Genomic DNA, 113,282 nt, shown 5'->3' with positions numbered 1-113,282 from the left:
TTGGCCAGCGCGGTGATCAGCTCGCCGTCGGCCGTGTCACCGGACAGTTCCCAGAAGAAGGCGCCGCCGAGACCCTGGTCCTTCGCGTAGGCGACCTTGCCGCCGATGGTCGCCGGGGTGTCGTAGCTCCACCAGTCGCTGCCGCATTTGGCGTACGCGGTGCCCGCGACGGTGCCGGTGGCCGGGCAGGTGTTCTTCAGGACCTTGTAGTCCTGGATGCCCGGTTCGGTGCCCGCCGCCGGACCGGTCGCGGTGCCGCCCGGGCCCTCCTGGGTGACACCGGTCCAGCCGCGGCCGTAGAAGCCGATGCCCAGCAGCAGTTTGCCCGCCGGGACGCCCTTGCCCTTGAGCTTTTGGATCGCCGCGTCGGAGTGGAAGCCTGCGGTCGGGATGCCCGCGTAGCCGGTCAGCGGCGAATGCGGGGCCGTCGGGCCCTGCGCGGCCCAGGCGCCGAAGTAGTCGTAGGTCATGACGTTGTACCAGTCGAAGTACTGCGACGAGCCGCCGTAGTCGGCGGCGTCGATCTTGCCGCCGTCGGTACCGTCCGCGGTGATCGCGGCGGTGACCAGCTGGGAGCCGAACTTCGCCCGCAGCGCCTGCGCGAGGTTCTTGATCGCGGCCGCGCCGCTGGTGTCACACGAGAGACCGCAGGCGTTCGGGTACTCCCAGTCGATGTCGATGCCGTCGAAGACCCCGGCCCAGCGCGGGTCGTTGAGCAGGTTGTAGCAGGAGTCCGCGAACGCGGCCGGGTTCTTCGCCGCCTCGGCGAAGCCGCCGGACCAGGTCCAGCCACCGAAGGACCACAGCACCTTGAGGTTCGGATACTTGGCCTTGAGCTTCTTCAGCTGGTTGAAGTTCCCGCGCAGCGCGCCCGTGTCCCAGGAGTCCGCGACACCGTCCACACTGGAGGCCGCGTCGTAGAACTTGCTCGTCGCCGCTTCGGCGTCACCGAGCGCGCAACCGCCATTGGTGACGTTGCCGAACGAGTAGTTGATATGGGTCAGCTTGCTCGCCGAACCCGACGTGTCGATGTTCTTCACATGGTAGTCGCGCTGGTAGACGCCCCATTCGGCGAAGTACCCGAGCACCTTGCCGACCGAGGCCTCCCGCGCTTCCGGCGCGGCGCTCGCCTGCTGGGCCGGTGCGGCCACGGCCAGCGCGCCCAGTGCGACGACCGCCGCACCCGCGATCGCGGTGAACTTGCTCCGACGGGACATGCGTTCTCCCTTCACCGTCACCACCGGTGACGAGAGGACTGCGGCGGGACACGCACAAATTAAGTGGACTAGACCACTCCGTCAATGGTTCAGACCAAGACTTTCGGATGGACATTTTCGAACATTCCTTGACGGAAATATGCCGCACCGGGCACATTTCCCGGATGATGCAGACTTTCGAGATCCTCGCCGAACCGCGCCGTCGGACCATCCTGGACCTCCTGCGCGACGGCGAACGGTCGGTCAACGAGCTGGTCGAGGTCCTCGAATTGAGCCAACCGGCCGTGTCGAAGCACCTACGTGTCCTACGCGAGGCCGGTCTGGTCACCGTCCGCGTCGCCGCGCAGCGGAGGTGCTACCGGCTCCGGCCGGAGCCGCTGGCGGAGGTCGACGCCTGGCTCGCGCCGTACCGCCGGTTCTGGGAAGGGCGGATCGACGCGCTCGAACGGCACCTGGACGAAGACAGTCAGTGAAGAGGTAACGGCTCGAACGTGATGCCGGTGTCGGCCGCGCGCTGGATCCCCCAGTCGTAGAGCGCCTGGAGCGCGGGGCGTAACCGCTCCCCCTGCTCGGTGAGCCGGTACTCGACACGCGGCACCCGGCCGTCCAGGCTCTCGCGGCGCACGAGACCGTCCGCCTCCAGCTCACGCAGGTGCTGGGTCAGCATCTTCTCGCTGACCCCCGGCATCCGGCGCCGCAGTTCGCCGTACCGGTGCACGCCTTCTTTCAGATGCGACAGGATCACCGGTTTCCACTTGCCGCCGAGGACGTCGACGGCGAGTTCGACCGCGCAGTGATACCGCTTCATCGTCACTCCCGTTGGTACGCACCGAAAAGTAAGCGGTTGTCCGGAGCGTTCCCGGATGGTTGCCTTGCCGGACCGGAAGATCATCGCCGCTGGGAGGACACTACGTGACCGAGACGCCGACGTTGTACGAATGGGCGGGCGGGATGGACGCCCTGCGGCGGCTGCCCCGCCTCTTCTACGGCCACGTCCTGAAGGACCCGTTGCTGGAGCCGGTCTTCCGCGACATGGACCCCGGCCACCCCGAGCACGTCGCGATCTGGCTCGCCGAGGTCTTCGGCGGACCGGAGACCTACAGCCACGACCACGGCGGGCACCGGCACATGGTCGGCCGCCATCTCGGCAAGGGCATCACCGAAGAGCAGCGCCGTCGCTGGGTGAACCTGCTCTTCGACGCCGCCGACGAGGCCGGGCTCCCGGCCGACCCGGAGTTCCGCTCCGCGTTCGCCGCCTATGTCGAATGGGGCAGCCGGCTCGCGGTGATGTTCTCGCAGCCCGGCCGCGAGGTCACCGTCCCGGAGCCGATGCCGAAGTGGGACTGGGGCAACCGGCCGCCCTGGCAGCCGCCGTCGGACTGACGGCGGTCATAGTGGGGCGGTCATGAGAGGAGGCCGCCGTGATCCGCGTGGACGGCCGGACCCTGCGCTGCGCGGACGTCGTGACCGCCGCGCACACCGAGGGGCCGCTGGGAATAGACGTTTCGATCGCCGCGCTGCGCTCGGCCGAGAGCGCGTGGAAACTCGCCGCGGAACTGAGCACGCGGCGGATCGTCTACGGCCGCACCACCGGCGTCGGCGCCAACAAGGAGGATCCGGTCGGCGAGGGCGAGTCACCGGATCACGGCCTGCGGCTGCTGCGCAGTCACGCCGGCGGCAGCGGTGACGTCATGTCCCCGGGCCAGACCAGGGCGATGATGCTGATCCGGCTCAACCAGCTGCTGGCCGGGCGGTCCGGGCTCAGCCCCGAGCTGATCGGGGCGCTGGCGGACGCCGTCCGGACCGGGGCGCTGCCGCTGGTCCACCGGCTCGGCGCGATCGGCACCGGCGATCTCGCGCCGCTCGCCGAGACCGCGCTCGCCCTGACCGGCGAACGGCCCTGGCTGGCCGGGCACGTGCCTCCCGTCCCGGTACAGGCGGGTGACGCGCTCGCGTTCATGAGCAGCAACGCCGCGACGCTGGCCGAGGCGACCCTCGCGGCGATGCGGCTCGACACCCTGACGCGGGCGAGTCACGTCGTCGCGGCGTTGACCTACATCGCGCTCGACGGGAACCCGGAGGCCTACGCGACCCCGGTGCACGAGGCCCGGCCGCACGCCGGGCAGGTCGCGTGCGCGGCGGAGATGCGGCGACTGCTCGGCATGGAGGGCACGCCCCGGCCGGGGCGGCGGATCCAGGACCCGTTCGGGCTCCGGGCGTTCCCGCAGGTGCAGGGCCCCGCGCTGGACGCGATCCACTACCTGCGCGACGTGCTCGCGGTGGAGATCAACGCCAGCACCGAGAACCCGATGATCTCGACCGTGCACCAGGACGCCTATCACCACGCGCATTTCCACACCGCGTACGTCTCGACCGCGCTCGACCAGGTGCGCGCGACCATCCACCAGGTCGCCGAGCTGTCGGTCGCCCGGCTGGGCGACCTGGTGGAGCCGGAGTTCACCGGGCTGCGGCCGTTCCTGGCGGCCGGGCCCTCGGGCAGTTCGGGTGTGATGATCCTGGAGTACGTCGCGCACGACGCGCTCACCGAACTGCGGCAGGCCGCGCTCCCGGCGACCTTGGGCACCGCCGTCGTCTCCCGCGGGATCGAGGATCACGCGAGCTTCTCCACCCAGGCCGCGCGGGCGGCGACCGCGGCCGGGACGGCGTACCAGCAGGTGCTGGCGTGCGAACTGGTCGCGGCCGTCCGGGCGCTGCGGATGCGGAAGGCCGACCTCGTCGCCCTGCCCGCCCGGGACGCCTACGAGGCCGCCGCGGCCGTACTCGACCCGAGCGTCGAGGACCGGCCGCTCACCGAGGACATCGCGCGCGCCGTGTCCCTCCTGGACACCCTCGCACTCATCTGACTCCCGGTTCTGACCCCCTGCGTTTCGTCCTCTGGACGCGTTCCTTGCACGCGCAACTACCGCATCCAGAGGACGAAACGCGAGGGGTGGGGGGTTCAGCAGCAGCAACCTCGGCGGGCGAGGGACTGGATCCGCGCGCTCGTGACCGTGGCCGGCGGGCGGCTCGCGGCGGTCTCGACGGCGTCGAGCATCCGGCGTCGCGTCGTCCGGTCGAGGACACGGCCCCGCGTGATCACCAGGTCGATCTTCGCGACGTTGCGGATGTCGGCGGCCGGATTCGCGTCCAGCAGCACGAGATCCGCCTCCTTCCCCACCGCGATCGTGCCCGACGTCTGCTCCCGGCCGAGGAACTTCGCCGCGTCACCCGTGACGGTCTTCAACGCCTGCACCGGCGAAAGCCCGGCTTCGACCAGGAAGGCGAGTTCCTCGTGCAGCCCGCTGCCGGGGAAGGTGTACGGATTGAGGCAGTCGGTGCCGCCGATGATCCCGACACCGGCGTCGTACGCGGCGCCGACCAGCCGCAGCGTCTCCTGGTAGTACCGCTCTTGCAGCGCGATGTCCGACGGCGTCTTCGGCGCGAACCTTTCGATGCCCACGGCCCAGCTCTCGCGGATGTCGGCGGGCATGTACTTCAGCCGCGGGTCCCGCTGGTGGGTCTCGGCGGGCTGCGTGACGACCCGGTTGATCGTCAGCGTCGGCGAATGCCAGGTGCCGTTGCGCCGCAGCCTGCCGAAGTAGGACCAGGCCGCGCTCGGGCTGTACGCGGAGACCGACTCGAACTCCAGTTTCCGCGCCAGGTTGAAGAAATCGCGCGGCGCGGCCGGGTCGAACGGCGTCGCCTTCAGCCTGGCGAGGAGCTCGTCGCGCCGGGACGAGCAGTGGATGGACACCCCGAAGAAGTGCTCGAAGCTGTGCTGGCCGAGATCGCTCGCCTCGAAGTGGGACACCTTGTACGGCCAATGCCCGGAGAACCGCAGCCCTTGGGCGCGAACCTCGTCCGCGATCCCGCGCAGGGCTTCGGGGCCGAGGTAGGAGTAGGTCTTGACGAACGCGGCGCCCGCCGCCTTCTCCGCGCGGACGGCCGCCCGTGCCTCGGCTTCGGCCGACACCTGGATCACCGGCGGCCCCAGCAGCGTCACCGGCCCGTCGACGATGCCGCTCCCCACCACGAGCCGCGGGCCGAGCAGCTCACCGCGTTCGATCTTGTCCCGGGTCGCGCGGTTTTCCGCGTATCCCCACATCTCGCGGCCACCCGTGACGCCGTGGGCCAGATGCAGCGGCGGGACGATCTCCTCGAGGTCCGCGCCGTGGGTGTGCATGTCCCACAGTCCCGGGACGAGGTACTTGCCGCGACCGTCGATCGTCCGCGCGGCCCCGGTTTCCGGGATCTGCCGGGCATCGCCGACCCAGGCGATCCGATCGCCGACGAGGACGACGGAGACGTCCGATCGCGGAGCCGAACCCGTGCCGTCGATCAACGTGACCCGTGTGATGACGACGATCTCCTCCGCGTCCGCCGCGGCCGTGCCGGGAAGGAGTCCGGCGAGTGCCGCCCCGGTGCCGCTCGCGGCCAGCCATTTCAGGAACTCGCGTCTGCTGGATCCCGTTTCGGCCATGAGAACCCCGCCTTTCCACCCAGACCCCCAGGTGGCCGATTCAACTCGTCGCGAGGTCGGCGCCGCAAGGTCGGCGAAGGCCCCTTACCCGAGCTCAGCACGGAGTAAGGGGCCTTCTCCTGAAACACCGCTCAGCCGAAGAAGACTTCGGCCTCTTCGTACCGCTCGACCGGGACGGTCTTCAGTTCGGCGGTCGCCTCGGCCAGCTTGACGCGGACGATGTCCGTGCCGCGCAGCGCGACCATCACACCGAAGTCGCCGTCGGCCACGGCGTCGACCGCGTTGAGCCCGAACCGGGTGGCGAGCACGCGGTCGTAGGCCGTCGGGGTGCCGCCGCGCTGGACGTGCCCGAGCACGACCGCACGGGACTCCTTGCCGGTGCGGGCGGCGATCTCGTCGGCCAGCCAGGTGCCGATGCCGCCGAGCCGGACGTGCCCGAAGGCGTCCTTCTCCCCGGTCAGCAGCTTCTCCTCGCCGCCCTCGGGCAGCGCGCCCTCGGCGACGACGATGATCGGCGCGTACTCCTTCTCGAACCGGCGCTCGACCCACGAGACGACCTGGTCGACGTTGAAGTGCCGCTCCGGCACCAGGATCACGCTCGCGCCGCCTGCCAGGCCGGAGTGCAGCGCGATCCAGCCCGCGTGCCGCCCCATGACCTCGACGACCAGGGCGCGGTGGTGGGACTCGGCCGTGGTGTGCAGCCGGTCGATGGCCTCGGTGGCGATCGAGACCGCGGTGTCGAAGCCGAAGGTGTAGTCGGTGGCGCCGAGGTCGTTGTCGATCGTCTTGGGCACCCCGACGACGCCGACGCCGTCGTCCGTGAGCCGCTTCGCGACGCCGAGGGTGTCCTCGCCGCCGATCGCGATCAGCGCGTCGACCTGCTGCTCGGCGAGGACTGCCTTGATCTTGTCGACGCCGCCGTCGACCTTGTACGGGTTGGTCCGCGAGGAGCGCAGGATCGTGCCGCCGCGGGTGAGGATGTCTTCGACGTCGTTCAGGCCGAGCGGGCGGCTGTCCCCGGTGAGGGGACCGTTCCAGCCGTTGCGGAACCCGACGATGTCCCAGCCGTGCACCTCGATGCCCTTGCGCACCACAGCGCGGATCACCGCGTTGAGCCCCGGGCAGTCGCCACCGCCGGTCAGCACACCGACACGCATCAGAAGCCTCCGTCTTGTGTTCCGTAGAGATGACAGTCACATGTCCCGACGCCAGCGTAGCGGCAGTTCTCTGGATCGGTGCAGGGCGGACCACCTCGGGAATCGGTCCGCGGGCGGCGATGTGCTAGCTTGGCGTCGTGCAGCGCTATTTCTGGTTTACGAAGCCGGCCCCGGGTGGGCACGGCGGCGTGAACCTGCGCTGACGAACCACCCCGAGCCGGAATCACACCGGCTCGGCGAGTTCCCGCGGGTCGGTATCCCTTTCGAAAGGAACCAGACCCGCGATGTCTCCCTCCGCCGACACCCTCATCGCCCTCGACGGCCACCGCACGGCGGCCATCAACCCGCTGCTGTCGCCCGCGATGCTGCGGCACGAGCATCCGATGACGGAAGAAATCGCCGAGACCGTCCTAGCCGGGCGGGCCTCGGCCGTCGACATCCTCGACGGCCGGGACGACCGGCTCCTCGTCGTCGTCGGGCCCTGTTCGGTGCACGACGCGGACGCCGCGCTCGACTACGCCCGCCGCCTCGCCGCGAAGGCCGAAGAACACCGCCGTGACCTGCACATCGTCATGCGCGTCTACTTCGAGAAGCCGCGCACCACCCTCGGCTGGAAGGGCCTGATCAACGACCCCGGCCTCGACGGCACCTACGAGGTCAACCACGGCCTGCGGATGGCGCGCAAACTGCTGCTCGACGTCTCCGCGCTGGGCCTGCCGGTCGGCTGCGAATTCCTCGACCCGATCACCCCTCAGTTCATCGCCGACACCGTGACCTGGGGTTCCATCGGCGCCCGGACCGCCGCGAGCCAGGTGCACCGGCAGCTGTGCAGCGCGCTGTCAATGCCGGTGGGGATCAAGAACTCGACCGAGGGCGACGTCCAGGTCGCCGTCGACGCCACCCGCGCGGCGGGCGCGAGCCACGTGTTCGCCGGTATCAACCCCGACGGTCTCGCCGCGCTGATCACCACCGCCGGGAACGAGGACTGCCACGTGATCCTGCGCGGCAGCGCGGCCGGGCCGAACTACGACCCCGCGACGGTGGCCGACACGCTGGCGCGGCTGGCGAAGGCGGGGCTGCCGGAGCGCGTGATCATCGACGCGAGCCACGGCAACAGCGCGAAGGACCACGTACGGCAGGCTTCGGTGGTGCGGGAACTCGCCGGGCGGATCGGTGCCGGTGAGCGGGGCATCGCCGGGCTGATGCTGGAAAGCTTCCTGGTGCCGGGGCGGCAGGACCTGACGCTGGGCGACGCGGCTTCGCTCACCTATGGGCAGTCGATCACTGACGCGTGCCTCGGATGGGAGACGACGGCCGAGCTGCTGGACACACTGGCGGAAGCCGTCGACTCACGCCGGTGAATTGAACGTCCGGCGGGTGCGGGGCTCCCTGCCGGACGGCCTCGCCGATGTCATGAGGGGTCCCCATAGGACGAAATTTGTCCTATGGGGACCCCTCATGACACTTGACGCAGGGGGGGGACGGCGCGCGAGACGCCTCTTACCGGTGCCAGTAGGACTCGATGATCTGCCACCGCTGGTAGTTGTGCCGCGCGTCGGCGAGGGCGTCGTGCTGGTCGTCCGGGGCAGCCGGGAGCTTCGGCTTGCCCGCGTCCTCCCAGCGTTGCCGCAGGTCACGGGTGAAACGCGGCAGCTGACGCGGCAGGGCGGGCATCGGACCCCACAGCTGCGCCAGCGCGACGTGGTCGTAGGCGGCGAACCAGGCCCACAGTTCGATCCCGCCGGGCGGCTTGCCGAAGAACTCGAGCAGGTCCTCGCGGATCTTCTCGCGGCTGCGCCACGCCGGGTCGGCGGGCGACGGGAGTTTCGGGAGCACGTTGTCGCGGACCCAGGGGCCGGCCTTGCCGGGATCGAAATCGGTCGAGACCGCGTAGAACTCGCGTCCTCTTTCGTCCACGACACCGATCGACACCAGATCGATGGTCACGCCGTCCTCAATGAATTCGGTGTCGTAGAAAAAGCGCACCGGAGAACCCTAGTGGGGCCTCAGCCGACCTTGGTGTCCGGGATACGCGCGACGTCGTGGGCGGACGGCTGCGCGGGCACCTTCGGCTGGATCCCGGCCTCTTCCGCGGCGAGCAGTTCCTTCGCCTTGGCGGCGTAGATGTCGACGTACTCCTGGCCGGAAAGCTCCATGAGCGCGTACATGATCTCGTCGGTGATGGACCGTTCGATGAAGCGGTCGCCGGCGAGGCCCTCGTAGCGGGAGAAGTCGAGCGGTTTGCCGAAGCGGATCTCCAGGCGGCGCGGCCACCACATCTTCGAGCCGATGGGGTTGACCTTGTCGGTGCCGATCATGGCCACCGGGACGACGACGCCGCCGGAGTCGAGCGCGATCCGCGCGACACCGGTCTTGCCCTTGTACAGGCGGCCGTCCGGGGAGCGGGTGCCTTCGGGGTAGATGCCGAGGAGGTGGCCTTCGCGGACCAGCCGGGTCGCGGTGTCGAGCGCGGCCTGTGCGGCGTTGCCGCCGGAACGGTCGATGGGGAACTGGCCGACGCCGGTGAAGAACCACTTCTTCAGGAGGCCCTTGAAGCCCTTTTCGGTGAAGTACTCCGATTTGGCCGGGAAGGTCACCTTGCGCTTGACGCGCAGCGGCATGAAGAAGGAGTCGGCCACCGCGAGATGGTTGCCCGCCAGGATCGCGCCGCCGTGCTCGGGGATGTTCTCCGCACCGACCACCTTGGTGGGCCACAGCGCCTTGAGCAGTGGCCCGATAAACACGTGTTTCATGAGCCAGTACAGCACTGCGAAAACTCCTCCTAGCAGCTCAGCCCCCGCGCCCGATGGTCAAGACTACGAACCGCGCACCCCCGGCACAACGAAGTCCACCCGGTTACCCGCACCGGGCGACGGATCTCACACCCGGTCCGGGCCGATTTGCGATGTGAGCGGGGGCCCACAAGCCGCTCCGCTCGTGCGAACATAGGAGACCTACCCAGCTCTCACGGAAGGCGATCGCATGGCCGTCCTCGCCGGCGCGGAACCGTTCGCTCACACCGGTTCGACCGAAGCAGGGTTCCTGCTGTGCCACGGCTTCACCGGCACCCCCGCGAGTATGCGGCCCTGGGGCGACCATCTGGCCGAGGCCGGTTACACGGTCCGCTGCCCGCTGCTTCCCGGCCACGGCACCCGCTGGCAGGACATGAACCGGACAGGCTGGGAGGACTGGTACGGCGCGGTCCGCGAAGAGCTGCTGGCCCTGTTCGCGACCTGCGACTCGGTGTTCGTCGCCGGGTTGTCGATGGGCGGGACGCTGACCCTGCGGCTGGCCGAGGAGTTCGGCGACCGGATCGCCGGGATCGTGCTCGTGAACCCGTCGATCATGCGCCGCGGGCTGGACACGAAACTGCTTCCGCTGCTGGCGAACATGGTGCCGTCGGTGAAGGCGATCGCGAACGACATCGCCAAGCCGGGCGAGACCGAGCTGGCCTATCCCCGCACGCCCGTGCGGGCGGCCGCGAGCCTGGCGAGGCTGTGGGCCGTCGTGCGGCCGGAGCTGGGCAAGGTCACCCAGCCGGTGCTCCTGCTGCATTCGGCCGTCGACCACGTGGTGGAGCCGCTGAACTCGCGGATCATCCTCGACGGGATCAGCAGCGCGGACGTCACCGAGGTGGTGCTGGAGAACAGCTTCCATGTGGCCACCCAAGACCACGACGCGGGCCTGATCTTCACGCGTACGGTGGACTTCGCCCGGTCCGTGCGCCGGGCGGGACAGGTGGACGCCGGATGAGCAGAGGCAAGGACGGGCCGGAGGACGTCGACGCGACGTTCGCCGAGATCGTGGCCGACCTCCGTGCGGAGGGCGTCGGCCTGTTCCCGGACGCGGATCTGGAGAAGCCCGCCGAGAAGACCAAGGAGAAGCCGGCGGAGAAGACACCCCGGCCCGATCCTTCGGAGGCCGAGCCCGAACCGGGCTGGCGGGGCGGTGGCACCAGCTGGGACAAGACCCTCTTCGAGGACGATCCGGCCGGGCCGGGTGACGACGAGGGCCATTTCGTGCCGCCCGAGCCGCCTCCTCTGCCGCGACCGCGCAAGGGCGCGTTCGTCGTCCTGCTGTTCTTCCTGCTCGGCCTGCTGCTCCTGATCGCGCCCACCTTGATCGGCATGGGCACACGCCTCGGCACTCCGCTCGGCATCCTCGCCCTCGCGACCGCGATCGCCCTGCTCCTCCTGCGGGTCCGCCAGGGGCCGCCGCCCGGCGCGGATCCGCACAACGGCGCGCAGGTCTGAGCTGCCGGACAATTCGATCATGAAGATCGACTTCTGTCCCTCGCGCCGGTCGACCGTCGGCGCGGAATGGGAACTCGCCCTCGTCGACCGGCGGACCGGTGAACTGTCGTCGGTCGCCGAGCAGGTGCTCGACGCCGTCCGTCCCGACGGCGCGGAGGAGCATCCCAAGATCAAACAGGAACTGCTGCTCAACACCATCGAGGTGATCAGCGGGATCTGCGACACGATCGCCGAGGTCAAGGCCGATCTCAACGCCTCGCTCGACGTCGTGCATTCGGTGCTCGACCCGCTGGGCGTCGAGCTGTTCTCGGCCGGGTCGCATCCGTTCTCGACGTGGTACCAGCAGAAGGTCACCGACAAGGAGCGGTACGCCAAGCTCATCGACCGGACCCAGTGGTGGGGACGGCAGATGCTGATCTACGGCGTCCACGTGCACGTCGGCGTCGAACACCGCGACAAGGCCCTGCCGATCCTGGACGCGCTGCTCAACTACGCGCCGCACCTGCAAGCGCTTTCGGCGTCGTCGCCGTACTGGGGCGCGGAGGACACCGGGTACGCGTCGAACCGCGCGCTGATGTTCCAGCAGCTGCCGACGGCCGGGCTGCCGTTCCAGTTCCGGAAGTGGACCGAGCTGGAGAGCTACGTCGACGACATGTTCACCACGGGCGTGATCGACCATTTCTCCGAGATCCGCTGGGACATCCGGCCCGCCCCGCATTTCGGGACGATCGAGATGCGGGTGTGCGACGGGCTGCCGACGCTGGAGGAGGTCGGCGCGATCGCGGCGCTGACGCAGTGTCTCGTGGAGGATTTCAACACCCGGCTCGACGACGGCGAGATCCTGCCGACGCTGCCGCCGTGGCACGTCCAGGAGAACAAGTGGCGCGCGGCGCGCTACGGCGTCGACGCGATCGTCATCCTCGACGCCGCGGGCACCGAGCGGCTCGTCACCGACGACACCCTGGACCTGCTGGACCGGCTCGAACCGGTGGCCCGGCGGCTGGACTGCGCCGACGAACTGCGGTCGGTGGAGACGATCCTGCGCTACGGTCCCAGCTACCTGCGTCAGCGCGCGGTCGCGAAGCAGCACAAGGGCAGTCTGCGCGCCGTCGTCGCTTCGCTCATCGCGGAGATGCGGGACGGGAGGATCGCGCGCCCCTGACACGTCGCGTTTAGCGGGCTAAACGCGATCGAGGTGACCGAGCAGGGTGCCGGGCCCCAGGGTGGAAGCGCCCAGGGCCTCGACGCGGGAGCGCAGTTCGCGATCGGCTGTCACCACGACCACGTGGTCGTCCGGGCCTTCGGCGCGGGCGGAGCGGGCGACGGCGACAATCCGAGAGTCCCCGTCGGCCTCGGCGTCGACGACCTCGACCCCGGGCACGGCCGCGACTCCCCGCGCCTTGCCCTCGACGACCAGCACGATCTTCGGCCACCACGACCAGTCCCCGCCGCCGGGCAGCGCCGGATCGGCGAACCCGGTCGCGGCCAGCGTCGCGAGCTTGTCCCGCAGCCGTTCCGCCGCCCCGCGCCGGTCACGCCACCAGCCGTCCGGCCGCGATCCGACGACGTTCGCGCCGTCGACCACCAGTACCAGCCTGCGATCCACCTGTTCCCTCAATCCCGGCCAGGCCACCGCGAAGTCGCGGTGGAGCCGGAAGTCCGCGACCTCTCCCGCGTGGACCCACCGCAGTTCCGCGCTCTCCGCGCTCTTCACCCTGGCCGAAAGCCTGCCGATCGGCGCGGCGAGGATCGTGGTGTAGCGCCAGTTCCCGTGGTCGACGAGCGACGCCGCGAGCGGGCGGACCCGGGCTGGCGGGATGTCGGCCTCTTCGTGCGCCTCGCGGGTGGCCGCCTCCCGCGCGCTCTCCCCCGCCTCGACCGCGCCGCCGGGCAGCGCCCAGGTGCGACCGTGATGGACCCACCAGGCCCGCCGCTGCAGGAGGACGCCGCGCGCGGGATCGGACAGCAGCAGTCCGGCGGCACCGTTCACGCCCCAGTGAAGATGCCCGAAATCGCATTTCACGAAGCCGTTGCCGTCCTGCCTGGTCACGGCCTCAGCCTGTCACACCGACCTCGGCGACGGGAGCCTTCGCCGCGTCGGCGGCCAGCGCCGCCGCGCCGACGATCGTGCTGTCGTCCCCGTGATGCGCGGTGCGGATCCGGGCCAGCGGCCGGTGCCCGGCCCCGGTGATCTTGCCCGCGTACCGCTCCCGCGCCTCGTCGAGGAACAGCGGCGCCGATTCGGACACCCCGCCGCCGATCACGATGATCTCCGGGTCGAAGACGTCGGCGACCAGCGCCAGTCCCTCGGCGAGCCACTTTCCCAGCTCGGTCATCGCGCGCTGGGCGATCGGGTCGCCGTCACGGGCGGCACCGGCGACCCGGCGGCCGGTGACCGAACCGGGGTCTCCCCTGGTCTCGCGCGCCAGCACGGTCGACCGGCCAGGGTGCCGCGCGAGCAGCTCCACCGCCGTCGCGGCCAGCGCCGTCCCGCTGCAGTACCGCTCCCAGCAGCCGTACTTCCCGCACGGGCAGGCCCGCCCGCCGGGAACGACCGTCAGATGCCCGAGTTCCGGGGCGACGCCGTACGCGCCCCGGTAGATCTTGCCGTCGAGCAGCAGGCCCGCGCCGATCCCGGTGCCGAGCGCGATCAGCGCGCCCACGTGGGCGCCGCGGGCGGCACCGAAGCGGTACTCGCCGATCGCGGCCGCGTTCACGTCGTGCTCCAGCGTCACCGGGAGGCCGACGCGCTTCTCGATCCGTTCCGCGACCGGCGCCGCACGCCACGCCAGATGCGGCGCGAACATCACCGTCCGCCGGTCCTTCGCGACGAACCCGGCGACCGCGAGTCCGACGCCGGAGACGTCGTGCCGGTTGCGGAGGTCCTCGACGACCCCGGCGATGGCGTCTTCGAGCGCGTCCTCCTCACCGGGGGTGCCGACCCTGGCGGTGTCCATCAGCGAGCCGTGCTCGTCCACCACGCCGGCGCGCACACTCGTACCCCCGACGTCCACCCCTACCGTCAGCACTCAGTTCTCCCGATCCGGCTGCCAAGCGTCGCGTTTGGTCACCGCGATGTGCTGGACCCGCGAAGCTCCCACCGGCGCATCTTCCCGCGCGGGCTCCTTCCGCGCAGGCTGGAAACCCGGCATGTGCACCCCGCCCTCGGGCTCCCAGCGGTCCGCGAGCACCGCCCGCAGCAGCGCGACGAGCTGCGCCGCCTGCTCCATCAGCCGGGCCACGAACTCGGGCCGCTCACCGCGGAAGACCTCGACGATCGCGCAGAGCGGGCACCACCCGTCCGGCTCGTGTTCGGTGCAGCCGTGCCCGGCGGAGACGAGGCCCTCCAGCCACGGCGCGGCGTGCTCGACGACCAGTTCGACCAGCAGGCGGATCTCTTCGGTCAGGCTGAGCCGCTCTGTTCCGGTGTTCTCGCTGTACTCGCTCACCCGGGTCCCCGGTTCCCGGCCAGGCTCACGACCAGGCCGTGCGCGTCGGATTCCGCACCGGTGATCCGGCACGGGCGCAACATCTCCGGCAGCGCGATCAGCCGCCGGAAACCGTCCACGGTGACGGCGAGATCATCGTCCACTCTGGCCAGGTCCACTTCGGAATCACGGTGCAGCGGCACGGCGACGCGCAGCCGGTAACCCTCGTCCGATTCGGACACCTGCAGCAGCGGGGTGACCCCTTTTCCGTTGCCGGTCAAGGGATCCAGGCCTCGGTAAAGCTCGTACGCGATTTCCTGCAGGGCTTCCAGGCCGACCGGCTCGACGGCACGATGTTCGACCGGCTTCACCTCGTCCGGCCCGAATCCGGCGGCCGCGAGTTCGGCGAGGACGGCGTTCTGCTGCGCACGGCGGGTCCGCATCCACGAAGCCGCGGCGCCGCGCCAGAACCCGGGCGCGGGCATCAGCCGGTTGACGATCAGGCCGTCGACTCCGATCCCGCGCAGGGCCAGGGAACTGAGTGTGCGGCGGGCTTCGGCGACGACGACGCGTTCCGGCGTCAGCACGAGCCGCACGGTGGTGACGGCCGGATCGGTGAGCAGGGTCCGCAGCGACTCGAGATGTGCGCCGAGCCGCCGCACCGCGGCCGCCGTCCGCCGCGCGCCGGGTTTGAACATCCTCGTCAGGTACCCGGAAACCGCTTCCGGTAACGCCAAGAGCCGCAGGGTCTCCGCTGTCGGGCCGCAGTCGACCACGACGGTCTCCCACGGGCCGTGTTCGGCGAGGCGCTGGACCTCGGTGAGGGCGAGCAGTTCGTCGACGCCGGGCACCACGGTCAGCTCTTCGGCGTCGAGCGAGTCGAGTCCGGCGCCCGCCAGCGCGAACTGCAGTTCCTGCCGGAGTTCACGCCAGGTGCTGTCGACGAGGCCACGGGAATCGATCTGGGCGGCGTGCAGCAGGGTGTCCACTTCGGACGGTTCGGCGCCGAGCGGGCGGCCGAAGGCGTCGGCGAGGGAATGCGCGGGATCGGTCGAGACCACGAGCGTCTTCCTGCCCCGGCCGGCCAGTGCGGCCGCCGTCGCCGCGGCCAGCGTGGTCTTGCCGACACCCCCTTTGCCGGTGAACAGCAGGATCCGCATGCCTACCCTTCGACTCAGGACGCTTCGGCGCGCTTCTTGAGCTCCTTGAGCGCGGTGTCCATGACCATCTTCTCGGCCTTGCGGCGCAGCAGCCCGATCATCGGCAGCGCCAGCTCGACGGACAGCGTATACGTCACCTTGGTGCGGCCACCGCCCAGCGCTTCGAGGGCGTAGCGGCCGTTCTGGGCCTTCTGCATCTGACCCTTGACCAGGTGCCAGCTGACCCCCTGACCGTCGGCGTCCCAGTCGTACTCAAGGGTGTAGACGTCCTTGATCGGCCCGGCGTCGAGGGTGAGTTTCACCTGCTTGGCGCGGCCTTCGCCGTCCTCGCCGAGCACCTCGGTCTCCCGGACGGCCTTGGCCCATTCCGGATACGCGGGAAAGTCGGCGATGACGGCCATGACCCGCTCGGGCTCGGCGTCGACCTCGATGGATTGCGTGGACTGCTCGGCCATGACCCAAACTCTAGCCGGGACCGGCGGTCACCAGCGCAGCACGTACGGCTGTGCCGTCTCTTTGAAGTGACCGACGTTACGGCATTCGGTCCTGCCGAGCCTCGTCCGCGCGGTCAGCGGCTGGTGGACGTGCCCGAACACCGACCACCGCGGCTGCTGCTCGCGGACGAGGTCCACCAGCGCCGCCGACCCGATCTCGGACCGTCGCGCGACCACGTCGTAGGTCAGCTCCGGCACGGCGGGCGGGATGTGCGTGCACAGGACGTCGACGTTCTCCAGCGCGCCGACGGCGACGTCGTACTCCTCACGGGTGCGCAGGTACGGCCGCCAGAAGCCGTTGCGGCGCGGCACCACGTTCGGCGGGAGCAGCGCGCCACCGACGAACCCGAACCGCAGGCCGCCGAACTCGGCGACCTCGCCGTCGAGGACCTGGATGCCGTCCCCGGCGAACTCGGGCCACAGCGACGGGTCGTCCACGTTGCCGGGGGTCGCGTAGGTCGGCGCGGTGAGCGCGCCGAACAGGGTGGCGTACTGGTCGAGGATCGCCTCGCCGACCGCGGCCGCCGGATCGGCCAAAGTGGCCCACAACGATCGCGAGAAGGCAACGGTCTCGTCACGAGTGCCCTCACGCCGCAGCCGCGCGAACTCGCCGACCTTCTCGGCGCCGAACAGCGCGCCCATGATGCCCTTGTCGTGCTCGCGGTAGTCGACGAAGTCCAGCAGGTCGCCCAGCACGATCAGCGCGTCGGCGCCGTCACCGGCGCGTTTGAGCGCGTCGGCGTTGCCGTGCACGTCCGACACCACGTGAACCCGCATCCCGCTCCCCCTGTACTTCCCCGCGCCGTACTTCCCTGCTCAGCCGGCCAGCGGGCCGACACCGGGCTCGCGCCCGTCTTCCAGGACCTCCTTGAGCCCGAGCGCGATCGCCTTGGCGGCACGGGCCCGGCGGTCGAACTCGCGGCGCAGCTCCCGCGGTGCCAGGCCGAGCGGCTCCCCGTCGGGGCCGGCGGGGGTGGCGCGCAGGAAGTAGTGCAGCAAGGTGCCGTCGAGTACCGGCTCGAGCCAGACCTCCATGGTACCGATCAAGGCACCGCGCACGGTCCAGCGCAATCCCTCGTCGCCGCGGTCGGTGTAGACCTCGAGAACGAGGTCCGGCCAATAACGTGACCAAGATCGCGGATCGGCGAAAGCGGCGGCCACGGTGGAGGGCGGGACCACGAGGAAGGTCTCGTCGACGATGTCGAGAGCTGGCGGCGCCTGGTTCACAAGCGGCAGAATGTCATGCCCTCGGTATGGCCGATCCGCCAGCATGGTCTTAAGGTGCACGGCACGCTAAGTTGACTGGCGGGTAACACCGGTCACACCACTTGCACGCGAACACGGAGGTTCCTCGTGCGCGAATACAGCGCCCCCGCCGCCAATCCGGTGACCGACGACGAGAACCTCGCGGACGTCGTCTGGGCGAACGCCGAGCGGTTCTCCGATGTCGTGAGTTTCCGCCGCCAGGTCGACGGTACCTGGTTGGACGTCACCGCGAAGGACTTCGCCGCCCAGGTTCTCGCCGTGGCCAAGGGAATGGCACAGGCGGGCATCGCACCGGGCGACCGGATCGGGCTCATGTCGAAGACCCGGTACGAATGGACCCTGATCGATTTCGCGATCTGGGCCGCCGGCGCGGTCACCGTCCCGATCTACGACACCTCCTCGGCCGAGCAGGTCCACTGGATCCTCTCGGACTCGGCGGCGAAGGCCGTGTTCGTCGAGACCGACGAGCACCTCGCGACGCTGGAGTCGGTCAAGGGGCGCCTCGACACGCTTGAGCACACCTGGCAGATCGAGTCCGCCGACGCGCCCGCCGTCGACCACCTGACCGCCGAGGGCGCCGGGCTGAGCGACGACGACCTGCACGAGCGGCGCCGTTCGGTGAAGGCGGGCGACCTCGCCACGATCGTGTACACGTCGGGCACGACCGGCCGTCCCAAGGGCGTCGAGCTGACGCACCGGAACCTCCTGGCCGAGATCCGCGCCGACATCGCCGCGTTCCCGCAGCTGATGGAGCAGGGCAACTCGCTGCTGGTGTTCCTGCCGCTGGCCCACGTCCTCGCCCGCGCCATCGCGGTCACCGCGCTCAGCGCGCGGGTGACCCTCGGGCACACCTCGGACGTCAAGAACCTCGTCGCCGACCTCGGCACCTTCCGGCCGACGTTCGTCGTCGCCGTGCCGCGCGTGTTCGAGAAGGTCTACAACAGCGCGAAGCAGAAGGCCCACGGCGACGGCAAGGGCAAGATCTTCGACGCCGCCGAGGCCACCGCCGTCGCCTACAGCCAGGCACAGGACACCGGGGGCGCCGGGCTGGGCCTGAAGGTCAAGCACGCGCTGTTCGACAAGCTCGTCTTCAGCAAGCTGCGCGCGGCCCTCGGTGGCCGGTGCGTCGCGGCGGTGTCCGGCGGTGCCCCGCTCGGCGTGCGGCTGGCGCATTTCTTCCGCGGCATCGGGGTCCCGGTGTTCGAGGGCTACGGCCTGACCGAGACGTCCGCGGCGGCCTGTGTCGGTACGCAGACGGGCTTCCGGGTCGGCACCGTCGGCAAGCCGGTCGCCGGCACCTCGGTGCGGATCGCCGACGACGGCGAGATCCTGCTCAAGGGTGACGTCGTGTTCGGCGGCTACTTCAACAACCCGGAGGCGACCGCCGAAGCGCTGGAGGACGGCTGGTTCCACACCGGCGACCTCGGCGAGCTGGACGACGAAGGGTTCCTGAAGATCACCGGGCGCAAGAAGGAGATCATCGTGACCGCGGGCGGCAAGAACGTCGCCCCGTCCGGGCTCGAAGACACCATCAAGGCCAGCCCGCTGGTCAGCCAGGCGATGGTGGTCGGCGACCAGCGGCCGTTCATCGGCGCGCTGATCACCATCGACGAGGAGTACTTCCCGGCGTGGAAGTCGCAGCACGGCAAGCCTTCCGACGCCACCGTCTCCGATCTGGCCGACGACGCCGAACTGCGCGCCGAGATCCAGCAGGCCGTCGATCAGGCCAACAGCGCGGTGTCACAGGCCGAGGCGATCAAGAAGTTCACGATCCTCACGAAGGACTTCACCGAGGCGGGCGGCGAGATCACGCCGAGCCTGAAGCTGAAGCGCAACATCGTGAACAAGAACTACGCGAACGACATCGAAGCGCTCTACAAGAAGTAGCTTTTCGGTAGGTGAAGGGCGCTTTCCCCGCATGGCATGCGGGGAAAGCGCCCTTCACCGCGTGGCATGCGGGGAATGCGTCCTTCACCACCTTCAGGGTCAGGGCTCCGGCAAGGTCGGGCTCTTGTTGGTCGTGAGTGGCAAGTGTCGTTAGAACGACACTTGCCACTCACGACCAGCAGCACTGCGACTTTGCCGGGGTCCTGACCTTGAGCGCGGGGAACGAGTCCCACAAGGAGGCCTTCACGGTCCCACTACTTCGCGCGTGAAGGCCCCCTTCCCTCGGCTGAGCCGAGGGAAGGGGGCCTTCACGCGCTTGCGGAAGCGTCGCGTTCAGTCGGCTGAACGCGAACCAAACGTGACGCGTCCCGTCACCAGTTCTGGTAGGTGCCGGTCTCCGGTCCGTTCGCGTTCGCGTCCTTCACGAGACCCCGGAATCCGGCGCCGCCCTTGTTGCAGAGCGACTGCGTGTTGACCGAAACGCCGGTGGCGTTGGCACGCTGCACATCCTCGCCGATGACCAGGCCGCCGCTGACCACCCGCAGGATCACCTCGTCACCGTTGCGCATGCTCTTGCCCTGCGCGTGGATGCAGCCGTTGTCGTTGTTGCGCCACAGGTACACCTGCCGGCCGAACGAGCTCGCGTAGCCCACCTGCGTGTAGGACGCCGCCTGCGCGGCAGGTGCGCTGACCACGGCCATCCCCGCCACCGCGAACGTGGCGAGCAGGACCGCACGGATCTTGTACATCAATCAACCCCCAGGCAGACTTCTTCGTTGACGACGCGGAAAGTACTGAAGATCATCAAGCGTCACCCGGGAAACCCGCCACATGTGACAGGCGTCACGCGGTGATCGTCTCGTCCCACTCGATGTGGTGCCGGTACAGCCAGTTCCGTCCCTCGTCGGATGTCGTCCCCGACGACAGCGCGGCGCTGCTCGCCACCAGCTTCTCCACCCGCGCCCGCCGCAACCGCTCGTAGGCGGCGAAAGCCGTTGGCGCGTCGGGAAGATCGCGCAGGCACTGCGCCAGCACGACACTGTCCTCCAGCGCCATCGACGCCCCCTGCCCCGCCGCCGGGGAGGCGGCGTGCGCCGCGTCTCCGACGAGCACCATCGACTCGGTGGACCACACCGGGGTCGACGGGACGTCGTAGGAGTGGCCGCCGAAGACGTCGTCCCCCGTCGAACGGATGATTTCCGCGGCAGGCAACGGTTCCCCGTCGAAGGCGGCGAACGCCGCCGCACGCCATTCGGCCGCCGACAGTCCTACTCGGACTCCTTCGGCCGTGGGAAGCCGCGCGAACCAGTACGTCGAACCGTCGGGAGCGCTCGTGTAGCCGAAGAAGGCGTACAGGCTCTGGACCATCCGGTAGACGGACGGCGCCTGCGGGACGCTCGTGTCGGTCGTGTAGCCGTAGACGACGTCGAGGCCCGTCGAGCGCGGCGGCGGGCAGTCCGGGTCGATGATGGTCCGGACGACCGAGCGCAGGCCGTCGGCACCGATCAGGATGTCGCCCTCGGCGGTGGACCCGTCTTCGAACCGGGCGATGCCCGGGGAGGCGGAAACGAGCCGCTTCCCGCGCTCGACGGCGATCCCGCGTGAGATCGCCTCCTCCTGCAGCGTGCGATAGAGCGACGCCCGCGTCATCGTGCGTGGCCCGGCGAGGCCGTCGATGTCGAAGGAACGCCGGTCCACGGTGCGCCCGTCCGGCGTCACGAGTTCCAGCCCCACCGCGCCGAAGGAGTTGTCGATCACCGGTCCGTCGGCGCCGATCGCCCGCAGCGCGTCCATGCCGTTGTGCATGATCGTGAGGAACGCGCCCGCGTCCTCACCGCCGGACGCGTACGCCTCGTGGACGCTCGCCTCGATCCCCGCGCGCCGCAACGCCATCGCCGTCACCGTGCCCGCGATACCGCCGCCGATGATCACTGCCTTCACCACGAACCCCCTGTCGTGCCGCCGTCCTGAAAAGGTACCCGGAACGGCGGCACGACAGCGGGGTTCACGCGCCGCCGCTGGCGACGATGTCGCCGTTGACCCCCTTGGGGAAGAAGCCGCCCTCCTTCACCGGGCCCGGGTTCAGGTACACGATGTTGAGCACCCGGTCGGCGCCGCGGCCAAAGCAGATGCCGTTGTTGTCGGCGGGCACGATGTTGGCCTGGTTGCCGAGCAGGATGCCCTGGTCGTCGTCGCCCGGACCGTCGAGGGCGTCCCTCGCGTTGGAGATCTTGGCCGCCGCGTCGCCGAGGTCCCGGTCGAACAGCGACGTCCTGATGGTGGCGGCGTGATACGCCTCGGCGGCCAGGATCCCGGCGGCCGCGTCCAGGAAGGTCTTGTTGGTGATCAGCGGGGCGGCGCCCTTGTAGGCGCTCACACCGACATCCTCGAACAGGAAGGCCGCGAGCAGGAAGTTCTTCTCGTGGGCGAACGGGTCGAACTGCTGGTATTCGCTGATCAGCCCGGCCGCCCTGGCAACGGCGGTGAAGCTGTCCTTGAGGTCGATCTCCGGCCGGGAGACCGCGGCCTCGCCCAGGGCCCCGCGCAGGAATTTGACGTGGGCGACCTCGTCACCCGCGATCTCCTTCGCGAACTGATGCAGGGCCTTGTCGTGGAACATCACCTTCTTGCCGCCGCGCACCCCACCCTGGGTGCCGACGCCGCCGGTGAGGTCGTCCGGCAGTCCGTGCCCGTAGACGGCGAAGGAATAGAACTCGGCTTCGAGGTACTCCAGGTTGAGCGCGAAGTTGAGCACGGCCGCGTCACTGGGGGCGCCCGCCGCGGCGGCTTCGGCGGCCGCGTCGCCCGTGGCCGAAGCGGTCGAGGTGGCCTGGACCCCGAGGTACGTCGCGCCGACGACCCCGAGCCCCGCCGCGCCGGCGGCCTTCAAGAACCGCCGCCGATCCGTGCGGTTCTCGGCACTGCGCGAAATCAAGGTACGAACGAAGGGCTTTCCGAACACGAGTGGTTCCTCTCGTCTTTGCGGTGCACACCCACCCACTCGGACGTTCGGAACCACCCGTGACCCGGATTGGAAAAGATCTCGAATTTATTTCTTCGTCGCCGCGGCAAGGCGAACGCAGACGGCGAGGCCGCGGATCGCTTCCTCGACTTCGGCCAGCTCAGGGTACGTCGGCGCGATGCGGATGACGGCGTCGTCGGGGTCGTCGCCGTACGGGTGGGTCGCGCCGGCCGGGGTCAGGGCGATCCCCGCCTCCTTGGCCAGCCGCACGACCTCCTTGGCGGTCCCGGCGGGCACGGTCAGCGAGATGAAGTACCCGCCGGTCGGCTTCGTCCAGGACGCGAGGCCGCTCTCGCCCAGTTCCTTGGTGAGGATCTCGTCGACGGCCGCGAACTTCGGCCCGATGAGCTCGGCGTGCTTGCGCATGTGCGCACGGACGCCCTCCTCGTCACGCAGGAACAGCGCGTGCCGGAGCTGGTTGACCTTGTCCGGGCCGATGGTCCGCTTGCCGATGAGGCCGATCCACCAGGCCAGGTTGGCCTGGGAGGCGCCGAAGAAGCCGACGCCGCCACCGGCGTAGGTCACCTTCGAGGTGGAGCCGAAGACGAACGCGCGGTCGGCGTTGCCGTGCTCGGCGCACAGCGCGAGCAGGTCGGCCAGCGGTGCCTCGGCCTCGGTGAGGTGGTGCACGGCGTAGGCGTTGTCCCAGAAGATCCGGAAGTCCGGGGCGGCCGTGGCCATCGTCGCCAGGCGGCGCACGGTGTCGTCGCTGTAGGTGACCCCGGTCGGGTTGCTGTACTTCGGCACGCACCAGATGCCCTTGACCGTGGCGTCCTCGGCGACGAGCCGCTCGACGACGTCCATGTCCGGGCCGGTCTCGGTGAGCGGCACCTGGACCAGCTCGATGCCGAAGCGCTCGGCCAGCGCGAAGTGGCGGTCGTAGCCAGGGACGGGGCACAGGAACTTGATGCCCGGCTCGTCGGCCCAGCGGCGCTCGGCGCCCGGGAGCTTGCTGAGGAAGGCCTGCACGATGGTGTCGTGCATGAGCTCCAGGCTGGAGTTGCCCGCCGCCAGCAGCTGCTCGGCCGGGACCTGCAGCGGGCCGGCGAAGATCCGGCGAAGCTCGGGCAGGCCCTTCAGGCCACCGTAGTTGCGGACGTCCGTGCCGTCCTCGGCCTTGCGCACGTCTCCGGGCAGGGCGAGCAGCCCGTCGGCGAGGTCCAGCTGGCGAGGGGACGGCTTGCCGCGGGTGATGTCCAGGGAGAGGCCACAGTCGACGAGGGCCGCGTAGTCGCGGCGGGCGCTCTCGACATCGACAGGTGCAGTGGTCATGCCTAACGCTAAACCCGGCGGCGATCCGGCGTGAGACGAGGGTCGCCCTACGCCCGGCGCCCAAGATCCGATAACGGTTCCGGTGCGTTTTCCAGTATTCGTAACGAGGCCTAATCCTCTAGTGAGCCCCGCCCCGTTTCCCGCATTCTCGGTAATAAGGAGAAATAGGTGAGCGACGAGGGGCGGATAATGGAAGCGAAGAAGTGGGCGGCAGTGACCTTGATGGCCGCAGGCGCCTTGGCCGCGTGCGCGGCACCCACTCAGGGAACGGCGACCCCGGCCGTCACGGTGGCCGCTCCCCCGAACACCATCGTGATCCAGCCACCGGTGGTCGCAGCGCCGCCGCAGACGGTTTATGTCGCACCGCAGACCACCCAGACGGTCTATCCCGCGCCCGCCGTTCCGGTGGCGCAGACGGTGATCGCCTACTACGACGCGCTCAACCGGCGCGATTTCCTCACCGCGTGGAATCTCGGCGGGCAAAGGCTGGCGAAAGGCGGCACTTATGCCTCCTACGTCAAGGGATTCGCGACGACTTCGTGGGCCGCGCTCACCGTCACGAATGTGCGCGGGAGCACCGTGTACGTCGATCTTTCCGCCCGCCAGACCGATGGTTCGATGCGAAGCTTCTCCGGTTCCTACACCGTTTCCGACGGTATGATCATCGGCGCGAACATGAAGCGTCTCTCGTGATCAGAGAGCGGTGAGCCGCGAGATCTTCCACCGGCCATCGACGCGCCGCGCGGTGACCGAAAGCTGGGAGACCGTCGACTGCGGCGTGCCCCCGGTGGCGGCGATGGTCTGCTGGTCGAGGAACAGCAGCACCTCGGCCTCCTCGCCGCGCAACGACCGGACGCCTGCCGAGCGGACCGTCGTCGTGCGCACCAGCTTCTGGTCCTCGGCCCGCTTGCGCGCCGAGGCGAACTGGTCCCGGTACTGCCCGGTCGCCTCGCCGGTCAGCACGTCGGCCGCGGCCCGCTCGGTCCGCGCGAGATTGCTGTAGTCGTAGGAGAAGACGGCCTTCACCCCGGCGCCGACCTGGTCGGCGACCTCGGCGGTCGCGGCCTGGTCCACGAGCGCCGCGTTGCCGTCCGAACCCAGCGAAGACGCCTCCAGCCCGAACCAGACCGCGCAACCGGTGGCCAGCACGATGAGCGCGACCAGGAGCCGCGGCGTCCGGCCGGTCATGATCCCGCCGCCTGCACCGCGCTGACCTTCCAGCCGTCCTCGGCACGCTGGTAGTCCACGGTCAGCCTGCTGATCTTCGGCACGGCCGACCCGCCGCCGGTGCTGATCCGCACGTTCAGCACGGCCATCAGCCGCGCCGTCCCGGCCGCGGCGTCGAGTTCGGTGACCGCGGCCTGTTCGAGCTTGGCCGTCGCCACCGTCTTGCCGGTGTTCGCCCGGTCGATCTGGAGCTGCCGGTCGCCGGCGAGTTCCTTGCCGAGCCGTCCGGTGGTGACGCCGAGCCAGCGGTCGACGTCCTGGGCGCCGGTGCGGTAGTCGATCGTGTTGAGCACCTCCAGCTGCCCGGAGGCGGCGGTGAGCACGGCTTCGCGTTCCCGGCCGCGCGCGAGACCGTCGTCCCGCGCCGCGCTCCACCACGACCAGCCGGTCCAGGCCGCCGCGAGGACGGCCAGCGTGGCGACGACGGTGAGGGCGCGGGTGAGCACTACTTGCCGCCCAGCAACGCGCCCAGCCCGCCGGGTCCGGCGCCGGTGAGCAGGCTCAGCACCCCGGGCAGCTGTGCGGATTCCGCCGCCTGCGGGCTCTGCTTCGGCCGCTCGGGGACCGCGGGCGGCTTACCGGCGTACGGCGCGTTCTGCGAGCCCCGCACCCCGGTGGGGCTTCCCGGCGGCTCGGCGCAGTAGGCCTGCGTGTTCACCGGCGCCTCGGTGAGGTCGTTGGCGGGACGCTGTTTCGTGCCCTCGTAGCCCTTGGTGCACGAGACCGGGTCGAAGAAGTTGAACACCACACCGAGATGGCCGGTCCCGTCCGGCGACGTCGAGCGCGAGAACGCCGAGATGATCGGGTACGCGACGAGGAGTTCCTCGATCGCGTCGGTCCGGGCGGAGGTGATCTGGGCGGTGGTGAGCGTGTTCGCGAACAGCACCCCGAGGTCGGTGCCGGAGACCGCGAGCACGTCGCTGATCTGACGGCTCAGCTTCGGCGCCTCGTCGATCACCCGCCGCAGGTCCGGGTCGGACGTCTTCAGCTGCGCGGCGATCGTCTTGAGCCCGCTGGAGAACTTCGTGATGTTGTCCGCCTGCCGCCGCTGGGTGTCCAGTACCGTCCGGGAACTGGCGAGCAGGCCCTGGGTATCGGGCAGGTACTGCGTCGCGGTCGCGGTCAGCGAACCGGTGCTGTCGAGCAGCTGCCGCAGATCCGGGCCGGCGTTCGCGAAGGCCTCGTAGGTCTCGTCGACGACGGTCTTCAGCGACTCCGGTTTCACGCTCGACACCAGTTTGTCCAAATTGGACAGGACGGTGTCCGGGGCCAGCGGGATCGACGTCCTGTCCCGCTTGATGACCGAACCTTCGGCGAGGTACGGCCCGTTTTCGTGCATGGGCAGCAGATCGACGTACTGCTCCCCCACCGCCGACCGGTTCGCGACCGCGGCCTTCGTGTCCGCCGGGATCTTCGGCGCGCCCGAATCGATGTCGAGACCGAGGTCGATGCCGTGTTCGGTGAGTGTCATCGACGCGACCTTGCCGACTGCGACACCGCGATAGGAGACCTCGGCGTTGATGAAGATCCCGCCGGAATCCACCAGTTGCGCGGTGACGAGGTAGCCCCGCGTACCGAAGAGCCGGTCCAGCCCGGCGTACTTGCCGCCCGCGTAGACGACCGACACCACGGCGATGACGAGGAACGCGGCCAGCTGGATCCTGGTCTTGCGCGTGATCACCGGCCACCTCCCAGCAGCGGCCCGAGGAGCCCGCCGAGTACGCCGCCCAGGACGTCCCCGCTCTGGCCCTGCGGTGCCTGGGGCGCTTGCGGGAGGTCACCGGTCGGCAGTGGCAGCACCGGGGGCGCCGTCCCGTTGTTGAACGGGATCGCGCCGGGCGTGCCGGTGCCCTTGTTCCCGGGCAGCTGGATGATCGGCTGCGAGGAGTTGTTCATGTTCTCCAGGAAGGTGTCCAGGTTCAGGTCGATCTTGGCTTCCACGTTGGCGTAGTCGCCCTTGATCACGTTGCCCGCGTAGTCCGGGAAGGGGTACGTGAGCAGGATCCGCAGCGCGGTCGGCAGGTCCTGGCCCGCTTCGGTCAGCTTCTTCAGCGTCGGCTGCAGCGCGCGGAGGTTCGCCACCAGCTGGTCGCGGCTGGCCTTGATCGTGTCGGTCGCGACCCCGGACAGCGTGTTCAGCGACTGCAGCATGCCGACGAGCTGATCCCGTTGCTCGGTCACGATCTTGAGCCCCGGCGAGAGGTTGTCGAGCGCGTTGGTCAGGTTCTGCGTCTGCCCCACCAGGGTTTTGGACAGCCTGTCGAGGCCGTCGATGGCCCGCAGGATCTCGCCCTTGTGCCCGTCGAGTTCGGTGGCCAGCTTGTCCACTTGGGACAGCAGTGCGCGGACCTCGGCCTCGTTGCCGGTGAGCGCGTCGTTGAGTTCGTGACTGATCTTCTGGATCTGCTCGACGCCGCCGCCGTTGAGCAGCAGGGAAAGCGCGCCGAGGACCTCTTCGACCTCGGGGTTGCGGTTGGTGCGGTCCAGCGGGATCTTCGCACCCTCGGCGAGGGATCCTTCGGGCTTTTCGGGCGCGTGCAGGTCGACGAACTTCTCGCCGAGCAGACTCGACTGGCGCAGTTCGGCGCGCGCGTTCGCGGGCAGCGCGATGTCGCCGTTGACGACCATGTTCACCCACGCCGACCGGGTGTCCGGGGCGAGTTCGATGTTCTCGACCCGGCCGACCGGGACGTCGTTGACCTTCACACTCGCTTGCGGGACGAGGTCGAGGACGTCGGAGAACTGCGCGGAGAGCCGGTACGGATGGTCACCGAGATCCGCGCCGCCCGGGAGCGGGGTGTTGTACAGCCCCGAAAAGCCGCCGTCACCGCAGCCTGCCAGCACCAGCACGCCCGCCATCACGCCCGCGATCTTCCGCCGCTGCCTCATTTCGGGACTCCCTTGGTGAGGACGTCGACCAGCGGGAGCGGCAGCGGCGGCAGTTCGCCGCTCTGCAGCGAGGCCAGTACCTGCGGGACCGACGGGAGCTTCAGCGTGCCGTCGAGGACCGGGGCCAGCTGCTTGCAGATGTTCCCCAGCGCGTCCGGGATCGGCTTGGGCGTACTCGCGCTGATGAGGCGGCACACGGTCAGGATCGGGGGATGCGTCAGCTCGTTCAGGTTGTCCCGTACGGCGATCGTGCCGGACGCCGCGTCGTAGGAGTTGATGAAGTTGGTGGCCCCGGTCGGCGCGATGTCGATCACCTCGGCGAGCGAGGCCCGCTGGTCGACGAGCACCTTCGTCAGCCCGGCCAGTTTGTCCACATTGGACGCGAGCAGATCCTTGTTCTCCGCGACGAACTTCTCGACGTCGCCCATCGCCGTCGCCAGCGAATTCAGCGCGGCCCCCACGTCGGCGGAGTCCGCGGCCAGGAAACCGCTGACGTCGGCGGCGCGGCGGTAGAACTCGTTGAGCTGCCGGTCGCTTTCGGCCAGCGCGCCGGTGAACGAGTTCAGGTTCTGCACCGTGCTGAACAGGTCGCCCTTGGCGCCGTCCAGGGTCTTGGCCAGTTCGGACAGCCGGGTCACCGTGGTGTTCAGGTTCTTCCCATTGCCGCCGAGATTCGCCGCGGCGGTGTCGAGCACGTCCGACAGGGCGCCGTTCTTGTTGGCGCCGTTGGGTCCCAGGCTCGTCGAGAGCTTGTCGAGACTCGTGTAGAGGTCGTCGAGTTCGGCCGGGGTCGCCGTCTTCTCCTTGGCGATCACCGTGTCCGTGGCCATTTCGGGACCGCTCTCGTACGCCGGGGTCAGCTGCACGTACCGGTCGCTCACCAGGCTCGGCGCGACGACGACCGCGCCCGCGTCCGCCGGGATCGGGGTGCCGTCGTCGATCCGCATGTCGACCCGGACCGCCTCGCCCTGGGGCGTCACGCCGGTGATCTCCCCGACCTTCACCCCGAGGACCCGGACCGAAGATCCCGCGTAGAGGCCCACGGTCTTCCCGAAATACGCGCTGATCCGCGTCCCGCCCGTGTCCCTGAACACCAGCCACAGCCCGGCGGTCAGGAGCAGCACGACGACGCAGGCGAAGGCGACCCAGTCGTAGAGCGTGCGAGCCCGAGTGCTCATCGTCCACCCACCCCCTGGTTCGGCGCCGCGATGGGCGGGGTGCAGCCCTCCGGGTTGACCTGGAACGCGCCGGCGATGATCGTCGGCGGCAGCAGCCCGCACAGGTAACCCTCGAACCAGCGCCCGTTCCCGGTCGCGTTGGCGCCGACCCGGGCGAAGGGGGCCATCAGCGCGAGGCTGCGGTTGAGGTTGTCCTGGTTGCGTTGCAGGACGTCGGTGACCTTGCCGAGTTTCTCCAGCGTCGGCTTCAGCTGCTGCCGGTTGTCGGCGACGAGCCCGGACAACTGCGCCGAAACCTGCTGGGTGCCCTTGAGCAACGTGCTGATCGCGTCCTTCCGGTTCTGCAGCTCGGCGAGCAGGAGGTTGCCGTCGTCGAGGATCCGCTTCAGCTGGGCGTTGCGGTCGGACAGCGTCTTGGACACCTTGCTCGTGTTGGCCAGCAACGTCTTCAGGTCACCATCACGCGAAGAAACCGTCTTGGACAACGACGACAGCCCGCCCAGCGCGTCCTTGAGGTACTGAGGGCTGTCCTTGAGCGCGTCGGACAGGACGGTGAAACTCGTCGCCAGCTGCGCGGTGTCGATCTCGCCGACCGTGCCGGACAGCTGCTGGAACGCGTCCTGCAGTTCGAACGGCGTCCGCGTGCGGTCGAGCCCGATGGTGGCGTTCGGATCCTGGTTCGCCTTGCCTTTCGGGGTCAGCGCGAGGAACTTCTCGCCCAGCAGCGTCTTGATCTCGATCGACGCGGACGTCGCGTCGCCGATCCGGACGTCCTTCACCCGGAACTTCACCAGCACCTTCTTGCCCGCCAGCTCGACCGAGCTGACCTGGCCGACCTTCACCCCGGCGACCTGGACCTCGTTGTCCGCCGCCAGCCCCGCCGATTCGCCGAAGTACGCCGAGTAGGTCGTCCCGCTGCCGAACAACGGGATCCGGTCGGAGAAGTAGGTCGTCATCGTGACCAGGAGGAGCAAGACCAGGGCGGCCGCGCCGACCGCGGCCTGATTGCGTTCCTTGAGCGGCTTCACGGCCCGCACCTCTCCGGTCGCTGCGTGCCGGGCAGCGGCGTGATCGGCAGTTCGATGTTGAGCGATTTGATGCCGATGCTGCCGGAGATCCCGCACAGGTAGTAGTTGAACCAGCTGCCGTAGCTCAGCGTCCTGGTGAACTTCTGCAGGTTGCCCGGCAGCACCTGCAGGAGGTGGTCGATCAGCCGTTCCGAATCGCCGAGGTTCTGTGACAGCGCCCCGAGTTGCGCGACGTCGTCCTTGAGGGCGGGGCGCGCGTCGGCGAGCAGGCCCGTCGTGGCGACGGTGAGGTCGCCGAGCGCCTTGACCGCCTCCCCGATCGGCTGCCGCTGCTCGGCAAGGCCGGTGACCAGCCGCTGGGTCTGGTCGATCAGTTCGCCCAGCTGCGGCGAGCGCTTCTCGACGGTGCCGAGCACGGTGTTGAGGTTCGCGATGACGTCGCCGATGATCTTGTCCTTGCCCGCGATGGCCGAGGTGACCGACGCGGTGTGCGCGAGCAGGCTGGTGATCGTGCCGCCCTCGCCCTGGAACACCTGGATGATCTCGTAGGAGAGTTTGTTGACGTCCTCGGGGTTCAGCGCGCGGAAGAGCGGTTTGAACCCGTTGAAGAGCACGGTCAGGTTCAGCGCCGGTTTGGTGCGCTCGGGCGGGATGACCCCGCCGCGCGGCAGCGACTTCTCGTCCCCGATGTCCGTGCCGAGCGAGAGGTACCGCTGCCCGACGAGGTTGCGGTACTTGATGGTCGCGGTCACCGACGACGGCAGCCGGTGCGTGGTCTGGACGTCGAAGTGGACCTGGGCGAGGTTCCGTTCGCCCTCTTCGACCTCGATCCTGCCGACCTGCCCGACCTTCACGCCGACGATGCGGACGTCGTCGCCTTCCTTGAGCCCGGACGCGTCGGTGAACTTGGCGACGTAGCCCGAAGTTTCGCCGAAGTTGGTGTTCGCGATGGTGGCGCCGAGGATCGCGGTGAGCAGCACGGTCACCACGGCGAAGACGAGGATCTTGACCAGATCCGGCACGAAGGACCTCATCGCAGCTCCACCTCCGCGCCCCGGTACAGCGGCCCGACCAGCAGGCTGCCCCAGTTCGGCACCTGGTCCGGGGTCGTGCCCATGGCGGGCGAAACGAGCAGGTCGATCAGCCGCTGCTCGTCCGGCGTGTTCACCACCGAACCACCCGCGCTCCCGCCTGAGGGCAGCCTGCCGTCCGGGTCACGCGGCGGCGCCGGTTTGGACGAACCGTCGGCGATCGCGCCGTCCGGCGGATACTGCGGCCAGCGTCCGGGCGGCGGCACCTGCGGATAGCACCGCGGTCCGCGTTTGTCGTCGTACTTCGGCTCGTCGACACCGGGCAGGTACTTGCCGCGGCTCGGCGTGAACTCGATGGTCACCCGGCTGACCTCGGGATGCGCGGTGCCCTTGCCGAACGCGAGTTCCGCGCGCGGCACCGATTCGGCCAGCTGCTTGAGCAGGCACGGGTACTCCGGCGCGTACTTCGCGAGGACGTCCAACGTGGGCTGGAGATTGGTGGTGAGGCGGATCAGGTTGTCCTGATTGACTTTCAGGAAGCCCGTCAGGTCGATCGAGGCCGCGGTCACCGTCGAGTAGACGTCGGCGAGACCGCGCTGGCGCTCGACCAGGGTCTTGCTCGTGGTGGTCAGATCCGACAGCGCGGCCAGCAGATCCGGCGCGGCGTGAGCGTAGATCGCGGCGGCGTCGGCCAGTCCGGTGATGTCGGCCTTGAGATCGGGCAGCGACGGGTTCACCTTCCCGAGATAGTCCGAGAGTCCCGCCAAAGTCGTGCCGAGCTGTTTGCCCTGTCCGTCCAAAGCGGACGCGACGGCGTTGAGCGTGCTCGCCATCTTCTCCGGCTGGACGGCCTGCAGCAACGGCATCACGTTCCCCAGCACGGTCTCCAGCTCGATCGCGCTGCTGCTGCGGTCCTGCGGGATGACGTCGCCCTCGGCGATAGGCCGTTCGGGTTTCCCGGGTAGCTGCAAGGCGACATACCGCTCACCGAACAATGTCTTCGGCAGCAGGCGCGCGGACACGTTGGCCGGGATGACCGGCGTCTTGTCCGGTTGCAGCGCCAGGTCCATCGTCGCGTGATCACCGTGGGCCTGGATCGACCGCACCTCGCCGACGACCATCCCGCGCACCTTGACGTCCGCGCCCTCGCGCATCTGGTTGCCGATGCGGTCGGTCTCCAGTTTCACCAGGGTCACCGTGGTGAAGGCCTTCTGATAGAAGGCGATGGTGGTGGCGAAGAACAGCACGACCACCACGAGGAAGATCAGGCCCAGCACCTGGTGCCGGAGCCGCCGCAGCAGAATCCCCCTGTTCACCCGGAAATCCTCACCGTCGTCGTCGCGCCCCAGATCGCGAGGCTCAGGAAGAAGTCGAGTACGGAGATCAGCACGATCGCCGTCCGCACCGCGCGGCCGACGGCGACGCCGACCCCGGCGGGCCCGCCGCTGGCGGGGTAGCCGTAATAGCAATGGGAAAGGATGACGAGCACGCTGAAGATGATCACCTTGAGGAACGACCAGAGGACGTCCTCGGGCGGCAGGAACAGCGTGAAGTAGTGGTCGTAGGTGCCCGCGGACTGGCCGTAGAGCCAGATGGTGATCTGCCGCGAGGCCAGATAGGACGAGAGCAGCCCGACGGCGTAGAGCGGGATGACCGCGGTGACGCCGGCGATCACCCGGGTCGTCACGAGATAGGGCATGCTCGGCACACCCATCACTTCGAGCGCGTCGATCTCCTCGGAGATCCGCATCGCGCCCAGCTGCGCGGTGAACCCGCAGCCGACGGTGGCCGAGAGCGCGAGCCCCGCGGACAGCGGTGCGACCTCGCGGGTGTTGAAGTAGGCGGAGATGAACCCGGTCAGCGCCGCGGTGCCGAGCTGGTTCAGCGCGGAATAGCCCTGCAGGCCGACGATGAGCCCGGTGAACAGGGTCATCCCGATCATCACGCCGAGCGTCCCGCCGATCACCGCGAGCGCGCCGGTGCCGAAGCTGACCTCGGTCAGCAGGCGGAAGACTTCGCGGCCGTAACGCCGGATCGTCCGCGGGGCCCAGGCCAGCGCGCGGAAGTAGAACGACAGCTGGCCGCCGAAACCTTCCAGCATCGCGCCGGGACGCGCGATGATCTCGAGCGTCCGATCCGAGACAGCGGGTTCGCCTGCCATGTCACATCGCCTTCGGCGGCACGATCCGCAGGTAGATCGCGGTCAGCACGACGTTGATCAGGAACAGCAGCAGGAAGGTGATCACCACGGCCTGGTTCACCGCGTCGCCGACCCCCTTCGGCCCGCCCGCCGGGTTGAGCCCGCGGAAGGCCGCGACCACCCCGGCGACGAAGCCGTAGAGGAGCGCCTTGATCTCGCTGACCCACAGATCCGGCACCTGGGCCAGCGCGTTGAAGCTGGCGAGGTACGCGCCCGGGGTGCCACCCTGCATGACGACGTTGAAGAAGTAGCCGCCGAGCACACCGACGACACTGACCAAACCGTTCAGCAGCACCGAAACCACGATCGCGGCCAGGACACGGGGCACGATCAGGCGCTGGATCGGGTTGACCCCGAGTACTTCCATCGCGTCGATCTCTTCGCGGATCTTGCGGGCGCCGATGTCGGCGCAGACCGCGCTGCCGCCCGCGCCCGCCACCAGCAACGCGGTGATCAGCGGGCTCGCCTGCTGGACGATCGCGAGCGCGCTCGCGGCGCCGGTGAACGACTGCGCGCCGATCTGCTGGGTCAGCGACCCCAGCTGCAAAGCGATGACCGCGCCGAACGGGATCGCGACCAGCGCCGTCGGCAGGATGGTGACGCTGGCGAAGAACCAGCACTGCTGGATCCATTCGCGGAACTGGAACGGGCGTTTGAAGATCGCGCGCAGGACCTCCCACGACAGCGTCGCGAGCCTGCCGACCTGAGTGAGCGCACCCGTACCCGGGACGGACACCGACGCGTTCACAGAACCTCCCAGTAGCCTGCCCCGAGTCTTACTCCACCTGTCAACGCCCCATTGCGTTAGCGGTGTTCACTTTGCTCTCGGCACCTCCACGCTAGAACTTGAGTGCGTGCGTCGCCGTCGCGCCGCCGTCGGCGACGAACTCCGCGCCCGTGCTGTACGAACTTTCGTCACTGGCCAGGAACAACACGAGTTTCGCGATGTCCTCCGGCTGCCCGACCCGGCCCAAAGCGACTTTCTTGCCCACCCACGACATGTCGACTTTCTGCCCGCCCGCCGCGGCGGCGACCATCGGCGTGTCGATCGCGCCGGGGTGCACGGAGTTGACGCGGATGTTCTTCGCGCCGAGTTCGAGCGCGGCGACCTTGGTCATCCCGCGGATGGCGAACTTGCTCGCGGTGTAGGCGACGAGGAACGGCATTCCGGCGAGGCCTTCCACAGAGGACACGTTGACGATGGAGCCGCCTCCGGCCCCGGTCATCGGTTCAACGACCGAACGCATCCCGAGAAACGCCCCGATCTGGTTGACCCGGATGACGCGTTCGTAATCGGCCAGCGTGGTCTTGCCCAGTTCCGAGAAATGCAGGATGCCCGCGTTGTTGACCAGCACCGTCGGCGGGCCGAACTCGGTCCGGGTGCGCTGGATCGCCGCGTCCCAGTCGGTCTCGTCACCGACGTCGAGATGCTGGTAGACACAGGCTTCACCGAGGTCGGCGGCGAGTTTCTTGCCGTCGAGGTCGTTGACGTCGGCGATCACCACCCGCGCGCCCTCGGCGACGAACAGCCGCGCGGCCGCCTCGCCCTGTCCCCTGGCCCCGCCGGTGATCAGCGCTACCTTGCCTTCGAGCCTGCCCACTACATCATCTCCCACGGTCTACGGCAGCGACATGATCTCGGAAGCGGCGAACATGCGTTCCGGGTCGCGGTCGGCGAAGTAGCCGCCCACGGATGTGACGAGTTCTTCGGCGGTCCAGGTGCCGTTGACGGTGTCGAACCGCTGTTCCACCGACGGCGGCCGCATCAGCGCGACCATCCCGCCGTAGACGAGGAACACCTGGCCGTTGACGCGGTCGGACTCCGGTGAGCAGAGGAAGGACACGAACGGCGCGACGTGGTCGACCGAAAGCGGGTCGATCCCCTCCGGGGCGTCGGCCCCGAAGACCGCTTCGGTCATCGCCGTGCGGGCGCGCGGGCAGATCGCGTTGGCGCGGACGCCGTACCGCGAAAGCCCGCGCGCGGTGGAGACGGTGAGCGCGGCGATGCCCGCCTTGGCCGCGCCGTAGTTCGGCTGGCCGGGGGCGCCGAGCAGGAACGACTCCGACGCGGTGTTGACCACCCGGCCGTACACCGGCGCGCCGTCCACTTTGGACTTGTCCCGCCAGTACGCCCCGGCGTTGCGGGAAAGCAGGAAGTGCCCGCGCAGGTGGACGCCGAGTACGGTGTCCCAGTCGTCGTCGGACATCGAGAAGAGCATCCGGTCACGCAGCACGCCGGCGTTGTTGACCACGATGTGGAGGCCGCCGAAGTGGTCGACGGCGGCGGTGAGCAGCGCGTCCGCGGTCGAGGACTCCGAGACGTCGCCGGTGACCGCGACCGCCTTGCCGCCCTCGGCCTCGATCTCGTCGGCCACCACCTGCGCCGCGGCCGACACGTCGTTGACCACCACCCGCGCGCCCGCCGCGGCCAGCGCCAGCGCCTCGGCCCGGCCGAGTCCCGCGCCCGCCCCGGTGACGATGGCCGTCCTGCCGTCCAAGCTCACTCCAGGCCTCCTGCCTTTCCACACCCAGCCTCACCGCACACACTAGAATCTGTTCTCGCCGCATGCAAGGTCCAAATAAACGGTGCTAACCACGGATGAGCAGCGCGTTTTTCGGGCAACTCGCGACAGCTTGAGTAACACGTTCTACCTGATTCTCCGGAACTTCGACCGAGGCGAGGACCAGTTCCTCCTCGTCGTCGAGATCGAAGACCTCGGGCGCGAAGCCGACACAGATCGCGTTCGCCTCGCAGAGCGAGCGATCGACGTCGATCTCCATATTCCCTCCTCGCCGCCACACCTGGTACAACTAGAACAGGTTCTACCTTAGCGCCGCGAGCGGCCATGGCACCAGTAACGAGCACCGACGGCAGAGGTGACGGATGCGGATCGACTACACGCCGGAACAGCGCGCCCTGGCCGGGGAACTGCGTGAGTACTTCGCCGGGCTGATGACCCCCGAACGCCGTGAAGCGCTGGCCGGTGACGGCGGCGAGTACGGCGACGGCCTGGTGTACAAGGAGATCGTGCGCGATCTGGGCGCCTCGGGCTGGCTCGCGATCGGCTGGCCGCGCGAGTACGGCGGGCAGGACCGGCCGATGCTCGACCAGCTCATCTTCACCGACGAGGCGGCCGCGGCCGGGGTGCCCGTCCCGTTCCTCACGGTGAACACCGTCGGGCCGACCATCATGCGCTACGGCACCGAAGAACAGAAGGCGTTCTACCTGCCGAAGATCGCCGCCGGCGAGCTGCACTTCGCGATCGGCTACTCCGAACCGGGTGCCGGGACCGACCTGGCCTCGCTGCGCACCCGCGCGGTCCGTGACGGCGACGACTACGTGATCAACGGCCAGAAGATGTGGACGAGCCTGATCGAGTACGCCGACTACGTCTGGCTCGCCGCCCGCACCGACCCCGAGGCCCGCAAGCACAAGGGCCTCAGCATGCTGATCGTGCCGACGTCGGCGCCCGGGTTCTCCTGGACGAAGGTGCGCACGGTCGCCGGGCCCGGCACGAGCGCGACCTACTACGACGACGTGCGCGTGCCGGTGACCTCCCGGGTCGCCGGGGAGAACGAGGGCTGGCCGCTCATCACCAACCAGCTCAACCACGAACGCGTCGCGCTGACCTCGGCCGCGCCGATCCAGACGTCCGTGCGCGACGTGCGGACCTGGGCGCAGACGACCAAGCTGCCCGACGGCTCCCGCGTCATCGACGCGCCGTGGGTGCGGCTGCACCTGGCGCGGATCCACGCGCACGCGGAGTACCTGAAACTGCGGAACTGGCGGATCGCCTGGGCGGCCGCGAGCAGCGACCTCGGCCCGGCGGAGGCGTCGGCGACCAAGGTGTTCGGCACGGAGTTCGCGACCGAGGCGTACCGGCTGATGATGGAGATCCTCGGCGCGGGGGCCGTGGTCCGCGAAGGCTCCCCCGGCGCGTTGCTGCGCGGCCGGATCGAACGGCTGCACCGGTCGTCGCTGATCCTCACCTTCGGCGGCGGCACCAACGAGATCCAGCGGGACATGATCGCCGCGACCGCCCTCGGCCTGCCCGTCACCCGCTAGGAGGCACCCATGGACTTCACGCTCACCGAAGCGCAGCAGGACCTCGCGTCCCTCACTCGCCGGATCCTGACGGACAAGGTGACCCCGGACATGCTGGGGTCACACGGTTCCGGCGGCTTCGACGCTCCACTGTGGACAGCGTTGGCACAGGCCGGGGTGGTCGACGCCGCGCTGCCCCAGTCGGTCGGCGGTGGCGGGTTCGGACTGCTGGAGCAGTGTTCCGTCCTGGCCGAGATCGGCCGCGCGGTCGCGCCGGTCCCCTACCTGACGTCGGTCGTCCTGGGTGCCGCCGCCGTGGCCGAATTCGGTGACGGGCGGCTCGCCGAACGCTGGGTCGTCCCGGTCCTGCGCGGCGACCACGTCCTCGCGGTGGCGCTGCCCGACTACGGCGTGCCGTGCGGTTTCACCGCCGAAGCCGACGGCGACGGCTGGCGGCTGACCGGCGCGCAGACCGCGGTCCCGTTCGGCGCCTTCGCGCACGGGTTCCTCGTCGAGGCCGCGATCGACGGCGGACGCCAGGTGTTCCTGCTCGACGCGGACTCGGTGACCGTCTCGCCGCAACGGACCGTCGACCACGCCGACGCGGCACTCGTCGAACTGTCCGGCGCGAAGGCCACGGTCTCGCTGGGGGACATCGGTGAGTGGCTGCGGTTGCGCGGCACCATCGGCGTCTGCGCCCAGCAACTCGGCGTCGTGGAACGAGCGCTGGAACTGACCGCCGCGTACGCGCGGGAACGGAAGCAGTTCGGCCACCTCATCGGGAGTTTCCAGGCGGTCCGGCAGCGGCTGGCCGACGCCTACGTCGACGTCGAAGCCGTCCGGCTGACCCTGTGGCAGGCCGCCTGGCGGCTGAGTGAAGGACTTCCGGCGGCCGAGGAGGTCGCGACGGCGAAGTTCTGGGCGGCCGAAGCCGGGCACCGCGTCGCGCACACCGCCGTGCACGTCCACGGCGGGGGCGGCATCGACGTCGACCACACGCTGCACCGCTACTTCGTCGCGGCGAAACGGCTCGAATTCACCCTGGGCGGGGCGACCGCGCAGCTGCGGGGCCTCGGCGATCTCCTGGCCGCGGACCCGGCATGACCCCCACGGTCACGGAACTCCTGCTCGCCCGGGCGGAGGACCGCTCGACCGGGCTGCTGTCCGAGGACCGGCGCTGGTCCTGGGCCGAGCACGTCGAGGCGTGTACCGCGCACGCCGCCGCGCTCACCCGGATTCTGCGTCCGGGCGGGCATTTCGGGCTGCTGGCCGACAACGTCCCCGAGTTCTCGTTCCTGCTCGGCGGCGCGGCGCTGTCGGGGCACGTCTTGGTCGGCCTGAACCCGACGCGCCGGGGCGCGGCGCTGGCCCGCGACGTCGCGCTGGCCGACTGCGACCTGGTGTTCGCCGAGGAGAAGTACCTCCCGCTGCTGTCCGAGGCCGGGGTCCCGGTGCTTCCGCTGAGCGCCCTCGAACCCTCCCGGGACACGATCGTCCCCGTGGCCGCGAAACCCGAAGACCTGCTCATGCTGATCTTCACCTCGGGCACCAGCGGTGATCCCAAGGCCGTCCGGTGCACGCACGGCAAGATCGCCTACCCCGGCGAGATGCTGGCCTCCCGGTTCGGGCTGTCCACACAGGACACCGTGTACGTGTCGATGCCGATGTTCCACTCCAACGCCATCATGGCGGGCTGGTCGGTCGGCCTCGCCGCGGGCGCGGGGATCGCGCTGCGGCGGCGGTTCTCCGCCTCCGGCTTCCTGCCGGACGTCCGGAAGTTCGGTGCGACGTACGCCAACTACGTCGGCAAGCCACTGTCCTATGTGCTCGCCACTCCCGAGCGGGGCGACGACGCCGACAACCCCTTGAAACTGGTCTACGGCAACGAAGGCGCGGAAGCGGATCTCGCCGCTTTCGGCGCGCGCTTCGGCTGCCACGTGGTCGACGCGTTCGGTTCGACCGAGGGCGGGGTGAACTTCGGCCGGGACGCCACCACACCGCCGGGTTCCCTCGGCAGGCTCCTCGACGGTGTCGCGATCCTCGATCCGGAGACCGGGAAGCCCTGTCCCCCGGCGGAATTCGACGCGAACGGGAAGTTGCTCAACGCCGCCGAGGCGGTCGGCGAGCTGGTCAACACCGGTGGCCCGGGCTTCTTCGCCGGGTACTACGGGGATCCGGCCGCCGAGGCCGAGCGGATGCGCGACGGGATGTACCACACCGGCGACCTGGCGTACCTCGACGCGGACGGCTACTGCTATTTCGCCGGGCGGCTCGGCGACTGGCTCCGCGTCGACGGCGAGAACCTCGGCACCGCCCCGATCGAACGCGCGCTCCTCCGGCATCCGGCCGTCGGCGAGGCGGCGGTCTACGGCGTGCCGGATCCGCGCGTGGGCGACCAGGTGATGGCCGCGCTGGTCTGCCGCGCACCGGTGGACGCGGACGAGTTCGCCGCTTTCGTGCTGGCGCAAGGCGATCTCGGGCCGAAGCAGCGGCCGCGGTTCGTGCGGGTCGTCGAGGAACTGCCGCGGACGGCGACGCACAAGGTGCTCAAGCGGGAACTGGCGGCGGAGGGGACCTCGGGCGCCTGGGAACTGCGATACCCGTCATGATGAGCGTGGCGCTCGCGATCGACTCGCCGCCGTGAAGGAGGAGGCCTTCACTACCCGCGAGGTCGCCACGCAGCGCGCTCGGCTCTCGGCGTTCTTCGGCAAGCCACTGCGTCACCGAAGCAGCGACACGACCAAGGTGTCCTTGAGCCAGGCTTCGTAGTCGTCGTGACTCCATCCGGCCTCGGCGACGAGGCTGGTGTGGACGTCGGCGCTCATCAGGGCCACGGCGATGTCCGCGGCCCTGGGCACCACCTCCCGGCCGCTCGCGCGGACACGGCCGACGACCAACTCGACGCCGAGCCGGTTGCGCCGGGTGCCTTCCGCCTGCGTCGCGGCGATGTCCGGATCGACGGCGGCCCCGGAGCTCAGCATCGTGACGATGTCGCCGCAGCGTTCCCGGACCTGGCGGGCGACCTGGGCCAGCAGGCCGAGCAGCGCGACCGGGTCGTCGGTCCGCTGCGTCTCGGCGACGAGGTCGGGGATCCCGGCCTCGTCGTCGAGGAGGTCGACGAGCCCGCCGAGGACACCGGCCTTCGAACCGAAGTGGGCGTAGATGGTCTGTGGCGACACCCCCGCTTCCTGCGCGATGAGGCGGATCGGGGTCCGCGCGTATCCGTGCTCAGCGAAGAGCCCGCGGGCCGCGGTCAGGATCGTGCGCAGCGTCAGCGCTTCGCGCCGATCTCGCAACCGGACGATGCCGGGAAGGTCCGCGGACATGTATGCTCCTCGAAAGTTGGAACGTTGTTCTAAGTAGTGGATCGCCGTTACAAAGAGAGGATAGCGATGACCACCGAGGAGATCATCACCGAACTGGAACGCGCCTGGAACGCGGGCGACGGCCCGGCGTGGGCCGCGTGTTTCGCCGAGGACGCGGACTTCGTCGACGTCCTCGGCCGGATCCAGCGCGGCCGCGCGACGATCGCGCGGGAAAGCCAGAACATCTTCGACACCATCTACCGGGGCAGCAGGCTGGAGATCCGCCAGGTGTCGAGCCGTCCGCTCGGGGGCGGCTTCGACCTCGTACATACCGCGACCAGGCTGTCCATCCCCGCCGGTCCCCTGGCCGGGGAAGCACGGGCGGTGCAGACGAAGCTCGTCCACGACGGCGAGATCGTCGCGTTCCACAACACGATCCGGGGCGATATCGCGGAGTTCGCCGGCCACGACGCGGAGCTCGCCGCCCGGTCGCCCCAGGAGTGGGATTCCTGACCGGCGCCGTTCCCGGCGGGCGTGGTGCTCCGGGGTCAGGCAGGGGCGTTGATCGGCCGCAGCCGCCGCGGCCCGGTGTCGGGGCGGGTCGGTGGCGGGCCGAGCACGATCCGGGCGTTGGCGACGAACGCGCCGTCCGGGGAGGCCAGGATCGGGTCGAGCGTCATCGAACGGACCTCGGGGTTGTCCTCGGCGAGGGCGGCGACGCGCAGCACGATGTCCTGCAACGCGGCCAGATCCGCCGGTTCGTCACCGCGGTACCCGGTGAGCAGCGGCGAGGTCCGCGGTTCGCGCAGCAGAGTGGCGGCGTCGACGTCGGTGAGCGGGACGGCACGGTAGGCCCGGTCCCCCAGCAGCGTGCTGACCAGCCCGGAGAGACCGAACGACACGAGCGTGCCGAACGACGGGTCGTCCTGCAGGCCGATCACGCAGGACAGGCCCTTGGGCGCCATCCGCTGGACGTAGACGTCGTCGTCGCCGGAGGTCTCCCGCAGATCGAGGTACGCCCGGCGTACTCCGTCCACAGAGGACAGATCGAGCCGCACCCCGGCGAGGTCCGGCCTGCCGCGGAACCGTTCGTCGACGGCCTTGAGGGTGACCGGGAAACCCAGCTCTTCGGCCGCTTTCACCGCTTCGTCCGCCGACGTCACGACACGGAAGGGGACGACGTCGATGCCGTAACAGCCCAGAAGCCGGACCACGTCTTCGTCGGAGAGCAGTGTGGTCTTGCCGTCCTCGCCTTTCAACAGCTCGTTGACGATCACCTGGGCCTGCTCGGCGTGCAGCCCCGCCGGCCGCACCAGGTTCCCCTGCGGCCGCTGACGCCAGGCGGCGTAACGCACGACGCGGGCGAGCGCGTTCACCGCGCGTTCGGGGCTGGGATAGGACGGGACCGAACCCCGCGTCGGCACGCCGTCCTCGGACAACACGGCCAGTTCGTCCGGCACGCCCTCGACGGCGAGGAAGGTCGACACGATCGGCTTGTTCTCGTGCATCTCGACGACGGCCTCCCGCAGGGCGCGGGCGTAGGCGGTGCCGGGGATAGCCAGCGGGGGCACGAAGACCACGACGAGAGCGTCGGTCTCCGGGGAGTTGAGAGCTTCACGCACGGCCGAGGCGAACTCCTCCGGGCTCGCCTGCGGCCCGACGTCGACCGGGTCGGAGGCCAGCCGCAGGCCCTGTGCCCGCGCGGTGTCGGCGGCCAGCAGCCCGATCGCGCTGGAGTTGCCCACGATGCCGACCCGCGGTCCGGCGGGCAGCGGCTGGTGGGCGAAGACCAGCGCGGTGTCGAAGAGCTGCGCGAGGGTGTCGACGCGGACCACACCCGCCTGCTCGAACAGGGCCTGGACGCTGGATTCGTCGACCTCCGCCGAGGTCGCGGCGAGTTGCGGGCGGACGGCGTGCCTGCCGGATTTCACCGCCACCACCGGTTTCGTCCGCGCCAGCCGCCGCGCGAGCCGCGCGAACTTGCGCGGGTTGCCGAACGATTCCAGGTACAGCAGGACGAGGTCGGTCGCCGGATCGGTTTCCCAGTACTGGAGGAGATCATTGCCGGAGACATCGGCCCGGTTGCCCGCCGAGACGAACGTCGAGAGCCCGAGGCCGCGGGCTTCGGCGTCGGCGAGGATCGCGGTGCCGAGCGCGCCGGACTGGCAGAAGAACCCGGTGCGGCCGCGCGCGGGCAGGCGCGGCGCGAGGGTGGCGTTGAGCCGGACCGAGGCGTCGGTGTTGAGCACGCCCAGCGCGTTCGGGCCGACCACGCGCATACCGTGCGCCCTGGCCTCCCCGACCAGCCGCAGTTCGGCGTGCAGACCGTGCGGTCCGGCCTCGGCGAAACCGCCCGAGACGATCAGGAGGGTCTTGACCCCCTTGGCCAGCGCACCGTCCAAAACGGACTCGACGGCTTCGGCGGGGACGGCGACCAGCGCGAGATCGACGTCCTCGGGAATGTCCACAACGGACGGATAGGCGCGTACGCCGCGGACGGACTTGTGCTCCGGGTTGACCGGGTAGACGGTGCCCGCGAAGTCGGCGCTCAGCAGGTTGGTGAGGGCGACGTAGCCGATCTTCGTCGGATCGGTGGACGCGCCGATCACCGCGACCGACTTCGGATGCAGCAGGTTGTGCACGCTGCGCGCCTCGGCGGCCTGCTCCCGGGACCGGGCGACCGCGAGCGACTCCTCGGTCGGGTCGATGTCGAACTCCAGATGCAGCACGCCTTCCTCGATCTCGCGGCTGACCTGGTACCCGGCGTCGCGGAACACCCGGACCATCGCCGCGTTCTCGGCGAGCACCTCGGCGACGAAGCGGCGCAAACCGCATTCCGAAGCGGCGGCGGCCAGATGCTCCAGCAGGATCGAGCCGAGCCCGCGCCCCTGGTGGGCGTCGTCGACGACGAACGCGACCTCCGCCGACGGACCGTGGTCGAGGCGTTCGTAACGGCCGACGGCCACGATGTCGTCGCCCAGCAGCGCGACGAAGGCGACCCTGTCGTGGTGGTCGACGACGGAGAACCGTTCGAGGTCCCGTTGCGGGATCCGCGGATAGGCGCCGAAGTACCGGAAGTACCGGGTGCGTTCGGACAACCGGCCGTGGAACGCGACGAGCCCGTCGGCGTCGCTGGGGATCACCGGTCGCAGGTGGACAGTGCCGCCGTCGGAGAGCAGGACGTCGGCCTCCCACTCGCGCGGGTAGTCGAAGGCGGTGCGCCTGGCGTCCTCAGTGGTCATGGTCAATCCCTCGGATCGTCCGGATCGAGGCCGTGCAGCGGGAAGATCGCGCGGCGGGTGTCGCGGATGGCGATGTCGACCGGCTCGTCCGCCCCGTCTCCCCACGGGGTGAACCCGGTTTCGCGGTCGTCGGACATCCGGGGCGGGATCTCGGCGTTGGGCGCCGCCCTGGAGATGGACGCGACCCACTCCGGCGGCAGGGCCGTCGCCGGGTCGACATCGCGATCGAGCACGGTGGCGAGCAGATGGGTCCAGGAGCGCGGCACCACCCGGATCAGCTGGTAGCCCCCGCCGCCCACGGCGAGCCACCGGCCGCCGGCGTGCGCCTCGGCCAGTCCGCGAAGCCGCCGGTAGATCTCGCGATGGCCGTCCACCGATAGGGAAAGATCGGCCAGCGGGTCTTCTTCGTGGGAATCGACGCCGCACTGGGTGACGAGGATCTGCGGCCGGAACTGCTCCAGCAGCGACGGCACCACCGCGTCGAACGCCCGCAGCCAGCCGCCGTCCCGGGTGCCGGGCGGTAGCGGGAGGTTGACCGAGGTGCCCTCGGCGCCGCCCTTGCCGATCTCCGCCGAGTAGCCCGTGCCCGGCCACAGCGTGAACGGGTGCTGGTGCAGGGAAACGGTCAGCACGCGGGGATCGTCGTAGAACGCGGCCTGCACGCCGTCACCGTGGTGGACGTCGGTGTCGACGTAGGCGACGCGGTCGAAACCGTGGTCAAGCAGCCACGAGATCGCCACCGAGCAGTCGTTGTAGACGCAGAAACCCGACGCCCTGTCCCGCATCGCGTGGTGCAGCCCGCCGGCGATGTTCACCGCCCTGGTCGCCTCGCCGTCGGCGATCTTGCGCGCGGCCAGCAGCGTCGAGCCGACGACCAGCGCCGAAGCCTCGTGCATGCCGGTGAACACCGGGTTGTCCTCGGTACCGAGCCCGTGGGCGAGATCCTCGCCGGTCATCGGCGCCTGCCGGACCGCCTCGAGGTACTCGCCGGCGTGGACCCGGCGGATCTCGTCGTCCCCGGCGGGCCCGGGGACGAGCAGTTCGACGCCGTCGAGCACGCCGAGTTCGGTGGCGAGCCGGATGGTCAGTTCGAGCCGCACCGGATTGAACGGATGCTCGCCGCCGAGGTCGTAACCCAGCAGCGAGGAGTCCCATACGACGGCCGGTGCTCGCATGGCTCGAACTCTAGTGCCCGGGAGGGGCTGCTGCCCTGTACCGGACCGCCCGGCGGGTCAGCCGGGCAGATCCCCGGTGGCGACCGGGCGCTCCGGATCACGCGACCAGTGCGACCACGAACCCGCGTACAGGGCGGCGGGTTTCGGGTGACCGGCGACCTCGAGCGCGAGGACGACGGACGAGGCGGTGACGCCCGATCCACAGTAGACACCGACCGGGGTCTCCGGGGTCACGCCGAGTCCTTCGAACCGCTCGGCCAGTTCCGAGGCGTCGCGCCAGCGGCCGTCCTCCGCGAGATGCCCGGAGAAGGGCGCGTTGACCGCGCCCGGGATGTGCCCGGCACGGGGATCGATCGGCTCGGTCTCCCCCGCATACCTCGGCCTGGCCCTGGCGTCGAAGAGCAACCCCTCCCTGGCGAGCGCGGCGGCCTCGGTGGCGTCCAGTACCGGCATGCCGCCGGGCTTCACGACGATGTCGCCTTCCTCCGGCGCCGGGACCTCGGCCGTGACCGGCCGCTCTTCCTCCGTCCAGGCGGTGAACCCGCCGTCCAGCACGGCGACCTCGGCGTGCCCGGCCCAGCGCAGCAGCCACCACGCCCGGGCCGCGACCGATCCGTCGGAGTCGTCGTAGACCACGACCGGGTGACCGGTACGGACCCCGGCCGCCCGCAGATGCCGCTGCAGCGTCTCCGGCTCCGGCAGCGGATGACGGCCGCCGTCCCCCGGCTCCCCGGCGAGGGCCGTGTCGAGATCGACGTACACCGCACCCGGGAGATGTGCCTCACGGTAGGAATCGGCGCCGGGCGGGCCGGCGAGCCGCCACCGGACGTCGAGGACTACGGAGCGTGCCGATTCCGGCCCGGACAGCTGCGCGGCGAGTTCGCTGGTGGTGATCATGGGGCGCATTCGCCCATCTTCCCGCGCCTGCCGACGCCAAGACCAGCTTGGGGGACTTTTCCCGCCTCGGGGCTTGTTGTCCCCACGCCTGCGTCGCTGTCGGTGCCAGCGACTACGATGAGCAACGCGGACGAAGGGGACAGCGTGAACGATCTCATCGACACCACAGAGATGTACTTGCGTACGATCTACGAGCTCGAAGAAGAGGGTGTCGTCCCGCTGCGGGCCCGGATCGCGGAGCGGCTGCAGCAGAGCGGCCCGACCGTGAGCCAGACCGTCGCCAGGATGGAACGTGACGGACTGGTCGTCGTCGCGGACGACAGGCACCTGCAGCTGACCGAACACGGTCGCGAGCTCGCCATCGCGGTCATGCGCAAGCACCGGCTGGCCGAGCGCCTTCTGGTCGATGTGATCGGCTTGGAGTGGGAGCACGTCCACAACGAGGCCTGCCGCTGGGAACACGTGATGAGCGAGGCCGTCGAGCGCAAGCTGGTCAAGCTGCTCGACCACCCCACCACGTCGCCCTACGGCAACCCGATCCCGGGGCTGGACAAGCTCGGCGACGGCGATCCCGCCCCGCCGGCCGAGGCCGACCTGGTGCGGCTCGACGAGTTCGCCCGCACCGGTGGCGGCGAGGTCGAGATCCGGCGCATCGCCGAACACGTGCAGCTCGACGAGCTGCTGATGACCGAACTCAAGTCGGTCGGCATCGTGCCCGGCGGCCGGGTCAAGGTCGGCAAGGCGGCTCCCGGCGGCACCATCGAGGTCACCGGCGGCGACAACACCGCGCAGGTCCCCGTTTCGGCGCTCCACGCCGTGCTGGCGCAGGCCAGGTGAGCGCCGCGTCGGACGCCGTGGCGACCTTCCGGGCCCTCCACGACCGGGCTCCGGCCGGGATCTGGTCCGCGCCCGGCCGGGTGAACCTGATCGGTGAGCACACCGACTACAACGACGGTTTCGTGCTGCCGTTCGCCCTCCCGCACCGGCTCGCCGCCGCGGCGACCCCGCGTGAGGACGGCGTGCTGACCGTGGCCACCCTCGGCTCGGACGGCCGGGTCCAGGAATCGGGCCCGCTCACCATCGCCGACCTGGAGCCCGGTTCGGTCGAGGGGTGGGCCGCGTACCCGGCGGGGGTCACCTGGGTATTGCGGGACCAGGGCCTCGCCAATGGCGCGGACCTGGTGATCGCCGGGGACGTGCCCTCGGGGGCAGGCCTGTCCTCCTCCCACGCGCTCGAATGCGCCGTCGCGCTCGCCCTCCTGGGGCTGGCGGGCATCACCCCCGGCGCCGGGGCGGGTTCGCCGACCCTGCACGAGGTCGCCCGGTGGGTCCAGCGTTCGGAGAACGACTTCGTCGGGGCGCCGACCGGTCTGCTCGACCAGACGGCTTCCCTGTGCTGCACCGAATCGAACGTGCTGTTCCTCGACGTCCGCTCCGGTGAGATGGAGCAGGTGCCGTTCCCGCTGGAGGAATCCGGGGTCCGGATCCTGATCATGGACACCCGCACGAAGCACTCGCACGCCGAGGGCGGCTACGGCGAACGCCGGCGGGGCTGCGAGCGCGCCGCGGAACTGCTCGGCGTGAAGGCACTGCGGGACATCGGTCTCAGCGGGCTGGACGCGGCGCTCGCCAAGCTGCCGGACGAGCTGGTGCCGCTGGTGCGCCATGTGGTGACGGAGAACCAGCGGGTCCTCGACACCGTGGATCTGCTGCGGGACGGGCGGATCACCGAGATCGGCCCTCAGCTGGACGCCTCGCATGTCAGCATGCGCGACGACTACCGGATCTCCACCGCTGAACTCGACCTCGCCGTCGATGCGGCCCGCCAGGCCGGGGCGCTCGGCGCGCGGATGACCGGTGGCGGGTTCGGCGGTTCGGCGATCGCCCTGGTCCGCGAGTCCGATGTGGACACTGTGGGACGAGCGGTGAAGGCCGCGTACGAGGCGGCGGAGCTGCGCCACCCCAGGCTGTTCACCGCGGTGCCGTCGCGCGGCGCGGGCCGCGACGAACTGTAGGCACTTGCGGGCGACCCCCGGGCAGGTCGTGTGCCCGGGGGCGAGGACACTGTGGAGCGACCGCATCCGCAGCAGAAAGGCGCGAACGTGACCGACGAACCGACCAAGACCCTGAAGCTGATGGTGACGGGCGGAGCCGGTTATGTGGGCAGCGTCTGCGCGGCCCGCCTCATCGAGGCCGGGCACGACGTCACCGTGGTCGACGACCTCTCCACCGGGCACGCCGACGCGGTGCACCCGGACGCCACCTTCGTCGAGGGTGACGCCGCCGAGGTCGCCCGGCGCCTGCTCGGCGACGGTTTCGACGGTGTCCTCCACTTCGCCGCCAAGTCGCTGGTCGGCGAATCGATGACGGATCCGGCGAAGTACTGGGAGGGCAACGTCCTGACCTCGCTTCGCCTGCTCGAGGCGATGCGTGACCACGGCACGAAGCGGCTGGTGTTCTCGTCCACGGCGGCCACCTACGGCGAACCCGAGTCCTCCCCCATCCCCGAATCCGCGCCGACGCGGCCGACGAACACCTACGGCGCGACGAAGCTGGCCATCGACCACGCGATCACGTCGTTCTCGCGCGCCCACGGCATCGCCGCGGCGAGCCTGCGCTACTTCAACGTCGCCGGTGCCTACGGCTCCTTCGGCGAGCGGCACGCCACCGAGACCCATCTGATCCCCCTCGTCCTCCAGGTCGCCACCGGGGACCGCGAGCGGATCCAGATCTTCGGTGACGACTACCCGACCGCGGACGGCACCGCCATCCGCGACTACATCCACGTGGTCGACCTCGCCGACGCGCATCTGCTGGCCCTGCGTCACGTGATCGACGGCGAGCACCGCATCTACAACCTCGGCAGCGGTACCGGGTTCTCCGTGCTCGAGGTGATCGAAGCGTGCCGCCGCGTCACCGGTCACGAGATCCCCGCCGCGGTCGCGCCGCGCCGGGCGGGCGACCCGTCGGTGCTGGTGGCCTCCAGTGAGCGGGCGGGCGGCGAACTCGGCTGGAAGCCCGAGCGCACCGATCTCGACGGCATCGTGGCCGACGCCTGGGAGTTCACGCGGTCCCGCCGGACAGCCTGAGCCCGATCGTGGGCGGCGGCCCTTCCTCGCGTTGCCGCAGGACGATCCCGGCCAGTTCGGACGGTGGCAGCATCGCGTCCAAGGCGACCGTCAGCAGCCTGGCCAGCCCGTGGTCCGGGTCGACCTCGCAGGCCCTGGCCAGCGCCATCCCGGCGACGGTCAGGTCACCGCGGGCGTAGGCGGCGTGCGCCTTCAGGCACAGCGCCTCGGCCGATTCGGGTTCGGGTAACTCCCCGGCCAGGCGGAGCCAGAGCTCTTCCGCGGTACGCGCCAGCGGTGACTCCGCGGGAGCGGCGGTGAGCAGGCAGGCGCCCCGGACCTCGACCAGCGAAAGCGCCCACGCCAGCCGGACGACCTGATCGTCGGTGAGTTCCTGGTCGCCATCCGCGAAGCGGTCGAGGGCGGCGTTCACCTCGGCGAGCGCCGCCTCGACGATGTCGCCTTCGCCCCAAGGCGGATCGGCCAGCCTGGTCAGGAGGTCGGCGCGCCGCGCGAGCGTTTCCGGCGGACCGGGGTCGAAAAGGCGTTCCAGCTCTTCCCGGCTCTCGCGGGTGATACGGCCGTCGCTGGTGACGAACGCGGCCATCACCGACTCGCGGGGGTCGGGCAGGACGCCGCCGCAGGTCCTGTCCCGGTAGCACCCCCACCGCGCACCCGCGGTGATCCGAGGCACCCACAGCGGGTGCAGGAGGGGAATGCCGTACTCCGCGAGCGCGGATTCCAGGCGCCGGACGAACCGGCGGCGAGGCGGCCGCCCGGCCGGATTCGCCGCGCCACCACCGATGACGGCCACGGTCGCACCGGTGTGCGCGGTCGCGGCCAGCCGGGCCGCGAGATCGAGTGCCTGGTCTTTCTCCAGGCCGGGCGGCGGGAGGTCCACGCGCAGGGTGAGGCCCTGCCGTTTGCGGTCCGGCCCGCGCTGTCCGAAGACGACGACGGAGTCCTCGGGATGGAAGCCGAGGATGTACGGGATCGCGGCGAGCAGGTCCGCCGGATCCTTCAGATCGACCTTGGGCCTGCCGGTCGGGGTGGTTGTGGTCATGCCCCCACCTTGCGGCGGGAAGGGGGCCGCCGGGTGGGGGCAGGACAGATCTGTGGACAACCGGGGGCGTTGTGGACAACCGCCGCAGGGACCGGCCGAGGGGACGCCGATCCTGTCGGTGGGGTGGTCTACAGTGCCCGGCCCCGCGGGGTCAGTCGCAGTGTTCGAACGGGCTCTCGTAGGCGTTCGACCCGACCGAGCCGCCCCACTTGACGCAGATCGAGTCGGCCGCCTTCTTCACCGGTCCGGCGTAGTAGGTGAAGCTGCCGGAGTCGGTCACACGGGCCGAACCCTGGACTTCGAGGAAGGCCGACACCGGCGACGCGGTGCCGAGCGAGACCGCCTTCAGCGTCGTCACGCAGTTGGACTTCGTCGAAGAGTTGTAGAGCAGGTACGCCGTGCCCGAATTGTTCGCGAGCGCCTGCGAGTCGACCACCGAGAACCCGCTGCCGCACACCTCCGTGGCCTCGTACGGGTTACCGCCGCACGAGTTCTTGCTGGTGAAGTCGGTGTGGCCGTAGTACGGCACCGCGACCCCGTTCAGCGTCGCCTTCTGCACCACGCCGTTGAGCCGCTCTTCGAAGTGCAGGTGCGGCCCGGTCACCCCGCCGGTCGCGCCCGCCGTGCCGAGCTGCTTGCCGAGGCTGACGGCCTGGCCGACCGACACGGACTGCGTCGACAGGTGGGCGTAACGGGTACGCCAGCCGCCGCCGTGGTCGACCTCGACCCAGCGCCCGTAGCTCGTGCTGCCTTCGTCGGCGACCCGGGTGACGGTGCCGCCCGCCGAGGCCAGCACCGGCATCCCGGTGATCCCCGACTTCTGGAAGTCGACCGAGTTCGCCGGGCTGTGCCCGCTGAAAGTCGCGGCCGTGACCGTGACGCCGCATTTGAACGGGACCTGGAAATTCGGGGCGGCCGACGCCTGCGTCGTCCCGGCCACGGTCAGGCCGAGCGCGGGGATGACGGTGGCCGCGGCGAGTACCGCGAGGCGGCGCAACCTGGACATGGAGACCTCCATCAGCTGGGGAAGCCGGACACGTCGAAGCAAAGACGGAGGAAATACATTTTCCATACAAGCCCGCTGCCGGGTGGGCGTTTTCCTGCCCTCGCGCGTAACCCTGCTCTTAAGGTCGGAGGCCCGGCAAAGTCGCAGGGCGTCACCGGTCAGGTGAGCCGAGACCGAAGCGCCCGTTTTCGGGTAATGCGCACGGCTTCGTTCCGAGGCCGCGCCTTCGCCCCATATGGTCACTCGCTGTGGCTGGCGACGCGCAAGTGTTACCGCTCGTGAGGGGTGTGTGGATATAGGGACGTTCAACGTCCCTATATCCACACACCCCTCACGTCTTTCCCTACCCCGAAGGTCAGAATCCCGGCAAAGTCGCAGAGTTGCTGGTCTGCGCTGTTCTTGATCGTCCGGGTGTGGCATCGCCGGTGCCTCCAAGCTTCGCAACCGGCGCGCCCCGCGACGATGAAGGAATTGGGACACTCAACGTCCCAATTCCTTCATCGACGGCCTGCACCCTGACGAAGGAGTGCCTGATCTTCAGGGCCGGACGGGCCACGACTCAGCCGAAGGCGGCACGCAGCGCGGGCTTCCCGCCCGCCACCGGCAGCACCACGCTGGTGCGGTTCAGTTCCAGCGCGACCCCCGCCCCGGGCTTCGGCCGGAGCGTGTAGTCGTGATCGCTGGAGGCCAGTAGGAACTCGATCTTGTGCCCGGCCGCGAGCAGGTAGTCCTTCGCGACCAGTTCGACCTCGACGCGGTAGCTCTCACCGGGGGTGATCGGATCGGTGCGCGCCGGGTCGCGGCGGTTCTGCGGGTCGGTCCAGCCGCGGCTGATCACCTTGGCCGTCCCGTCCGGGGCACGGTCGACCAGCACCGCAGTCACGTTCGCGGCGGGCTTGTCGAAGGAGACCGACAGACCGGCCTTCGCGGTGCCGGAGAGGCGTACGGGCTGCTTCGCCGCGGAGGTCGAGTACAGCAGCCTGTTGCCCGATGACGCCGCGTCGGCGAGCTGTTCGATGGTCTTGCTCGCGTCGTCGGCCAGCTTCTCGACGGCGGGCTTGCCGGGAACGGGCTTCCGCGTGTCGAGCGTGCCCTTCGAGGAACCACCGGGCCACGGGTAGAGCTTCACGTCCTCGGTGCCGGGCAGCGGCCACTCGGGCTCGTCCACCCACGACTTGTCCTCGCGCTGGATGGTGGCCTTCGGCTCACGCTCGATGCCGTTGTCCACGTCGTAGAGGTAGTGCGACATCCACTTGTTCAGCGTGGTGAGCCAGACGTCGCGGCGGAGGCTGTACGGGTCGGCGTGCCCGGCCTGGTGCAGCCAGATCTTGTGCTCGACGCCGCGCGCCTTGAGCATCTCGTACCACCGCGTGCCCTGGTCGGTCTTGACGTTCCAGTCGCCGAGACCGTGCACGACGAGCACCGAAGCCCGCACCTTGTTCACGTCGTTGCGGTAGTTCCGCACGTCCCAGAAGGGGCTGTAGTCGCCGGTCACCCGGTCCTGGTCGACGGCGATGCTGTCGATGAGCGGGCGGCAGACGGCGCGATCCTGGCGCGTGTAGACGTAGTCGGCGAGCACGTCCGCGTCCTCGCCCTGGAAGCCGCCCGCCGCGACGACGGCGCCGTCGTTGCGGTAGTAGTCGTACCAGCTGGAGATCGCCGCGATCGGGACGATCGTCTCCAGCCCTTCGACGCCGGTGCTGGCCACCGCGTTGGGCAGCGTCCCGTTGTAGGAGACGCCCATCATGCCGGTCTTGCCGGTGCTCCAGTCCGCGACCGCGGCCTTGCCCGCCGCGTCCCGCGCCGTCGCGCGGCCGTTCAGCCAGTCCACAATGGACTTCGCGCCGATGGTCTCGTTGACGTCGCCGGTGCTCGGGCAGCCGGTGGACTGGCCGCTGCCGAGCGATTCGCCGTACACCACCGCGAACCCGCGGGCGGTGAAGTAGTCCTGGTAGCGCCAGCTGATCGGCACCGCGTTCGGGCCGACGGACCTGGTCGCGATCCGTGGGCCCGCGGGGGCACGCTTCGCGCCGGGCACGTACAGCTCGACGTCGACGTTGTGGTTCGCGACGTCGTTGCCGCCCGCGTAGTACGGGCTGGCCTGGTAGACGACCGGGACCTTCATCCCCTGCTGCGTCGCGCGCGGCCGCACCACCTCCGCGTGCACGAGGTCGTCCTTGCCGTCGCCGTCGCTGTCGACGGGCGCGGTGACCCAGACGTTCTCCCGGATGACATCGGCCGGGTCGAAGACCGGCTGCGCCTGACCGTCCTTGAAGACCGGCGCCGGTGGCGTATCGGCCTGGGCCGGCAGAGCCGTCGCTGGAAGGACCAGGACGGCGGTGAACAAGGCAGCGAGCCTGGCGACTCTCACGTGACCCCCAAAACGGGCATGGCGGGCAGGACCCAGCTGAGGTTTCCGGCCACCCGAACAGGTGTCAAGAGACTAACGTCGGGGGCATGCCGAGCACCGTGGAAGCCCCGATCGTCGCCGTCACCGTCTACCCGCACCACGCCCGGATCACGAGGCGGGCGTCGGCGCGCCTCGACGGGGAAACGCGCTTCGCCTTCGCGGGCCTGCCGTGGAACCTCGACGCCGATTCGGTCCGGGTCACCGGTTCCGGTCCGGCGGTCATCGCCGGGGTCGACGTCGCCGTCGAACGCCATCCCGCGCCCGCGGACGCCTCCCTGCGCGCGCTGACCGAGCGCCGGGAGACCGCCCAGGCCGAGGTCGACGCGGTCGCGGACGCCGTCGCCGCGGAGACCGCGAAGGTCGATCTGCTGACCGGGGTGGCGACACGCAGCGGCAAGAGTTTCGCGAAGGCGCTCGCGGCGGGCACGGCGGAACCGCCCCGGGTCGCCGAAGTCACCGACGCGCTCGGCACGCAGCTGGCCGACGCGCTCGGGAAACGGCGCGAACTCGGCGTCCGGCTCGCCCGGCTCCGCGACGACCTCGGCGCGCTGGACCGCGAGATCCAGGCGAAGCAGGGCGTGTCCGAAGTGGACAGCGCGACGGTCACCGTCGAACTGGAGAGCCAGGAGGACGGGGCCGGGATCGGGCTCGAACTGTCCTACGTGGTCGCGAACGCGAGCTGGGAACCAGGCTACGACGTCCGCGTCCGCGGCGAGGACGTCACGGTGACCTGGTACGGGCGGATCACCCAGCACACCGGCGAGGACTGGCCGGAATGCGAACTGGCCCTCTCCACCGCGCGCCCGGCGAACACGGTGGAGGTGCCGGAACTCACGCCGTGGTTCCTCGACCGGGAACGCCCGGTCCAGCCGTTGATGGCGCGTGCCGCGTACGGCAGCGCGTCACCCGCGGGCGGCGGGATCCCGGAGGCGGTGGGCATGGCGGCGCCCGCCGCGCCCGCGATGGTGGCGCGGACGGCCTCCGTCGAGGAGGGCACCACCGCGGTCACCTACCGTCCGGGCCGCCCGGTGGCGGTGCCTTCGGGCGCGCAAGGCCACCGGACGACGCTGGCGCAGCTGGACCTGACCGCGAAACTGGGCTACGTCACCGCCCCCTCGATCTCGCCGGAGGCCTACCTGCGGGCGACCGTGGTCAACACCTCCGAGCACACGCTGCGGCCGGGGAAGGCGTCGGTCTTCCACGAGACGGAGTTCGTCGGCACCACGCGGCTGGAGGTCTGGGCGCCGGGCGAGGAACTCGAACTAGCCCTCGGCGTGGACGACCGGATCCGGGTCGACCGCGAACTCACGCACCGCTCGGCGAGCAAGGCGGCGCTGTCCGGCGTGCGCAAACGCGAGGCGGCCTACACCACGACCATCACCAACCACAGCCCGCGCGACGCGGTCGTGACCGTACTGGACCAGGCGCCGGTCTCCCGCGACGACGCGATCACGGTCCGGGACGTGCGCACCGCGCCGGAGCCGGTGGAGCGGACCGAGCTGGGCGAGTTCACCTGGCGGCTGACGCTCGCCCCGGGCGTGGACGCCGTCGTGACGCTCGGGTACCGGGTGGACGTCGCGAAGGGGGTCGAGCTGTCGGGATGGCGCGAGTAGGCCCGACGACGCTGTCGGGCCGCGGCGCCTACAACAGGCCACGCCGTCGTGCGGCGACGACGGCGTCCCGGCGGTGATTGACGCCGAGCTTCCGGTAGATACCGCGAAGATGGGTCTTGACCGTGTTCACCGACACGAAGAGCGAATCGGCGATCTGCTCCGTGGTGCGCATGGACGGAAGCTCGGTGAGGAGTTCGAGCTCGCGTGAGGTGAGCGGGTCGACCGGCCCCGCCGGGTGCGCGGGCAGTGCCTGCAGGACGGTGCTCGCGAACTCCTCGGTGCGCCCGAACCTCCCGGCACCGCGCACCAGGAGTTCCCGGACGCGCCGTCCGGCGTCGTGGAACGGCCGCAGCGCCTGCTGGGGCGCCGCGAGGTCGAGTGCGCGGCCCACGGCGCTGTGCGCCTGGTTCTGTTCACCGGCCTGGTCGGCGAGTACCGCTTCGAGGAGCCAGCACTCGATCAGGGTCTGCGCCACCAGCGGCCTGGTCTGCCGCTCGATGACCGGCCGCAGCCGCCGCCGCGCGGCACCGGTCCGTCCGCGCTGTATATGCACGAGGGCGCTCAGCAGCGCGTGCTCCGCGTAGGGCGCGAGCAGATGCCGATGCCGTTCGGTCACGTCCGTCGCCCAGGTGGGCTCCCCGACGCGCAGGGCCAGCCGCTGCTCGATCGGGGCCGTGCAGGCGACGAGCCAGGGGGCGACAGGTTCGGCCGCGAGCCGTTTCCGGTGCCCCCGCAGCGTTTCGACGACGGCGTGCGGATCGGCGGCGAGACCGAATCCGACGGCGGCGCTGAGCGTCACCGTCAGCATCTCCACCCCCGGCTCCACGACCGCGGGCGAGAGCCTGGTGGCCAGTGCGGAGAACCGGCGGGCGCTCTCCTGGTCCAGCCGCTGGTAGGCCGCCATCCCGAGGACGGCGTACAGGAAGGCGGTGCGCGAAGTCTCGGTCCAGCCGCGCGAGCGGGCCAGTTCGAGGGCGGCGCCGGTGTGCACGGCCAGCCCGGGGAGGTCGCCCTGGACCCGGGCGATGCCCGCGAGGTGGACCTCGCACTGCAGCCGGACCGCGTCGCGTTGTTCCAGGGTGGCCGTCCGCAGCGCCCGTTCCAGATCCTCGGTGGCGCCGGGGACGTCGCCCAGCCACAAGGCCGCGGTCCCCCGGGTGACCAGCGCCAGCAGGTCGAGGTCGGCGTCGCCGGTGTCGCCCGCGCTCGTGGCGCGGAGTCCCGCGAGCGCCTTGTCCAGTTGCCCACCGTACCTCGCCCGGTACAGGACGGCCACGGCGTTCAGCGCGCGCAGCCGCCCGGAACGCAACGGCTGGGCCGAATTGTCGATCCTGCCGAGGTACCGGTCCGCCGCCACCAGGTCGTGGGCGTCGAGCGCGGCCACGGCGGCGATGAGCGCCACCTGGGGCCGGGCCAGGATGTGGTCCGGCAACGCGCCGAGCAGCGTGTGCAGCCGCGGCCCGTGTCCACTGAGGACGGTCTGGAGCCCGGACCGCTGGACGTACCGGGTGATCAGTTCGTCGTCCTGCGCCGCGATACCGTGCTCCAGCGCCGAAAGCACGTCACCGGCGTCGGTGAACCATTCGGCGGCCGAACGGTGGAGTCTGCGATAGGCGCTGGGATGACGCCGGTTGAGTTCCGCTCGCAGGTAGTCGCGCAGCAGCGGATGGCAGCGGTAGCGAAAGCCGTGCCGCGTGACCAGCGCGTTGGTGCGGGTGAGCGTGTACAGGATGTGCCCGGAGTTCTCCTGCCCGGTCAGCCGGGTGGCCAGTTCGTCGCTGATGTCGGGACAGATCGACGTGCTCAAGAGGAACTCGCGGATCTGCGCCGGTTGCGGGCCGACGATCTCCCCGCCCAGGTACTCGGCGAGCAGCCGGTCGTCGCCGGTGAAGGCCCGGATCGCCGCACCGGTGTCCGGGGCGGCGGCCAGCGCGAGGGTGAGGAACCGCAGCCCCGCCGTCCAGCCTTCCGTTCGCGCGGAGATCTCGTCCAGATCCGCCTTGGACAGCGCGAGATTCTGGCCGGCGAGCAGCTTCCCGATCTCCTCCTCGGTGAAGTTCAGCTGGCGCGCCGTGATCTCGCGCAGTCTCCCTTCGAGCCGGATCCGGGGCAGGATCAGCGGCGGCGGGAACCGGGTCGCGATGACGATCCGCACTCGCGGCGGCAGATAACGCAACAGCAGGTTCACGTTCTTGACCGCGTCCGGTGCGGACAGTTCGTGGGCGTTGTCCAGCACCAGGATCACCGGCCGCGGGAGGCGGGCGCACGCGTCGGTGAACGCGCCGACGTACTCGTGCGCGGAAGCGTCCCGGGGGATCGCGGGCCCCGGGACCGAGCCGTCCCCGGCGCTCCGCTGCAGCGCGCGGAGGATCGACGACCACAGGGAGAACACCTTGTTGTCGTTGGCGTCCAAGGAGATCCAGGCGAGGTGTTCGGCGGCCGGGTGATTCCGCGCGCGCCGCCGGAACCAGCTGCCGAGCAGGACGGTCTTGCCGGATCCCGCCGGCGCGTTGAGCAGCGTGACACTGGGGATCTCCCCTGAGGTGGCCTGATCGAGCGCGTCCAGGAGACGGTCCCGTTCGAGCACATCGGAGGCGGGTGGCGGCGGGGCGAGTTTCGGCGACGGCACCACACCGGGCCCCCGGCCGTGGGTCGCGGTTCCTTCGACGCGGGTCACCGGCCGGCGCATGACATCGCCGCACTGGACAGGGCATGCCAGACGAAAGCGAAAACGCGGGAGGTCCCGCTGATGGCGAAGCCCAGACCGGAAAGGACGGCGTCCTCCTTCCCCAGTGCCCCGCTTTCCCCTGGTTGCGCCGAAAGGACCAGCACGAAGGTCAGTACCGCCAGGACGAGTTTGGCTCTGGACCGACGACGCGGCTCAGTGCTCACCGATTGTCTCCCTTCGATTCCCCAGACGAGTGAGGGGACCGATCTTGCTCACCCCGCGCGGCGGTCACCTCCTCCCTGGCGGGTGAGTCGGGGGATCACTCGTAGCGAAGAGTGTTCGAAACAAAGGATTTCTCGCCGAGGGTGACGGGACCGAGGGCTCGTTTTCACCCGCCACGAAGGAAGAACCCAGGGTCCCGGCGGCGCATCCTGGAGATCGCGGATCACGGAGCGCCAGGCTTCGGCGGTGAGACCGCCGCGCGAGCGTTGCCCGTCGCCGTCGGGGACAACCGGTGGCGGGCAACGCGATTCGCTGCCATGACGGTCTCGGACGGGGAGTTTCGGCAATGACGGACGGTTCGCTCTCGGTGCTCCCGCTCGCGATCACGATGATGGCCGGACCGCAGTTCGTGTCCGCGCTGATCCTGATCACGACGGCACGCGCGGTCCCGACCTCGCTCGCGTTCGTGGCGGGGGTCGCCACGGCCGCGACGGCGGGGACCGCGCTGACCACCTGGCTGGCGGGACTTCTCCCGCCCGACCCCCTCGTCTCCGGTTCGGACGGTTCCCTCTACGCCCTCGTCCAGTACGCGCTGGTGGCGCTCCTGCTGGGCATCGCGATCCGGAACTGGACGCACCGCGAGACCGCGGAACCGCCGAAATGGCTGGGATCGCTCATGTCGGCGGGACCGCGGCGAGGATTCCGCAGCGGATTCCTGCTCATCGCGTTCTTTCCGTCGGACATCGTGGTGATGTGCGTCGTCGGCCTCGACCTCGGCCGCGGCGGGGCGGGATTCGGCGCGGCGCTGCCGTTCCTCGCGGCCACCACCCTGATCGCCGCCCTGCCGCTGCTGGCCTACCTCCTCTTCCGGCGGCGGGCGGCCCGGGTCATGCCCGCCATCCGCGATTGGACGAACGACCACGGCTGGTTGCTGAACATCGTGGCGTGTCTCTTCTTCGTCGTGCTCATCGTGTTCTGACCGCTCACCGGTTCCCGCCGGGACGAACCCAGCAGCGCCGTGACCCAGCTGTGGCCGGGGTCGTCGACGAGGACGGCCAGCGCGAGCAGGGTCGCCGGTACGGAAAGCAGCGTCCCGAGCGGGCCGAGCACCCAGGCCCAGAACACCAGCGCGACGAACGTCGCCGTGGGCGACAAGCCGACGGCGTTGCCGACGTACCGCGGCTGGATCAGCGACTGCAGCACGAAGTTGATCGCGAGGTAGACCACCGCCACCGCCGCCATGGCCCGCCAGCCACCGTCGAGGAGCGCGAGGGTGGCGGGCGGGGCGAGGCCGAGCAGGAAGCCGATCGTCGGGATGTAGTTGGTCACGAAGGAAAGCAGGCCCCACAACAACGCCAGCGGGACGCCCAGCAGCACCAGCGCGAGCGCGTCCAGCGCGGCGACCACGAGACCGAAGACGGTGGTCACCACCAGATACACCCGGACGCGGCGGCCGAAGTCGCGCAGCGCCTCGGCCGTCCGCGCCCGGTCGCCCGCGATGCCGGCGACGCGGCCGTCGATGTCCGCCGTTTCGGCGCTGAGGAACAGCAACAGTCCCAGCAGGAAGACCAGGCTCGTGGTGAGCCCGGTCAGATCCCCGAGCAGGGCACCCGCGTACGAGACGAGCTTGCCGGGGTCGAGTGCCCCGGCAAGGTCCCGCAATCGGGCGGGATCGGCGCCGAACTTCGACGGCACGGCGGCGATTTCGGCGTACAGCGCGGCGATCCGATCGGCGTACCGCGGCAGGAGCGACGCGAGTTGCGCGACCGACACGATCATCGCGACACAGAAGGCGACGAGGATCCCGTAGACGAACACCACGAGCGCCGCCGTCGCCGCCCAGCGGGGGAATCCCAGGCGCCGCAGCCTGCCGTGCGCAGGACCGAGCGTGATCACGATGACCAGCGCCAGCAACGTCGGCGCCACCAGCCACGCGATCGCCTTGACCCCCGCGATACCGACCACGAGCGCCGCCGCCCCGAGCAGGGCGGCGAGCGCTCGCGGTGTCCGGGAGGTGGACTGGTCCGTCACCACGACCCGCGATCCGGGAGCTCGTCACCGTGGACGAGGACCGCCCAGATGACGGTCACGCACAGGGCGATCACGATCATCGACCACACCGGATGCGCCGATAGGAACACCAGATGGGTCACCGCGTTCCCGGCCGCGAAGAGCACCGCGACCACCCGCGCCCAGATCGCGCCCGAGAGGAGGAAACCACCGGAGACGGCCACCAGCGCGCCACCCACCACGTGGGCCCACGCCCAGCCGGTCACGTCCAGGAAGAGGGTGTACTCCGGGCCGGAGATGTAGTAGCCGCCCTGGAACAGGGCCACGATCCCGGCGATGACGTCGAAGACACCGAGCATGAGCATGACCACACTCGCGAAGACGAGCCAACCCGCCCAGACCGGGCGTATCCCTGACCGGTGCTCTCCCCGCCGGGCTTCGGTGAGATCGGCTTCGGCACCCCACTGCGCGCTCATTTCCGCCCCGTTCCCGGTGCGCCGGCGGTCTGCGGTTCCTGTTCCGTCGCGAAACTCTCCCGCAAGGCGTTCTCCTGTTCGGTGTCCAGGTTCGTGAAGAGCAGTTCCGGCGCTTCGTCACCGGTGAAGGCGTCCCGCACCTTGTCGATGACCGCGCCCGAAGTGAGCAGGAACAAGGCCGACGTGCCTTCGGTGACCTCTCCCCTGACCTGCTTGATCAGGTCGTCGTCGATGCCGTAGTCCGACGTCAGGCCGCCGACGGCACCCGCCGCGGCACCGAGGGCCGCGCCGAGCAGGGGCACGAGGAAGATCAAGCCGAACAACAGTCCCCAGAACGCGCCGCTCAGCGCGCCGCGTCCGGCCAGGTCGCGCAACTGGCGGAGTTTCGGTTTGGACGCTCCTTCCGGCCACGACACCGTCGCGGCGTCGTGTACCGAGATGAGCTGGTTCTTCGCCAAGCGCTTCACCGTCTCCGCCGCGCCGTCCGCGCCCTCTGCCGAGCGGAACAACCAGATGGTCAACGTGTCCACGACTCACCGTCCCTTCTGAAACCGGGTGATCTGACGGTGGCCATCGCACAGCGGCGACAGGGGTGCGCACATCACCTGAGACGGATGAGCGTCAGCACGGCCGCGCGGCCGGGAACTCATCCGTCCCGGGTGACGCCCCGCCCGGCGGAACCGGCTCAGGCTGGTCGGAAAAGCCCCTTCCGGCAAGGAGTTTCGCGTGAACCATCACCATCCACCCATCGCCGACCACGGGTTGATCGGCGACCTGCGGACCGCCGCGCTGGTGAGCACCGGCGGCGCGATCGACTGGTTCTGCTGTCCCCGCTTCGATTCCCCAAGTGTGTTCGGCGCGCTCCTGGATCCCGACGGCGGCCACTGCCGGGTCCGGCCCGTCGGCGAGCCGTACACCTCGCGCCAGTTCTACTTCCCCGGCACCGCTGTCCTGATCACCCGGTTCACCACCAGGCTGGGCACCGGTGAGGTCATCGACTTCATGCGCCCGGCGATCGGGGCGCATTCCGTCCGGGGCCACCGGCTGATCCGGATGATCCGCTGCGTGCGCGGGCACGTCGAGTTCGCCGTGGACGTCGTGCCGCGCTTCGACTACGCGCGACGGCCGCACACCACCACCGTCACCGCGGACGGCGTGCTCTTCGACAGCGGGCCGTCCGCGCTGACCCTGCACGCGGTCCGGGAACCGGGGGATCCGCAACTGGCCCACGCCCACGTCATCGAAGGCGGTGTCTACGGTTCGGTCACCCTGGAAACCGGGCAGGTCCGCGGTTTCGTGCTCGAATCGGACGGCGGGGAACCGCGCGCCACCCGGGTCACGGAGATCGAGCGGGCCTTCGAGGACACCGTCGCCTTCTGGCGTGACTGGCTGAACCACTCGACGTACCGGGGGCGCTGGCGCGAGATGGTCGAGCGGTCCGCGATCACCCTCAAACTGCTGACCTACGCCCCGACCGGCGCGATGGTCGCCGCGCCGACCACGAGCCTGCCGGAACAGATCGGCGGCGAACGGAACTGGGACTACCGCTACACCTGGGTGCGCGACGCGTCCCTGGCGGTCTCTTCGTTGCTGGCACTGGGATTCACCGGCGAAGCGATCGCTTTCGCCCGCTGGCTCCGGGAACGCCAGGCGCGCGGCGACGGCGGGCTGAAGATCATGTACCGCGTCGACGGGTCACCGGATCTCATGGAGGAATCGCTCGCGCACTGGGCCGGGTACCGCGGCTCGGTGCCGGTGCGGATCGGCAACTCCGCGGCAGGCCAGCTTCAGCTCGACGTCTACGGCGAACTGCTCGACACCGTCTACCAGGCCGATCGGCGGGGCGCCGGGATCGGGCACGAAGGCTGGAAGGCGCTGGCGGATCTGCTCGATTGGCTCGCGGCGAACTGGGATCAGCCGGAAGAGGGGATCTGGGAGACGCGGGAGGGCAAGGCCGACTTCACCTACGGCAGGGTCATGAGCTGGGTCGCCTTCGACCGCGGCATCCGCCTCGCGACGGCGCACGGCCGCCCCTGCGCGCTCGACTTCTGGCGCGGCGAACGCGACCGTGTGTACGACCAGATCTGGGCGCACGGCTGGGATCCGCTCAAGCAGGCCTTCGTGCAGCGGTACGGTTCCGACTCGCTGGACGCGTCGCTCCTGCGCATGGCCGACGTCGGTTTCGTCGCTCCGCGCGACCCGGGCTGGCTGACGACGCTGGCGGGCATCGAGCGGGAGCTGGTCACCGACAGCCTCGTCCACCGCTACGACCCGGACGTCTCCCCCGACGGCCTGCGCGGGAACGAGGGGACGTTCTCCCTGTGCACGTTCGGCTACGTCACCGCTCTCGCCCGCGCCGGATATCCGGAGAAGGCGCGGCTGGTGTTCGAGAAGATGCTGACCTACGCGAACCACGTCGGCCTGTACGCCGAGGAGATCGGCCCGACCGGGGAGCAGCTCGGCAACTTCCCGCAGGCGTTCACCCACCTCGGGCTCATCGACGCCGCGCTCACCCTCGACGGCGCCCTCGGGTGAGCCGGTACGCGAAAAGGGGCCGTTCCCGGGCGGCTACCCCGGGAACGGCCCCTTTCGCCGCTCAGCCTTGCGAGATGTAGGCCTCGAGCTGTTCCTGGCTTTTCTCCAGCTGCTCCATCCGCGTCTTCACGACGTCGCCGATGCTCACGATCCCCGCGAGCCTGCCGTCCACCACGACCGGGACGTGCCGGATGCGGCGTTCGGTCATCAGCACCGACAGCTGGTCCACCGAGTCCTCGGGTGTGCAGCTGGCGACCATCTTCGTCATGATCGCGGACACCGATCCGTCGAGCAGCTGGGGCCCGCGCTCGTTGAGTCGTCGCACCACGTCCCGTTCGGAGACGATCCCGACGATCCCGCCCTCGGCGTCGACGACCACCAGCGCCCCGACGTTGTGTTCCGCGAGTCTCTCGAGCAGTTCGGTGACGTTCGTCTCCGGCGAGACGGTCGCGACGGCCGCCCCCTTGTTCCGCAACAGATCGGAAATCCGCATACGCGCTCCTCCCGGATGGGTGACCTGAGTCACTCCAGGTTATGGCCTGATCGTCACCCGCGAAAGTCCGGAGAGTCCGATTCGAGACCCAGCCTGGTCGCGAGCGCCGCGTATGCCTCGACGATCCCGGTGCCGTAGGGGTCGTCGCCGAGGGCGCCAAGGGTCCCTCTGCCGAGTTCCCACTGGGCCTTCGCGGCCTCGTGATCACCGAGTTTGCGGTAATCCTCGGCGAGGTTCAGGTGCAGCGAGGGATAGAAACCGCGCACGGCGAGGGTCGCGTGATACTCCTGGGCGCGTTCGTCGGTCAGCGAATCCGCGGCCGCGAGCGCGCGGAGGTCCCAGGCGAGTTCGTCGGCGGGGTCATCGCAGACGTCGGCCATGTAGTGCGCGAGCGCGCACCGGTGCAACGGGTCGCCGTCCGCGCCGATCCGCTCCCACAGCGCGGCGAACTTCTCGCGCGCGCCCGCCCGGTCCCCGGAGATGTGCAGCTGGAGGCCGGTGTGGACCTCGGCCATCACGTCGTCGGTCATTCCACGTCGGCGGCCGGTGCCGCCCAGGTGTTGCACGCCGACGTCGTCTTCCCGGAGAACCCGGCCTTCGCCCACTTCAGCTGGTTGCGGCGGCTGCCGTGGGTGTCGCTGTCGTCGGTGCGGCCGTAGTCGGCGAGCGCCGCGTTGGCCAGCGAGTTGCTGATCGAACCACGACCGGAGGCGGCCGCGAGGGCGAGCGCGCCGAAGCAGTTGGCCTGCAGTTCGATGCGGCGGACGAGTTCCTTGTCCGCCGGGCTGTCCTCCTCCGGCGACGACATCTTCTCCGCGGCCGCCGTCAGGATCCCGCTGGACCGCTGGACATGGTGCCCGTACTCGTGGGCCATCGTCGCGAGGTGCCGGGACCGTTCGAGGCCCGCGTCCCCGAGCATCCATTCGGTCGGCGCGTAGATCGTGGTGTCCCCGCCGCAGTAGTAGGCGACGGCCTCGTTCTCGCTCGGCGCCTTCCCGCAGGCGCTGGTCTCGGGCAGCGTCACCTGCACCGTCGCCGTCAGCGTGGGCTCGTTCGCCTGGTCCAAGGCCGGTTTCCAGGCTTCGGCGAGACAGGAGGCGAAGGTCTTGTAGTACGTCTCCAGCTTGGCGGGGTCACGGCTGATCGACGGCAGGCGGCAGGTGACCGCGCCGAGTACGACGCCCTCGGCCAGCAGCGGGTTCGTCTCCAGCTCCCGCACCTCCTTGGGCGCGGGTTTCGCGGCGCCGGCCTCCCTCTTGGTCCCTTCGGAGGCGAAGGCTCCGTCCACCGGGAAGGCGTGGCCGTCGATCTTCCGCGGTCCGCCCGCGATGGCCATCCCGGTGGCGGTCAGCGCGGCGACGACGAGCACGCCGACCAGTGCGGTCCCCTTGCCCCGGCGGCTTCCGGGAGGAGGTGGCGGGGGCGCGAACGGTCTGGGTACCTCGTCGGTGCCGGTCATGGTCTCCCCCAAGCGTGCGAGCCTCCAGCATACGGAGGAAGGCAGGGGCAGACGTAGAGACGCACCGGAAACGGACACCTGGTGGCGCCAGGACGGACCGCCCGGCGAGACTGTCAGCATGAGTGACGAGGACCCGTACCTGTGGCTGGAAGACGTGACCGGCGAAGAAGCGCTGGACTGGGTGCGAGCCCGCAACGCCGAGGCTCTGGCGGAATTGGCAGGCGGTGAGCGGTTCACCGGAATCCGTGACGAGGTCCGCGAGGTCCTCGACGCCGACGACCGGATCCCGTACGTCCGGCGCCGCGGCGGCCATCTCTACAACTTCTGGCAGGACTCAGCCAACCCCCGCGGCCTGTGGCGGCGCACCACCCTCGAGCAGTACCGGCTCGACGCGCCGGAATGGGAGCTCCTGCTCGACGTCGACGCGCTGGCCGAGGCCGACGGCGAGAACTGGGTATGGCAGGGCGCGGCCGTCCTCCGGCCGGGCTATCACCGCGCGCTGATCGAACTGTCGCGAGGCGGCGCCGACGCGACTGTGGTCCGCGAGTTCGACCTCGACGAACGCCGCTTCGTCGAAGACGGGTTCTTCGTGCCCGAAGCCAAGACCAGGATCGGCTGGATCGACTTCGACCGCGTCTACATCGGCACCGATTTCGGTCCGGGGACGCTGACCAGCTCCGGCTATCCGAGGCTGGCGAAGGAATGGCGGCGCGGTACCCCGCTCGAAGAGGCGACGGTGGTCTTCGAGGGCAAACCGGACGACGTCTCGGTGTCCGCCCACCATGACCCGACCGAGGGATACGAGCGCGACTTCGTCTACCGGTCGATCGACTTCTACCGCACCGAACGGTATCTCCGGACACCCGGCGGCCTCGAACGGATCGAGGTCCCCGAAGACGCCCAGACGTCCTCACACCGCGAGTGGCTGCTGATCCGGCTCCGGTCGGACTGGACCGTCGACGGCACCACCTATCCGTCCGGGACCCTGCTCGCCTCCGGGTTCGACGCCTTCATGGCGGGCGAGCGCACCTTCACGACACTCTTCACCCCCGACGCGCACACGTCGCTGGAGTACTGGGTGTGGACGCACAACCACCTGCTGCTCTCGACGCTGTCCGACGTCCGGACGGAACTGCGTGTGCTCACGCCGTCGGAGGGCTGGCGTTCCCAACCGCTCGCCGGCGCCCCGGAACTGGGCACCGCGCAGATCACCGGCACCGACCCCGACGTCAGCGACGAGTACCTGCTCGACTCCAGCGGCTACACCCAGCCGTCGACACTGAGCTACGGGCACGTCGGCGAGGACGTCGAAGTCCTCAAGCGCGCTCCCGCGTTCTTCGACAGCGACGGCATGACGGTCTCGCAGTACTTCGCGACGTCGGAGGACGGCACGAAGATCCCGTACTTCGTCGTACGTCCTTCGGGCGCCGAAGGCGGGCCGACACTACTGACCGGGTACGGCGGCTTCGAGGTTTCGCTGACCCCCGGCTACAGCGGCGTGATCGGCCGCGGCTGGCTCTCGCGCGGCGGCACCTACGTCGTCGCGAACATCCGCGGCGGTGGCGAATACGGGCCCACCTGGCACACGTCGGTCATCAAGGCCAAGCGCTACAAGGTGTACGAGGACTTCGCGGCCGTCGCCGCCGACCTCGCCGAGCGCGGCATCAGCGAACCCGGCCGCCTCGGCATCCAGGGCGGCAGCAACGGCGGACTGCTGATGGGGGTCATGCTCACGCGCTACCCGCACCTGTTCGGCGCGATCGTGAGCCAGGTGCCGCTGCTGGACATGAAGCGGTACCACAAACTTCTCGCGGGCGCGTCGTGGATGGCCGAGTACGGCGACCCCGAAGACCCGGCGGAATGGGACTACATCGGGAAGTACTCGCCCTACCAGAACGTCCACAGTGGAGCCGCGTATCCGCCGGTCCTGTTCGTCACCTCCACCCGGGACGACCGGGTGCATCCCGCGCACGCGCGCAAAATGGTCGCGCGGATGCTGGAGCAGGGGCACGACGTGCGCTACCACGAGAACATCGAAGGCGGCCACGGCGCGGCGGCCGACAACGAGCAGCTGGCGTTCAAATGGGCGCTGATGCTCGAATTCCTGTGGGAGAAGCTCGCCGCCTGACCCCTCCCCCGCGCCGCCGGATGTCATGAGGGGTCCCCATAGGACGATTTTCGTCCTATGGGGACCCCTTATGACACGACCCGGGTCAAGCGGTCACGCGCGCCAGCACCACCCCGCCCACGATCAGCGCCAGCGCGGCGAACCGCCCGAAGCTGACCGGGTCCTTGTGGACCACGATGCCGAACACGATGGCGCCCACCGCGCCGATGCCGGTGAACACGGCGTACGCGGTCCCCACCGGCAGCGAGTCCATCGCCCGGGAAAGCAGGTAGACCGCGGCGACGCCGAGCACGAAACACAGCACGGTCGGCCAGAACCGGGTGAAGTTCTCCGTGGGCTTGATGCTCTGCGACCAGGCGACCTCGACGACTCCCGCCAGGACCAGGATTCCCCAGCCCATCAGACCGCCGTTCCGGTCGACGCCAGCTTTTCGGCGCCCAGCAGCGCCTGTTCCCGCGACGCGATCCGGTCGGAATCACGCGGGCTCAACCGCGGGTCGACGAGGGCGTTTGTCAGCTCGGAATGCAGGAACGTGACGTCGCGGACGTCGTAATGCCCGGCGAAGAAGTCCCGAAGATAGCGCTCGTGGTGGTCGACCGGCTCGCGCGGCGTTCCCGGCAGGTAAGTACCGCCACGCGCGCCCGCGACCACGAAAGCCTTGCCCGGCAAGGACATTTTCGGGAACGTCACCTGGTCGATCCACAGCTTGAGCGTGGCGGGGATCGAGAAGTTGTACATCGGCGCCCCGATCAGCACGACGTCGGCGGCGAGCAGCTCGGCCAGCAGCGGCTCGATGACCGCCCATGCCTCCCGCTGCTCCGGCGTCTTCACCACCGAGGCGTAGCCGTCCGGATCGGTGATCCCGGCCTGGAGGAGGGCGTCGCAGATCTCGGTCCACGCCTGGCCGATCGGCGGCACCGGCTCGGCGGCCAGGTCACGGTAGGTGTAGCCCGCGCCAGGGTGCGCGGCGCGCCAGACCTCGGCGAAGCGAGCACTCAGCTCGCGGGAGAACGACGCGCTGCGGGCGCTGGAGTCGAGGTGAAGAAGGTGGCTCATCGGGCCTCCCGGACCAGGAAGTGGACACGGCGTCCACTTGCTTCGCCGGGTACAAGTGGACGTCGCGTCCGGATATTCCCTAGGCTGCGGACATGCCGACGGAAGATCTGCTCGCGAACGGTCCGGGACGGGAACGCTCGGATGCCGCCCGCAACCGCGCGAAGATCCTGAAGGCCGCCGAAGAGCTCTTCGCCGCACGTCCGGCCGCCGACGTCACCATGGAGGACATCGCCAAGGCGGCCGGGGTCGGCCGGGCCACGCTGTACCGCCGCTACCCGGACCGCTCGGCGATCGCCGTCGCCCTGCTGGACGAGCACGAGCGGGAACTGCAGGAACGGCTGCTCACCGGCCCTCCCCCACTCGGCCCCGGCGCGCCGCCCGCCGAGCGGCTGGCCGCGTTCTACGCGGCGATGACCGGACTCCTCGACCGGCACGCCCATCTGGTGCTCGGCACCGAGGTCGGGCATTCGCGGTTCACCACCGGCCCGTACCGGCTCTGGCGCACCCACGTCCGTTTCCTCGCCGAACAGGCGGGCGCGAAGGATCCAGACGCGCTTGCCGACATCCTCCTGGCCCCGCTCGCGCCGGAGGTGTTCCTCTACCAGACGGGCGAGCTGGGCCTGAGTCCCGAGCGGATCACAGACGCGCTCAGCGAACAAGCGCGGCGCGCGTTGTCCTGATCAGCCGGCGAGGCCGTCGACGACGGCCTTCATCACGGCCTGCCAATGCTCACGTTGCGCGGCGCGCTCTTCCGGCCCGGCGAGCCGCTCCTGATGGAAGACCACCACCGTCTTGCCCGGCCCGGCCGGACGGAGTCCCACCTGGACGGTGCTCTCGTGATCCCAGTCCTTCGGCCTCCAGGTAAGCCGGATCTTCTCCTGTTCGCGATAACCGCGGACCTCGCCCACAGTGCCTTCGGCCGTCTCGTACGGCGCGCCCTTCTCCGGTTCCAGCCGCACATCGCCCAGCCAGGTCGCCAGACCCGGACCCGAGAGGTACTCCCAAACCTGTTCCAGCGGATACGCCACCGTCTTGGACACGCCGATCTCCCAGCCCGCGTCCTTCGTCTTGCCGATCATCTCGCCTCCGCCGTAACCGTCTTACCTGGTTTCTGAAACCGACTATAGTGGTTACATGACTCCGGGAACAAGACCGCTCGTCAGCGCCCAGGGTGAGCGGTACCGGTTCGATCCGGGCTGCCTCAGCCTCGAACTCATGCTGACTGGTGGCCCCGGCCCCTATGAGCGTTACGAGATCGCGCACACTCCGGCCGCCCTCGCCGAGTGGTTCACCGGCTCCCGGCTGGCGCTGACCGCACCCCTGACCGACGTCCGGATCCGGCCCGCCGAACTCACCGCGCTCAAGGAACTCCGGGACACCCTCTACCGCGTGGCACCCGCCCTCGCCCGTGGCGAAGCGCCGTCGGACGACGACCTCGCCGTGCTGAACAGCGGGACCGCGGAGACCCCGAGGCCGCTCGTCGACCCGAAGACCCGGCGACTCGCCTGGGCGCCGCCCGTCACCGGCGAGCAACTCCTCGGCGCCGTCGCCCGCGACGCCATCGGCCTCGTCGCGGGCGACCGGTCCGGCCGGGTCCGCGAGTGTTCCGCGGACGACTGCCATCTGCTCTTCTTCGACACCTCGCGCTCGGGCAACCGCCGGTGGTGCTCCATGGAACGCTGCGGCAACCGCGCCAAGATCCGGGCGTACCGCGCGCGGACCGAGAGCGCCTGATCGCTACGATTCCCGGCGATGCAAGGTGAGGCGAAACTGGAACAGCGCGTCGTAGAGACGGCGGAAAAGCTGCTGTCCAAACGGAAGTCGGTGACCGCGCTCGACGTCCTGACCGGCATCGGCTGGCTGCCGGAGAACGTCGTGAAGGCCTGGCAGCAAGGCCGGACCCCCGACCTGACGACGGCACTGCCGGTCAGTAAGGAAAAACTGAGCTTCGCCCTCGGAGCACTTCAGCGCTGGGCCGGCGCGAACGGGCTCGAAGGCTCAGAAATCGAGCACGTCGCCGCGACTCGTGACCGGGCCGCACTGACGGCCGCTTCGGGAGAATTCGCCGGTCTCGAACCGCTTTTCCGGACGCACTGGATCATGCCGGGACTGTCCGAGGCCAAACGGGCTCAAGTCGTGGCCAGACAGCAAAAGGCCCCCGACCTCGTCGTCTGGGTCGCGCTCAAGGAGTGGACCTGTGCCGAGTGCGGCGGTACCGGCGACCTGCAGTACCTGGAGAAAGAGGTACCGCATTGCCTCGACTGTGCCGACTTCGGCCACCTGGTCTTCCTCCCGTCCGGTGACGCGACCCTGACCCGCCGGGCCAAGAAGGCGAGCCGCCTTTCCGCCGTGGTCACGCGGTTCAACCGGTCCCGGAAACGCCAGGAGCGGCAAGGAATCCTGGTCGAAGAAGAGGCGCTTCGCAGCGCCGAGGAACAGTGCTTCGCCGATGAGGACGTCCGGGAACGACGTCGCGTGCGTGACCGCGAACGCCGCGCCCACGAGGACGTCGAATTCATCGCCCGGTTCCACACCGCGATCACCGAGATGTTCCCCGGCTGCCCGCCGGAGCGGGCGCGCGCCATCGCCGAACACGCCGGTCAGCGCGGCAGCGGCCGCGTCGGCCGATCGGCCGCCGGACGGGAACTGGCCGAACGAGCGGTGTTCCTCGCCGTCGTCGCCTCGATCCGGCATCTCGACACCGACTACGACGATCTCCTCATGGCCGGGGTGGAGCGGCAGGCCGCCCGCGACCGCATCCGCTCGACCATCGACGCGGTGCTCGAACGCTGGCGTTCCTGAGGCCTGTCACGTTCCGGGCGCGGGTCTCGTCCAGGGAGCATGTCCTCCGCCTACCTCACCGTCGCCATCGTGACGATCGTGGTCAACGCCGGGATCGCCGCCGCCGACTTCGCCCATGCCCCCTTCGTCCTCAAGAACTCCGCCGAGGTGAACGTCCCGCGATCCTGGATCCCGCCCCTGGCCTCCCTGAAGGCGGCGGGAGCCGTGGGGCTGCTGCTCGGCCTCCTCGGCGTGCCTTTCATCGGAACGGCCGCCGCGGCCGGGCTCGTGCTGTTCTACCTCGGCGCCGTCCTCACCCACCTGCGCGCCCGGGTGCTCTACAACATCGCCTTCCCCGCCGGTTTCCTCGCGCTGGCGGTGGCGACCTTCGTCCTCGATCTCACTCAGACCGGCTAGGGACCGAAGTGGTCGGCGTGGACGTGGCCGCTAGGCCTGCTGGCGTCGACAGCGAGCAAAGACCCCTTCGCAAGCAGAAGGAACTTCGAAGGCCCTTGCTCGCGAAGATCGCGGATCCGCTGGGTCAACCGGGCACGCTCGCTCACCAGTCCGGCCAAGTCGATCCGGAACAACGATCCGCCTTCGTCGGCGATCGCGAACCCTCCCGCCACGGACGCGACCGAGGCGACGAACCGCCGGTCGTGCTGGATCCTCCACCGTTCGGCGCCGTCCGACGGGTCGACCACCGTGTAGCCACCACGCCGCCCGGCCAACCAGAGCAAGCCGCCGCACAGGTCGACCGCTCTGGGCGCGAGATCACGCTCGGCACGGAAGACGATCTCGGCTTTCGCCTCGGCAGGGACGATGCGTACGACCAGCCGGTCGCCGCATCGCGTGAGGAAGCCGCCGCCCTCCACGCGAAAGGCAGGCCCGACATCGGGGCCGGCCAAGGGCTCGGGCAAAGACCACGTGGTCAGCTCCCGGCCGTCATCTCGATCGATCAGCCTCACGGAGTCGCCGCCCGGCTCGCCGAGAAGGAAACCGGCCTCGGTCACGGCGGGCAAGACCGTGCCGCCGTGCGTCCCCGCGCGCCAACGCGGGACACCGGTGCGGAGGTCCACTGCGGACAGTGGCGTATAACCGCGCCAACCGCCCACCAGCACGAGTTCTTCGTCCACCACGACATGACCGGCGAACGAGCCGGGCTCCGCTTGCCAAATGTCTTCGCCTGTTTCGACGTCCAGGCAGAGAAGCCCGCCGGTGTTCTGCGGGATCACCAGGCAATGCGGTTCGGCGACCACGACGGCACGCGGCCAGGTCCCGACCGGGACGTCCCAGCGCACCGATCCTTCGACAGGATCCAGACCGACCAGTCTCGTGTTCCGCTCATGCACGACCAGGTGCTGCTCGGTGACCGCCATCGCGGACGGCGAACCGGCTTGGTGCAGCGGCCGTTCCCAGCGGACATCGAACACGAGATCAGTTCAGCAGCGGACGGGCCACCGCACAACCGGATTCGCCGACGCCTGCTTCGGCGAACGACGTGGGTCGTCCGCCGAAGCGGGCATCAGTGTCAGCTGCAGCCGGAGGTCGCTCCGCACCCTTCACAGGCGTAGCACGAGCCGGCGGGCCGCATCTTGGTGCCGCACGTCATGCAGAGCGGCGCGTCGGAGGCGGTGCCGAGGTTCAGCTCCACCAGTTCCGCCGTCGAATGCGCCACCCTGGCGGGCTCCGCGGCAGAAGAGTCCACAGTGGACCGGAGCGCGTCGATGTCGACGTTCTCCGGTTCCGTGGCGGGAGCGGAGCCGTAGTTCGCCTCGACCTGCGCCGAGCGCTCGTCGGCGGTGAAGATGCCGAGCTGCGAACGCTTCTCGTAGGGCAGGTAGTCCAGCGCCAGCCGGCGGAACAGGTAGTCCATGACGCTGGTGGCGATCCGGATGTCCGGGTCGTCGGTCATCCCGGCGGGCTCGAAACGCAGGTTGGAGAACTTCGAAACGTAGAACTCCAGCGGGATCCCGTGCTGCAGGCCCACCGAGATCGACATCGAGAACGCGTCCATCACGCCCGAGAGGGTCGAACCCTGCTTGCCGAGTTTCACGAAGATCTCGCCGAGCCCGTCGTCCGGGTAGGAGCCGGCGTGCAGGTAACCCTCGGCGCCGCCGACGGTGAACGACACCGTCTGGCTCGGGCGCTTTTTCGGCAGGCGCTTGCGGACCGGCCGGTACTCGACGACCTTTTCGGCCTCGGGTTCGGCCTTCTCCTTCTTGCCGGTGGACAGCGGCTGGCCGACCTTGCAGTTGTCGCGGTAGATCGCGAGCGCCTTGAGGCCGTACTTCCAGCCCTGGAAGTAGATCTCCTCGACCTCTTCGACGGTCGCCGACTCCGGCATGTTGACCGTCTTGGAGATCGCGCCGGACAGGAACGGCTGCACCGCGGCCATCATCCGGACGTGCCCCATTGGCGCGATGGACCGCTCCCCCACCGCGCAGTCGAACACCTCGTAGTGCTCCTGGCGCAGGCCGGGCGCGTCGACGACGTGGCCGTGCTGGGCGATGTACTCGACGATCGCCTCGATCTGTTCGCCCTGGTAGCCGAGCGCGGCCAGGGCGCGCGGGACGGTCTGGTTGACGATCTGCATCGACCCGCCGCCGACCAGCTTCTTGAACTTGACCAGCGAGAAGTCCGGCTCGATACCGGTCGTGTCGCAGTCCATCATGAAGCCGATGGTGCCGGTGGGCGCGAGCACCGAGGCCTGCGCGTTGCGCCAGCCGCCGGCCTCGCCGAGTTCGATGCCGCGTTTCCATTCCTGGGTCGCGAGCGCGCGGACGGCGGCGTCGTTCGCGTGGTAGGTCCGCACCAGTTCGTTGGCGGCGGCGTGCTTGCGCATGACCCGCTGGTGCGCCTCGGCGTTGCGCGCGTATCCCTCGTACGGCCCGACGACCGCGGCGAGTTCGGCGGAACGCCGGTACGAGACACCGGTCATCAGCGAGGTGATCGCGGCGGCGAGCGCGCGGCCCCCGTCGGAGTCGTAGGCGTGGCCCAGCGCCATCAGCAGGGCGCCGAGGTTCGCGTATCCGATGCCCAGCTGGCGGAACTTGCGTGTGGTGTCGCCGATCGCCTCGGTCGGGAAGTCGGCGAAGCAGATGGAGATGTCCATCGCGGTGATGACCAGCTCGACCGCCTTCGCGAACAGCGGCGCGTCGAAGCCGCCGTCGGCGGTGGCGAACTTGAGCAGGTTCAGCGAGGCGAGGTTGCAGCTGGAGTTGTCCAGGTGCATGTATTCCGAACACGGGTTGGACGCGGTGATCCGGCCCGATTCGGGGCAGGTGTGCCAGTCGTTGATCGTGTCGTCGTACTGCAGCCCCGGATCCGCGCATTCCCAGGCGGCCTGCGCGATGGTGCGGAACAGCTTCTTCGCGTCGACCCGGTCGATGACCTCGCCGGTCATCCTGGCCCGCAGGCCGAATTCGCCCTGGGTCTCGACGGCCTGCATGAACTCGTCGGAGACGCGGACCGAGTTGTTCGCGTTCTGGTACTGGACGGAGGTGATGTCGGAGCCGGAGAGGTCCATGTCGAACCCGGCGTCGCGGAGGACCTTGATCTTCTCCTCTTCGCGGGCCTTGGTCTGCACGAACTCCTCGACGTCCGGGTGGTCGACATCGAGGACGACCATCTTCGCCGCGCGCCGGGTGGCGCCGCCGGACTTGATGGTGCCCGCGGAGGCGTCCGCGCCGCGCATGAACGAGACCGGACCGGACGCGGTACCGCCGGAGGACAGCAGCTCACGCGAAGAACGGATGCGGGAGAGGTTCAGGCCCGCCCCGGAGCCGCCCTTGAAGATCAGGCCTTCCTCGCGGTACCAGTTGAGGATCGACTCCATGGTGTCGTCGACCGCGAGGATGAAACACGCCGAGACCTGCTGCCTCGACGTCGTGCCGACGTTGAACCACACCGGTGAGTTGAAGCTGAACACCTGGTGCAGCAGCATCCAGGTCAGCTCGTGCTCGAAGACCTCGGCGTCGGCGGGGCTCGCGAAGTAGCCGTGTTCGCGGCCGGCGCCGACGTAGGCGTGGACGACGCGGTCGATCAGCTGCTTGAGGCTCTGCTCTCGCTGGGCCGAACCGACGGCGCCGCGGAAGTACTTGCTGGTGACGATGTTCGTCGCGTTGACCGACCAGAAGTCGGGGAACTCGACACCGCGCTGCTCGAAGTTGACCGTGCCGTCGCGCCAGTTCGTCATCACGACGTCCCGCTTCTCCCAGGTGACCTGGTCGTACGGGTGGACGCCCTCGGTGGTGAAGACGCGCCGCACGGTGAGCCCGCCGGTCTGCTTCTTCTTCCCGTTCGTCCGCGTTGTGGCCGGGTTACCTGTTCCCACGGTCTCGGTCATGGGTCTTTCCCTCACTCCCACGCGGGAGGCGGCATCAGCCGTCTTTCGCGTCTTGATCGCTCTCGTCCGGTGCGGCAGCCATGGCCTCACGAAGGTCCGAGATCTCCTTCTCGAAGTCCTCGACCGAGGAGAAGGAGCGGTAGACACTGGCGAACCGGAGATACGCGACGCCGTCGAGTTCACGCAGGGGACCCAGGATCGCCAGGCCTACCTCGTGACTCGGGATCTCCGCCAGCCCCGCCGACCGGATCGATTCCTCGACCCGCTGCGCGAGCTGCTGCAGCGCGTCGTCGTCGACCGGCCTGCCCTGGCAGGCGCGTCGCACCCCCCGGACCACCTTGTCCCGGCTGAACTGCTCGGTGACCCCGGACCGCTTGACGACGGCGAGCACCATCGTCTCCGAAGTGGTGAAGCGCCGGCCGCAAGCGGCGCACGAGCGCCTCCGCCGGATCGCCTGACCCTCATCCACCTCTCGGGAGTCGACGACCCGAGAGTCCGCATGCCGGCAGAACGGGCACCTCATCCGCCGATCACCTTCCCCTCCGCGCCGGCCGGTCCCCGAGTGGACGCCCGCCCCCGCCGCCACGCAACGACGGGAAAGACCGACCTGTGGATCGATCTGTGGACATCCGGTGGGTGAACACCGGCCAGCTGTGGACAACTGGTACCGAGTCTACCCCAAGCTATGGACCAACTACAGCCATGTAACTACTACATATAGCGGTGGAGACTAGATCGCAGGTGGGGCGCACGCAAGCGCAACCGCGGGGCCGATCGGACACGAAAGGGGACATCACCCGCGGTGGGTGAGAGTGGCTTCCAGGCTCACCTCCCGCCCTCGGCGACCTCGGCCGCGACCGGCACCGTGAGTGGCAGTCCAGGCACGAGAACGGCGTCTTGCAGGGAGTTGAGTTCCTTGATCTTGGCGACGACCGCGCCAGTGTCGCTTCCTGGCGCGAATCGCGCCGCGAGATCCGACAGCGACTCACCACCCGAAACGGACACCGTGGTGGTCCGCTCGGGTACCGCGGTGCCGGGAGTGCCCGCCAAGAACAGACCCAATCCGGTGACGACACCGGCGACGAGAAGGGCCATCGCGACCAGGGACGGCCAGCGGAGCGGGAGCCTCCGGGGCGCCGGGCAACCCGGGGCGGCGGTGGCGACACCGGGACGGCGGCCCGCCACGACCCGCGCCCGTGACGGCGGCCGCAGCGGCTCGGCACGCCCGCCCCGAACCACCCGCACGGGCCGGGTCACCCCTGCCGGAACGGGCCCGGGGGTACTGGTCCGCACCAGTCCTCGATCGGCCAGGATCGACATCGGAACCTCCTCGCAGTCCTGCTTCACTCAGGTCCAGCGCCGGGCGGGCCCGGCGATCAAGATCGAACACGCGTTCTATCGAACGCCCGTGCGAATGTGTACCACCTCCCCCCGACAAAAATCGAGCGACACGGCGTGTCCATCGAACAGATGTTTGAAATCGTCGTCCCGGCGGGCTAACGTCGTTGACCAGGGCGTCTGCTGTGCGGACGCCGCCGGTGCCGTGGGGCGGTGAAGATCGTCCGTCACCGGCGAAGACAGACGAGGACACGCGAAGTCGGTCCGGGCGACCGGACGTACTGGGAGGCGGCGCAGGAGATGAAGGAGCGAGACGGTGGCTAAGGAGAGCAAGGCAGGGAACGCGCCTAGGCGCTCGGGCAAGGTGCGCGCCTTGCCCGAGGTCTACGAGGTGGACGAGACCCTGACCGTGCGGCAGCAGCAGGTGCTCGACGTGATCAAGCTGTGGGTGAGCCGGTTCGGTTACCCGCCGAGTGTGCGTGAGATCGGCGAGGCGGTCGGGCTGACCTCCACCTCGTCGGTGTCGCACCAGTTGCAGGCCCTGCAGCGCAAGGGTTATCTGCGACGCGACCCGAACCGCCCGCGTGCGGTGGGCGTCCTCGCCGCGACGGACGACAACCCGATGGGCATCGACGTCGAGCAGCCGCCGTCGGCCGCGAAGGCCGCGTACGTGCCGCTCGTCGGCCGCATCGCCGCCGGTGGGCCGGTACTGGCCGAGCAGGCGATCGAAGACGTCTTTCCCCTGCCGCGGGAGATCGTCGGCGAGGGTGAGCTGTTCCTGCTCAGCGTCACCGGTGACTCGATGGTCGACGCCGCCATCACCGACGGCGACTGGGTCGTCGTGCGCCAGCAGCCCACGGCCGATCCCGGCGAGATCGTGGCGGCGATGATCGACGGCGAAGCCACGGTCAAGACGTTCAAGCGCAAGGACGGCCACATCTGGCTGATGCCGCACAACGAGGCGTACGAGCCCATCCCGGGTGACGACGCCACGATCCTCGGCAAGGTCGTCGCGGTCCTTCGCAGGCTTTAGTCAGGAGCCGTTTCAGTCCAGAGCCGGAGCACGCCGGGATCCCGGGTCACGAGGCCACGGGTCAGACCCGGCAAGCTTCGGCCGGCTCGACCACCTCTTCGCGGGGTGGTCAGGCCCGCCGCTTGCGGAGCCTGCCGACCAGGAGCAGACCGCCGATCACGACGATCGCGGCGATACCGACCTGCGCGTACGGGAAATCGGATCCCTGGCCCTTGCCACCGGCCGCGGCGGTCCCGCCCGAGGTGCCGCCCGTGGCCGCGGCGAGTGCCGCCGCACCCTTCACCGCGCGGATCTGCTCTCCGACCCCCTCCCCGCCGGACAGCAGGGTCCCGTCCGGATCGAAGGCGAGCGCCTCCCCCTGCTTCTCGTTCGGCAGGGGCACGCGCAGGGGTTCTCGTTGCAGCGCGCCCGCCAGGTCCCCGTCGGTGACGGAGTAGAGGTAAGCGTCGGTGTAGGTGCGCAACGCGACCACCGACCCGTCGGCCATCGACGCCGCCCCGGTCACCGTCATCGAACCGATCGAGCCGACCGGCCCGCCCGGGGTCGAGGTTTCCTTGATCTGCAACGAACCCACGCTTTCCAGCGGGGTCGGGCCGGGACTGGCGAGCGGACCGGTGGGCCGGTAGACCTTCGCGTCGCCGAAGACGTCCTTGGTGATCAGGTACGGCGTGCCCGAACGATCCATGATCAGCGCTTCGACGTCGTGCTGGCCGTCGGGGTAGGTGAGCCGGTGCAACGTCGCCTTGCCCTGTGGGGTCAGCGAGATCAGCGCGACGGTGTCCCGCTTCTTGCGGTTGTCGCCGGTGTCGGAAAGCCAGAAGGTGCCGTCGGCGGTGCGGGCGAGGTCTTCGGGATCGTAGGGATCCGTCGGGGACGAGATGACCTTCTGCACCTTGCAGTCGCGGCCGAGCACGAAGATCTGCGTCTTGGTGCCGCCGTCGTTGAGGGCGTACAGGTGTTCGCCGTCCGAAACCAGGCCGGACAGCTCGCTGAGCCGGGAATCGCGGTTCGCGCACACCGGCTGCGGCGCCGGGACCTCTTGGGCCATGGCGGGAGCCGTCCCGCCGACGAACGTCCCCAGCACGACCGCCGCCGCGACAATCCCCCGCACATCCACCTCCGTACCGTGGAACCCCTGAAGCCCCACACTACGGAGACGTCCGAGACGGCGTGCAGTTGACTCGTGAGTGGTAATGACGGTTAGAACCGTCATTACCACTCACGACTACAGAGGTGAGCCGTTCGTCTGGAAGTCGCTCAGCGCCGCGGCCAGCTCGGGCCGTCCCCGGACGAGCAACCGCGTACCGGTCTCGACGTGCTCCTCTTCCAGCACCTCGCCGTCGGCGTGGGCGCGGGAGACGAGTTCGCCCCGCGAGTACGGGATCAGCACCTCGACCACGATCTCCGGCCTCGGCAGCCGCTCCGCGATCGCCTCGGCCAGCTCCGTGATCCCGGTGCCGGTCCGCGCCGACACCTGCACCGAACCGGCCAGCTGGTGCCGCAACCGGGCCAGCGACACCTCGTCGGCGGCGTCGGCCTTGTTGATCACCAGCAGCTCCGGCGGGAGCGGCTCGGAACGGCGCTTCGTGATCTCCGCGAGCACTTCACGCACCGCGTTGACCTGCTCTTCCGGCGTCGGGTCGGCCCCGTCGACGACGTGCACGAGCAGATCTGCGCTCGCCGCCTCCTCCAGCGTCGAGCGGAACGCGTCCACCAGCTGGTGCGGCAGGTGCCGCACGAAACCGACGGTGTCGGTCAGCGTGTAGGTGCGGCCGTCGGGCGTCTGAGCCCGCCGGGTCGTCGGGTCCAGCGTGGCGAACAGCGCGTCCTCGACCAGCACCCCGGCACCGGTCAGGGCGTTGAGGAGGCTCGACTTGCCGGCGTTGGTGTAGCCGACGATCGCGACGCTCGGCACCTCGTTGGCCACCCGGCGACCGCGTTTGGTCTCGCGGATGGTGTCCATCGCGGCGATCTCCCGGCGCAGCTTCGAGACGCGCTTGCTGATCCGCCGCCGGTCGGTTTCGAGCTTCGTCTCACCGGGACCACGCAGGCCCACACCGCCGTTGGCGCCACCGGCGCGGCCACCGGCCTGCCGGGACAGCGCCGCACCCCACCCGCGAAGCCGCGGGATCAGGTACTGCAGCTGGGCCAGCTCGACCTGCGCCTTGCCTTCCTTGGAGCTCGCGTGCTGCGCGAAGATGTCGAGGATCAGGGCGGTGCGGTCGATGACCTTCACCTTGACCTTCTCCTCCAGCTGGCGCAGCTGGCCGGGTGAGAGTTCACCGTCGCAGATCACCGTGTCGGCCCCGGTGGCCTCCACGATGCCGCGCAGTTCCTTGACCTTGCCCGAGCCGATGTAGGTGGCGGGATCCGGGCGGATCCGCCGCTGCACCAGGCCTTCCAGCACCTCGGAGCCTGCCGTTTCGGCCAGCCGGGCGAGTTCGGCGAGCGAGGCCTCGGACTGGAGGGCGCTGCCCTCGGTCCACACACCGACCAGAACGACGCGCTCCAGGCGCAGCTGCCGGTATTCGACCTCGGTGACATCCGCGAGTTCGGTGGACAGGCCCGCTACCCGGCGGAGCGAGGCGCGGTCCTCGAGCTCCAGTTCGCCGGTCGAAGGGTCCATGTCGTTCAGATCGTTGTGTGTCAGTTCCGTCATCGTGCCTCCATGGTCCCACGTTTCGGCGGCGGGACCGAATTCATTACCTGCTGGGATACTTCGACAGGTAGATGGCCGTGCGTTTCGCGTCCGGGTCGACCGGCCGGGAGATGAAGTCGTCGACAAGCTCCATCAGCCGTGTCTCGAACTCCGCGATCTGGTCGTCCGGTACCTGGACGACCATGCGCGTCTGCTGAACCTCGTCGAATCCCACGTCGGCGATCTCGGCCAGGTATGCCTCGAAGATCGCCTGATCGATCCCCCTGTCGCGGGAATCAAGATGCCAGGACAACCCGGTCGAGCGATACGGAATTTCTTTCGCACCGCGCGTGCCGCGTCTCGGCGGGAGCGCTTCGAGGAACCCGGTGTCGACGAGCTTGCGTACATGGTGAAGCGTCGTCGCCGGGTCGCGGCCGAGCCGCTCGGCGAGCTCCTTGTTGGTCAGCGCCTCGGAATAGGTCAACCGGATGATGCGCAGCCTTATTCCGGAGGCCATCGCGGCGATCTCGGCCTCGGTGGCGGCGCGTCGTTGAGTAGGCACGGCGACAGCCTAAGGCGATAAGTGATTGACAGTTTCCAATCACTCGGGCCAAGGTGGCGGAGTGCGCAGAGACTCCCTCTTCTTCCACGCGGACTTCCGGCGGCTCTGGGCCGGTGACACGGCCAGTCAGGTCGGCGCTTTCGCCGGTCACACGGTGATCCCCCTGCTCGCGGCCACCGTACTGGCGGCGACGCCGTTCCAGATGGGCCTGCTGACCGCGGCCGAGACCGTCGCGTTCCTGATCATCGGCCTGCCCGCCGGGGTCTGGGTGGACCGGATGCGGCGGCGGACGCTGATGCTGCGGGCCGACTTCGTCCGTGCGGCGCTGCTGTTCACCATCCCGCTCGCCTGGTGGGCGGGGGTCCTCTCGCTGACGCAGCTGATCGTGGTCGCCACGCTCGTCGGCGTCGCGACGGTGTTCTTCGACGTCGCGTACCAGTCGTATCTGCCGTCACTGGTCGGCCGGGAGCAGCTGCTCGAAGGCAACGCGAAACTCCAGGCCAGCCAGTCGGTCGCGTTCCTGACCGGTCCCGGGATCGGCGGCGGCCTGGTGCAACTGGCCGGCGCGGCCAACGCCGTGCTGATGACCGGGGTGGGTTTCCTGACCTCCGCGCTGTGCCTGCTGCGGATCCGCACCGTCGAAGAGGTGCCCGAGCGGCATGAAGACGCGAAGCTGCTCCCCCAGATCGCCGAGGGGTTGCGGTTCGTGTTCACCGACGCGGCCCTGCGCTCGATCGTCGCCTGCACCGCGACCGCGAACCTGTTCAACGGCGCCTTCACCGCGGTGGAGATCCTGTTCCTGAACCGGGAACTCGGCCTGTCACCGGCGGCCGTCGGCCTCGTACTGGCGACCGGTGGCGTGGGCGGGATCCTCGGGGCGATCGTGGCCGGGCGCATCACCCGGCGGATCGGGCAGGCGCGGTCGATCTGGTTCGTCCCGCTGCTGACCTGGCCGTTCCAGCTGCTGCTCCCGCTGGCCGCGCCGGGCTGGCGGATCGTGCTGTTCCCCGCGGCGCTGGCGATCGCGGGGTTCGGGATCATCGTCTACAACGTCGCGCAGGTCTCGTACCGGCAGGCCGTCTGCCCGGACCGGCTGCTCGGCCGCATGAACGCCAGCGTGCGCTTCGTGGTGTGGGGGATGCTGCCGCTGGGCGGGCTGATCGGCGGCGTGCTGGGTGAGGCGATCGGGATCCGGGGCACGCTGTGGTTCGTCGCGGTCGGCGAGACGGCCGCGTTGCTGTGGGTGGTCTTCTCGCCGATCCGGAAGCTCCGCGACCTGCCGCGCGAACCTGTCGCGGTCGGCTAAGCGCCGAGCCCGGCCCACCAGGTTTCGTCGAGTTCGCCGCGGGCGACGATCTCCGCCGGTCCGGTCAGCGTGGACGCGCCCCGGCGGATCCCGACCACGACGCGACCGCCTGGGATGTCGACGGTCGCTTCGCCGGTGTCGGTGCCCGCGAGGTGCAGGGCGGCCGCCACCGCGGCGACCGTGCCGGTGCCGCAGGACCGCGTCTCGCCGACCCCGCGTTCGTGGACGCGCATCTTCAGCGCGTTGTCGCCCAGCAGGTTGATGAACTCGAGGTTCACCCCGTCCGGGAACACGTCCGAGTCGAAGTCCGGCTGGTCACGCAGGTCCAGTTCGTCGACGTCGTCCTCGACGACCGACACCAGATGCGGGTTGCCGACGTTCACCGCGACACCGGAGAACGGCTGCCCCGCGACCACGGTGACCGAGGTGCCGGTGATCGTCGCCTGCCCCATTTCCACGGTCACCGAATCGTCCGCGTGCATCCGCACCGGCCGGTCGCCCGCGCGGGTGCCGATGACGAAGTCGCGCTCGGACACCAGCCCGGAATCGACCAGATGGCGCACGAAGACGCGGACGCCGTTGCCGCACATCTCGGCGATGGAACCGTCGGCGTTGCGGTAGTCCATGAACCATTCGCCCGCGGACTCCACGCCCAGGGCGGCCGACCGCACGATCCGGAGCACGCCGTCGGCGCCGAGACCACGCTGGCGATCGCACAGCGCCGCCACCCGCGCTTCGGTCAGCTCGAGGCGGCCGTCGGGGTCGGGAAGCAGCACGAAATCGTTCTGTGTGCCGTGTCCCTTAAGGAATTCGATGCCGCCCATGACCTCAAGATTACTGGGCCGTCACTTCGAGGACGCGCTCGGCCAGCCGCTCCGAACCGCCGTCGAACCACTCGATGCGCTTGTCCCGCCGGAACCAGGAACGTTGCCTCCGCACGAACCTCCGGGTGGCCTGCGCGGTGGCCTCGGCGGCGGCACGTAAGTCGCCGTCGCCGTCGAGTGCGGCGATCACCTGCTGGTAGCCCAGCGCCCTCGACGCGGTGAGCCCGTCGCGGAGCCCTTGCCCCAGCAGAGTCCGGACTTCGTCGACGAGACCGGTTTCGAACATGATCTCCACGCGCCGGTCGACCCGGGCGTCGAGTTCGGCGGGTTCGCGGTCGACGCCGATCAGGACCGTGCCGTAGCGCGCGGGCCCCGGTTTCGGCAGGTTCGCCGAGAACGGTTCGCCGGTGATCGCGATGACCTCCAGCGCACGCACGATCCGACGGGTGTTGGTCGGCAGGATGGCCGTGGCGGCGACCGGGTCCAGTTCGGTGAGCCGGGCGTGCATCGCGGCGGCGCCGATCTCGTCGGCTTCGGCGGTCAGCCGGGCGCGGACGGCCGGATCGGTGCCCGGGAACTTGAGGTCGTCGAGCACCGCCTGCACGTAGAGCCCCGACCCGCCGGTGAGGATCGGCACCCGGCCGGCCGCGAGGAGCTTTTCGACGCATGCGCGCGCGTCGCGCTGGTACGCGGCCACGGACGCCGTCTCGGTGACGTCGAGGACGTCCAGCAGGTGATGCGGCACGCCTCGCCGCTCCTCGACGGTCGCCTTGGCCGTCCCGATGTCCATCCCGCGGTACAGCTGCAGCGCGTCGGCGTTGACCACCTCACCGCCGAGGGCGAGGGCGAGTTCGACGGCCAGCGCGGTCTTCCCGGTCGCCGTGGGCCCGACGACCGCGACCGGCCGGATCACGCGTGCTCCCAGACGGCGACGTGGTAGCCGACGCCGAACGGCGCGGCCGAGTAGAGGACCTCGGCGCTCCACTCGCCCTCGGCCGCCAGTCCGGCGAGGATCTGCCAGGGTGCCCGGCCGCCCGCCCCGAGTTCGGCGGCGAGGGCCGGGTCGAGCGCGGCCAGGGCGCCGGTGTCGGCCTTGGCCAGCGCGTCGCGGATCCCGGCGTCGAAGCCCTCCGCGCGGTCGTCCTCGCCACCGGGCGAACGCGGCCCGTGGCGGCTCGAACCGTCGCCGAGGACCAGCACCGCGGCGGGCTCCCCCAGCTCACGGCCGAGCAGAGCGCACTCGCCGGGCGGGGTCGCGGGATCGACGAGGCGGACCCGGACCGAGGACGCGTCCGCCTGTGCGCGCAGCCAGCCGGCCACGAGCGCGGGCAGCGGCAGTTCGGTTTCGGGGACGGTCACCCGGCTGAGTGAGACGCCGAGTTCGACGCCGAATCCCCGGAAGGAGCCACTCGCGTGCTCCGGAACCCCGGGCGCGCCGGCTGCCGCGCCGACCACGAGCCAGTCCGGCGAAGCGCTGGTCAGGCGCTGTACGGCTTGCAGACAGGCTTCGCGCAGCTCGGCGCACTCGTCCGCCGCTCCGGCGGCCAGTTCGGGGATGAGCAGCGGGGGTTGCGGGAGCACGGCGACACGGCGGATCACGGCCGCCGACGTTACCTTCCCGGCCCCGGCGGGCCCGCAACCGACCGACACGGAACGTCCACCGGAAGTAGGATCACTGCCCTCTGGTGGTCCATCCGGTTCCACGGTGGACGCTGAGCTGCTTGAATGCCGCAAGGGGTCGATACCCCGAAAGCAAGACGGCAACGCATTACCCGGCCCCGCCGCTAGGCGGGGCGCCCGCGCCAGCGGGCGTACAGGCGATAAGGAGCCTGCGATGGCCCAGGAGAACACGTCCACCGGTACCCCGGCTCCGCACCCGGTGCCGCACGCGCTCGGTGGCGGGCATCCCGCACCCCCGGTGCCGCCCGCCGAGCCCAGCCCGTCCGCTTGGGGCAGGGTCGACGACGAAGGCACGGTGTACGTCAACACGCCCGACGGCGAACGCGCGGTCGGTGTCTGGCAGGCCGGGAGCCCGGACGAGGGTCTGCTCCACTACGCGCGCCGGTTCGACGACCTGCGCACCGAGGTCGAGCTGCTCGAAACGCGGCTGGAATCCGGCGCGGGCGACCCGAAGCACGCGCTGGCGACGGCCACGCAGCTGCGCGACGGCCTCGCCGAAGCCGCCGTCGTCGGCGACATCGCCGCGCTGGGCGGGCGTATCGAGCAGGTCATCGCCCACGCCGAGAAGGCGCTGGCCTCGGCCAAGCAGGAACGCGAAGAGGCCCGCGCGGCCGCCGTCGTCCGCAAGCAGGCCCTCGCCGACGAAGCCGAGAAGCTCGCCGCCGAGTCGACCCAGTGGAAGGCCGCCGGCGATCGGCTGCGCGCGATCCTGGACGAGTGGAAGACCGTCAAGGGCGTCGACCGCAAGACCGACGACGAGTTGTGGAAGCGGTTCTCCAAGGCTCGCGAGGCGTTCAACCGGCGCCGCGGGTCGCATTTCGCCGAGCTGGACAAGCAGCGGGCCGGGGCCAAGCAGCGCAAGGAAGAGCTGATCGCCGAAGCCGAGGCGCTGTCGGAGTCCTCGGACTGGGGCGACACGGCGGGCCGCTACAAGGACCTGATGACCGAGTGGAAGGCCGCCGGTCGCGCGCCCAAGGACAGCGACGAAGCGCTCTGGCAGCGTTTCCGGGCCGCGCAGGACAAGTTCTTCGCGCGCCGGTCCTCGGTGTTCTCCGAGCGGGACGCCGAGTTCGCGACCAACGCGCAGCGGAAGGAAGAACTGCTCGTCGAGGCCGAGAAGATCGACCCCGCGTCGAACCTCGAAGCGGCGAAGCAGCATCTGCGCCGCATCCAGGAGCAGTGGGACGAGATCGGCAAGGTCCCGCGGGAGCGCATCCGTGAGCTGGACGGGCGCCTGAAGGCCGTGCAGGACGCGGTCAAGTCGGCCGAGGACAGCAAGTGGCGGCGGACCGACCCGGAGGCGCAGGCCAGGGCGGCGCAGTTCCGCGAGCGGGTCGAGCAGTTCGAGTCGCAGGCGGCGAAGGCCCGTGCGGCGGGCGACGAGCGGCGCGCGAAGAAGGCGGACGAGCAGGCCGCGCAGTGGCGTGAGTGGCTCGAGGCGGCGGAAGCGGCCATCGCGGACCGGTAAGCTTGGGCCGAGGCAGGCCAGGCCGGGCGCGGGCACTGCACGTGTCATGAGGGGTCCCCATAGGACGAATTTCGTCCTATGGGGACCCCTCATGACGTTTCGGAAGGGTCTCGGGACCGGAAACGGCAACGGGCGCGGTAATTCCACTGTGGAGGGACGTGTCGCTCGTTAGTGCGTATTCGAGCGCTCTCCGCGCTCAACCGTGCTCAACTTCGATCATGAACCAGACACTGATTCCCCCAGTCCGCCGGGCGCTCGCCGCCCTGGCGATCAGTTGCGCCCTGGTGGCCGGGCTCGCCCCGGCCGCATCGGCGATCGGTTCTCCGGCACCGGTCCCGGCTTCTCCCGAAATCAGCAAGAAGAAGGTCAAACTCGACGCCTCGCTCAGCAAGAAGCAGGCCAAGGTCAACGAAAACGTCGTCCTCAAGGGGACGTTGAAGGAGGAAGGCGCCCGCTCCGACGGAACGGACAGCCTCGAAGCGATCATCGTCCAGCAGCTTCAGGGCAGTGTCTGGGTGAACATCGCCGACACCACCTGCCGGCCCAACTCGACGTTCTCCCTGAGGCTCAGCTTCTCCTTCAGCGCGGTGATCACGCTGAGGGCCTACCACCCCGAGACGACGCTCTACGCGAGCGCGTACACGTCCAGCAACCTCACCTTGCGCGTCGGCTAGCTGCGCGAGAAGGCCGCGCGCATCCAGTACACGGCCAGCGCGACGGTGGCGATCCAGGCGACGATCAGGCCGAAGCCAGGACCGCCACCGGCCGCGCCGGTCGCGTGGGAGGACTGCTGCGACCAGATCGCGAGCAGGCCGTCGACCGAGGCGAACCAGCCGCCCGCGGCGCAGACCCAGGCCAGCCACCAGCGGCGGGTCACCAGCGCGACGGCGGAGGCGAGCACCCCGATCCCGGTGGAGGTCGCGGCGAACAGCTGCGGGATCCCGCCGCCGCGGCCCGCCAGCACCTCCCAGCCGGCGTGGTCACCGACCCAGGGCAGCAGCTGGGCGATCAGCAGCACGAACATCAGCACGGCGATGGAGAAGCCGCGCCTGCCCAGTTCGACCGTCTTGGCCGCGCGCTCGCCGACCTCGTCGATCTCGGCGGCGAGCTGGTCGATCTTCGGTTCGGTCACAGCGCACATCCGCTCACCGGTTCCGGCGTGACGGCCGGGGCACCGAAGCCCGGCAGGCCCAGCGTCACGCCGTTGGTCTTCGGCCGGAGCCCGGCCTCGGAGTTGTCGCCAGCCTTCGTCCGGCGGTGCGACAGCAGATCACCGTCCGCGACGAGGTGGTGCGGGGCACCGTAGGTCACGACGGTCTCGACGACGTCGCCCGGCCGGACGGCGCGGTCCACCAGCGGTCCCGCGGGCGTGAAGTGGACGAGCCTGCCGTCACGGGCGCGGCCGCTCATCCGGTGCGTCTCGGTGTCCTTGCGGCCCTCGCCGGAGGCGACCAGCAGCTCGACGCGGCGGCCGACGATCTTCTTGTTCTCTTCCCAGGAGATGTCGTTCTGCAGCTTCACGAGCCGTTCGTAGCGCTCCTGCACGACCTCCTTCGGCAGCTGCCCCTCCATCTCGGCCGCGGGCGTACCGGGCCGGATCGAGTACTGGAAGGTGAACGCGCTGGAGAACCGCGCCTGCGCGACGACGTCGAGCGTGGCCTGGAAGTCTTCCTCGGTCTCGCCGGGGAAGCCGACGATGATGTCCGTGGTGATCGCGGCCTCGGGCATCACTTCGCGCACGCGGTCGAGGATCTTGAGGTAACGCGCCGAACGATAGGACCGCTTCATCTCGCGCAGCACCCGGTCCGAGCCGGACTGCAGCGGCATGTGCAGCTGGTGGCAGACGTTCGGGGTCTCGGCCATCGCGTCGATGACGTCCTCGGTGAACGCCGCCGGATGCGGCGAGGTGAACCGGACCCGCTCCAGGCCCTCCACCGCCCCGCAGGCACGCAGCAGCTTTCCGAACGCGAGCCGGTCGCCGAATTCGACGCCGTAGGAGTTCACGTTCTGGCCGAGCAGGGTCACTTCGAGGACGCCCTCGGCGACGAGCGCCTCGACCTCGGCCAGGATCTCGCCGGGACGGCGGTCGCGTTCCTTGCCGCGCAACGCCGGGACGATGCAGAAGGTGCAGGTGTTGTTGCAGCCCACCGAAATCGACACCCAGCCCGCGTACGCGGACTCGCGCCGGGCCGGCAGCGTCGAGGGAAAGGTTTCGAGCGCTTCGAGGATCTCGACCTCGGCCTCGGCGTTGTGCCGCGCGCGTTCCAGCAGCGTCGGCAGCGAACCGATGTTGTGCGTGCCGAACACGACGTCGACCCAGGGCGCGCGTTTGACGATCTCGCCGCGGTCCTTCTGCGCGAGGCAACCGCCGACGGCGATCTGCATGTCCGGCTTCGCGGTCTTCTGCGGCCGGAGATGGCCGAGGGTGCCGTACAGCTTGTTGTCCGCGTTCTCCCGCACGGCGCAGGTGTTGAACACGATCAGGTCGGGTGTGGCCTCGCCGTCACCCGGAACGTAGCCGGCGTCCTCGAGCTGCCCGGCAAGACGTTCGGAGTCATGCACGTTCATCTGGCAGCCGAAGGTGCGGATCTGGTATGTGCGCGCGCTCATCTCGCCTTCGAGGGTACGCGGGCGGGGTTCCATGGCACGATCGACCCTCATGAGGAGACCGGGTGTGCTGGCGGCGGTGCTCGTCGTGGTCTGCGCCCTGGTCGCCGGGTGCGGGCCGGACCTGTCCGGGGCACACGTGCGGATCGCGGCGGGGCTCAACGGCGGCGTCTACGACAAGCTGGCCGAGGCGCTGGCCGACGCGTGGGCCGCGCAGCTCGGCGCCGAGCGGCCCGAGATCCAGGAGACCCAGGGCTCGCCGGACAACATCGGCCGGGTCCGCGCGGGCAAGGCCGACGTCGCCTTCGTGGCCGCCGACGTCGCCACCGAGAAGACCGCCGGGCTGGCCGCGCTGGCCCGGGTGCACGACGACTACCTGCACGTCGTCGTCCGGGCCGATTCCACGATCACCTCGTTCGCGCAGCTGCGAGGCCTCAAGGTCGCGATCGGCTCCCCCGACTCCGGCGTCGAGTTCCTGTCGAAACAGCTGCTCGAGGTGTCCGGGCTGACCGGCGCCGTCGACCGGCGCAACCTCGGGCTCACCGAGGCGCTCCCCGCGTTGGAGAACCGCCAGATCGACGCCGTCATCTGGTCCGGTGGCCTGCCGACGCCGTCGATCACGGAGCGCGCGAGCAGGGTCCGGCTGCTCGACATCACCGATCTCGCGGACGACCTGCGGGCGAGGAATCCGGTGTATCGCACGGCCACCATCCCGGTGACGGCCTATCACCTGCAGGCGCCGGTGACCACGCTCGTGCTGCCGAACTTCCTGGTCGTGCCGGACTCGATGCCGGACGACCTCGCGGAAGCGCTGGTCCGCGGGCTGTTCGACGCACGCGGTGAGCTGGTCAAGGCCGCCGGGGCGGCGTTGTCGATCGACGTCCACCCGGCCATCGAGACCTCCCCGCTGCCGCTGCATCCCGGCGCGCTGCGCTACTTCCGCTCGCTCAAGGACTGACGACAGGCAGCGTCACGGTCACTTCGAGCCCGCCACCCTCGGGTGAACCGAGCCGCAGCGAGCCGTCGGAGCGGACCATGATCTCGGTGACGATCGCCAGACCCAGCCCGGATCCGGGGACGTTCTGATGCGAGGTGCTGCGCCAGAACCGGTCCGCCGCCCGCTCGAGTTCGTCTTCGCGCAGGCCGGGCCCGTGGTCGCGGACGGCGATGTCGACCTTCCCGTCCGCCTCGGTGACGGTGACCCGCACCTCGGTCCCGGGCTCGGTGAACTTCAGCGCGTTGTCCAGCAGCGCGTCGAGCACCACTTCGAGCCCGCGCGCCGGGGTGAGCACCCGCAGCCCGCCGCCGAGTCCGGACGCGGTCAGCGAGATGTCCCGGGTCCGGCCGACCACCCTCCAGTCGGCGACCCGGGCACCCACCACCTCGTCGAGGGCGACCGGCACCAGTTCGCCGCCTGACGCCTCGGCGCGGGCCAGAGAGAGGAGTTCGTCGAGGATCTGGTTCAGCCGCCGCGCGTCCACGACGGCGGCTTCGAGGTCCGCGGCGGCGAGGTCGTCGTCGACGTGCCCGTCGAGGTTGCCGAGCCGGATCTTCAGCGCGGTCAACGGGTTCCGCAGCTGGTGGGAGGCATCGGCGACGAAGGCACGCTGCGCCGAGAGGGCCTCGTCGACGCTCGCGGCCATCCGGTCGAAGGACCGTTCGAGCTGCCGCAGTTCCGGCGGCCCGCCCGTCTCCCCCACCCGCTGTACCTCCCGGCCGCTGACCACGGCGGCGACCAGTTCCCCGGTCGCCTCATCCAGGCGGCGGACCGGGCGCAGGATCCAGCGCACCACCGGCACGGCGATGACCAGCGCGAACCCGAACGCCAGCACGGCGCCCGCCGCGATGAGCAGCCACCACCACAGCAGCTCGGTCCGCGCGCGTTCGGTCGAGGACAGGGTGATCACCGCGCCCCGCACCTCGCCGTCGATGAGGATCGGTTCCGCGAGCACCAGCGGCTCGGTGTTCCACGGCATCAGCAGCGGACCGGGTTCCGACCGCCGTCCGGCCAGTGCCGCCTGGATATGCGAGGAGATGGCGGCGTCCTTCAGGTTGATCCGGGCGGCCGCGCCGGGTCCGCCGCCGAGCGCGCTCACCACGGCCTCGCCGTCCTGGTCGACGATCACCACCGGGACGTTGTAGACCTCGGTGTAGCGGCGGAGTTCGTCCTCGATCAGGTCAGGCCGGTTCTCCACCAGCGGGCGCTGCGCCAGGGAAGCGAATCGGGAGGTGTCGGTGAGCCGGTCGAGGAAGAGGTCGAGCTGCACACTGGCCGCCACACTGAGCGCGAGCGGGATGCCGAGGCCGAAGACGAGCGCCGCGACCAGCGTCAGCACGATCGCCTGGAGCCGGACGCGCACCGGCTCAGCCCTCTTCCGCCGGGCCGTAGGCGCCGCCGAGGCGGTAGCCCACGCCGCGGACGGTCTCGATCATCGCGGGCCTGCCCAGTTTGGTGCGCAGGGTGGCGACGTGGACGTCGAGCGAACGGCTCTCCGCGGGACCGCGGTGTCCCCAGACCTCACTAAGCACGTGGTCACGGGCGCAGACCGCACCGCGCGCGGAGACCACCAGCGCGAGCACCTGGAACTCCTTGCGGGACAACGAAACCGGCTGCCCGTCGACCTGGACCTCATGCCGCCCGATATCGACCGAGACATCACCCGCCCGGATGACCCCGGCCGGTTCGGAGGCGGCCGGGCGCTCGCCCCGGCGACGGCGCACGGCCTCGACCCTGGCGACGAGTTCGTCGACGTCGTAGGGCTTCACCAGGTAGTCGTCGGCGCCGGACCGCAGGCCCTGGATCCGGTCGTCGACCTCTCCCCTCGCCGAGACGACGATGACCGCGACGTCGCTGACCGCGCGGATCCGGCGGCACAGCACGATCCCGTCGACGTCGGGAAGCCCCAGGTCGAGCAGGACGACGTCGACCTCGTGCACCAGGTCGAGCACCCCGGCGCCGGAGGCAAGGCGTTTGATCGTCAGGCCACGCCGGGTCAGCGCGGGCGTCAAGGCCCCCGCGACCCGGTCGTCGTCCTCCACCAGCAGTACCCGCACCCGTGTTTCCCTTTCACGCCATCCCCGCACCGCGACGACTGGAAGAACGACTCTATGGGGTGAGTCACCTCCCGCGCTGCCCGTACCGCTGGGCCGTCCGGCCCAGTGAGTGACCTGCCGCACGCGGTAACGGTCACGATGCGTCACAGATCTTGTGTGACCCCGCTTACGGGACACCCCCGCCTTGTCTAGGCTGATCAGCGCCGGACGGGCGTGACCGGGGCCGTCCGGTGGCTTGAGAACGATACGGACTTGAAACCCTAAGTATTGGTCAAGCCGCCTTTACAAGCGGTCCGACGGGAGTAGGTTTCCGCCATCGCGTGGTGCCTGACCCCGCAGTCCCCTGCAAACGAACGCTCCTGGAGGCCAGATGACCGCGGAGGTGGCGGCGCCGATGATCAAGGCGGCCGCCGTGAACAAGTACTTCGGCGACCTGCACGTGCTCAAGGAGATCAACCTCGAGGTGCCGCGTGGGCAGGTCGTGGTCGTGCTCGGGCCGTCCGGGTCTGGCAAGTCGACGCTGTGTCGCGCGATCAACCGGCTGGAGCCCATCAACTCCGGCGAGATCGCCGTGGACGGCGTCCCGTTGCCCGCCGAAGGCAAGGCCCTGGCGGCGCTGCGGGCCGACGTCGGCATGGTGTTCCAGTCCTTCAACCTGTTCGCGCACAAGACGATCGTCGAGAACGTCATGCTCGCGCCGATGAAGGTCCGCAAGGTCAACTCGGCCGAAGCCCGCAAGACCGCGATGGACCTGCTCGAACGGGTCGGCATCGCCAACCAGGCCGACAAGTACCCCGCGCAGCTTTCCGGCGGGCAGCAGCAGCGTGTGGCGATCGCCCGCGCGCTGGCGATGCGCCCCAAGGTGATGCTGTTCGACGAGCCGACCTCGGCACTGGACCCGGAGATGGTCCAGGAGGTCCTCGACGTGATGACGACGCTCGCGAAGGACGGGATGACGATGCTCGTCGTCACCCACGAGATGGGCTTCGCGCGGCGTGCGGCGAACCGGGTGGTGTTCATGTCCGACGGCGAGATCGTCGAGGACTCCACCCCGGACGAGTTCTTCACCAAGCCCAAGACCGACCGGGCGAAGGACTTCCTCGGCAAGATCCTTACCCACTAAGGACTTCCCCGCCGGCCGGTATGGCTGGACAAGATTCGGAAGGAAACTGAGAAGAATGCGGTTGAACCGAGTTCTGCGAATGAGCGCGGCCGTCGTGGCGGCCGGTCTCGCCCTCTCCGCCTGTGGTGGCGGCGGGTCGGACGCCGGCAGCGGCTCCAGCGGCGCCAAGAACGTGGTGGCGAAGGCCAAGAACGACAAGAAGCTGACCATCGGCATCAAGTTCGACCAGCCGGGTCTCGGCCAGAAGCAGGCCGATGGCACCTACGCCGGGTTCGACGTCGACGTGGCGAAGTACATCGCCAAGGAGCTCGGCGTCGAGGAGTCGGCGATCACCTGGAAGGAAGCGCAGTCCGCGCAGCGTGAGGACCTGATCAAGAAGGGCGAGGTCGACTTCATCGTCGCCACCTACTCGATCACCGACAAGCGCAAGAACGAGGTCTCCTTCGCGGGCCCGTACTTCATCGCGCACCAGGACCTGCTGGTCCAGGCCGAGAACACCGACATCACCGGCCCGGAGTCGCTGACCGGCAACAAGAAGCTCTGCTCGGTCAAGGGTTCGACCCCGGCGCAGAACGTCAAGGAAAAGTACGCCAAGGCAGTTCAGCTGCAGGAAGTCGGCAAGTACACCGACTGCGTCACCTCGCTGCTCAACAAGACCGTCGACGCGATGACCACCGATGATGTGATCCTCGCCGGCTACGCCGCGCAGCAGCCCGGCAAGCTGAAGCTGGTCGGCAAGGGCTTCACCGACGAGAAGTACGGCGTTGGCCTGAAGAAGGACGACACCGAGAGCGTCACCGCGATCAACAACGCGATCAAGAAGATGCAGCAGGACGGCGCGTGGAAGGCCGCTCTGGAGAAGAACGTTGGTCCGTCGGGCTACAAGATCCCGGAGCCCCCGGCCATCTCCTGACACCCGGCTCACTGAGCCGCTGAACTGAAGGAATCGAACGGTGCGCCGTGTACCGCGGCGCACCGTTCCCATACCGAGGCTGGGTTGAGCACCTTGTTCGATTTCCTCGACAATCCCAATTACGACTTGCTCGGCGCCTTCTGGATGACGATCAAGCTCACCTTCTTCTCCGCGATCGGCTCCCTGATCTGGGGCACCATCCTGGTGGGGATGCGGGTGAGCCCGGTTCCGATCATGCGGGCGTTCGGCACCGCCTACGTCAACATCTTCCGGAACACCCCGCTGACCGTCATCATCGTCTTCACGTCGCTGGGCATGTTCTCCACGCTAGGGATCAACCTGGCCTCGTCGGAATCGACGACGTCGTTGGACGACAACTTCTTCCGGCTCGCGATCCTCGGTTTTATCGCCTACACCGCGACGTTCGTCTGTGAATCGCTGCGGTCGGGTATCAACACCGTCCCCGTCGGCCAGGCGGAAGCCGCCCGTGCGCTGGGGCTCGGCTTCGTCCAGGTGCTGACGCTGATCGTCCTGCCGCAGGCGTTCCGGTCGGTGATCGCACCGCTGGCGAACGTCATGATCGCCCTGCTGAAGAACACCACGGTCGCGTCGATCATCGGCGTGGCGGAGGCATCGTTGCTGATGTCGGAGATGGTGGAGAACGAGTCCGACTCGCTGCTCCTGGTCTTCCTCCTCTTCGCCGTCGGGTTCGTCATCCTGGTCCTCCCCCTCGGCCTGCTGCTGGGCTGGGTCGCCAAGAAGGTCGAGGTCAAGCGATGAGCGCACAGACCGTTCTCTATGACATCCCCGGCCCCAAGGCGCGGGCGCGAAACTGGCTCTACAGTGTCCTTTTCGTGCTCGTCCTGGCACTGGTCGTCTACTTCATCTACGCGGGTTTCGACGAGAAGGGACAGTGGGCAGGCGCGCTCTGGAAGCCCTTCGTCGACGGTACGACGTGGACACAGTTCCTGCTCCCCGGTCTGCTCAACACCCTGAAGGCCGCGGCGCTTTCGATCGTGATCGCGCTGCCGATCGGCGCCCTGCTGGGCATCGGCCGGCTGTCGGAGCACAAGTGGATCCGGGTCCCGGTCGGCGCGATCGTCGAGTTCTTCCGGGCGATCCCCGTGCTGCTGCTGATGGTGTTCGCCGCGGCGTTCTACGCGTACTACACCGGCATCGACTCCGAGATCCGCCCGCTGTTCGCCGCGGTGACCGGTCTGGTGCTCTACAACGGGTCGGTCATGGCCGAGGTCTTCCGCGCGGGCATTCTTTCGCTGCCCAAGGGCCAGGGCGAGGCCGCGTCCGCGCTGGGCATGCGCAAGACCCAGATCATGCTGACCGTCCTGCTTCCGCAGGCCGTCACGCTGATGCTGCCCGCGCTGGTGAGCCAGCTCGTGGTCATCCTCAAGGACACCGCGCTGGCCGGTCAGCTGACCATCGGCTTCGACGAACTGATCCGTGCCTCCGGACCGCTCACCGGTCTCTACGGCAACACGATCCCGACGCTGATCGTCATCGCGATCATCTTCATCGTGCTGAACCTGCTCCTGTCGTGGTTTGCGAGCTGGCTGGAGAACAAGCTGGCGCGGCGGAAGAAGGCACCCAAGGGCGCCAAGCCGGTGCACTCCGCACCGTCCAGCGTCGTCATGCAGCGCGACGACGCGAGCGGCGGGGCGCTGTAGCTCCGTAAGTACCTGTAGGTCCCCTTCCTTACACTGGAGGCACAGGAAGGGGACCTACAGGTACTCCGGGATACGGCCTATTAGTCGTTCCGCGCCATCCCCGCGCACCGACCTGGTGTTCCCGTTTCACTTCGGTCTCCCGGCCGTGAGTGTTCCGATGACACCGTTCCTCGGCGTGGTCTTCGGGCTTACCCTGTACAACGGCTCGGTACTCGCGGTCTTCCGCGCAGGTGTCCAGGCCCTGCCGAAGGGCCAGGCGGAGGCGGCATACGCCCTGGGCATGTGCAAAACCCAGGCGATGTTCACTATCCTGCTATCGCAGGCGATCCGGGTGGTGCTGCCGACGATCATCAGCCAGATGCTGGTACTACTGAAGGACACCGCGCTGGGCTTCATCCTCACGTTTCAGGAACTGCTGTAATACGCGCGCTACATCGGCACGCAGTGAGTTCGGCCAGCCGATCGTGCCGTCGACACTGGTCGCGGCCGGTATCTACATCTGCCTGTGCCTGCTGCTACCAGCGCCGGCGGCATATCTAGAGAAGTGCAACCGGCGCAGGAGGAAGTACAGAGACCTGACCAACAACAAAGCTGAGGAGGCCGGACTCGGAGCAGCCGCTGTCTGACCTGCCTTAAGCTTCCGCAGAGGGTCCACTCGATCATGATCGAGTGGACCCTCGTTTCGAGCGTTGAAAATTGTCGCGTTGTCCATTACCACGCAACTGCACCGGTCAGATTAGACTCTTACCAGCAAACCCACCACTGACCTCCTCAGCACATCGAACAGTCGCCTGCAATTGCCAATGGCATGCAGGTCGCGAAGCAGGATCTATCGACAAACCTACCTCGGCCGCAGATTGAGGTGCCGCATATCCCTACCCTGAAATGGCTCGAAGTGGCAGATGTATTCGACATAGTTACCACTCGCCACGTTCTCCCTACCAACATTTAGACAGATGCCAATAGTTGAAAAATATCCGCCATTAACAGTTCCCGGCATAAGGTAATCCAGCTTGGGGCCAGCCATTACTGCAGCCGACCCCGCTTCACCAGCAAGCGCCGACCCATTTGATATCGTCAACACGGTTACAGTTGCAACTATCGCAACTGTAACCCTTCTAAATGCGTGAAGCATAATTAATCACCCTCTCGATTCCCGGACTGACACAAGTCTCAACCAGCCTCAAGACTCCCAAAGAAATGAAATGCGAATGAGAAATATTCGACGCCCAGCCCCCTTTACCTGTCCGACCAAGGAAGCCTAACACGTGCCATCTTGACGACATAAGCATCCGATCGTGTGATCCCAAAATACTGTTCAGGTCAAGAATCCAGTGTTCTCCATAGCTAAACAACGAATAGCAGATCACGACACCAATTCAGACCACCTATTCGAAATAAATGATCGTCGCTTCACCGATTACCGCAGAACGGTTGCTATCCCACAACTCGTCGCCAGCGTGCTAGTTAGCCATTGGGCCGTGGGACCAGGTGCGCAACTCGCCGCCCTCTGCAGCCGAGGCTTCGAGCTGGCGTCAGCCACCAGGAACAGTCAGTCTCCCGCCAATCTCGGGGAAGCGCCCTTCGTCGGGAGCCGACAAGGAGTCATCACGCACCATGATGCGCCAGTCGGGCGTGTTGGCGAGACGCAAGGTCGGCTAGCGTCGGCCGTATGGCGGACCAGGCCACGACGCTGCTCGAAGCGCTGCCGGACCTGGCGGGCAGGTCGGTCCTGGTCGTCGGATGCGGCGATGGCCGCTATCCCCGGCTGTTCCGCGCCCAAGGCGCCCGCCGGGTCGTCGGGGTCGACGCGGATCAGACGCTGATCGCGGTCGCGCAGCGCGAAGAAGAACGGGATCCCGCCGGGATCTCGTACGAGGTCCATCACCTCGACCGGTTGCCGGTGATGGGAATCTTCGACATCGTCCTGGCCTTCCTGGACTCCCCCGACCCTCTCGGCCGCATCGCCGCGAGCCTGGTGGCGGGCGGACTGCTCGTGGTCGTCGCCACGAACGGCCTCACCTTGGAGGAAGGCTTGCGGCGCAACGGTTTCCAGGACATCGTGCTGCATCGCCACGAACACGGCGACGTGCACAGCGCCCGCAAAGGCGCCTGAGTCGCGCACCCTGGTGTCGAGCCAGGCTGGCCGGGGCTATGAATCCCGGCCGGTCACCGGACCGTGCGCGTCTGGCGGTGTGGACCACACGGACCCCACACCGCCGCACCGGAACGACGGAACAGGTTTCCCCGCCGTGCCGGGGAATTTGGCCTGGAACACAGTCCGGCACGCATCGCGCACCGGACTGCTTGGTTCCAGAAATCAGGGTCACCGAAAAGAAAAGCCGCCCGGTTCGGTTTCCCGAAGGGCGGCTCCTTGGTCGACGTCGTGCTAGGACGACGGCGGGGAGCCGTGTTTCTCTTCCATACCAAGGGGCATGGCGTAACAGCGTCGCGTCATGTGTCCTCCTTGGCCGGTGTGCGACAAGTATGCGACGGCCCGGTGAGCGTGGGCAAACGATTAAAAGCCTCGTGAGTGGTAATGACGGTTAGAACCATCATTACCACTCACGAGGCTTGGACTACTGGTCCCGCCGGAAGAGCTTGTTCCCCAGCCACACGATGGGGTCGTACTTCCGGTCCGCGACGCGTTCCTTCATCGGGATGAGCGCGTTGTCGGTGATGTGGATGCCCTCCGGGCACACGTCCGAGCAGCATTTGGTGATGTTGCAGTAGCCGAGCCCGTGCTCCTCCTGCGCCGCGTCCCGCCGGTCGGCGACGTCGAGGGGATGCATCTCCAGTTCGGCGATGCGCATGAGGTACCGGGGCCCGGCGAAGGCATCCTTGTTCTCCTCATGGTCGCGCACCACGTGGCAGGTGTTCTGGCACAGGAAGCATTCGATGCACTTGCGGAACTCCTGCGAGCGCTCGACGTCGACCTGCTGCATCCGGTACTCCCCCGGCTTCAGCTCCGGGGGCGGCGTGAACGACGGGATCTCCCGCGCCTTGGTGTAGTTGAACGACACGTCGGTCACCAGGTCGCGGATCACCGGGAACGTCCGCATCGGCGTCACGGTGATGACCTCGTCCTCGGTGAAGGTCGACATCCGGGTCATGCACAGCAGCCGCGGTTTGCCGTTGATCTCCGCCGAGCACGAACCGCATTTGCCCGCCTTGCAGTTCCACCGCACCGCCAGATCCGAGGCCTGAGTGGCCTGCAGGCGGTGGATGATGTCGAGGACGACCTCGCCCTCGTTGACCTCGACGCTGTAGTCCTTCAGCTCACCCGAGTCGGCGTCGCCGCGCCAGACCCGGAAACTCGCCTTGTAGCTCATGCCGGGCTCCCGGGGTGCGAGGCCAGTTCTTCGTCGGTGTAGTACTTGCCCAGCTCGGACAGTTCGAACAGCTCCAGCAGGTCCTGTCGCAAGGGGATCTGCGTCTTGACCGTGACCCCGATGTCCGGCACCACCGGATTGTCGCCGGGGGTGGCCGAGCAGACGAGGAGTTTGTTGCGCCACTGGGGATCCATCCCCGGGTGGTCGTCACGTGTGTGCCCGCCCCGGCTTTCGGTCCTGGTGAGCGCCGCCCGCGCGACACACTCACTGACCATCAGCATGTTCCGCAGGTCGACGGCGAGATGCCAGCCGGGGTTGAACTGCCGGTGTCCCTCGACGGTGACCCGCTTGATCCGCTCGCGCAGTTCCCCGAGCTTCTCCAGTGCCCGCTCGATCTCCTCGGCCTTGCGGATGATGCCGACCAGGTCGTTCATCGACTGCTGCAGTTCGGTGTGCAGGCTGTACGGGTTCTCCTCGACGCCGTCACCCGGCGGGTCGAACGGCGCGAGCGCCATCGCCGCGGCAGCGTCCACATCGGACTGGCTGACCTTCGGACGCTCCTTCAGCTCCGCGACGTAGGACGCGGCGCCGAGCCCCGCGCGGCGGCCGAAGACGAGCAGGTCCGAAAGCGAGTTCCCGCCGAGCCGGTTCGACCCGTGCATCCCGCCGGAGCATTCACCGGCGGCGAACAGGCCCGGCACACTCGACGACGCCGTGTCCGGGTCGACCTCGATCCCGCCCATCACGTAGTGACAGGTCGGGCCGACCTCCATCGGCTCCTTGGTGATGTCGACGTCGGCGAGTTCCTTGAACTGGTGATACATCGACGGCAGCCGTTTGCGGATCTCCTCCGCGGGCAGCCTGCTGGCGATGTCGAGGAAGACCCCGCCGTGCGGCGATCCCCGGCCCGCCTTGACCTCGGAGTTGATCGCCCGCGCCACCTCGTCGCGCGGCAGCAGATCCGGCGTGCGGCGGTTCTTTTCCTGGTCGGTGTACCAGCGGTCGGCCTCTTCCTCGCTGTCCGCGTACTGCCCCTTGAACACGTCGGGGACGTACTCGAACATGAACCGCTTGTCCTCGGTGTTCTTGAGGACCCCGCCGTCACCACGGACGCCTTCGGTGACCAGGATCCCCTTCACACTCGGCGGCCAGACCATGCCCGTCGGGTGGAACTGGACGAACTCCATGTTGATGAGTGTCGCCCCGGCCCGCAGCGCCAGCGCGTGCCCGTCACCGGTGTACTCCCACGAATTCGAGGTGACCTTGAACGACTTCCCGATACCGCCGGTCGCCAGCACCACCGCCGGCGACTCGAACAGAATGAACCGGCCGCTCTCGCGCCAATACCCGAAGGCGCCGGAGATCCGGCCGTCGTCGGTCAGCAGTTCGGTGATCGTGCATTCGGCGAAGACCTTGATCCGCGCCTCGTAGTCGCCGGTCTCCTTGAAGTCCTCTTGTTGCAGCGAAACGATTTTCTGCTGCATCGTGCGGATCAGTTCGAGCCCGGTGCGGTCGCCGACGTGCGCGAGCCGCGGGTAGGTGTGCCCGCCGAAGTTGCGCTGGCTGATCCGGCCGTCCTTCGTCCGGTCGAACAGCGCCCCGTAGGTCTCCAGTTCCCAGACCCGGTCCGGTGCCTCCTTGGCGTGCAGTTCGGCCATCCGCCAGTTGTTGAGGAACTTCCCGCCGCGCATGGTGTCGCGGAAGTGGACCTGCCAGTTGTCGTTGGAGTTGGCGTTGCCCATCGACGCCGCGCAACCGCCTTCGGCCATCACCGTATGCGCCTTGCCGAACAGCGATTTGCACACCACCGCGACACTGAAGCCGCGTTCGCGCGCCTCGATGACCGCGCGGAGCCCGGCGCCGCCGGCACCGATCACCACGACGTCGTAGTTGAGCCGTTCGACCTCGGTCATAGAAAAAGCCACCTCAAAGCTGGACGCCGTTGTCGGGGACGGGGGATTCCCGTGCCGCTAGTTGATGAACCGCAGATCCGAGATCGCCCCGCTGGCCACGAGCATCACGTAGAGGTCGGTCAGCACGAGCGTGCCGAGCGTCGTCCACGCGAGCGCCATATGCCGGGTGTTGAGCTTCGTGATCTGCGTCCAGATCCAGTAGCGGACCGGATGTTTCGAGAAGTGCTTCAACCTGCCGCCGGTCACGTGACGGCACGAGTGGCACGACAACGTGTAGGCCCACAACAGGATCACGTTGCCGAGCAGCACGATGTTGCCGAGCCCGAAGCCGAAACCGCCGGTCTTGCCGTGGAACGCGGTGATCGCGTCGTAGGTGTTGACCAGCGAGACGACCACGGCCACGTAGAAGAAGTAGCGGTGGGCGTTCTGGATGATCAACGGCAGGCGGGTCTCCCCGGTGTACTTGGCGTGCGGTTCGGCGACCGCGCACGCGGGCGGCGAGAACCAGACCGCGCGGTAGTACGCCTTGCGGTAGTAGTAGCAGGTCAGCCGGAAGCCCAGCAGGAACGGCAGGACGAGGAAGCCGAGCGGGATGAAGCCCGGCAGCTCGCCGAACCAGGCCCCGAAATGCCGGGAGCCTTCGACGCAGGATTCCGAGACACAGGGCGAATAGAACGGCGTCAGGTAGTGGTATTCGGGCACCCAGTAGGCGGTGCGGACGAAGGACCTGATCGTCGCGTAGACGATGAAGGCGGAGAGGCCGAGGACGGTCAGCAGCGGGGAGAGCCACCACCGGTCGGTGCGCAGCGTTTTTTCGGCGATCCGGGCCCGCGACGGTGCGCGGACCCCCGTACCCCGTCCGGCCTCGTTGCCGGCGGGGGCGCTCACAGCTGGTCGCGCTTGTAGCCGCCGACGCCCTCGTCATCGGCGCCGTGCCAGAGCGCCGGGTCGTACGGCGTATCGGGTACCTGGACACGATCGGCGGCCTTCGCCTGCGCGGGCACCGCGATCGGGGTCGTGTCGAGGTCCGTCGCGTCGATGTCGAGCCGCTCGACGTCGTTCACCAGGCGCCGTACCGCCGATGCGTCGCCGTATCGGGACCGCAGCGCGCCGACGCACTGCCTCAGCTGACCGATGGCTCGCCGAAGCTCGGCGATCTCTGTGGTGGACATCGGTACCTCCCGATGGTCGGTTCGGTTGGCCGCTTGAGCCTTCGAAGGCAAGCGATCCTCGCCACCTCGACTCTGCCGCGCGTTGTGCAATGTGACAAGTAGCACAGTAGAACCTAGGGGCGTGACGGAGGTCACGCGAGTCGATCTTCTGTATCGATTTTGATTCGCGCTTTCCCCCGAGGTACTGTGGCCACTGTCACGACCCAGCGACGTCAGCGTTGCCGTCCCGCGGACCACCACGACCAGTGATCCGGAGCCGGACATGAGCACCGCCCCGAACGTCCACCCCATCATCGCCGAAGTCACCGAACGCGTCGCCGCCCGCAGCGCCGAAACCCGCGCCGCGTACCTCGAGCGTGTCGCCGCCGCCCACGAAGAAGGTCCGGTGCGGCGCGGCCTCGACTGCAGCAACCTCGCCCACGGCTTCGCCGCGATGGAGGGTGTCGACAAAGCGGCACTGCGCGCCGCGCGGGCGCCGGGCGTCGCGATCGTCTCCTCCTACAACGACATGCTTTCGGCGCACCAGCCGATGCAGGAGTACCCCGCCATGCTGAAAGGGTCGGTCCGCCAGGCGGGCGGGGTGGCCCAGTTCGCCGGCGGCGTGCCCGCGATGTGCGACGGCGTCACCCAGGGCCGTCCGGGGATGGAACTGTCGCTGTTCAGCCGCGAGGTGATCGCGATGTCGACCGCGATCGCGCTGTCCCACGACATGTTCGACGCGGCGCTGCTGCTCGGCGTCTGCGACAAGATCGTGCCGGGTCTGCTGATCGGCGCGCTGTCCTTCGGGCACCTCCCGGCGATCCTGGTGCCGGCCGGGCCGATGAACTCCGGCCTGCCGAACAAGGAGAAGGCGCGTGTGCGCCAGCTGTACGCCGAGGGCAAGGCGACCCGCGAAGACCTCCTGGACGCCGAAGCGGCTTCGTACCACTCGGCGGGCACCTGCACCTTCTACGGCACGGCCAACTCGAACCAGATGGTCGTCGAGGTGATGGGCCTGCACCTGCCGGGCGCGAGCTTCGTACAGCCGAACTCGCCGCTGCGGCGGGTGCTCACCGAAGAGGCCGGGCGCCGCGTCGTGCGGCTCTCGCGCGGCGAGGAGTACACGCCGGTCTCGCGGGTGATCGACGAGAAGGCCGTCGTCAACGGCGTCATCGCGCTGCTCGCCACGGGCGGCTCGACCAACCACACGATGCACCTCGTCGCCATCGCCGCCGCCGCGGGCATCCAGCTGACCTGGGACGACTTCTCCGACCTGTCGTCGGTGATCCCGCTGCTGGCCCGCGTGTACCCGAACGGCAGCGCGGACATCAACCACTTCCACGCCGCCGGTGGCATCCAGTTCCTGGTCGGCACGCTGCTCGACGCGGGCCTGCTGCACGAGGACGTCCAGACCGTCGTCGGACCGGGCCTGCACCGCTACCGGCAGGAGCCGATCCTGTCCGAGGGCGAACTGGTCTGGCGCGACGTGCCGACGCGCAGCCTCGACGAAGACGTCCTGCGCCCGGCGTGGCGGCCGTTCGCCGCCGACGGCGGGCTGCGGATGGTCGCGGGCAACCTCGGCCGTGCGGTGATCAAGGTGTCCGCGGTGGCGCCCGAACACCGCGTCGTCCAGGCCCCGGCGCGGGTGTTCACCGACCAGAAGTCGTTCAAGGACGCTTTCGAGGCGGGCGAGCTGGACCGGGACGTCGTCGTGGTCATCCGCCAGCAGGGCCCGCAGGCCAACGGGATGCCCGAACTGCACGGGCTCACCCCGGCACTGGGCGTGCTGATGGACCGCGGCCACCAGGTGGCGCTGCTCACCGACGGCCGGATGTCCGGCGCCTCCGGCAAGATCCCCGCCGCGATCCAGGTGACCCCGGAAGCCGCCGTGGGCGGCCCGATCGCGCGGATCGCCGACGGCGACGTCGTCCGGCTCGACGCGAAGGCCGGGACGCTGGACGTGTTCGTGGGTGACGAAGAACTCGCCCGTCGTGAACTGGTGGACTCCCCGCCTTCGGAGGCATCCTGGACCGGCACCGGCCGGGAGCTGTTCGCGGCGCTGCGCCGCGCGGTCGGACCCGCCGATCAGGGCGCGAGCGTTTTCGGACCGCTCACGCCGGAACACTTCGGCGCTCCGGCGCACACGTTGACCCCTGTGGAGGTAACCCAGTGACCACCGGCGCGGACCTGCTCGGCCTGTCCCCCGTGATGCCCGTCGTCGTGCTCGACGACGCCGACGACGCGGTACCCACCGCACGGGCCCTGCTCGCGGGCGGGATCGGCGTGATCGAGCTGACCCTGCGCACCCCGGCGGCACTCGCCTCCATCGAGCGGATCGCCGCGGAGGTCCCGGAGATCGTGATCGGCGCCGGGACGGTCACCGCTCCGGAGCATGCCAAGCAGGCCGCCGACGCCGGCGCGAAGTTCCTGGTGACCCCGGGCTGCACGGACTCGGTCCTGGACGCTGCGTTCGACACCGGCCTGCCGTTCCTGCCGGGCGCGAGCACCGTTTCGGAGGCGATGCGGCTGGCCGAACGAGGGCTGACGGCGCTGAAGTTCTTCCCCGCCGAGGCCAGCGGCGGCGTGGCGTACCTGAAGTCGATCGGCGGTCCGCTGCCCGGGTTGCGCTTCTGCCCGACCGGCGGCATCACTGTGAAGACCGCGCCGGACTACCTCGCACTGTCCAATGTGGGCTGTATCGGCGGTTCCTGGCTGACGCCGAAGGATGCCTTGGCGGCCAAGGACTTCGGGAAGATCGAGGCTTTCGCCGCGGCGGCGTCGAAGCTCTGATCCTTCCGGTGAGGGCCACTCGGGCGACGGGTGGCCCTCACTGCTTTCCGAGCGGGAGCTGGTACTGGATGAATCCCCGGTTCACCGCGACCCGGTCGTACAGGCGGCGCGCGGTGACGTTGGATTCCTTGGTGTGCCAGTAAACCCTCTCGCATCCGCGGGTACGGGCCCAGTCCGCGACCGCCTCGATCAGCGCCCGTGCGACCCCTTTGCCGCGGGCTTGCGGTGCGGTGAACAGGTCCTGCAGGTAACAGACGTCGGTGAGCGCGGAAGTGCTGGGATGCACCAGGAAGTGCGTGATCCCGACGAGTTCGCCGCCCAGGTGGGCGCCGAGCGCGTGCATCCGCTCCCCTGTCCGGAATTCACGCCAGGCACGGTCGTAGACCTCCTGGGGCGAAACGCGTTCGTAGAAGGCGATGTACGCGCGGAACAGGTTTTCCCAGGCTTCGCGGTCTTCGGATTCGAGTGGGGCGATGGTGATCATGTGGTCCTCCCAGTGATCACCCGAGCCTAGGGTCTCGCCGGTGTCGCCCGAGTGGCCAATCCCGCGCTAAAGCGAGCGGCCACTCCGCCCGGTCAGCCGGCGGCCTGCTTCACCAAGGCGGCGATCCGCTTCTCCACCGCGGCGGTCATCTTGGTCAGCGCGAAGGCTGTCGGCCACATCGCGCCGTCGTCCAGCTGGGCGGCCTCGTTGAAGCCGAGTGTCGCGTACCGCGTCTTGAACTTCGCCTTCGCCTGGAAGAAGCAGACGATCTTGCCGTCGAGCGCGTAGGCGGGCTGGCCGTACCAGAGCTTCGACGCGAGCGCCGGGGCGTTGGCCTTCACGATGGCGTGGACGCGCTCGGCGAGCACCCGGTCCTCGTCGGGCATCTCGGCGATCTTCGCGACGACGTCCTGCTCCGCCTCCGCGGCCTTGTCAGCGGCCGAAGCGCGGCGCGCGGACTTCTTCATGTCCTGGGCGTGTTCCTTCATCGCGGCCTTCTCTTCGGCCGTGAATCCTTCGTACGTGGTGCTCATGGTGTTCTCTCCCTGGTAGGCGGCGAGCGGGGGCATGCGGTAGTGGCACATCAGGACTGGCTGGCGAGAGCGGAGGTCTCCCACACGAAGCCGTCCGGATCGGTGAACGGGGCGGCGGGGCCGCTGACCGCGATCCGGTGCGAGCCGGTGCCCTCCGGGGCGACGCCGGCGTCCTTGGCCAGGGCCTTGCGCCGGTACAGCGCCAGCTTCACGGGGCTGGACCCGGATTCGAACTCGACGTACACGCGGCCGAAGCTCTTCCCGACGGTGAGACCGTGCTCGACGTAGAACTTCTTGCTCGCGGCGACGTCGGCGACACCCAGCAGCAGCACGATGTCGTCGATCTCGCGGGTGGCCGGGCCGGTGTTCTTCTTCGCCGAGGTGGCGATCTTCCAGATCGCGCCGTCCGGAGCCTGGACGGTTCCGCCGTAACCCCACATCGACTTCGCGGCGGGCTTGATCACGGTCGCCCCGGCGGCGACGGCCGCCTCGATCAGGGCGTCGGCGTTGGCGGGCTGGGACACCGTGAGGGAAAGGGTGTAGCCGCGGAAGCCGGTGGTGGGCTCCTGCGAGGCCCGCAGCCGAAGCTGGGTGTCGAGCCCGAAGGCGGTGGTGTAGAAGCGTTCGGCGGCCGCGGTGTCGGCCACTTCGAGGGTGATGGCGTCGATGAAGTTCATGCCGGTAACGCTATTTCCGGGAGGCCGTCCGGTGCTTCTCGATTCCTGATCGGTCGTATCGTCGCTGGTCAGCGCGGGCGGACAGGGGGCTGGGCGGGGCTGAAGGGGCCCTTCACCTCATCGCATGCGGCGAAGGACGCCTTCGTCGCATCGCATGCGGCGAAGGACCCCTTCAGCCCACTGGACGCCAAAACCGGCCGGGCGGGGCGGGGGCCTCCTCGGCCGATGAGCGCTGAGGTGAAGAAGAGAGTTCAGTCGAGGGCGGCATCGTCCAGGAGCGCCGCCTCGGCGCCAACTCGCGGAGTTCGCTGCGGACCACGGTGCGAGCCGGGCTGAAGGGGCCCTTCACCTCATCACATGCGGCGAAGGGCGCTTTCCTCGCATCGCATGCGGCGAAGGGCCCCTTCAGCCCACTGGACGCCAAAACCGGCCGGGCGGGGCGGGGGCCTCCTCGGCCGATGAGCGACTGAAGTAAAAGGGCTCAGTCGAGGGGCACCATCCAGGAGAGCCGTCGGCGCCGAACTCGCGAAGTTCGCCACGGTGCGGACCGGGCTGAAGGGGCCCTTCACCTCATCACATGCAGTGAAGGACGCTTTCGTCGCATCGCATGCGGCGAAGGACGCTTTCAGCCCACTGGACGCACAAAACCGGCCGGGCGGGCGAGCAGGCCCGCACGGCCGGTGAGCGACTGAAGTAAAGGTGGCTCAGTCGAGGGCGGCGTCGTCCAAGAGCGCCGCCTCGGCACCGAACTCGCGGAGTTCGTCGCGGATCACGGTGTAGGCCAGCCCCTGGGGGTAGCCCTTGCGGGCGAGGAAGCCCAGCAGGCGACGGATCGCCGTCTGCTCGTCGACGTTGCCCAAGGAGCGCATGCGCTTCCGTACCAGCTCTCGGGCGCGCTGCTCCTCTGCCTCTCGGTCCACCTCTTCGGCGGCCTGGACGGCGATATCCCCATCGATTCCTTTGCGTTTGAGTTCGGCCACGAGGGCGTTCCGCGCCAGGCCCATATTGGCATGACGGGAACGAACCCACATCTCGGCGAACTCGGCGTCGTTGATGAGCCCTGCCTGGTCCAGCTTACCGAGCAGGGTCTCCGACGTCTCCTCGTCGAAGCCTTTGCGCTTCAACGCCTGGCGGAGTTCCTCCGTGGAGCGCGGGCGCGCGGCCAAGAGATCGAAGCAGATCTCCTTGGCCTTCTTCCTCCGCTCGTCCGGCGGCAACTCCGCCGGATCCACTTTGGGCGCTCGCATTCAGCCATCACTCCAGACGAAAATCACGCGACCGACTCCGGGGGCCCTTAGAAGTCGACCGGCGCCGGGGCGGCTTCGGCGTCGACGACGGCGCCGATACCGAGCTTCTCCTTGATGCGCTTCTCGATCTCGTTGGCGATGTCCGGGTTGTCCAGCAGGAACTTGCGGGCGTTCTCCTTGCCCTGGCCCAGCTGGTCGCCCTCGTAGGTGTACCAGGCACCGGACTTGCGCAGGATGCCCTGGTCGACACCCATGTCGATCAGCGAACCCTCGCGGGAGACGCCCTTGCCGTAGAGGATGTCGAACTCGGCCTGCTTGAAGGGCGGCGCGACCTTGTTCTTCACGACCTTGACGCGGGTGCGGTTACCGACGGGCTCGCCGCCGTCCTTCAGCGTCTCGATGCGGCGGACGTCCAGCCGGACCGAAGCGTAGAACTTCAGCGCCTTACCACCGGTCGTGGTCTCCGGGGAGCCGAACATGACGCCGATCTTCTCGCGCAGCTGGTTGATGAAGATCGCGGTGGTGCCGGAGTTGTTCATCGCACCGGTCATCTTCCGCAGCGCCTGGCTCATCAGCCGGGCCTGCAGGCCGACGTGGTTGTCACCCATCTCGCCCTCGATCTCGGCGCGCGGCACGAGCGCGGCGACCGAGTCGATGACCAGGATGTCGAGCGCGCCGGAGCGGATCAGCATGTCCGCGATCTCGAGCGCCTGCTCACCGGTGTCCGGCTGGGAGACCAGCAGCGCGTCGGTGTCGACGCCGAGCTTCTTGGCGTACTCCGGGTCCAGCGCGTGCTCCGCGTCGATGAACGCGGCGATGCCGCCGTTCTTCTGCGCGTTGGCGACCGCGTGCAGCGCGACGGTGGTCTTACCGGAGGACTCCGGACCGTAGATCTCGATGACCCGGCCGCGGGGCAGGCCGCCGATCCCGAGCGCGACGTCGAGTGCGATGGCACCGGTCGGAATGACGGCGATCGGGGCGCGGCCCTCTTCACCGAGGCGCATGACCGAGCCCTTGCCGTACTGCTTGTCGATCTGGGCGAGGGCCAGTTCGAGCGCCTTGTCCTTGTCGGGTGCTGCTGGTGCCATGGAGTCCACCTCGTTGGTTGAGCCGATAGGGCTTGTTCAGTTCTGAGCTGTCGGGTCCGACGCTACGGGCGACCACCGACAATTCCAGGCCTCGCGCCCAAGCTGTGGATCGCTGACCCCGTTGTGGACAACACCATAGACGAACGTGTGTTCGAGGAGGTGACCGACACGCCGTTGCGCTAAAGTGTGCGGCCGTTCTCCGAGGTCAGCGCCGCTCCGGCGGGATCTCGAAGGCGTCGCAGACCGCCCGCCAGACGTCCTTGGCCGAGGTTCCCGCGGCAAGGGCCTGCTCGACGGTCCGGCCCCCGAGTTCACCGAAGACGTGATCCCTGGAGAGGGTTTCCGCACGTCCGGGACCGAATTCGTCGGCCATCAGCCGCCGGAAGACCGTGATACGCATCGGGCGAAGTCTAGCCTCGCCCCGGCCCGAAACGCGTGAAGGCCCCCTTCCCTCGGCTGAGCCGGGGGAAGGGGGCCTTCACGCGCGGAGATGGAGCAGCAATGTGTTTACCCAGCTTGGAGGGCTTTCGGTGGCACCGGCCCGACGCCAGTGGCGGTCGGCCCCAACGGGCGCTTGGTCCTCGGCTCACCTGACCGGCGGGTACTGCGCGCGGTTTCGTCACTCAACGTTTCCATTCCCTCATCGTCGCAGCGTGGGCTCGTCCTGAAGGGACACTTTCCGCCGACTCGATCATGGTCACGCACTGTGACTGGTGGTACGTAGTGTTACTGCTAGTGAGGGGTGTGTGGATTTAGGGACGTTGAACGTCCCTAAATCCACACACCCCTCACATCGGTCCCTGGTACGGACGTCAATCGGGCGTGTCCGATCGACTTATGTCCCTTGTGGACGATCAGGAACGCCGGGTCCCGCCCCCTCAACGCTGAGCCGAGGGACCTTCACGCGCAGGAGGCAGGACCTACTCGCCCGGCTGGACGCTCTTCTCGAAGTAATCGGCCAGTTCGCCCGGCGTCGGGTTCTGCCCTTCGGCCGGGACCTGGTAGATGAAGCCGACCAGCGGCCGGTCGGTCACGGTGAACACCAGCACGGCCGCGTTCCGTCCCGCCGCCGACGAGTACTGGCCTTCGAGGGCGTTGCCCGCCCACTTGGCCTCGGTGCGGTCGCCTCCGGCGAAGGCCAGCAGCTGGCCGGTGTAGGCCTTGAGCTTCTCCGCGGAGTCGCTCTGCAGGTATGTCACCTGGGTCCCGGCGCGGCCCGGCGCGGAGCAGGTCGACGTCACGCCGAGGTCCTCCGCCGGTTTCGCCGGCCCGTTGCCCATCCCGGGTTTGCAGTCGCCGGTGTCGGCGATCTTCCCGGCGAGCTGGCGCAGGCAGCCGGTGAGGCCCTTGTCGTCGGCCGCGGTGGGCGTCTTGCACTCGTCGGCGGTGTAGGTGGTCGCCGAGGAGGACGTCAGGAAGTACACGAGCCCGGCGGCGATCAGGACGACGACGGCCGCGATCGCACCGATGACGACCGGCTTCTTCTTGGCCGCCTTCGCCTTGTCGCCGGTGTCGCCGCCGGCCAGCGAGTACGTCGGGAAGTTCGTCGGCGCGGGCTGCTGCTGCACCTGCTGCGGGCCGCTGTTCGGATAGCCCGACTGCGGGAAACCGCCGGAGTGACCGGGTCCGCTGGTCTGACTGGGGCCCCCACCCGAGTACCCGGGGATCGACGCGACCTGCTGCGGAGGCGGCGCGTACGGGCCCGAAGCGCCGGGACCGGTCTGATGCGCACCGGTTCCCGCCGCGACCTGCCCTTCGACGCCCTGCGTACGCGAGCTGATGCCGTCGGAGGCGACGTGCTGAGCGCCGAGCGCCACCGCGGTCTCGGGCTGGTCGAGGCTGCCGGGGACGACGCCGAGCTTCTCCGCGATCAGGCTGCCGACCAGCGGGAGCCTGCTCGAACCGCCGACGAGGTAGATACCGGCGAGCCGGTCCGGCGTCATCCCGGCCGAACGGACCACCCTGGCCATCAGTTCGACGCTGCGCAGCATCGACGGCCGTACCAGCGCCTCGAGTTCGCCGCGGGTGACGAGCACGTCTTCGAACGGTTCCGGCATCGGGACCTCGGTCTGCGGGTGCCGTGAAAGGGCCTCCTTCGCCGCCTTCACGTCTTCCTGCAGCGCGCGGCGCGTACGGCGGTCCGGAGTGGACTCGGGCCGCAGAACCCGCTGCCAGCGCTGGGGATCCTTGTGCGAGACCTCACGACCGACGTGCACCAGCAGGGCCTGGTCGACGTCGAGACCGCCGAGGTCGGGAAGACCGTCTTCGGCGACGACGGTGAAGCCGCCGTTCGGGGTCGCGCCGACGATGGCGACGTCGAAGGTGCCGGCGCCGAGGTCGTACACGGCGAGCGCCTGCCCCGGCGCGAGCGTCTTGCCGGGGAACGACGCGAAATGCGCCGCCGCGGCGACCGGCTCGGGGACGAGCACCAGGTTGCCGCCCATCCCGGCGAGGCGGGCGGCGGACAGCAGCACGTTGCGGCGGGTCTGGCCCCACTGCGCGGGATGGGTGAGCCGGACCTCGTCGGGCATCTCGCCGCCGAGCTGGCGGGTGGTCTCGTCGAGGACGCGGCGCAGGATCGCGGCCAGTACCTCGGTGACCGGGATGACGTCGGTGCCCAGGAGCAGCGTCTGCTCGTCGATCCGGCGCTTGGGGTTGGGCTCGAACCGGGTCGGGTCGAGCCGGGCACGGCGTTCGGCGTCCCGGCCGACCATGATCGTGCCGTCCTCGGTCGCGAACACCGCGGACGGCATGTTGGCCGAACCGTCGACCTCGACCACCCGCGGCGGCCGCCCGTGCGCCGACAGCACGGCCACGGTGTTGGACGTACCGAGGTCCACCGACAGGATCCGCACAGCTCTTCCCCTTCACAAGACGAACGGCGGCCGCCCCCGATCGACGATCCGGCCGCGCTGGCCGTGATGTTCCCACGACCGAGGTCACCGTACGTGCGGACCCGCCAAACTCGTCCCCGACCAGGTACCGGAGCGGCCTCCGGGCGAAACTGTCGGGGGTCCGGCGCACTATGGAGGGCGTGGCAGACGTACTCGACCTCTTCTCCCCCGCGACCAGGGACTGGTTCACCGGGGCCTTCGCCGCGCCCACCCGCGCGCAGGAAGGGGCTTGGCGAGCCGCGCACGCCGGGGAACACGCGCTGGTCGTGGCCCCGACAGGGTCCGGTAAGACGCTCTCGGCGTTCCTCTGGGCGCTGGACAGGCTGTCGGTCGAGCCGCCGCCGTCCGAACCGCGTAAACGCTGCCGTGTCCTCTATGTCTCCCCGCTGAAGGCACTGGCCGTCGACGTCCAGCGCAACCTGCGGGCCCCGCTGGCCGGTATCTCCCAGGCGTCGCGGCGGCTGGGGCTGCCGGTGCCGGACATCGGCGTCGGCATGCGCACCGGCGACACCACCGCGGCCGAGCGGCGCTCCTTCGGCAAGACACCGCCGGATGTGCTGGTCACCACACCGGAGTCGCTGTTCCTCATCCTCACCTCCTCCGCGCGCGAATCGCTGCGCGGCGTGGAGACGGTGATCATCGACGAGGTGCACGCAGTCGCCGGCGGCAAACGCGGCGCGCATCTGGCCCTCTCGCTCGAACGGCTCGACGCCCTGCTCGAGAAGCCCGCGCAGCGGATCGGCTTGTCGGCGACGGTCCGCCCGATCGACGAGGTCGCCTCGTTCCTCGCCGGCGGCAGGCCGGTCACGGTCGTCCAGCCGAAGCTCGCGAAGACGATCGAGGTCCGCGTCGAGGTCCCGGTCGAGGACATGTCCAATCTCGACGGACCTCAGGGGCCGAAGCAGAACGAAGACCTCGACGCGGGTCTCGCCCGGTTGCCGGGCGCGCTGGAGGAGATCGACGGCGCACCGCGCAGGCCGTCCATCTGGCCCGCCGTGGAGGAACGGGTCCTCGAACTGATCCAGGCCCACCGGTCGACGATCGTGTTCGCGAACTCGCGGCGGCTCACCGAGCGGATGACGGCGCGGCTCAACGAACTCGTCGCGGAACAGTCCGAACTGGAGCCGGATCAGCGGTTCCCGGCCGAGGCGATCGGCCAGTCCGGGCTCACCACCGGCGCGGCGCCGGTGATCGCGCGGGCGCACCACGGCTCGATGTCGCGGGAACAGCGCACCCACGTCGAAGAGGAACTCAAGACGGGCCGCCTCGCCTGTGTCGTGGCGACGTCCTCGTTGGAACTGGGCATCGACATGGGCGCGGTGGATCTCGTCGTGCAGATCGAGGCGCCGCCGACGGTCGCTTCGGGTCTGCAGCGGGTCGGCCGGGCCGGGCACCAGGTCGGCGCGGTGTCGAGCGGGGTGATGTTCCCGAAGTTCCGGGGCGACCTCGTCTCCTGCGCGGTGGTCGCGGAACGGATGGCGTCCGGGGCGATCGAGGCGGTGCGGTACCCGCGCAACCCGCTGGACGTGCTCGCGCAGCAGATCGTGGCGATGGTGGCGCTGGAATCGTGGACGGTCGACGACGTGGCCGCCCTCGTCCGCCGCGCGGCGCCGTTCGCTTCCCTGCCGGACGACGCGTTGCTGGCGGTGCTCGACATGCTCGCCGGCCGGTACCCGAGCGAGGAGTTCGGGGAACTGCGCGCCCGGATCACCTGGGACAGGGTCAGCGGCGAACTGCACGGCCGCCCCGGTTCGCA

110 protein-coding genes and 1 pseudogene (2 of these 111 only partly in view) are annotated in these 113,282 nt (G+C 69.3%); 38 read left to right on the top strand and 73 right to left on the bottom strand.

What is annotated here, in order from left to right; translation table 11 throughout:
* A protein-coding gene (locus SD37_RS13205) for a glycoside hydrolase family 18 protein (protein WP_044854289.1) crosses the window boundary here: on the bottom strand, positions 1–1,217 show its 5' portion. The gene continues 4 nt to the left of window position 1, outside the view; only the first 1,217 of its 1,221 coding nucleotides appear in the window; it begins with the start codon at positions 1,215–1,217; the stop codon falls past the left edge of the window.
* Between the two features lie 164 nt (positions 1,218–1,381).
* On the opposite strand from SD37_RS13205, the gene SD37_RS13200 reads away from it, so the two are divergent.
* A complete protein-coding gene (locus tag SD37_RS13200) occupies positions 1,382–1,690 on the top strand; it encodes an ArsR/SmtB family transcription factor (protein ID WP_037304077.1) in 309 nt (102 codons plus the stop codon).
* On the opposite strand, the gene SD37_RS13195 is transcribed toward SD37_RS13200, so the two are convergent.
* Entirely contained in the window at positions 1,684–2,025 is a 342-nt protein-coding gene (locus tag SD37_RS13195; protein ID WP_044854440.1) for a winged helix-turn-helix transcriptional regulator, read from the bottom strand. The genes SD37_RS13200 and SD37_RS13195 overlap by 7 nt on opposite strands.
* A 104-nt stretch (positions 2,026–2,129) precedes the next feature.
* On the opposite strand from SD37_RS13195, the gene SD37_RS13190 reads away from it, so the two are divergent.
* Together SD37_RS13190 and SD37_RS13185 are read left to right on the top strand one after the other, a co-directional pair.
* Entirely contained in the window at positions 2,130–2,600 is a 471-nt protein-coding gene (locus tag SD37_RS13190) for a group II truncated hemoglobin (RefSeq protein ID WP_083254958.1), read from the top strand.
* A 38-nt stretch (positions 2,601–2,638) separates the two neighbouring features.
* Positions 2,639–4,081, top strand: a complete 1,443-nt coding sequence (locus SD37_RS13185) for an aromatic amino acid ammonia-lyase (protein WP_044854288.1) — start codon at positions 2,639–2,641, stop codon at positions 4,079–4,081.
* Positions 4,082–4,176: 95 nt separating this feature from the next.
* Here the strand turns inward: SD37_RS13185 and SD37_RS13180 are convergent, their stop codons facing one another.
* Both SD37_RS13180 and SD37_RS13175 read right to left on the bottom strand, forming a co-directional pair.
* Positions 4,177–5,697, bottom strand: coding sequence for an amidohydrolase family protein (locus SD37_RS13180; RefSeq protein ID WP_044854287.1), 1,521 nt, complete (start codon positions 5,695–5,697; stop codon positions 4,177–4,179).
* A 131-nt stretch (positions 5,698–5,828) separates the two neighbouring features.
* On the bottom strand, positions 5,829–6,854 hold the full coding sequence (locus SD37_RS13175) for a 6-phosphofructokinase (RefSeq protein WP_044854286.1): 1,026 nt from the start codon (positions 6,852–6,854) through the stop codon (positions 5,829–5,831).
* Positions 6,855–7,138: 284 nt separating this feature from the next.
* Between SD37_RS13175 and SD37_RS13170 the strand changes: the two genes are divergently transcribed.
* Positions 7,139–8,215, top strand: coding sequence for a 3-deoxy-7-phosphoheptulonate synthase (locus SD37_RS13170; protein WP_044854285.1), 1,077 nt, complete (start codon positions 7,139–7,141; stop codon positions 8,213–8,215).
* Positions 8,216–8,354: 139 nt separating this feature from the next.
* Here SD37_RS13170 and SD37_RS13165 read toward each other — a convergent pair whose 3' ends face one another.
* A complete protein-coding gene (locus SD37_RS13165; RefSeq protein WP_037304090.1) occupies positions 8,355–8,840 on the bottom strand; it encodes a polyadenylate-specific 3'-exoribonuclease AS in 486 nt (161 codons plus the stop codon).
* Between the two features lie 20 nt (positions 8,841–8,860).
* A complete protein-coding gene (locus SD37_RS13160) occupies positions 8,861–9,622 on the bottom strand; it encodes a lysophospholipid acyltransferase family protein (protein ID WP_044854284.1) in 762 nt (253 codons plus the stop codon).
* A gap of 214 nt (positions 9,623–9,836) precedes the next feature.
* Here SD37_RS13160 and SD37_RS13155 point away from each other — a divergent pair, with 214 nt between their 5' ends.
* The 3 genes from SD37_RS13155 to SD37_RS13145 are packed head-to-tail and all read left to right on the top strand — an operon-like array spanning position 9,837 to position 12,269.
* Complete coding sequence (locus SD37_RS13155; protein WP_044854283.1) at positions 9,837–10,607, top strand: alpha/beta hydrolase; 771 nt, start codon at positions 9,837–9,839, stop codon at positions 10,605–10,607.
* On the top strand, positions 10,604–11,107 hold the full coding sequence (locus SD37_RS13150; protein WP_044854282.1) for a hypothetical protein: 504 nt from the start codon (positions 10,604–10,606) through the stop codon (positions 11,105–11,107). Before SD37_RS13155 ends, SD37_RS13150 begins: the two co-directional genes overlap by 4 nt.
* Positions 11,108–11,126: 19 nt before the next feature.
* On the top strand, positions 11,127–12,269 hold the full coding sequence (locus SD37_RS13145) for a glutamate--cysteine ligase (RefSeq protein WP_044854281.1): 1,143 nt from the start codon (positions 11,127–11,129) through the stop codon (positions 12,267–12,269).
* An 18-nt stretch (positions 12,270–12,287) separates the two neighbouring features.
* Here the strand turns inward: SD37_RS13145 and SD37_RS13140 are convergent, their stop codons facing one another.
* From SD37_RS13140 to SD37_RS13110, 7 genes are read right to left on the bottom strand one after another with little or no spacing between them, the layout of a single operon-like run.
* Positions 12,288–13,157, bottom strand: coding sequence for an NUDIX domain-containing protein (locus tag SD37_RS13140; protein WP_044854280.1), 870 nt, complete (start codon positions 13,155–13,157; stop codon positions 12,288–12,290).
* A gap of 4 nt (positions 13,158–13,161) precedes the next feature.
* A complete protein-coding gene (locus SD37_RS13135; RefSeq protein ID WP_037304449.1) occupies positions 13,162–14,121 on the bottom strand; it encodes an ROK family protein in 960 nt (319 codons plus the stop codon).
* Between the two features lie 15 nt (positions 14,122–14,136).
* The gene (locus SD37_RS13130; RefSeq protein WP_044854279.1) at positions 14,137–14,556 is read right to left on the bottom strand and encodes a hypothetical protein; all 420 of its coding nucleotides are present in this window, start codon (positions 14,554–14,556) and stop codon (positions 14,137–14,139) included.
* Positions 14,553–15,695 (bottom strand): ArsA family ATPase, encoded by a 1,143-nt coding sequence (locus tag SD37_RS13125; RefSeq protein WP_044854278.1) that lies wholly within the window; start codon positions 15,693–15,695, stop codon positions 14,553–14,555. The genes SD37_RS13130 and SD37_RS13125 overlap by 4 nt, the downstream gene beginning before the upstream one ends.
* Positions 15,696–15,709: 14 nt before the next feature.
* On the bottom strand, positions 15,710–16,150 hold the full coding sequence (locus tag SD37_RS13120; protein ID WP_037304100.1) for an SRPBCC family protein: 441 nt from the start codon (positions 16,148–16,150) through the stop codon (positions 15,710–15,712).
* A gap of 27 nt (positions 16,151–16,177) precedes the next feature.
* Positions 16,178–16,966 (bottom strand): metallophosphoesterase family protein, encoded by a 789-nt coding sequence (locus SD37_RS13115; protein WP_044854277.1) that lies wholly within the window; start codon positions 16,964–16,966, stop codon positions 16,178–16,180.
* Positions 16,967–17,005: 39 nt separating this feature from the next.
* Entirely contained in the window at positions 17,006–17,416 is a 411-nt protein-coding gene (locus SD37_RS13110; protein WP_037304102.1) for a hypothetical protein, read from the bottom strand.
* A gap of 126 nt (positions 17,417–17,542) precedes the next feature.
* On the opposite strand from SD37_RS13110, the gene SD37_RS13105 reads away from it, so the two are divergent.
* Positions 17,543–19,342 carry an AMP-dependent synthetase/ligase gene (locus tag SD37_RS13105; RefSeq protein WP_044854275.1) on the top strand — a complete coding sequence of 600 codons (1,800 nt, stop codon included), beginning with the start codon at positions 17,543–17,545 and terminating at the stop codon, positions 19,340–19,342.
* Between the two features lie 371 nt (positions 19,343–19,713).
* Here the strand turns inward: SD37_RS13105 and SD37_RS13100 are convergent, their stop codons facing one another.
* From SD37_RS13100 to SD37_RS13085, 4 genes are all read right to left on the bottom strand, one after another.
* Complete coding sequence (locus tag SD37_RS13100; RefSeq protein WP_044854274.1) at positions 19,714–20,091, bottom strand: hypothetical protein; 378 nt, start codon at positions 20,089–20,091, stop codon at positions 19,714–19,716.
* A 94-nt stretch (positions 20,092–20,185) separates the two neighbouring features.
* Positions 20,186–21,283 (bottom strand): FAD-dependent oxidoreductase, encoded by a 1,098-nt coding sequence (locus tag SD37_RS13095; protein WP_065912820.1) that lies wholly within the window; start codon positions 21,281–21,283, stop codon positions 20,186–20,188.
* 64 nt (positions 21,284–21,347) lie between these two features.
* The gene (locus SD37_RS13090; protein WP_044854273.1) at positions 21,348–22,304 is read right to left on the bottom strand and encodes a ferritin-like domain-containing protein; all 957 of its coding nucleotides are present in this window, start codon (positions 22,302–22,304) and stop codon (positions 21,348–21,350) included.
* Positions 22,305–22,391: 87 nt separating this feature from the next.
* Positions 22,392–23,636 carry an aspartate aminotransferase type Ic gene (locus SD37_RS13085; RefSeq protein WP_044854272.1) on the bottom strand — a complete coding sequence of 415 codons (1,245 nt, stop codon included), beginning with the start codon at positions 23,634–23,636 and terminating at the stop codon, positions 22,392–22,394.
* Positions 23,637–23,804: 168 nt separating this feature from the next.
* On the opposite strand from SD37_RS13085, the gene SD37_RS13080 reads away from it, so the two are divergent.
* Complete coding sequence (locus tag SD37_RS13080; protein WP_236725354.1) at positions 23,805–24,329, top strand: hypothetical protein; 525 nt, start codon at positions 23,805–23,807, stop codon at positions 24,327–24,329.
* Here the strand turns inward: SD37_RS13080 and SD37_RS13075 are convergent, their stop codons facing one another.
* The 13 genes from SD37_RS13075 to SD37_RS13015 form a co-directional block, all read right to left on the bottom strand.
* A complete protein-coding gene (locus SD37_RS13075) occupies positions 24,330–24,824 on the bottom strand; it encodes a hypothetical protein (protein WP_044854270.1) in 495 nt (164 codons plus the stop codon). It abuts the gene before it with no gap.
* A complete protein-coding gene (locus SD37_RS13070; RefSeq protein WP_044854269.1) occupies positions 24,821–25,309 on the bottom strand; it encodes a hypothetical protein in 489 nt (162 codons plus the stop codon). Before SD37_RS13070 ends, SD37_RS13075 begins: the two co-directional genes overlap by 4 nt.
* Positions 25,309–26,544: an MCE family protein gene (locus SD37_RS13065; RefSeq protein WP_044854268.1), complete on the bottom strand. Its 1,236-nt coding sequence runs from the start codon at positions 26,542–26,544 to the stop codon at positions 25,309–25,311. Before SD37_RS13065 ends, SD37_RS13070 begins: the two co-directional genes overlap by 1 nt.
* Complete coding sequence (locus SD37_RS13060; RefSeq protein WP_044854267.1) at positions 26,541–27,752, bottom strand: MCE family protein; 1,212 nt, start codon at positions 27,750–27,752, stop codon at positions 26,541–26,543. Before SD37_RS13060 ends, SD37_RS13065 begins: the two co-directional genes overlap by 4 nt.
* A complete protein-coding gene (locus SD37_RS13055) occupies positions 27,749–28,930 on the bottom strand; it encodes an MCE family protein (RefSeq protein WP_044854266.1) in 1,182 nt (393 codons plus the stop codon). Before SD37_RS13055 ends, SD37_RS13060 begins: the two co-directional genes overlap by 4 nt.
* Complete coding sequence (locus tag SD37_RS13050) at positions 28,927–29,958, bottom strand: MCE family protein (RefSeq protein ID WP_044854437.1); 1,032 nt, start codon at positions 29,956–29,958, stop codon at positions 28,927–28,929. The genes SD37_RS13055 and SD37_RS13050 overlap by 4 nt, the downstream gene beginning before the upstream one ends.
* Complete coding sequence (locus tag SD37_RS13045; protein ID WP_044854265.1) at positions 29,955–30,992, bottom strand: MCE family protein; 1,038 nt, start codon at positions 30,990–30,992, stop codon at positions 29,955–29,957. The genes SD37_RS13050 and SD37_RS13045 overlap by 4 nt, the downstream gene beginning before the upstream one ends.
* Positions 30,989–32,305: an MCE family protein gene (locus SD37_RS13040; protein WP_044854264.1), complete on the bottom strand. Its 1,317-nt coding sequence runs from the start codon at positions 32,303–32,305 to the stop codon at positions 30,989–30,991. The genes SD37_RS13045 and SD37_RS13040 overlap by 4 nt, the downstream gene beginning before the upstream one ends.
* Positions 32,302–33,150 (bottom strand): MlaE family ABC transporter permease, encoded by an 849-nt coding sequence (locus SD37_RS13035; RefSeq protein ID WP_065912819.1) that lies wholly within the window; start codon positions 33,148–33,150, stop codon positions 32,302–32,304. Before SD37_RS13035 ends, SD37_RS13040 begins: the two co-directional genes overlap by 4 nt.
* 1 nt (position 33,151) lies before the next feature.
* Complete coding sequence (locus SD37_RS13030) at positions 33,152–33,937, bottom strand: MlaE family ABC transporter permease (protein WP_143104862.1); 786 nt, start codon at positions 33,935–33,937, stop codon at positions 33,152–33,154.
* 91 nt (positions 33,938–34,028) lie between these two features.
* On the bottom strand, positions 34,029–34,790 hold the full coding sequence (locus SD37_RS13025; RefSeq protein ID WP_044854262.1) for a glucose 1-dehydrogenase: 762 nt from the start codon (positions 34,788–34,790) through the stop codon (positions 34,029–34,031).
* A gap of 18 nt (positions 34,791–34,808) precedes the next feature.
* The gene (locus SD37_RS13020) at positions 34,809–35,693 is read right to left on the bottom strand and encodes a 3-oxoacyl-ACP reductase (protein WP_037304132.1); all 885 of its coding nucleotides are present in this window, start codon (positions 35,691–35,693) and stop codon (positions 34,809–34,811) included.
* A gap of 85 nt (positions 35,694–35,778) precedes the next feature.
* Positions 35,779–35,970 carry a ferredoxin gene (locus SD37_RS13015; protein ID WP_044854261.1) on the bottom strand — a complete coding sequence of 64 codons (192 nt, stop codon included), beginning with the start codon at positions 35,968–35,970 and terminating at the stop codon, positions 35,779–35,781.
* Positions 35,971–36,073: 103 nt separating this feature from the next.
* On the opposite strand from SD37_RS13015, the gene SD37_RS13010 reads away from it, so the two are divergent.
* The 3 genes from SD37_RS13010 to SD37_RS13000 are packed head-to-tail and all read left to right on the top strand — an operon-like array spanning position 36,074 to position 39,843.
* Positions 36,074–37,255: an acyl-CoA dehydrogenase family protein gene (locus tag SD37_RS13010; RefSeq protein ID WP_044854260.1), complete on the top strand. Its 1,182-nt coding sequence runs from the start codon at positions 36,074–36,076 to the stop codon at positions 37,253–37,255.
* Positions 37,256–37,264: 9 nt separating this feature from the next.
* Positions 37,265–38,338: an acyl-CoA dehydrogenase family protein gene (locus tag SD37_RS13005; protein WP_065912818.1), complete on the top strand. Its 1,074-nt coding sequence runs from the start codon at positions 37,265–37,267 to the stop codon at positions 38,336–38,338.
* Positions 38,335–39,843, top strand: coding sequence for a long-chain-fatty-acid--CoA ligase (locus tag SD37_RS13000; RefSeq protein WP_044854258.1), 1,509 nt, complete (start codon positions 38,335–38,337; stop codon positions 39,841–39,843). Before SD37_RS13005 ends, SD37_RS13000 begins: the two co-directional genes overlap by 4 nt.
* A 111-nt stretch (positions 39,844–39,954) precedes the next feature.
* Here the strand turns inward: SD37_RS13000 and SD37_RS12995 are convergent, their stop codons facing one another.
* A complete protein-coding gene (locus SD37_RS12995) occupies positions 39,955–40,560 on the bottom strand; it encodes a TetR/AcrR family transcriptional regulator (protein WP_044854257.1) in 606 nt (201 codons plus the stop codon).
* A gap of 66 nt (positions 40,561–40,626) precedes the next feature.
* Here SD37_RS12995 and SD37_RS12990 point away from each other — a divergent pair, with 66 nt between their 5' ends.
* Positions 40,627–41,052: an SgcJ/EcaC family oxidoreductase gene (locus SD37_RS12990; RefSeq protein WP_044854256.1), complete on the top strand. Its 426-nt coding sequence runs from the start codon at positions 40,627–40,629 to the stop codon at positions 41,050–41,052.
* A gap of 35 nt (positions 41,053–41,087) precedes the next feature.
* Here the strand turns inward: SD37_RS12990 and SD37_RS12985 are convergent, their stop codons facing one another.
* Genes SD37_RS12985 through SD37_RS12975 form a run of 3 tightly spaced genes read right to left on the bottom strand, consistent with a single transcriptional unit; the run spans position 41,088 to position 45,862 of the window.
* Positions 41,088–43,781, bottom strand: a complete 2,694-nt coding sequence (locus tag SD37_RS12985) for a bifunctional acetate--CoA ligase family protein/GNAT family N-acetyltransferase (protein WP_044854255.1) — start codon at positions 43,779–43,781, stop codon at positions 41,088–41,090.
* Between the two features lie 2 nt (positions 43,782–43,783).
* Positions 43,784–44,956, bottom strand: coding sequence for an acetoin utilization protein AcuC (locus SD37_RS12980; protein ID WP_044854254.1), 1,173 nt, complete (start codon positions 44,954–44,956; stop codon positions 43,784–43,786).
* A gap of 57 nt (positions 44,957–45,013) precedes the next feature.
* Positions 45,014–45,862, bottom strand: coding sequence for a sulfurtransferase (locus SD37_RS12975; RefSeq protein WP_044854253.1), 849 nt, complete (start codon positions 45,860–45,862; stop codon positions 45,014–45,016).
* Between the two features lie 108 nt (positions 45,863–45,970).
* Here SD37_RS12975 and SD37_RS12970 point away from each other — a divergent pair, with 108 nt between their 5' ends.
* The 3 genes from SD37_RS12970 to galE all read left to right on the top strand — a co-directional run bounded on the left by SD37_RS12970 (position 45,971) and on the right by galE (position 48,942).
* Complete coding sequence (locus SD37_RS12970; protein ID WP_081736173.1) at positions 45,971–46,690, top strand: metal-dependent transcriptional regulator; 720 nt, start codon at positions 45,971–45,973, stop codon at positions 46,688–46,690.
* Positions 46,687–47,868, top strand: a complete 1,182-nt coding sequence (galK, locus tag SD37_RS12965; RefSeq protein WP_044854252.1) for a galactokinase — start codon at positions 46,687–46,689, stop codon at positions 47,866–47,868. The genes SD37_RS12970 and galK overlap by 4 nt, the downstream gene beginning before the upstream one ends.
* A 120-nt stretch (positions 47,869–47,988) precedes the next feature.
* Positions 47,989–48,942 carry a UDP-glucose 4-epimerase GalE gene (galE, locus tag SD37_RS12960; RefSeq protein ID WP_145926912.1) on the top strand — a complete coding sequence of 318 codons (954 nt, stop codon included), beginning with the start codon at positions 47,989–47,991 and terminating at the stop codon, positions 48,940–48,942.
* On the opposite strand, the gene SD37_RS12955 is transcribed toward galE, so the two are convergent.
* From SD37_RS12955 to SD37_RS12945, 3 genes are all read right to left on the bottom strand, one after another.
* A complete protein-coding gene (locus tag SD37_RS12955; protein WP_044854251.1) occupies positions 48,917–49,984 on the bottom strand; it encodes a DUF4192 domain-containing protein in 1,068 nt (355 codons plus the stop codon). The genes galE and SD37_RS12955 overlap by 26 nt on opposite strands.
* A 151-nt stretch (positions 49,985–50,135) precedes the next feature.
* Positions 50,136–50,990: a M23 family metallopeptidase gene (locus SD37_RS12950; RefSeq protein ID WP_044854435.1), complete on the bottom strand. Its 855-nt coding sequence runs from the start codon at positions 50,988–50,990 to the stop codon at positions 50,136–50,138.
* 559 nt (positions 50,991–51,549) lie between these two features.
* Positions 51,550–53,361: a Xaa-Pro dipeptidyl-peptidase gene (locus tag SD37_RS12945; RefSeq protein ID WP_044854250.1), complete on the bottom strand. Its 1,812-nt coding sequence runs from the start codon at positions 53,359–53,361 to the stop codon at positions 51,550–51,552.
* An 86-nt stretch (positions 53,362–53,447) separates the two neighbouring features.
* Between SD37_RS12945 and SD37_RS12940 the strand changes: the two genes are divergently transcribed.
* Positions 53,448–55,013, top strand: a complete 1,566-nt coding sequence (locus SD37_RS12940; protein ID WP_044854249.1) for a DUF4139 domain-containing protein — start codon at positions 53,448–53,450, stop codon at positions 55,011–55,013.
* A 28-nt stretch (positions 55,014–55,041) separates the two neighbouring features.
* Here SD37_RS12940 and SD37_RS12935 read toward each other — a convergent pair whose 3' ends face one another.
* Both SD37_RS12935 and SD37_RS12930 read right to left on the bottom strand, forming a co-directional pair.
* Positions 55,042–57,702, bottom strand: a complete 2,661-nt coding sequence (locus SD37_RS12935) for a winged helix-turn-helix domain-containing protein (RefSeq protein ID WP_044854248.1) — start codon at positions 57,700–57,702, stop codon at positions 55,042–55,044.
* Positions 57,687–57,905, bottom strand: a complete 219-nt coding sequence (locus SD37_RS12930; protein WP_037304164.1) for a hypothetical protein — start codon at positions 57,903–57,905, stop codon at positions 57,687–57,689. Before SD37_RS12930 ends, SD37_RS12935 begins: the two co-directional genes overlap by 16 nt.
* A 344-nt stretch (positions 57,906–58,249) precedes the next feature.
* Between SD37_RS12930 and SD37_RS41950 the strand changes: the two are divergent.
* Positions 58,250–58,813 (top strand): annotated as a pseudogene (locus SD37_RS41950) (GAP family protein); the annotation flags it as partial.
* Here the strand turns inward: SD37_RS41950 and SD37_RS43735 are convergent.
* From SD37_RS43735 to SD37_RS12910, 3 genes are read right to left on the bottom strand one after another with little or no spacing between them, the layout of a single operon-like run.
* Positions 58,759–59,937 (bottom strand): AI-2E family transporter, encoded by a 1,179-nt coding sequence (locus tag SD37_RS43735; protein WP_063774593.1) that lies wholly within the window; start codon positions 59,935–59,937, stop codon positions 58,759–58,761. The pseudogene SD37_RS41950 and the gene SD37_RS43735 overlap by 55 nt on opposite strands.
* Complete coding sequence (locus tag SD37_RS12915) at positions 59,931–60,389, bottom strand: DUF7144 family membrane protein (RefSeq protein ID WP_044854246.1); 459 nt, start codon at positions 60,387–60,389, stop codon at positions 59,931–59,933. The genes SD37_RS43735 and SD37_RS12915 overlap by 7 nt, the downstream gene beginning before the upstream one ends.
* Entirely contained in the window at positions 60,386–60,919 is a 534-nt protein-coding gene (locus SD37_RS12910) for a DUF1269 domain-containing protein (protein WP_044854245.1), read from the bottom strand. The genes SD37_RS12915 and SD37_RS12910 overlap by 4 nt, the downstream gene beginning before the upstream one ends.
* A 196-nt stretch (positions 60,920–61,115) precedes the next feature.
* On the opposite strand from SD37_RS12910, the gene SD37_RS12905 reads away from it, so the two are divergent.
* Complete coding sequence (locus tag SD37_RS12905) at positions 61,116–62,924, top strand: glycoside hydrolase family 15 protein (protein WP_083254956.1); 1,809 nt, start codon at positions 61,116–61,118, stop codon at positions 62,922–62,924.
* A 61-nt stretch (positions 62,925–62,985) separates the two neighbouring features.
* Here SD37_RS12905 and SD37_RS12900 read toward each other — a convergent pair whose 3' ends face one another.
* The 3 genes from SD37_RS12900 to SD37_RS12890 are packed head-to-tail and all read right to left on the bottom strand — an operon-like array spanning position 62,986 to position 64,876.
* Positions 62,986–63,417, bottom strand: coding sequence for a CBS domain-containing protein (locus SD37_RS12900; RefSeq protein WP_037304170.1), 432 nt, complete (start codon positions 63,415–63,417; stop codon positions 62,986–62,988).
* 53 nt (positions 63,418–63,470) lie between these two features.
* Complete coding sequence (locus tag SD37_RS12895; protein ID WP_044854244.1) at positions 63,471–63,947, bottom strand: hypothetical protein; 477 nt, start codon at positions 63,945–63,947, stop codon at positions 63,471–63,473.
* Complete coding sequence (locus tag SD37_RS12890) at positions 63,944–64,876, bottom strand: neutral zinc metallopeptidase (RefSeq protein WP_044854243.1); 933 nt, start codon at positions 64,874–64,876, stop codon at positions 63,944–63,946. The genes SD37_RS12895 and SD37_RS12890 overlap by 4 nt, the downstream gene beginning before the upstream one ends.
* A 118-nt stretch (positions 64,877–64,994) precedes the next feature.
* Here SD37_RS12890 and SD37_RS12885 point away from each other — a divergent pair, with 118 nt between their 5' ends.
* A complete protein-coding gene (locus SD37_RS12885) occupies positions 64,995–67,004 on the top strand; it encodes a prolyl oligopeptidase family serine peptidase (protein ID WP_044854242.1) in 2,010 nt (669 codons plus the stop codon).
* Between the two features lie 85 nt (positions 67,005–67,089).
* Here the strand turns inward: SD37_RS12885 and SD37_RS12880 are convergent, their stop codons facing one another.
* Entirely contained in the window at positions 67,090–67,404 is a 315-nt protein-coding gene (locus SD37_RS12880; protein ID WP_044854241.1) for a DMT family transporter, read from the bottom strand.
* On the bottom strand, positions 67,404–68,060 hold the full coding sequence (locus SD37_RS12875) for an FMN-dependent NADH-azoreductase (protein WP_044854240.1): 657 nt from the start codon (positions 68,058–68,060) through the stop codon (positions 67,404–67,406). Before SD37_RS12875 ends, SD37_RS12880 begins: the two co-directional genes overlap by 1 nt.
* A 92-nt stretch (positions 68,061–68,152) precedes the next feature.
* On the opposite strand from SD37_RS12875, the gene SD37_RS12870 reads away from it, so the two are divergent.
* Positions 68,153–68,740, top strand: a complete 588-nt coding sequence (locus SD37_RS12870; protein WP_044854239.1) for a TetR/AcrR family transcriptional regulator — start codon at positions 68,153–68,155, stop codon at positions 68,738–68,740.
* Here the strand turns inward: SD37_RS12870 and SD37_RS12865 are convergent, their stop codons facing one another.
* The gene (locus SD37_RS12865; protein WP_044854238.1) at positions 68,741–69,139 is read right to left on the bottom strand and encodes an SRPBCC family protein; all 399 of its coding nucleotides are present in this window, start codon (positions 69,137–69,139) and stop codon (positions 68,741–68,743) included.
* Positions 69,140–69,194: 55 nt separating this feature from the next.
* Between SD37_RS12865 and SD37_RS12860 the strand changes: the two genes are divergently transcribed.
* From SD37_RS12860 to SD37_RS12850, 3 genes are read left to right on the top strand one after another with little or no spacing between them, the layout of a single operon-like run.
* Complete coding sequence (locus tag SD37_RS12860; RefSeq protein WP_044854237.1) at positions 69,195–69,794, top strand: CGNR zinc finger domain-containing protein; 600 nt, start codon at positions 69,195–69,197, stop codon at positions 69,792–69,794.
* Between the two features lie 18 nt (positions 69,795–69,812).
* Positions 69,813–70,862, top strand: coding sequence for a DUF2293 domain-containing protein (locus SD37_RS12855; RefSeq protein WP_044854236.1), 1,050 nt, complete (start codon positions 69,813–69,815; stop codon positions 70,860–70,862).
* Positions 70,863–70,901: 39 nt separating this feature from the next.
* Positions 70,902–71,258, top strand: coding sequence for a DoxX family protein (locus tag SD37_RS12850; protein WP_044854235.1), 357 nt, complete (start codon positions 70,902–70,904; stop codon positions 71,256–71,258).
* On the opposite strand, the gene SD37_RS12845 is transcribed toward SD37_RS12850, so the two are convergent.
* The 4 genes from SD37_RS12845 to SD37_RS43730 form a co-directional block, all read right to left on the bottom strand.
* Positions 71,255–72,274, bottom strand: coding sequence for an outer membrane protein assembly factor BamB family protein (locus tag SD37_RS12845; RefSeq protein ID WP_044854234.1), 1,020 nt, complete (start codon positions 72,272–72,274; stop codon positions 71,255–71,257). The genes SD37_RS12850 and SD37_RS12845 overlap by 4 nt on opposite strands.
* A 98-nt stretch (positions 72,275–72,372) precedes the next feature.
* Entirely contained in the window at positions 72,373–75,189 is a 2,817-nt protein-coding gene (locus tag SD37_RS12840; protein ID WP_044854233.1) for a vitamin B12-dependent ribonucleotide reductase, read from the bottom strand.
* 34 nt (positions 75,190–75,223) lie between these two features.
* The gene (gene nrdR / locus SD37_RS12835) at positions 75,224–75,712 is read right to left on the bottom strand and encodes a transcriptional regulator NrdR (RefSeq protein ID WP_037304189.1); all 489 of its coding nucleotides are present in this window, start codon (positions 75,710–75,712) and stop codon (positions 75,224–75,226) included.
* A 302-nt stretch (positions 75,713–76,014) separates the two neighbouring features.
* Positions 76,015–76,509 carry a LysM peptidoglycan-binding domain-containing protein gene (locus SD37_RS43730; protein ID WP_044854232.1) on the bottom strand — a complete coding sequence of 165 codons (495 nt, stop codon included), beginning with the start codon at positions 76,507–76,509 and terminating at the stop codon, positions 76,015–76,017.
* Positions 76,510–76,843: 334 nt separating this feature from the next.
* On the opposite strand from SD37_RS43730, the gene lexA reads away from it, so the two are divergent.
* Positions 76,844–77,560 carry a transcriptional repressor LexA gene (gene lexA / locus SD37_RS12825; RefSeq protein WP_037304190.1) on the top strand — a complete coding sequence of 239 codons (717 nt, stop codon included), beginning with the start codon at positions 76,844–76,846 and terminating at the stop codon, positions 77,558–77,560.
* A 109-nt stretch (positions 77,561–77,669) separates the two neighbouring features.
* Here lexA and SD37_RS12820 read toward each other — a convergent pair whose 3' ends face one another.
* The 3 genes from SD37_RS12820 to SD37_RS12810 all read right to left on the bottom strand — a co-directional run bounded on the left by SD37_RS12820 (position 77,670) and on the right by SD37_RS12810 (position 80,760).
* Positions 77,670–78,671 (bottom strand): SdiA-regulated/phytase-like domain-containing protein, encoded by a 1,002-nt coding sequence (locus SD37_RS12820; RefSeq protein ID WP_044854231.1) that lies wholly within the window; start codon positions 78,669–78,671, stop codon positions 77,670–77,672.
* Positions 78,672–78,785: 114 nt separating this feature from the next.
* Positions 78,786–80,219: a GTPase HflX gene (gene hflX / locus SD37_RS12815; protein WP_037304192.1), complete on the bottom strand. Its 1,434-nt coding sequence runs from the start codon at positions 80,217–80,219 to the stop codon at positions 78,786–78,788.
* Between the two features lie 43 nt (positions 80,220–80,262).
* A complete protein-coding gene (locus tag SD37_RS12810) occupies positions 80,263–80,760 on the bottom strand; it encodes an ArsR/SmtB family transcription factor (protein WP_044854230.1) in 498 nt (165 codons plus the stop codon).
* Positions 80,761–80,821: 61 nt separating this feature from the next.
* Here SD37_RS12810 and SD37_RS12805 point away from each other — a divergent pair, with 61 nt between their 5' ends.
* Positions 80,822–82,066, top strand: a complete 1,245-nt coding sequence (locus tag SD37_RS12805; protein ID WP_044854229.1) for an MFS transporter — start codon at positions 80,822–80,824, stop codon at positions 82,064–82,066.
* Here SD37_RS12805 and dapF read toward each other — a convergent pair.
* Genes dapF through SD37_RS12790 form a run of 3 tightly spaced genes read right to left on the bottom strand, consistent with a single transcriptional unit; the run spans position 82,063 to position 84,489 of the window.
* Complete coding sequence (dapF, locus tag SD37_RS12800) at positions 82,063–82,890, bottom strand: diaminopimelate epimerase (protein WP_083254955.1); 828 nt, start codon at positions 82,888–82,890, stop codon at positions 82,063–82,065. The two genes, SD37_RS12805 and dapF, sit on opposite strands and share 4 nt — an antisense overlap.
* Positions 82,891–82,900: 10 nt before the next feature.
* A complete protein-coding gene (gene miaA / locus SD37_RS12795; RefSeq protein ID WP_174567833.1) occupies positions 82,901–83,803 on the bottom strand; it encodes a tRNA (adenosine(37)-N6)-dimethylallyltransferase MiaA in 903 nt (300 codons plus the stop codon).
* Positions 83,800–84,489 carry a class III extradiol dioxygenase subunit B-like domain-containing protein gene (locus tag SD37_RS12790; protein WP_044854228.1) on the bottom strand — a complete coding sequence of 230 codons (690 nt, stop codon included), beginning with the start codon at positions 84,487–84,489 and terminating at the stop codon, positions 83,800–83,802. Before SD37_RS12790 ends, miaA begins: the two co-directional genes overlap by 4 nt.
* Before the next feature lie 235 nt (positions 84,490–84,724).
* On the opposite strand from SD37_RS12790, the gene SD37_RS12785 reads away from it, so the two are divergent.
* On the top strand, positions 84,725–86,038 hold the full coding sequence (locus tag SD37_RS12785; RefSeq protein ID WP_037304196.1) for a DUF349 domain-containing protein: 1,314 nt from the start codon (positions 84,725–84,727) through the stop codon (positions 86,036–86,038).
* Between the two features lie 218 nt (positions 86,039–86,256).
* Positions 86,257–86,712 carry a hypothetical protein gene (locus tag SD37_RS12780; RefSeq protein WP_044854227.1) on the top strand — a complete coding sequence of 152 codons (456 nt, stop codon included), beginning with the start codon at positions 86,257–86,259 and terminating at the stop codon, positions 86,710–86,712.
* On the opposite strand, the gene SD37_RS12775 is transcribed toward SD37_RS12780, so the two are convergent.
* Positions 86,709–87,179: an Rv2732c family membrane protein gene (locus tag SD37_RS12775; protein WP_037304198.1), complete on the bottom strand. Its 471-nt coding sequence runs from the start codon at positions 87,177–87,179 to the stop codon at positions 86,709–86,711. The genes SD37_RS12780 and SD37_RS12775 overlap by 4 nt on opposite strands.
* A complete protein-coding gene (gene miaB / locus SD37_RS12770) occupies positions 87,167–88,681 on the bottom strand; it encodes a tRNA (N6-isopentenyl adenosine(37)-C2)-methylthiotransferase MiaB (RefSeq protein ID WP_173426345.1) in 1,515 nt (504 codons plus the stop codon). The genes SD37_RS12775 and miaB overlap by 13 nt, the downstream gene beginning before the upstream one ends.
* 16 nt (positions 88,682–88,697) lie before the next feature.
* Here miaB and SD37_RS12765 point away from each other — a divergent pair, with 16 nt between their 5' ends.
* On the top strand, positions 88,698–89,603 hold the full coding sequence (locus SD37_RS12765) for a TAXI family TRAP transporter solute-binding subunit (RefSeq protein WP_145926624.1): 906 nt from the start codon (positions 88,698–88,700) through the stop codon (positions 89,601–89,603).
* Here SD37_RS12765 and SD37_RS12760 read toward each other — a convergent pair.
* On the bottom strand, positions 89,593–91,005 hold the full coding sequence (locus tag SD37_RS12760; protein WP_044854225.1) for a sensor histidine kinase: 1,413 nt from the start codon (positions 91,003–91,005) through the stop codon (positions 89,593–89,595). The genes SD37_RS12765 and SD37_RS12760 overlap by 11 nt on opposite strands.
* Positions 91,006–91,009: 4 nt before the next feature.
* Positions 91,010–91,699 carry a response regulator transcription factor gene (locus SD37_RS12755; protein ID WP_037304205.1) on the bottom strand — a complete coding sequence of 230 codons (690 nt, stop codon included), beginning with the start codon at positions 91,697–91,699 and terminating at the stop codon, positions 91,010–91,012.
* Positions 91,700–92,093: 394 nt separating this feature from the next.
* Between SD37_RS12755 and SD37_RS12750 the strand changes: the two genes are divergently transcribed.
* From SD37_RS12750 to SD37_RS12725, 6 genes are all read left to right on the top strand, one after another.
* Positions 92,094–92,822 (top strand): amino acid ABC transporter ATP-binding protein, encoded by a 729-nt coding sequence (locus tag SD37_RS12750; RefSeq protein WP_173426348.1) that lies wholly within the window; start codon positions 92,094–92,096, stop codon positions 92,820–92,822.
* Positions 92,823–92,877: 55 nt separating this feature from the next.
* On the top strand, positions 92,878–93,735 hold the full coding sequence (locus tag SD37_RS12745; RefSeq protein ID WP_044854224.1) for a glutamate ABC transporter substrate-binding protein: 858 nt from the start codon (positions 92,878–92,880) through the stop codon (positions 93,733–93,735).
* Positions 93,736–93,819: 84 nt separating this feature from the next.
* Entirely contained in the window at positions 93,820–94,515 is a 696-nt protein-coding gene (locus tag SD37_RS12740; RefSeq protein WP_201788881.1) for an amino acid ABC transporter permease, read from the top strand.
* Positions 94,512–95,417 carry an amino acid ABC transporter permease gene (locus tag SD37_RS12735; protein ID WP_044854223.1) on the top strand — a complete coding sequence of 302 codons (906 nt, stop codon included), beginning with the start codon at positions 94,512–94,514 and terminating at the stop codon, positions 95,415–95,417. Before SD37_RS12740 ends, SD37_RS12735 begins: the two co-directional genes overlap by 4 nt.
* A 157-nt stretch (positions 95,418–95,574) precedes the next feature.
* Positions 95,575–95,838: an ABC transporter permease subunit gene (locus tag SD37_RS44290; RefSeq protein ID WP_418189809.1), complete on the top strand. Its 264-nt coding sequence runs from the start codon at positions 95,575–95,577 to the stop codon at positions 95,836–95,838.
* Between the two features lie 1,251 nt (positions 95,839–97,089).
* Positions 97,090–97,533, top strand: coding sequence for a class I SAM-dependent methyltransferase (locus SD37_RS12725; RefSeq protein ID WP_044854222.1), 444 nt, complete (start codon positions 97,090–97,092; stop codon positions 97,531–97,533).
* Between the two features lie 463 nt (positions 97,534–97,996).
* Here the strand turns inward: SD37_RS12725 and SD37_RS12720 are convergent, their stop codons facing one another.
* From SD37_RS12720 to SD37_RS12705, 4 genes are read right to left on the bottom strand one after another with little or no spacing between them, the layout of a single operon-like run.
* Positions 97,997–98,749, bottom strand: coding sequence for a succinate dehydrogenase/fumarate reductase iron-sulfur subunit (locus SD37_RS12720; protein WP_044854221.1), 753 nt, complete (start codon positions 98,747–98,749; stop codon positions 97,997–97,999).
* Positions 98,746–100,662 carry a fumarate reductase/succinate dehydrogenase flavoprotein subunit gene (locus SD37_RS12715; protein WP_044854220.1) on the bottom strand — a complete coding sequence of 639 codons (1,917 nt, stop codon included), beginning with the start codon at positions 100,660–100,662 and terminating at the stop codon, positions 98,746–98,748. Before SD37_RS12715 ends, SD37_RS12720 begins: the two co-directional genes overlap by 4 nt.
* 57 nt (positions 100,663–100,719) lie before the next feature.
* Positions 100,720–101,550, bottom strand: a complete 831-nt coding sequence (locus SD37_RS12710) for a hypothetical protein (protein WP_065912816.1) — start codon at positions 101,548–101,550, stop codon at positions 100,720–100,722.
* Positions 101,547–101,834: a hypothetical protein gene (locus SD37_RS12705; protein WP_044854218.1), complete on the bottom strand. Its 288-nt coding sequence runs from the start codon at positions 101,832–101,834 to the stop codon at positions 101,547–101,549. The genes SD37_RS12710 and SD37_RS12705 overlap by 4 nt, the downstream gene beginning before the upstream one ends.
* A gap of 262 nt (positions 101,835–102,096) precedes the next feature.
* Here SD37_RS12705 and edd point away from each other — a divergent pair, with 262 nt between their 5' ends.
* Both edd and eda read left to right on the top strand, forming a co-directional pair.
* Positions 102,097–103,986 carry a phosphogluconate dehydratase gene (gene edd, locus SD37_RS12700; protein WP_044854217.1) on the top strand — a complete coding sequence of 630 codons (1,890 nt, stop codon included), beginning with the start codon at positions 102,097–102,099 and terminating at the stop codon, positions 103,984–103,986.
* Complete coding sequence (eda, locus tag SD37_RS12695; RefSeq protein WP_044854216.1) at positions 103,983–104,603, top strand: bifunctional 4-hydroxy-2-oxoglutarate aldolase/2-dehydro-3-deoxy-phosphogluconate aldolase; 621 nt, start codon at positions 103,983–103,985, stop codon at positions 104,601–104,603. Before edd ends, eda begins: the two co-directional genes overlap by 4 nt.
* A gap of 37 nt (positions 104,604–104,640) precedes the next feature.
* Here eda and SD37_RS12690 read toward each other — a convergent pair whose 3' ends face one another.
* The 7 genes from SD37_RS12690 to SD37_RS12660 all read right to left on the bottom strand — a co-directional run bounded on the left by SD37_RS12690 (position 104,641) and on the right by SD37_RS12660 (position 111,487).
* On the bottom strand, positions 104,641–105,087 hold the full coding sequence (locus SD37_RS12690; protein ID WP_044854215.1) for a GNAT family N-acetyltransferase: 447 nt from the start codon (positions 105,085–105,087) through the stop codon (positions 104,641–104,643).
* Positions 105,088–105,179: 92 nt separating this feature from the next.
* A complete protein-coding gene (locus SD37_RS12685; RefSeq protein WP_044854429.1) occupies positions 105,180–105,620 on the bottom strand; it encodes an iron chaperone in 441 nt (146 codons plus the stop codon).
* Between the two features lie 50 nt (positions 105,621–105,670).
* Positions 105,671–106,297 carry a VOC family protein gene (locus SD37_RS12680; protein WP_044854214.1) on the bottom strand — a complete coding sequence of 209 codons (627 nt, stop codon included), beginning with the start codon at positions 106,295–106,297 and terminating at the stop codon, positions 105,671–105,673.
* Positions 106,298–107,001: 704 nt separating this feature from the next.
* The gene (locus SD37_RS12675; RefSeq protein ID WP_145926911.1) at positions 107,002–107,529 is read right to left on the bottom strand and encodes a regulatory protein RecX; all 528 of its coding nucleotides are present in this window, start codon (positions 107,527–107,529) and stop codon (positions 107,002–107,004) included.
* A 62-nt stretch (positions 107,530–107,591) separates the two neighbouring features.
* Positions 107,592–108,632: a recombinase RecA gene (gene recA, locus SD37_RS12670; RefSeq protein ID WP_020637646.1), complete on the bottom strand. Its 1,041-nt coding sequence runs from the start codon at positions 108,630–108,632 to the stop codon at positions 107,592–107,594.
* Between the two features lie 205 nt (positions 108,633–108,837).
* Positions 108,838–109,032: a DUF3046 domain-containing protein gene (locus SD37_RS12665; RefSeq protein WP_044854212.1), complete on the bottom strand. Its 195-nt coding sequence runs from the start codon at positions 109,030–109,032 to the stop codon at positions 108,838–108,840.
* Positions 109,033–109,552: 520 nt separating this feature from the next.
* The gene (locus tag SD37_RS12660; RefSeq protein ID WP_044854211.1) at positions 109,553–111,487 is read right to left on the bottom strand and encodes an Hsp70 family protein; all 1,935 of its coding nucleotides are present in this window, start codon (positions 111,485–111,487) and stop codon (positions 109,553–109,555) included.
* A gap of 170 nt (positions 111,488–111,657) precedes the next feature.
* On the opposite strand from SD37_RS12660, the gene SD37_RS12655 reads away from it, so the two are divergent.
* A protein-coding gene (locus tag SD37_RS12655) for an ATP-dependent helicase (protein ID WP_044854210.1) crosses the window boundary here: on the top strand, positions 111,658–113,282 show its beginning. The gene runs 2,998 nt beyond the window's last position; 1,625 of the gene's 4,623 nt are visible here — the first part of the coding sequence; its start codon is at positions 111,658–111,660; the stop codon falls past the right edge of the window.

Source organism: Amycolatopsis orientalis, assembly GCF_000943515.2.
In the GTDB taxonomy this organism is placed as follows: domain Bacteria; phylum Actinomycetota; class Actinomycetes; order Mycobacteriales; family Pseudonocardiaceae; genus Amycolatopsis; species Amycolatopsis orientalis.
The sequence above is the reverse complement of the archived record's forward strand: the minus strand, read 5'-3'. Positions and strand labels throughout refer to the sequence as shown.

Bases quoted from the DNA above. Each gene is read 5' to 3' on its own strand.
- SD37_RS13200 (WP_037304077.1), top strand. From the start codon at position 1,382: ATGATGCAGACTTTCGAGATCCTCGCCGAACCGCGCCGTCGGACCATC.
- SD37_RS13195 (WP_044854440.1), bottom strand. From the start codon at position 2,025: ATGAAGCGGTATCACTGCGCGGTCGAACTCGCCGTCGACGTCCTCGGC.
- SD37_RS13180 (WP_044854287.1), bottom strand. From the start codon at position 5,697: ATGGCCGAAACGGGATCCAGCAGACGCGAGTTCCTGAAATGGCTGGCC.
- SD37_RS13175 (WP_044854286.1), bottom strand. From the start codon at position 6,854: ATGCGTGTCGGTGTGCTGACCGGCGGTGGCGACTGCCCGGGGCTCAAC.
- SD37_RS13170 (WP_044854285.1), top strand. From the start codon at position 7,139: ATGTCTCCCTCCGCCGACACCCTCATCGCCCTCGACGGCCACCGCACG.
- SD37_RS13155 (WP_044854283.1), top strand. From the start codon at position 9,837: ATGGCCGTCCTCGCCGGCGCGGAACCGTTCGCTCACACCGGTTCGACC.
- SD37_RS13150 (WP_044854282.1), top strand. From the start codon at position 10,604: ATGAGCAGAGGCAAGGACGGGCCGGAGGACGTCGACGCGACGTTCGCC.
- SD37_RS13145 (WP_044854281.1), top strand. From the start codon at position 11,127: ATGAAGATCGACTTCTGTCCCTCGCGCCGGTCGACCGTCGGCGCGGAA.
- SD37_RS13125 (WP_044854278.1), bottom strand. From the start codon at position 15,695: ATGCGGATCCTGCTGTTCACCGGCAAAGGGGGTGTCGGCAAGACCACG.
- SD37_RS13120 (WP_037304100.1), bottom strand. From the start codon at position 16,150: ATGGCCGAGCAGTCCACGCAATCCATCGAGGTCGACGCCGAGCCCGAG.
- SD37_RS13115 (WP_044854277.1), bottom strand. From the start codon at position 16,966: ATGCGGGTTCACGTGGTGTCGGACGTGCACGGCAACGCCGACGCGCTC.
- SD37_RS13100 (WP_044854274.1), bottom strand. From the start codon at position 20,091: ATGTACAAGATCCGTGCGGTCCTGCTCGCCACGTTCGCGGTGGCGGGG.
- SD37_RS13085 (WP_044854272.1), bottom strand. From the start codon at position 23,636: ATGACCACTGCACCTGTCGATGTCGAGAGCGCCCGCCGCGACTACGCG.
- SD37_RS13075 (WP_044854270.1), bottom strand. From the start codon at position 24,824: ATGACCGGCCGGACGCCGCGGCTCCTGGTCGCGCTCATCGTGCTGGCC.
- SD37_RS13060 (WP_044854267.1), bottom strand. From the start codon at position 27,752: ATGAGGCAGCGGCGGAAGATCGCGGGCGTGATGGCGGGCGTGCTGGTG.
- SD37_RS13055 (WP_044854266.1), bottom strand. From the start codon at position 28,930: ATGAGCACTCGGGCTCGCACGCTCTACGACTGGGTCGCCTTCGCCTGC.
- SD37_RS13045 (WP_044854265.1), bottom strand. From the start codon at position 30,992: ATGAGGTCCTTCGTGCCGGATCTGGTCAAGATCCTCGTCTTCGCCGTG.
- SD37_RS13035 (WP_065912819.1), bottom strand. From the start codon at position 33,150: ATGGCAGGCGAACCCGCTGTCTCGGATCGGACGCTCGAGATCATCGCG.
- SD37_RS13015 (WP_044854261.1), bottom strand. From the start codon at position 35,970: ATGGAGATCGACGTCGATCGCTCGCTCTGCGAGGCGAACGCGATCTGT.
- SD37_RS13010 (WP_044854260.1), top strand. From the start codon at position 36,074: ATGCGGATCGACTACACGCCGGAACAGCGCGCCCTGGCCGGGGAACTG.
- SD37_RS13005 (WP_065912818.1), top strand. From the start codon at position 37,265: ATGGACTTCACGCTCACCGAAGCGCAGCAGGACCTCGCGTCCCTCACT.
- SD37_RS13000 (WP_044854258.1), top strand. From the start codon at position 38,335: ATGACCCCCACGGTCACGGAACTCCTGCTCGCCCGGGCGGAGGACCGC.
- SD37_RS12995 (WP_044854257.1), bottom strand. From the start codon at position 40,560: ATGTCCGCGGACCTTCCCGGCATCGTCCGGTTGCGAGATCGGCGCGAA.
- SD37_RS12990 (WP_044854256.1), top strand. From the start codon at position 40,627: ATGACCACCGAGGAGATCATCACCGAACTGGAACGCGCCTGGAACGCG.
- SD37_RS12985 (WP_044854255.1), bottom strand. From the start codon at position 43,781: ATGACCACTGAGGACGCCAGGCGCACCGCCTTCGACTACCCGCGCGAG.
- SD37_RS12980 (WP_044854254.1), bottom strand. From the start codon at position 44,956: ATGCGAGCACCGGCCGTCGTATGGGACTCCTCGCTGCTGGGTTACGAC.
- SD37_RS12975 (WP_044854253.1), bottom strand. From the start codon at position 45,862: ATGCGCCCCATGATCACCACCAGCGAACTCGCCGCGCAGCTGTCCGGG.
- SD37_RS12970 (WP_081736173.1), top strand. From the start codon at position 45,971: ATGAGCAACGCGGACGAAGGGGACAGCGTGAACGATCTCATCGACACC.
- galE (WP_145926912.1), top strand. From the start codon at position 47,989: ATGGTGACGGGCGGAGCCGGTTATGTGGGCAGCGTCTGCGCGGCCCGC.
- SD37_RS12955 (WP_044854251.1), bottom strand. From the start codon at position 49,984: ATGACCACAACCACCCCGACCGGCAGGCCCAAGGTCGATCTGAAGGAT.
- SD37_RS12950 (WP_044854435.1), bottom strand. From the start codon at position 50,990: ATGTCCAGGTTGCGCCGCCTCGCGGTACTCGCCGCGGCCACCGTCATC.
- SD37_RS12940 (WP_044854249.1), top strand. From the start codon at position 53,448: ATGCCGAGCACCGTGGAAGCCCCGATCGTCGCCGTCACCGTCTACCCG.
- SD37_RS12935 (WP_044854248.1), bottom strand. From the start codon at position 57,702: ATGCGCCGGCCGGTGACCCGCGTCGAAGGAACCGCGACCCACGGCCGG.
- SD37_RS12915 (WP_044854246.1), bottom strand. From the start codon at position 60,389: ATGAGCGCGCAGTGGGGTGCCGAAGCCGATCTCACCGAAGCCCGGCGG.
- SD37_RS12900 (WP_037304170.1), bottom strand. From the start codon at position 63,417: ATGCGGATTTCCGATCTGTTGCGGAACAAGGGGGCGGCCGTCGCGACC.
- SD37_RS12895 (WP_044854244.1), bottom strand. From the start codon at position 63,947: ATGACCGACGACGTGATGGCCGAGGTCCACACCGGCCTCCAGCTGCAC.
- SD37_RS12890 (WP_044854243.1), bottom strand. From the start codon at position 64,876: ATGACCGGCACCGACGAGGTACCCAGACCGTTCGCGCCCCCGCCACCT.
- SD37_RS12885 (WP_044854242.1), top strand. From the start codon at position 64,995: ATGAGTGACGAGGACCCGTACCTGTGGCTGGAAGACGTGACCGGCGAA.
- SD37_RS12880 (WP_044854241.1), bottom strand. From the start codon at position 67,404: ATGGGCTGGGGAATCCTGGTCCTGGCGGGAGTCGTCGAGGTCGCCTGG.
- SD37_RS12875 (WP_044854240.1), bottom strand. From the start codon at position 68,060: ATGAGCCACCTTCTTCACCTCGACTCCAGCGCCCGCAGCGCGTCGTTC.
- SD37_RS12870 (WP_044854239.1), top strand. From the start codon at position 68,153: ATGCCGACGGAAGATCTGCTCGCGAACGGTCCGGGACGGGAACGCTCG.
- SD37_RS12865 (WP_044854238.1), bottom strand. From the start codon at position 69,139: ATGATCGGCAAGACGAAGGACGCGGGCTGGGAGATCGGCGTGTCCAAG.
- SD37_RS12860 (WP_044854237.1), top strand. From the start codon at position 69,195: ATGACTCCGGGAACAAGACCGCTCGTCAGCGCCCAGGGTGAGCGGTAC.
- SD37_RS12855 (WP_044854236.1), top strand. From the start codon at position 69,813: ATGCAAGGTGAGGCGAAACTGGAACAGCGCGTCGTAGAGACGGCGGAA.
- SD37_RS12850 (WP_044854235.1), top strand. From the start codon at position 70,902: ATGTCCTCCGCCTACCTCACCGTCGCCATCGTGACGATCGTGGTCAAC.
- SD37_RS12840 (WP_044854233.1), bottom strand. From the start codon at position 75,189: ATGACCGAGACCGTGGGAACAGGTAACCCGGCCACAACGCGGACGAAC.
- nrdR (WP_037304189.1), bottom strand. From the start codon at position 75,712: ATGAGGTGCCCGTTCTGCCGGCATGCGGACTCTCGGGTCGTCGACTCC.
- SD37_RS43730 (WP_044854232.1), bottom strand. From the start codon at position 76,509: ATGTCGATCCTGGCCGATCGAGGACTGGTGCGGACCAGTACCCCCGGG.
- hflX (WP_037304192.1), bottom strand. From the start codon at position 80,219: ATGACGGAACTGACACACAACGATCTGAACGACATGGACCCTTCGACC.
- dapF (WP_083254955.1), bottom strand. From the start codon at position 82,890: ATGGGCGGCATCGAATTCCTTAAGGGACACGGCACACAGAACGATTTC.
- SD37_RS12785 (WP_037304196.1), top strand. From the start codon at position 84,725: ATGGCCCAGGAGAACACGTCCACCGGTACCCCGGCTCCGCACCCGGTG.
- SD37_RS12780 (WP_044854227.1), top strand. From the start codon at position 86,257: ATGAACCAGACACTGATTCCCCCAGTCCGCCGGGCGCTCGCCGCCCTG.
- SD37_RS12775 (WP_037304198.1), bottom strand. From the start codon at position 87,179: ATGTGCGCTGTGACCGAACCGAAGATCGACCAGCTCGCCGCCGAGATC.
- miaB (WP_173426345.1), bottom strand. From the start codon at position 88,681: ATGGAACCCCGCCCGCGTACCCTCGAAGGCGAGATGAGCGCGCGCACA.
- SD37_RS12765 (WP_145926624.1), top strand. From the start codon at position 88,698: ATGAGGAGACCGGGTGTGCTGGCGGCGGTGCTCGTCGTGGTCTGCGCC.
- SD37_RS12750 (WP_173426348.1), top strand. From the start codon at position 92,094: ATGATCAAGGCGGCCGCCGTGAACAAGTACTTCGGCGACCTGCACGTG.
- SD37_RS12745 (WP_044854224.1), top strand. From the start codon at position 92,878: ATGCGGTTGAACCGAGTTCTGCGAATGAGCGCGGCCGTCGTGGCGGCC.
- SD37_RS12735 (WP_044854223.1), top strand. From the start codon at position 94,512: ATGAGCGCACAGACCGTTCTCTATGACATCCCCGGCCCCAAGGCGCGG.
- SD37_RS44290 (WP_418189809.1), top strand. From the start codon at position 95,575: ATGACACCGTTCCTCGGCGTGGTCTTCGGGCTTACCCTGTACAACGGC.
- SD37_RS12725 (WP_044854222.1), top strand. From the start codon at position 97,090: ATGGCGGACCAGGCCACGACGCTGCTCGAAGCGCTGCCGGACCTGGCG.
- SD37_RS12720 (WP_044854221.1), bottom strand. From the start codon at position 98,749: ATGAGCTACAAGGCGAGTTTCCGGGTCTGGCGCGGCGACGCCGACTCG.
- SD37_RS12715 (WP_044854220.1), bottom strand. From the start codon at position 100,662: ATGACCGAGGTCGAACGGCTCAACTACGACGTCGTGGTGATCGGTGCC.
- SD37_RS12705 (WP_044854218.1), bottom strand. From the start codon at position 101,834: ATGTCCACCACAGAGATCGCCGAGCTTCGGCGAGCCATCGGTCAGCTG.
- edd (WP_044854217.1), top strand. From the start codon at position 102,097: ATGAGCACCGCCCCGAACGTCCACCCCATCATCGCCGAAGTCACCGAA.
- SD37_RS12690 (WP_044854215.1), bottom strand. From the start codon at position 105,087: ATGATCACCATCGCCCCACTCGAATCCGAAGACCGCGAAGCCTGGGAA.
- SD37_RS12685 (WP_044854429.1), bottom strand. From the start codon at position 105,620: ATGAGCACCACGTACGAAGGATTCACGGCCGAAGAGAAGGCCGCGATG.
- SD37_RS12680 (WP_044854214.1), bottom strand. From the start codon at position 106,297: ATGAACTTCATCGACGCCATCACCCTCGAAGTGGCCGACACCGCGGCC.
- recA (WP_020637646.1), bottom strand. From the start codon at position 108,632: ATGGCACCAGCAGCACCCGACAAGGACAAGGCGCTCGAACTGGCCCTC.
- SD37_RS12665 (WP_044854212.1), bottom strand. From the start codon at position 109,032: ATGCGTATCACGGTCTTCCGGCGGCTGATGGCCGACGAATTCGGTCCC.